The following is a 115,343-nucleotide window of genomic DNA, read 5'->3' as shown; positions in this document are numbered from 1 at the left end:
TCACAAGCTTGAGAATTCATTGCTGGGACATAAAATCGGTAGTTATTTCTGCCCTGTTCCTTGGCGCGGTATAAGGAAATATCGGCGTTTCTTAAAAGAGTTTCGGGATCTTCTCCATCCTGGGGATAAAGAGCGATGCCGATGCTGCTGCTCATATGAAGTTGGTGTCCCTCCAGGCTAAAAGCAGGTTTCAAAGCATCTAAAATGCGTTGGGCAATCTTGGCGGCATCTTTTGGATCGTTGATGTGGGGCAGTAGCAGGGTGAATTCATCGCCTCCCCAACGGGCAACAGTGTCATTATCCCGCAGACAGTTTGCCATTCGTTCTGCAAAGAGTTGTAATAAGCGATCGCCCACAGCGTGTCCCAGTGTATCGTTAATGGTCTTAAAGCGATCCATATCGATAAACATGACAGCCAAACTGTATTGGCGATAACGTGCATCTGCTAGTGCCTGAAGAAGTTTTTTATTAAATAGCGTTCGGTTTGGCAAACCTGTGAGGAGGTCATGAAAAGCTTGATATTGGATCATTGCCTCAGCAGCTTTGCGTTCAGTAATGTCTTCTTGGACGCAAACCCAATATTTCTTATCCCCGATTTCTAAGGTGCTGATCCGGGCATAGGTGGTGAACAGAGAGCCGTCCTTCCTGCGGTTAAAAAACTCTCCAAATCCAGAACTTTGAGCCTGTAATTGTTCGACGAAATCGCCATATATTTGAGTATTGTCTTCCGGTGGATGGGCGCTTAAAATCGATACAGGTTTGCCAATCAACTCACCTCGCTCATATCCGAACATTGCTTCAAATGCTGGATTAGTAAAGAAGATAATGCCATTTTCGTCAGAGACGTTGACACCTTCTGCCATGCTCTCAAGCACTAAAGCCTGCGTTTTTAATACTTCCTCTGCCCCCTTGCGCTCAGTGATATCAAAAACGTAACTTCTAATTAGCTCGTTTTCAGCAATGTAGTGTACATATTGTTCAAATACTTCACTACCAATTTGCAGTTCCCGAACAAAAACTTTCCCTTTACTTTTTTGAAGCTTTGCTATTAAATCTCCGATCAGCGGATGCTGTTTTGTAGCCTCTTGAATATCGGGAAATTTTATTAGTGCCGCTGGATTTATATATGTAATTGTCCCTGATAAATTAATTTCTACAATAGGATTGGGTAGTAGTTCCGGAAAAGAAGCTAATCTAACTAGAGCCGATTCACTTAATTTGGCAACCTTGAGATTTGATGCTGATATCGGTTGAAAGAGAGTGCTTGAGCAGGCTGGAAAAGTAGAAAAATCTACTTGTTTGCCATAATTTAGTAATTCTGCCTTTGATAATTTAGGTACTATCCGATAGCTTGCCTTAATAATCCCTCCAAATATGATCATATCCTCATGCTTTAATTCGTGAGCAAAGCAACGTCGCCCATTGACAACTAGCCCATTTGTGCTAAGATTACCTTGTAAGTCTCCGTCTATTATCCAATATAAATAATCGCCATTTACTGGATTTTTAACTCGGAACAAAGTAGCATGATGACGAGAAATTAGTCGAGAGTTCAAAACTACCGAGTTACTGCGCTCGCGACCTATTGAATAGGTACTAGCTTCAAAGGAAACTGTACGTCTACCTTTTGGATCTTCAATTACCAAAACATGACAAAATTGTTCCAATTTCCTTATCCTGTTTATTCTACCTAGGCTAGTTATTTTTACTAATTAAAAGAATACAGTATTCTTATAACTGTTACCTCCCAGATTATACGGAATTATACTCAGAAGTTTTTAAAGTAAATGTGAATTTCATGTATAAATTATTTAAACTCGGTTCGGGAAATAATTATCAAGCTGTACTGATTTAGGCGGTAACTGTCGCTGGTAAGAGCAATAGTTGCGTAACCGTTGTGGCGGCGATACCAGCATTGCAACTGAATACAAGCTAATGTCGAAGCCTGCGAAATAGCCAGATACAGCCAAGTGCAACCATTATGCAGTAATAGCATCCGTTAATGGTTTGACGCATATCAACAGTATATTTTAGTTGTTTAAGAAATAATGATTAATTAAGATCATTAATGGGCAACTCTATGGTAAATGTCGTTTGACGATTTTTACTTTCTACTCGCAGGGTACCTCCCAAATGTGCTACTAATTTTTTTACTAGAGCTAGTCCTAATCCAGTTCCGCCTTGCTTCCAGGGATCGGAACTAGGAATGCGATAGAATTTCTCAAAAATCCGATTTAGTTCGCTTTGTGGAATCTCAACTCCAGAATTGATTACGCTCAACTGCATGAGATTTGAGTGGGCTGTTTCAACAGTTTGGACTGTGAGTGTAATTGTTTCTAATGGGGGGGTGTATTTGCAGGCATTTTCTAGCAATTCGGTCAATATTCTGGCTAGAGTAGTGGGATCGCAGGTGAATCGGGGCAAATTGGGGGGGATGTTAAGAAGCAAGGTTTGCTGGCGGTTTTCGGATCGTTCTTGAAATGGTTCTACAATTGGCGGTAGCCATTCCTGTAGCTGAATTGATGTTAGTAATAAAGGTTGAGCTTCTGTATACAGTCGCTGCAAGTCCAAAAGGTCGTCAATGAGGCGAATTTCACGATTGCATTCGTTTTGCAATATCTGAAAGTAGCGAGCCACTTTGCTTTGTTCTGCTTTTGGTTTGCTGAGTTCCGCTAAAAATGGCGAGTCTCGATTAAGGGCGATGGAAAGCATTTGAATCGCCATTTTCATGTTGGCGACGGGGGTGCGTAATTCGTGAGAAACGGTGTTGAGAAAGTCATCTTTGAGGCGATTGAGATTTTGTAGAGCCTCGATTTGCGATCGCGCGGCTTGATACAATCTCGCTTGGCGAATAGCGATCGCGCACTGATTCGCCACTTGCTGCACCAGTCGGATTTCTTTTTCGTTAAAGGCTTCTTGGGGCGGCTTGAATAAGCATAAATCACCTAGCACACCTTGGTCATCGAAAATCGGGCAAATAAGTCTAGCGAAGGTACCGCGAATATCGGGGCCGAGTGGACAAAATTGGAAATACAGCCCGTGCAGAAGCTGATTATAACCTTCGCGAAACTCTGCCATTTGCACCAAATGCCCCTGAGCGGTAGGCATTCCCAGAGTATACTCATAGCGAATGGTAGAGGTAGCGCGATCGCTGTCATACAAAGCGGTATCGCAGCCTTCAATGTTCAACCCGACGGCTAATTCCCAAACGACTATTTGCAAAATTTGGTTTTCGTCGAGGCTATCGCGTACATCGTCAGTGATGCGTTTAAGCATCGCTTCAAAGTCGAGGGATTGTTGCAGTTGGGCGGTGCGTTCGCGTACTTGGAACTCCAGGTTAGCGTTGAGTTGCTGCACTTGCTGATAAAGTTCTGATTGCTGAATGGCAATTGACACTTGTATTGCCAATTGCTTGAGCAGATCGATCTCAAACGGTTCCCAGTGACGTTGTGCGGAACATTGATGAGTTGCCAGTACCCCCCAAAACTTATTACCGTGCAGGATGGGAGCTACCAAGGCGGCTTTGACTTGCTGTTGCTGCACATACTCGTTAATAGCTATAGGAAAGCCTTCCTGTTGCATATCATCGATCGCTCTTACCTTTCCCTCGCGATAGACTGCTATCCGTTCTTTAAACGAGGTTGAGGCAATGTTAACGCCTAAAATAGAGGGCCAAGCCGCATCAACTGATTCAGCCACGACTACGGCTTGTTCATTTCCCTTAATTTGGTATATTACAGAGCGATCGCTCTCCAGAAATTGTCGGATTTCTGCCACCGTAGTATTAAGAACTTCCTCCAAGTTTAATGACCCGCGGATGCGCTCGGTAATGACTCGGATTACCCATTCTCCTTCAGCCCTTTGCGAGAGGGCTTTTTGGGCGCGCTGGCGCTTGGCGATCTCCTGTTTTAGTTGTTCATTGGCTTTCTGAAGCTCGGCGGTTTGTTGTTCAACTTGCTTTTCCAAATTATTGCGATCGCTCTCCATAGCTGCTTCGTACCGCTTACGCTGTGTAATTTCTTCTAACAGCTCTTCGTTATTCCATCACCTGACCGCTAAAGTCTAGTGCTGCGCTAAACTTAAAGGCAGAAGGAAAGAACGTCCCCTGTTTTTGTCTGAATGTTAACCTCCCATTTCTGGGTTTCTAGGTTTTGGAGTACCTGACTTAAGTTTGTATAAAAGTTTTACCGAGCCGAACCTGCCACAAAGATAGCTAACGGTTTGCCCACCCAACTTTTCAGGGAAACCTTCAGCAAGCTTGCTGCTGCTTGGGTTGCTTCTATAATAACCCCAATGGGATTTGTCACCAAATACCGGTTTGCGGGTCATCATCAAACCAAATCATGATAACGCTCTTCTCTCCACTTCCAGAGCATGACGGGTGGCGACTAGCAGTTTCGATGAGCGATCGCGTTTTTCGGCGCTGTTTGCCATTCTTCTACGGCTGCCTGCATTCTTGCATACTCAGGTTCTGGAGTCGTCGTAAAGAAGCCTCAATCTGCTGGTCGAACATTTTTTCTTCTACATCTGGGACAATTTCAAAGCGCGAATTTATGCCAAATTTAGATAATTATATTGTTCGCGCCCTCTCGAACAATGTACTCAGGTTATTTGGAGATTAAGGGGTTTTAAACAATTTCACACACTATTGTATTTGCCCATAATGTACTATTGTTTGGTATCAGAAGGTTAGGAGAATTATTCTATTAGCACAAATCAGCAGCGCATTGTCTGTATCTCATAGATCAAAATAGTTTTTCCTTATTATCCTGATAATTTTGTAGACTAAGTAGGTCTAGAGGTTAGGTAGCGGATACATAGAGATGGAGAGAATAAATTATTCTTCATCCTTTCTGAGGAGGCAAAGTATTCCTTGTAACCGATGAAGAAAAGCATTCTAAACTGATGAACTGAAGTTAGCGTTAATAAAACTTGATTAATGACAGAGCAGGTTTTAATTCTTGGAGGAAGCGGACGGATTGGCAGCAGCGTAGCAGCCGATCTGGTCGCACACACACAGGCGCAAGTTATACTTACTGGCAGACACGAAGCTGCTGGGATGTCGGTCACTCAAGAGCTGGGGTCGAAAGTGAAATTCCTGGGTCTAGATTTGGCAGACGACTCGGTACTCAGGGATGCCATCGCCTCTTGTAATCTGGTAATCCACTGTGCGGGGCCATTTCATTACCGGGATGATAGAGTCCTAAAACTCTGTATAAAAGAGGGTGTCAACTATCTGGATGTCAGCGATCACCCATCCTATACACGCAAAGCCTTAGATTGCCGGGAAGAAGCTGCCGCTGCGGGGGTGACAGCGATTGTTAACACGGGAATTTTCCCCGGTATCTCTAATAGTATGGTGCGCCAGTGCGTCGAGCAGCTAGATGAGACAGACAGGATTCACCTGAGTTATCTAGTATCGGGTTCCGGCGGGAGTGGGGTGACGGTGATGCGAACCACATTTCTAGGGTTGCAAAAACCCTTTGAAGTTTGGATAGATGGTCAATGGCAGGAGATAAAGCCGTATAGCGATCGCGAAGTCATTGAGTTTCCGCCGCCTTACGGTCGCACTGGCGTTTACTGGTTTGATATGCCAGAAGCGTTTACGCTACCGGAAACTTTCCCAGTCAAAACCGTAATCACCAAATTTGGCACAGTTCCCGATTTTTACAATTACCTTACCTGGAGTGTTGCCCACTGGTGGCCTTCCAGCTGGCTAAGAAATCGTTATGTCATCGAGTTTTTAGCCAGAGTCAGTCACCGCATGACCGATGTAAGCGATCGCTTTACCGGAGTTGGCGTAGCCATTCGTTCTGAAGTCAGCGGACGTAAAGATGGACAACCAGCCAAGTTTTGCTCAACTTTAGTGCATGAAAACACCGCAGTTGCAGCTGGTTATGGTACTGGCAGCCTTGCCGAATTAGTGCTAACTGGGAAACTCAAAAAACCCGGTGTTTGGGCAGTAGAACAGGCACTCCCCACAGATTTATTTGAACATACCATGCAAAGCCGAGGGCTTAATATTCATCAAGAGTGGTTGCCTCAGAAAAATTAATGTATCCTGCGGCAGAAGGCACAGTTGTAGCTAGACAAGTACGATTCATTTCGTACTAATAGATGACATTAGTAGTTTTATCTACTCGCGTCTGGTCAAAATTTTGCGAAAAAAAAATCAGGAGGTAATTTTCATGCAAAGAATTTTATTAGCTCTCAAGCAAGGATTGCAAAAGCGTATTTTTGTTTTAGGTTTGATGGCTTTAATCAGCTTGTCAGGTATATTTATTTTCGCCGCGCCAAGTTATGCAGTGCTACATTCAAAAGACAAGCTATCACCTCAAGAAAAAATTGATCGCGCCTATGAATATAGCGAAGCCACAGGTATTTTAGAAGAAGAAAAGCAGGCATCACAAAATGCCAATAAAACTTTTGACTTCAATGAGAAGGCTAACGTCAAGACAGTAACAAGCGCCACAGAAGAAAATTCCGAGCCAAATTTGATAGAAAAAGCGCAAGATTTAATTCAAAAGGTGACAGGCAACGACTAAAAATATCTCTAATTTCTAGTTTCCAGACTTAGGGAAACTAGAAATTAGAGGCTTTGCCTCACCGCTTGGCTATCAACAAATGCCTATCGATTAAAGGTAAAACGACCATTTACCTTTTCGCCATTAATATCAGAGAGAATAACAACTTTATACTCCCCAGGTGCTTGCTCAGGTAGCAAAACAGCGTAGTGTTTACCCTCAGCATCGTATTTCATATCTAGTGTTTTTTGACTCCCATTAGGTAACTGAACCTGAGCCGTTACTTTGGCGTTAGGAATTGCTTCGTGAGTGTCACCTTTCTGGAGATACAAATCCAGGTGAGTGCCTTTATCTTCCTTTTCAGGAACAAACTCTAAATGATAGTTTCCCATCTCCACAACTTTACCTCCTTTGGCAGGTGTAGAGTGGTCGGCTTTTTCAGCCGTTTCTGAGGAAGAAACAGCGGGACTATTATCTGGAGTTGCTGCTTCTTGTCCGTTGCTACAGGAACCCAAAAAAAGTAATCCCATAGCGAAACCAGCCAAACTTACCTTAAATAATTTCATCTTTCCTTTACGTCCTTTGCGCTTTATATCAAACCTTTTTAGGTATCAAAATTTTTCCAAACTGAGCATACAAAGCAGGTAACACTAACAGCGTTAAAGCTGTAGAAGTAAACAATCCCCCCAACACCACCACCGCTAAAGGTTGCAGAATTTCTTTACCAGCACCGCCGCCAAATACCAGAGGTAACAAACCCAAAGCCGAGGTAAAAGCCGTCATCAAAATAGCATTTAGCCGTTGCATCGAGCCTTCAATTATAACTTCCCGAAAAGGCAAACCATCGGCAAATTTAGCATTGTAATTATCAACTAATAACAACCCGTTGCGAGTGGCGACACCAAATAGGGTGATAAAACCAACCAGAGAAGCCACAGAGATAACGCCATCTGTGAGCGCAATTGAAAGCACTCCTCCCACTAAGGCTAAGGGTAAATTAATCATAATCATCGCAGTTGAGGGAAAAGATTTAACAGAAAAATATATTAATATCGTAATTACTACAAAAGCTAAAGAGCTAAATAGTAATATATTTTGAGTAGCTCGTTGTTCGGACTCGAATTGACCGCCATATTGAATAAAGTAACCAGGGGGTAATTGCACTTGTTGCTTAACTTTGGCGCTAATTTCATCTACTACAGAGCGCAAATCTCTACCGCTAGCGTTGGCGGATACAACAATTAAACGGGAAACATTTTCACGGTTGATAGTATTTGGGCCTGTCCCATTGTCAATTTGGGCAACTTGAGCGAGGGGAATTTTTTGATTGTTAGGAGTATCGACTAGCAAATTACTAATAGTATCCAAGTTGCGGCGAGCATCTTCTTTTAACCACACAACAAGGTCAAAGGTTTGTTGCTGCTCTAAGACTTGGGAAACGACTTTTCCATTGAGTGCTGTTTCAATAGTTTCTGATAGTTCACCCACAGTTAAACCGTAACGAGCAGCAGCTGACCTGTCAAACTGAATTTGAATCTGTCTAATTGGCAGTTGGGGTTCTAGTTGCAAGTCTACAATACCGGGGACAGTTTTCATGATGTCTTCGACTTGTCTGCCAATTGTGCGGAGTTGCTGCAAGTCGGGGCCAAAAATTTTGAGCGCGATCGCACTCCTCACCCCTGATAGCACTTCATCCATCCGGTGAGAAATAAAACCGCCAATATTGGGCGCAACACCAGGTAATTTAGCAAATTCTTCCCGTAGCTTTTCAATACTTCCTTTGCGGTCTTTTATCCCAGCTTCGCTCAGTTCCACATCCAAATGGCCAAAGTTCACACCTGCTGCATCAGCATCTCCGGGGGCGCGTCCCGATCGTAACTGGATAAAATCAAAGCGGGGATCGTCCTTGAGAGCATCTTGAAGCGCTTCACCAGCACGGTTGGTATTTTCTAGAGAAACACCGGGATAGAGAGTTAGGGTATTGACAAGCGATCGCTCTTGAAACTCTGGCAAAAATACCCGTCCCAACGAAGGCGCGATCGCAATTGCTGCTACAAGAGATGCGATCACGATCACAGAAATTAGCTTAGAACTACGCAGAGAAAACATTAAAAAGGGGCGATAAAGCCCTTTAAAAAATCTCGCCACCCACGGTTCTTTTTCTGGAAAACTACCGTGAGGCAGTAAGATAGCACATAAAGCTGGAGTAACTGTAAGTGCTGTAACACTAGAAGCCAAAACTGCCACTAAATAAGCAATACCCATCGGTGCAAAAATGCGACCTTCTACACCAGCCAAAGCAAAAATTGGGGAAAATACAACCACAGTAATTAATGTGGCACCAAACAAGGAATCGCGCACCTCCTGACAGCCTTCAAAAACCACATCTAAAGGAGATTTTATATTTGGAATTTGGGATTGGGAATTGGGAAGATTCCCTTGTTCGCTTTCCCTAGTCCCCAGTCCCTTGTTCTTATATTCCCGGAGAGAACGGTAGACATTTTCAGCATCCACAATCGCATCATCTACCGCTGAACCAATGGCTACAGCCAAGCCGCCCAAAGTCATCGTATTAAGTCCCTGTCCCAGCCAATTTAACGCCAGTAATCCTAGCAGCAAAGACAAGGGAAGCGCCGTAAGGCTAACTACGAGAGTGCGCCAATTCATCAAAAACGGAATCAAAATTAGGGCAACAATAAAGCTACCTTCTACCAAAGCTTCCCTAACATTTTCAATTGAGGCGTCGATAAAGTCTTCCTGACGAAAAGTTACCTGCACTTGTACATCTTTGGGTAAGCCAGATTGAACCTCTGCCATTGCCGCTTCTATGGCACGAGTGACAGTCGGAGTATCAACAAGCGGCTGTTTATTAACCATTAAAACTATTGCCTTTTTGCCGTTTAAGCTGGCATCGCCACGCTTCAAGGCAGCACCAATTTTAACATCAGCAACATCTCCTAGCATAATGGGTGTACCATTGCGAGATGTAATTACTGATTGCTGTAAGTCTTCAATAGATTCAATCCGGCCAATGCCTCGGATTAATAATTCTTGGTCTGGATTAGTTAAATAACCACCAGGAGCATTAACATTAGCAGCAGCAGCAGCTTCTTGTACTTCGCGCAAAGAGACATTAAACGCTTTCAGCTTTTCTGAATCAACTAATACTTGATACTGGCGAATATCACCGCCATAAGCCACAACTTGCGAGACACCAGGAACAGCTAAGAGGCGATTGGTCACTTGCCAATCGACAATCCGTCGTAACTCCATCAAGTCAATTTGGGATTGAGGTTTATCCTCGGTAATAGTAAAAGCATATTGGAGTACAGTACCGATAGGAGAACTAATAGGCGAAATTTGGGGTGAATCGACACTTTCTGGTAGTTTTTCTTGAGCTTGCTGCAATCTTTCTGTCACTAACTGCCGGGCTTGATAAATATCAGTTTCCCAGTTGAAAATAACTTTAACAACTGAGAGTCCCACCGCTGAGGCAGAGCGTACTGTTGTTACTCCCGGAGTCCCATTAATTGCACTTTCAATAGGTAAAGTAACGAGGGATTCTACTTCCTCTGGTGCCAATCCTGGGGCTTCAGTTTGTATTTCTACTTGAGGTGGAGCAAAATCGGGAAAAACATCCACTGGCATTTGCGAAGCCACGCGAAAGATCCATACTGTAATTACCCCGGCGGCGAGGACAACTATCCAGCGTTGTTTAATAGACCACTTGATGATGGCACTGAGCATAATAAAAGGCAAAAGTAAAAAAAAAAGAAAAAATTATGGACTTTTTACTTTTTCCTTTTCAGTTTCTGGATCTTGGGGAACAGTCTCTGATTCGTAGGGGAGAAAAGTGCTGGAAACTATGCGGGTTTGGGTGCGACGACCTAACCAAAAAGCACCAGATGCGATCGCTCCCCCACCACCTACAACCCACAACCAGGGAAGGAAATTTTGGATTATTGACTCTTTTTCTTCACTTTTCCCTTTTTCCGCTTCCCGAATTGCGCCCTGTTGTGGGGATCGATTGCCTTTTAAAGATTCGGCATAAAGTTGAATTGCGCCTTGGGTGACGATGCGATCGCCATCAAACAAGCTACGCTTAATTTCAACTAACTCTCCCAAAGTTCTGCCCAAAGCGACTTCAGCAGGCTCGAAAGTTGTACCATTTTCCACATAAACCAGCTGTCTGCCATTGGCTTCTACCACAGCTGAAGTTGGAATCACTAACACAGCAGTTGGTGTCTTATCAGTCAAAACTTCTAATTGGGCAAACATTCCCGGTTTCAACTGTCCATCAGCATTATCCACTTCGGCTTTGACTGGTACAACCCGCGTTTCACCTTCTACAACCGAGCCAATTACGGCAATCTTGCCTGTAAAAGTACGATTTGGCAAACTGGCAACCTTTGCGATCGCTTGTTGCCCAATTTTTACTTTTTCTAAATCTTTTTCGTAAATATTCGCTGTAGCCCAAACCCGACTATTATTGAGGATAGTCATCAACTTTTCCCCCGCCTCTTCCACCGATTGACCCAGAGTGATTTCCCGGTCAGTAACAGTTCCAGAAATCGGTGCAGTCACCGTCACCAGTCCTTTATCATTGGCACGAGTTCCTAGTTGTTGCAGTCGAGTTTGATAAGCGGCGTTACTCAGGCGGATACGAGAATTTGCCACTTCTACCGCTGATTTAGCGCGTTTAAGTTGCGCTTCAGCTTCCAGAACTTCCCGGCGGCTGGTGGCTTTGGTAACTGTCGCCAAAGCTTCTGCCAGTTCGGTTTCGTCTTCCAGCACCTGGCGGCGCGGAATTGCTCCCTGTGCTGAGAGTTCCCGATCTCGGTTATACCGTTCCTCAGCCAAGGCTAACTGGCTGCGGGCTTGTTTTATGTCTGCTGCGGCTATCTGCAAGTATCGCTGATAATTTTGTTCGGCTAACTTTAAATCAGCTTCAGCTTGTTGCAAATCTGCCTCTGCTTCTGCCCGTTTTTCCTGGGAATTGACGCGCAATTCTACTAAGTCAGGTGCAGCGATGACGGCGACAACTTTCCCTGCTTGGACAACGGCACCAGGTTCTACTAAAAGTTCAACAATTTTACCTGGAGTTGGTGAAGTAACTTCTACTTTTTGGCTGGGTAAAATTTCAATTTGACCTGTAGTTTTAATGCCAAAATCCATCTGCTGCTTCGTGACGGGTTTAACTTCAATTCCCATCCGCTTTACTGTTTGGGCATCCACCTGAATTCCCTGTTGAGTCCCCGGATTTGCTTCTGTTTCTTGATGAAATTCGTCTCCGTGCCCACCATGAGCTAAAACAAATTTTGGTGTTATAAGTAACAACAAAAATAGAAATATTCCTGAAACAGAACGCATTGCCATAAGGTGGAAGCGCATGGCTAGAAATTCCTTATATCACAGCATTTAACAAGTTTCGCAAAAGATAATGAAATCAGGATGAAATCACTACTGCCGACACCCTGTAGGGTGTCGGCTATACGGGCGAAGCCTGCCAACGCAGGCTTTGTTTGCTTGCCCTTGACTTTAGTCGTCCGGCGTTTTTATTTACTTTTTATACCACGCTAGTCGCCACTGTTTCATTTGCTCAATTTCTGCTTTTTGAGAAGTGATAATTTCTTGGGCTAATTGTTTAATTTCCGGTCGTTTAGACTTACTGAGTGCATCTTGAGCCATTGTTATCGCACCTTCATGGTGCGAAATCATCCCATTAATAAAGCGCAGATCGAACTCAGCATCGGCAGATCCCATATCTCCAGACATCATCATGCTTTGGCGTTGTTGTTCCGACATTGGAACTACAGATTTGCCTTCACCTCCGTAGGCAACAGGTTGTTTACTGGCTTGAGGATACCATCCCTGCCGCCACTGTTGCATCTGATTTATTTCTTTATTTTGATCTTTAATGATGTTGTCAGATAGCTGTTTTATTTCAGGGCGTTTAGATTTTTGTTGGGCAACACGAGCCATCGTCACAGCACCTTGATGATGTATTGTCATCGCGTCGATAAATCGCAGATCGTAGTTGGCATCTGCTGGCCCCCAATCCATTGCTACGCTATGATTCATCCCGCTGCCATGCCCTGTATGATCCATGCCGCCAGCATCTGATGGGGAGGCGTTTGGGGCTTGGGCTTGGTTTTGGGAGGCACTAGAACAAGCTGTAATAAATGCGCTTGTTGATCCAGCGATCGCTACTAGGGTAAGCATCAAAAAGCTATTTTTAAAAAAGTTAGTTCGCATAGACTTTATTTCCATCTAAGAATTTTCAACAATAATGCTGATTTTTTTCTATTATCAATTCAGCACAGTTTACTTATTGTCTTACAAAAAAATGAAATCAGGATGAAATTCCGATACATCATTAGATAGAAACCATATCTACTTCATTAGAAGGACGCGCTTAATTTATCTGCTTTTTAAGGTAAAAGCGAACAGGTAAACATTCGCAAAAGAGGTGAAAATAATGGCACATCATATGCAACAAATGAGCCAAGAAATGCAGCAGTGCATTCAAAATTGCCAAGATTGCCACAGCATCTGCTTGCAAACGGCGGTTACGTATTGCCTGCCAACTGGCGGTATGCACGCAGAACCAGATCATATTCGGCTGATGCTTGATTGTGCGGAAATCTGCCAGACAAGTGCTAATTTTATGCTGCGTGGTTCCGATCTCCACACGCGCACTTGCGGCATTTGTGCCGAGATTTGTCAGCGGTGTGCAGAAAACTGCGATCGCATGAGCGATGATGCCCAGATGAAAGAGTGCGCTGATATGTGTCGTCGCTGTGCCGAATCGTGCCGACAAATGGCAATGGCAAAAGCTTGATATTTAGGCTGAATTGTGCATAGGCAGTTTAACGGTAAAAGTGCTGCCTTTGCCCAATTTGCTCTCAACGTGTATGCTGCCGTTGTGGGCAGTAGCGATCGCTACTGCAATCGGCAATCCCAAGCCAGAACCGCCACTGTTTCGGGAGCGATCGCTATTCACGCGATAGAATCGGTTAAAAATCAGCTTTTGTTGTTGCGCTGTAATGCCGATGCCTGTATCTTTTATGTGAATCAGCGCAGTGCGATCGCTACTTTCTAAACTAACCATCACCTCTTCCCCGATGGGCGTGTATTGAATAGCGTTAATAACTAAATTACAAAGCAGACGATACAGCTGTTCCTCGTCACCATTTACATACAAAGGCTCGCCTACATTGCTGTTGTCAGCCATAAGATTAACATCAGATGCGATCGCCAACGCTGCCAATTCTTCTGTCACATCACTGACTAAATCGTTGAGACAGGTGAGACGAAGTTTTATAGGCAAAACCTGCTGATCCATGCGAGATAGTAACAATAAATCTTTAACAAGTTCAGATAGGCGGTGATTCTGACGCTCAAGAGTTTTCAGGGTGTCTCTCGCCTCTTTCTCACTTAGTTTATTCATTCTCAATGAAGATTCTACCGTCGCTTGAATTGCAGCTAGAGGTGTCCGCAACTCATGGGCAGCATCCGCTGTAAATTGTTGAATTTGGCGATAAGATTGGTAAATTGGTTGCATCGCTAGTCCAGCCAACAACCAACTAGAACCGCCTACCAAAATCATTGCCACTGGCAAGCCTAATAATAAGATAAATTTCAAGACAGCAAGTTGATTGTCAAGGTCTTTAAGGCTTCGCCCCACCTGAATGTATCCCCAAGAGAGATTATCTTGGGTATGCAGAGACAGAGAAATTTGATGGTAGCGAGTACCTTGGCGATCCTTGTGAATTTGCCACAATTCCCGTTTTGATGTTTGATATAATCCCTCTGGCTGAAGTCCTGCCAAAGCAATTAAGCGTCCTGAACGATCCAATAAACGCACGTAGTAGTCGCCTTGGTGAATTGCGCCTATTGCGTGACGCTGTGTATTTTCTAATTGGGTAACGCAGCCGTTAAGAGCAAGACAAATATCTGGTAAGAGTTTTTGAGTAATTGCTTCCAAGCGTCCAGGCTGCTTCAAAGTTGGTTCAATGCTATCGTGCAGCGTTCCGGCGACAGATTCTAATTCTCGATCGAGTGCGTTCCAATTAGCATGAGCGATCGCGCGGTAAACAGCAAATCCACACAAACTCAAAATCAAGCCCATGATGCCAACATACCAGCCAGCCAGTCGCCAGCGCGTTAGCTGAAATAGTTTATTTTGATTCACGTTAATAGTTGCTAAGGTCAGGATGGCTAATTGTTTATTAATACTAGCCATTAGTTATTAACTAATGACTAATGACTATTTAAACGATATCCCACACCATAGACAGTTTCGAGGACGCGATCGCATCCATATTCAGCTAATTTACGACGCAGCAGCCGCATCTGAGCCGCCACCACATTACTCATCGGTTCTGCGCCCAATTCCCAAAGCTGATTTAGAAGTTGGTCGCGAGTAACAATCTGCGTCGGATGCTTCATAAAATACTCTAGCAGTTGAAATTCCTTAATAGTCAGAGGAATAGCTTGCTTATTCTGATAACAAACCGTATGAGTAGTGTAATCTAAAGTCAAACTGCCAACTTGCAGAGCTGGGGCTTGAAGTTGAGGCGATCGCCTTTGCAATGCCCGCAACCTCGCTAACAGTTCTGCCATGCCAAACGGCTTTATTAAATAATCATCAGCACCAGCATCTAACCCAGCAACTTTATCTTCCATACTGTCTTTAGCAGTTAGCATCAAAACTGGTAGAGGATTATTTTGCTGCCGTAGCTTTACACATAACTCGATTCCTGATAAACCTGGTAGTAACCAATCGAAAATAGCCAGCGTATATTGCGTCCACTGGCTTTCTAAAAATTCCCATGCTTGCGTGCCATCCAGAACCCAATCAACTATATACGCTTCCTGGCTTAAGGTTCGTTTAATTGCCGCACCCAAATCAGGCTCATCTTCGACTAAAAGTATCCGCATCAGATGTTTTACTAAGTTGTATAAACGACTAGTGAGAGAGAGAAAAGTCGCTTAAGTTTATTCAGCACTCAGCACTTTTCAAAATATTAGTTAAGCACTTAGATAGATGTGGTAAAAACTAATTATTGTTAAAAAATGGTTGGAACACCATTTTGGTTTATCTTTGCAAAACTTAAAATTTTATGACTGATTAAAGGCAAGAGTTTCAAAATCCAAAATGGCATAACCCACCAATTACTGATAGCCAAGCAGAGACATAATATTATGAACACCGGACAAAAAGACCCCATAACTGGCGCTAATTCTTCTGAGTGGGTGGAGAGGCTGGCACGTTTGGGCTTTGGAGCCAGAGGGGTGGTTTACGCCACCGTGGGAGTGCTGGCGGCGCAGGCGGCGTTTGGTGCAGGCGGCAAAACCACTGATACTAAGGGTGCGCTGCAAAGCATTGTGACGCAGCCGTTTGGGAAATTCTTACTGGCTATAGTAGCTTTCGGCTTGCTTGGTTACGTGCTGTGGCGTTTCGTGGAAGCGATCGCCGATCCGGAAAACAAAGGCACCGATGCCAAAGGTCTTGCACTGCGTTTGGGATACGCTGGCAGCGGCTTGATCTATGCTGGGTTAGCCTGGAGTGCAATTAAGCTGATCCTGGGTTCGGGAGGCGGCGGTAATAGTAATTCTTCGCAAGACTGGACAGCACGCTTGTTAGCGCAACCCTTCGGTCAATTTCTAACTGGAATTGTTGGAGCCGCCGTCATCGGCATGGGCTTCTATCAATTTTACAGAGCTTACAAAGCCAAATTCCGCAAAAAGTGGAAAATCAGCGAGATGAGCCAACAAGAGGAGAAATGGGCGACACTCGCTAGCAGGTTTGGTATTGCTTCTCGTGGTGTTGTTTTTAGCATTATCGGTCTTTTTCTACTCCAAGCGGCGCGGCAGTCGGATGCCACTCAAGTTGAGGGACTAGGTGGTGCCTTGGCAGCACTAGCACGACAGCCTTTTGGCCCTTGGCTTTTAGGAATTGTTGCCTTCGGTCTAATCGCTTATGGTATTTATAATTTCGTAGAGGCGCGGTATCGACGGATTCAGACTAGGTAAATTAATGTCAACAGCTCGGTGCCGAGTTTATCTTGTTCCCAGGCCGCAGCCCAGGAACGAGATTTTAATGCAGAGGTAATGGCAATAGGCTTTAAGGTGGTTCAATAGATAGTTAGGTGTTTTTCTATAGCAATTCGAGGGTTTGGTGCGATACATCTAAGGGGACATAGCATTGCCATGTCCCCTTAGAACCGCGATATATTCCACCCAAGTGAGAAACACTATAAATTCAGCTATTTGTAGAAGCTATGCTCAACAAACATGATGAGTTGTTACTGAAGGATCTAAAGCTTCAACCACTTTGGCTGCTCCAGTTATATGTAGTTCTAGGAGTGGTGGCAGCAATTTCTGGATTCGTTATTGAGAGCGGAAATCTTTCAAAAGCTGCTTGTTTAGGAGGTGGTTTCCTGATCGCTTTGGGAGCTGAAAAATTGGTAACGCACCGAATCAGAAAAGCTGCACTTTCTCTGGTTAACAGAAATTAACGCTGTTTTTCATGCTCAGGACTTACGCAGTTAATTAGTGAATGCCTGATTCTGTCGTAGGGGCATGGCAATGCCCCTACAGTGTGTTGACGTGCGTAAGCCTTAATGCTTTTTCTCGCACTTCTCGGTCTAAGTGCAATATTTAAGCTGTAAAATTCAAAAGTTATCAAATGGTTTGACGGCAAAATCTCCCAGCGTCACTGTGAAACTTTCTTTATTCCCAGTGGCAACAAAAGTGACAATAACTTCACAAGCCACCGCCACAGCCAACATTACCAAATTTCTTGCCAGCGGGTAGTCGCAAACATCATCATTTGCTGGGGAAGGAACACGATAAATTTCGTTCCAGATAACCTCGGCATAGTCGGAAGCTAAGCCGACGTGTAGGCAAGGAATATTTGCATTGGTGCAATAATCTTTGACAACTTGACGACTGGTGCTGTTGTCAAAAGTATCAATGACAATACCGCTACCAGCAAGCAATTGGGCGACGTTTGCCGATGTTAATTCTTTGGAACGCCCATCGACTGCGACACCCAAGGCGCGATAAATAGTATTAGTGAGAATTTTCGCTTTGTACGCACCAACGTCTGAACGGTAGTAAGGCTGGGTGGAGAGGTTGCGTTCTTCAATGCGATCGCGATCGATTGTCACCAGTTTACCAAAACCCGAACGCGCCAGATTTTCCGTAATATTTGCACCCAGCGCCCCCACACCGCAAACAGTCACCGGGACATCGCGCAGCTGTGCCATTAATGCGGGTGTTCTGTGGAGTTGTTCGTGAAAGAAAATAGACATATTGGTAATGGCTAATTGTTAATTGCTAATTGCTAATAACTTCAGAAATCCCAGTTATCTCGCGCTTCGATGACACCTACCAGGGATTGCAAGTCAAAATCGCGATCGCGTCCGCTTAAGCAAATGCCAGAACTGATAACTGTAAGATCCTTTTTGTCAATAGCAGAAGTGTGCGACTCACCGTTGCTAGTAGTCCACTCGATCTGCCAATAGTCACCGCGATCGCGAAATTCCCGCAAATCGCCTCCACCCATCCGCAGCGCTTCCTGCAAGCGTCCTTCATCACCGTCCGCCTTACGTCGCGGTCTTTCCACGCGCCGCACCTGTTTTCTAGTTTGTCGCGTCCGCCGCTGACGTTCGATTGATTGCTGTTGCTGTCTTCGGCGCTGGTATTCTTCCGTCTGCTGCAACGCCAAATCATACACAGTACGCATCTCTGGAGTCATCCCAGCAAAGCGAATATTTTGATCCGACAAAGAGCGCAGATGCGATCGCAGTTGTTCCCCAACCAGCGGATCGCCACGTCGATCGACTTCATCAAACCACCAGACACCACCATCCCAACGCGCAATTATCGGCTCAAAAACCCCTCCCTCAGTCACCAAATGCACTATCGCTGGCTTAGCGACACCCAAGCGCTGCTGCATATCAGATTCATTCACAGGATAAGCCAGCCACGTCTGCCCTTGCAAAACATAAGCCAGACGCAAACGCAAAGGCTTTAGCAACTTGAGATATTCCGCCACCTGCACAAGGCTGGGTTCCTCCACCATCTCAGCCGTTTTTTCATTTACCGGCTGAAAAATGCCCCATCCTTCAAAGTCTTGTGGCTGAGGGGAGAAAGTGTAGATAATGTTTGCAACACGCGATCGCACCTTTCCCCCACGCACACACGGCGCGAAAAACTCAGTATCGCGCAACTGCACTTCCTGTGCAGCTATTTCATTTATCAGTTTGCGGATATCTGCCATAGTCTTGCCTTCTTTAGTATTAAATTGGGTAAATTTTGTTGGCTGGATTGAGAACCGAAACTCAGCACACTACAAATTTAGTCATTTTTCAACCGTAAAAAAGTAAGTTTACTGATATTTTTATCTAAAAATTCTAGATTCATCCTCCATAAAATACAAATTCAACTGTTCCAGCAAAGCATCTATAGTTTGTTTTTGAATTGCATGAGGCGGATTCCATTCCACCCAGGTAAAATTGCCGTGTTCACTACAAATTACATTCACTTCGTGCTTCAGCCATCCCAGAAAAATAACCACCGTCTTATTAACAGTTTCACCACCGTATCGTTTGTAGCGGAGTTGATAACTATGGCTGAAGCGAAATTGCGGATCAAAATCTAAGTCGCTGGCTGCAATACCCGTTTCCTCATATAGTTCGCGTATAGCACAACCCCACTCATCCTCGCCAAATTCAATATGACCTTTTGGCAAATCATAACGATGGGTATGCTGCATCAGCAGGAAACTTAAACGCGGCTCCCTTCTGATGACGATTACGCCGCAGGACTTTACTTGTCGCATATTTAGGATGTTTTTACTTTTGAGAGTATGCTGTGCGCGATCACGCACAGCGTAAACTTGGAAAGCCACAGCCTCCAAATTATATTTTCAATACTTTTTCTGCACTTTCGATAACAAAATTCTTTCCAATTTCTCTAGGATTCCATCCTTGGCTTTGAGCATAGTTTATGACGTGCTTTACAATCTTCGGAGTTATAGAAAATGTTTGCTCATCATCACCCCACCAAAAGCCGAATAAAACTTTTGCCTCAAATTTTCCTTCTTCTGCATTCGCGATGCTCAATAGTCAGAGATATTGCTATGTCTACATCTTTGGAAAACGGAGAAAATTTTCCAAACCTTACCCGCTTCGCTATCCAATAATACTCCTCATTTTCTACATATATTTTTCGCCTTCCCTGCTTTGATAGACTCATAGTTACTATCAGAACTATTTACTGCTGTCAAATATTGATTTTATAGAGATGTTGTATACAACGTCTCTACACCTGTGCGTTCTCTGTACTTGGATCGGTTCGTTACACAAATCTGTGAATAAATTCATGAGTTAAATCAACCCTTCCCTTGCGTAGAACGGCGGGATCTAATCTTTCTGTCGTGTTGCAAGTCATCAAAATCACCAGTTTTTGTTTAGCCTGAATACCAGATTCATCAATTACACTTTGATACAAAGTTCCATCCAGCAAGCTCAAAATATGCTCAGTTTTATTATTATTCTGAGCAGCATCCAAAGCTCGATTTTTGGCTAAATTGTCAGCTTCATTGATGATGATACAAATTCGCTCCAAATAACTTGGTGGAACAAAATTCTCAACCGCATCGTGATCCAGAATAAAAATGACATATCCTAGAGGCGCGAGAATTTCCTTAGCTACAGCTTGCGTCCAAGCAGTTTTACCTGTACCAGGATCTCCATTTACTAACACAGCCAACTGATTTTGGTCGAGAATCGCCTGCTGTACTGTATCAGTAAAGCCTTGAATATCCTCTGGAAAAGACCGAATTGGAAACTGACTGTGAATCTGTCCCACGCGGCTTTGGTAGCCACTCAGCATCACCGCCAAATTATAAGTTGCTTTATTAATCAGTGGCGCTAGTTCCTTAGCCATCAGGGTATAGCGTCGCCGTCCCCTGTCTAAGTTTTCGATTTCTAGCCAAACTTGTTGCTTAGACCAGAAAGCATAAACTGTGTTAATAATGTCGAGGCGTTCCCAATTAACAAACCGATCTACAGGATAATAAAAATGTCTGTCTAGATAATATTGGGTAATCATATCCGGACGCTCCACTAAATCCAGAATTTTGAAAATAGTAATTTCCTGTAATCGGTTCAAAACGTAATCAATGGGAATACTATTGCGGCTTACGAATTGGATGACAGGCGCATCAACCCATAAAACATCTTTATACCGATAATCTGGGGTAGGAGGTTCGGGAGTAATGTAGTTCCAAAACTCATCTACTTCGTATCGCGTATTCTCAGAAAAGACATTTAATATATTTGCCCACCAGGTATATTCGTTGCGTCCCATAGCATCAGCAATATCGCTGGCTAAGTCCAAACCTTTTTGTGTTAGCTCCTTAGAGTCGTTAAACAAAAGATGCCACAGAAACCCCCAGTCAAGCTGTCGGTTTAAGGGTCGCCAGCCAGCGCCCAATAAACCTTTTGCTTGCGGGTTTTTGGGTGTAGAATTGTCTTCTTGGTTTCCAAAATATCCTGATCCCATAGTTTCAGTTATTCTCGCTTTGTTGTGTATTTATGGGGAAGCGATCGCTAGTTTTAGTAAAACACTTTCTTGTATTTATCCAACAGCCTTTAATATCTGTTGCAGATATTCGGGTGAAACGCTATCCACTAGCCAAACCCCATTCTCAGAACAATAAAATTCATATCCTGCTTTGTGCATTGCAGCAGCATCTACCGCAAAAACTACTGGGCGACCATGACGTTTACCTACAGCTTCGGCTGTCGCAATATCCGGCGATAGATGAACGTGATGCCGTGACATTTTCCGAAGACCATTCTGCATAATTGATTCGACGGATTTGTGTCCTGTACCGTGGTATAGCACATCTGGAGGTACAGCGGGTTCCAATTGCAAATTAATTTCTACGCTATGCCCTTGGTTAGCACGAATTAAGGTGCCTGTAGAGTCATAAGAAAAGCGTTTTTTATCATTTTGTGCGACTACCTCATCTAATTCAGCGCGGGTAATGGGAAATCTGTGCTTTTTACACGCTGTTAAAAGTTCATCTACCGAAATCCAGCCTCCAAGCGCAAGTTCAAGACCAATCTCCCCAGGATTGTGCCGCAGAATATAACTGAGATATTTGCTGATTTTAACTTGGCGTGAATTGTTCATCTAATAACTCTTTTCATTTTAACCATGCCAGTTACCTTCCAGGTATCGCTTGACTAAACCTGCGTGTGATAAAGGACTAGATAAATCATCTAGGTCGCAGTTGGTTTCATAATCTAATAACAAAACTGTTTGTTCTGCACTAAGTTGTTTCAGTTCGTCGAGTTGGTTCCCAAGACAATTTTCTAGCACCCATTTATACGAAGGTAGGTAAATAACACGACGTGCGTCTGCATAGGACAAAAGTTTGTCTCCTGTTAAGCCTGCACGATGTCCTAATACTTTTCCATAAATTCTTGTCGTGCGCTTGATACCCTTCATATTAGTTATGCTGAGTTTGCTCTTGTCTACGTCAGCAGACTCAAAAACTTTCAACCCTTGCCAAATCCCTTCTACACTCATGCTGAAGTGTCCCGGCGAAAAAGGAACGGGAATTCCTCCATGCGGGTAAAAAGGGCTAAAGCGCAGCCAAGGTTCTGAACCACGCGAGGTAAGGTCAACGATAGCGGCTTCCCCATAGCGTTGACGCAAATCGCGGGAGGTGCGGCGACTTTTTACAAAAAGCGGCATTGTAAAGTGCCTAGGCTTAGAGTGGAAGAGGATACGAGTATTTGTATTATAAGGTACTACAGAAAAACCGGACAGATTCCCGATGTCTATGGTTACTCTCGTTCCCAATCTCTGACTGGTAACGCAATTTTGGAGGCAAAGCCTCCCTTCCAAAGTTCTAGAAAACTTACTTATGGGGCTTTACTTAACTTCTACCATTCCCAGTCAGAAATTGGGAACGAGAAACGCCGAATCAATCCAAAATCGTAAATCTAAAATCCAATCGATTGACGACTTGTACTTTAAAGACATTCATAAATCACCTATTGTAATTTTTTCAATACCACAGAATTTGCTTTTGAAACAAAGTTTGGAGTTTTTTGCCCTTTCCCTTAACACGACAAGTGCGTTTTAGCACCGCCAAATCCTCTGGATGCTTTTCCAGCACCTGCTCCCACACGGCAAGGGCTACCTCTTTGTAGGCTGTTTGTAAGTCACTCATGCTGTATACTCCATAACATCTTGACCAACACATCTACCAAAGGTTAGATTGAAAAAAATGTGTTCTTCTGACCCACCTAAAGATGTGTGCCTTATTGAGTGACGTTGCTAGAGGACTATTTGTTGAGGAGAAATTACAAAATGTTTCATAAGTCGTTTCGTAATGCTATGGTGGCTGTTGCTCTATCGCTACCAGTAGTTTCGCTGACAGCCCATAATGCCTTAGCTGACCAGCGCGACTTCACAGTTATCAACAAAACTAGTAGTCCCATCCGTCACCTGTACGTCTCATATACTGGCGAGGACAAATGGGGTGAAGATATCCTGGGTAAGGATCTTCTAGCCGTTGGCGAGTCTACGTTGATATACTTCACTGGCGATGATAAGGTATGCAGCTATGACATCAAAGCTGTATTCGAGGATGGAGAAGAGGCGGAAGACTATAAGGTGAATCTTTGCGAGACTGAGACTTATAGCTTTACTGAGAATTAAGGAAGTTGGTAGGGTGGGCTTCTTCCCACCCAACACAGCTGCAATGCCAGCAAAGTTCCGCTACTGTTGAGATTGGCTAATGCAACTCAGTACCGTCCTTGCGAAGTAAGTAGCGATCGCTAATTAATTTCAGCACCACCCGTCCGATTTCTGGATGCGTCCTCTCCACTAAAGACTGTACGATAACACCCTCCATCATGCAATCTGGGCTAATTACACTGTCAGCATTGTTAAACTGAGACACCGCTTCCCAACTGTAAGCACCGATATAGAGGACGGGTACTCTTGGCAAAGAAAACTCCTCGCAAAACTCTACAAATTCGGTGTAATTCAGGAATCTGCTGTCGCGACTTACAGCAAATAGAGCGATTTCAATCTTACCATTCTGCAAACCATATTTAATGTCTTGTACACCGTAAATTTCCCCAAATACCTGAGTGTTTAGCGGCAGTTTATGCAAAGCCGAATTTTCCTGATAAGCCCGGATATAGGCTAAGCTTTTATTCGTTTCATTGTTCTTCCAGAAGTAGTTGTGGCTACCTATCCGCGTGGTTCCTTCAGTATCGACGAAGACGGTAAAATTCGTGCCATGCAGCTTTTCCGTTACCACTACTTCTTCCCCAGGATAGAGGACATCGCGGTATCTTTTCAGATTCTCCGGACTGGGAAATTTGTAATGTCCAATTGGCGCTTCCATATCCCCATTCTTGATACTCTGAGGCAAAGGATATTCGTACTTTGTTACCCCAAAATATTCTGTATAGTCATCTCCCACATTCCCGGTAAAATTTTCACCCACAGGAATTAGCAAACCTTCAGAGAAGATGCCACGCAGTTTCGCCGCCCGCAGTTTCTTAGAGTAGTAAGGACGAATCCCAAATACATCAAGATACTGTTCTGGGATAACACTATCAATCGGAAAGTAGAACGCCAAATCTCCAGGTTTAAAATTCCCCTTAGCGGTAATAACCTGATACGCCATTCCTTCAAAAGTGCAAATATCCAATCTGTCTGCGTTTGGGTGAGAAATGACGGTGTTTATTTTGACTACTTCTACTTTAAAAATGCTCATAGCTATTTCTAGAAGTTGTTGAAATATTTTGGCTTTTGCAGCTTTTTGGCCTTTGCTTTAACACAACGAACAGGTTTTAGCGCTGCTAAGCCGTTTAAATGATGTTTCGTTACAAAGTTGCCACAAGGAAAGGGCTACCACTTTGTAAACTGTTTGTATATCATGCACAGTATTACCTTTAGAAAAAAGTAGGTACGAACCCACTAAGTCTGTAGGAATTCTCGATTGTTTAAGGTGAAGTTTCTGTTTTAATGGCTGATAATCTCAGCCTCTTGGCAATATCTGACTGCTTCACCGGATACACCGCTTCATAAGGTGTCATTAGGCGTGTCAAATTATGAGACTGAACGTATTGATACTGCTGCTGCACAAATTCTGAGATGTCCTCAATGTTGACAATCCAATCGCGAGCATACTGGGATAGTAATTCACCCCGCAGTCCTAGCTGAATAGTACGTCGCTCCAGCTTTACCCCCGATGGATGATGATCCGGGTCCCATTGCAGCCTGACAGAGGAGCGCTTAACAGCTTGTTTCCAGTCTTTTTCACTTGAATATACCTCCGGCAAAAAACTAGAATGAACCGCTGCTGCCAAGATGGTATCGAAAGCCGCACGTTGAAGCCGGATAGCCAAGACAACTTCTTGCCCAGCTTTAGTTCCCCATCCTGAGCGATACATCATCCATAGAAAGTTAGGCTTAATCCAGCTCATACGGTTTAGGCTGAACTCGCCTCCAAAATAACCGTGCTGGACGGCAAAGTGACCAATAGCAGGACGATAAGCTTGGTAGACAACTACCGACGTGTTGTCAAACTGAGCCAAAATGTGACAACCAGACTTCGGCCAGTGGTTTACTTGCGTTAGATAATGTTCAGTCAATAGGTTCACGCCAATCCTCCAATACTGAGCAATCGAAAGTAGGGTGATTTCCACCCTACCCTGCTTGTTACTTGTCATCCCGGACTGGCAATGGTGTCTCCAGAATTTCCATTAGCAACTCTAGCCGCGAAGGACGAGACAGGAGCGGGATAAGATTCGGCAACGAGTAGTAGTCACCCGCAAAGGTGAAAGTATCTACCTGCGCGTGTCTTTCCTGCAATCTGCGTTCCATCCAGTCATAGGGATAACCTACTTTGATGATGAGGACGCTTGGCTCTACTTTCAGGTCGCGCTTGTAAGCTTCATAAGTTTCCACAAAGTGGGGCGCTTTGTTTTCTCCTTCGTCTGTAACTAGGATGATTTGCTCCACACGTTGCTTTCTCAGGCGCATCGCTTCCAACGCGCAACCGATGCTGGTAGCACCGCTGGCTTTGATGTGCTGGAAGGCACGTTCCCAGTCGCTTAACTGCTTCCCCGCAGCTTTGATGGGGTAAGGCATGGTGTCAAAGGCGTAGACGAATAAATCTGCCGCAGCAATGCCGGAAATTAGGGCGGCGATGCGCTTACCAACTTCGATGGCATTTTCCATTGAGCTAGATTTATCGACTAGGAGAGCAGTTGGCTGGGAAATTTTGCCGCGCTTTTTTACCTGTTCGTCCATCACGCGCTCTAACTTAGCGGCTGTATCTGCCTCTAGGTTGGCGACATCTGCCGCTACTCGCGCCTTTAAAGCCGCTACTCGCCCATCAGTTTGCGCTTTCTCCAGTTTCTCGTCGATGAGTGCTTTTACCTGGGGGTTTTCCATCGCACCGCGAGTTTGGAGTGACTTGAGGTTGTTTATTACCTCTTGGGGTGTCATAGAGTTAATCAGCGCTACTAGCACTGTGGGTGTCATCTGTTTGATGGCTCCCACAGCAACTGTGTAGGGGATTTTGTGTTCTACAATCAGTTGCGCTTGCTCTAGGGGTGAAGATGCGATCGCCATCAGCTTTAGCGCAAAGGCTAAACTATCTTCTGGCGGGTTGTCTTTGAACAATACCGCATCAGCGCGATCGCTAGGGCGTATATGCAAGCTAGCATAAAGATGCTTTATCGCCTGACGCGCTCGTAGTGCCGCACGGTCAAAGAACGCAGGATTTTTTTCCCGTTCCTTTAAATAGCGTCGCACAGCAGTACGAGTAGAACGCGGCAATTTACCCCGATACTGCTTCAAAAAGTCTACAATCCGCGCTACCTGATAAGGCGGAAACTCCTGCAACAGCACAAACCCCGCATCCCGGTGTTCGGTCAACTTGCTGGTGAGTAAATTGCCAACAAATACCTCTTTGTGGTCGCGGACATCACCTTGGCGCTGATACCATACTGCTAAATGTCCATAAAAAATCGGGTCGCCCTCCACCATATTCTGATGAACTTCAGCTACTTTCTCTAGCTCCCGGTGGGGTGTAGTGAGCAGACTATTTAGCATATCTAAACGCACGTCGCGCTCTGTTGCTTGCACAGGAATCACCTCTATATAAGTCACCCCGTACAAGTTGAGAAAGCTCTTGGCTACTTTGTAAATAAGTATGTAAGCTTTCTCGGTTTGGATACGGGGCGAACGCTTGAAGAATTGGAAATTATATGCTCCGCGCAAGTCGGCAAAGCCGTTCACTTTCTCTGATGCTCTACCACTGAGCTACATCTCCAATTGGAGATAATGGGATTTGAACCCATGGCAACCAGAACCCTATGTGTGTATGCTTCACTCGTTAGGGCGCAAAGCGGTAAATTATAAGCTGCGAATTAGCTGATGTCGCTTTTAGGCGGCTACTCGCAGATGAGTTCAAATTTAACTACTCTTTTATACTACACAAATACTACAACATCGTCAAGGGACTGGAAAAAATAATTTTCACTCTCGTAGGCAAAAAAAGTCCCAAGTCAGAATATATATATAGACAGGCGGTAAAATACAAATTCCCTGGCTTTGCCAGAACTCCTTCATGGGAATAGTATGCTTGATTTCTGTCGCCGCCCAGTTGCCGTCGATTTATTTGCTGGTGCGGGGGGATTTTCCCTGGGAATTGAGCAGGCTGGGTTTGATGTGGCGGTGGCGGTTGAGGTTGACCCGATTCACGCCGCAACTCATGCTTATAACTTTCCCCACACCAAAGTTTTGTGTGCAGACGCGAGGAAGTTATCAGGTAAGGCAATTAAAGAAGCGGCGATACAAGCTAGTGGGGAGATTGACTTAGTAATCGGGGGGCCACCTTGCCAAGGTTTCTCTTTGATGGGGAAGCGGTGTCTGGAAGATGAGCGCAACGACTTGGTATTTGAGTTCTGTAGATTAGTAGTAGAACTGCAACCCCGCTATTTTGTCATGGAGAATGTACCGGGGATTGCTCAGAAGGAACACGCGATTTATCTGGATTTGATTAATAGTGAGTTGGAAGCCGCGGGATACTGCATCACGCAACCTGTGAAGGTGTTAAAAACGGCAGAGTTTGGAGTACCGCAGAATCGGAAGCGTTTGATTTTATTGGGTTCTCGTGCTGGAGAACGCCAGCTTGAGTATCCTAAACCCCTAATTCCTAATCCCCAATCTGTATTTACCACAGTCAGGGATGCGATCGCAGACTTGCCCAACCTGGATGACTTTCCCGAACTCCTGACAAGCGATGAAGTCTTGCTTGAACGGCGACAGCTTAAAAAAATGCGCTCCCTAGCCAGCCTCTATGCACAGCAGCTAATGGAAGCTTCCCCCGACCTTAATAATTTTGCCTATCGTCGGCTAAGTTGTGGGAATCTGTTGACGGGATCTCTGCGAACCCAGCACTCTACTACCTCAATTGAGCGTTTCCAGAAAACTCTACCTGGTGAGTTGGAATCTGTAAGCAGATTTAGACGCTTGCATTGGGATAAACTTTCACATACTTTAAGAGCCGGAACTGGCTCTGGAGGCGGTCGCTACACTTCTCCCCGTCCAATTCATCCGGATTACCACAGAGTTATTTCTGTACGCGAAGCAGCGAGATTGCATTCTTTTCCAGACTGGTTTCGCTTTCACACAACAAAATGGCACGGGTTCCGACAAATTGGGAACTCCGTGCCACCATTGTTGGCAAGGGCTGTGGGTCGTCAAGTTATTGCCTCGCTGGGCATTATCCCACCCAAGCCAAAAGAGCCTATAGAATTAGGGAACACTCAACTACTCCGGTTTAATCCGTGGGAAGCTGCTCGGTATTGGTCAGTCAGTAGTCAGGGAATTGTCAAGTTGGAAAGCTGAAACGTTCTCAGGTTCTAACAACGCCTCCAACCTACCCTTTGAGCTACAAACCTGCAAAGACGAATCAATCCAACCAGCCAAACTTACATATTTGCTTTCGGCTTATTTGCCTCATTTTTTACTTCAGATAGAACATTGTATCCTTCTGGCCCTGGAGGATTTGTAGATTCAGCAACGCCTTCTGTAGGGCCGCCGACTGCTTTCCATGCAGGAAAACCGCCTTTGAGTTCAGAAACGCACTGGAACCCAGCAGAGCGCATTTGGGAAGCTGCTTGAGCGGTTTGCTCGTCAGATTCGCCATAGACATAAATATCGCGAGTGGGCTGAAGACTTGTTTTGGCGCGGTCTACCAATTCCTCTAGGGGCATAGGCATGGCTCCCATGATGTGACCGTTGTTAAAAGTATCGCGATCGCGCACATCTAAAATTGTTAGAGCAGGCTCGCCCCATTCTAAACGGGCTTTCAGGTCGCTTACGCTTGATTGGGGTTTCAGTCCCGGTGGGGTGGGCGTAACTTCTGGTAGGGCATCTTTCGCTTTTAAAATGGTTTCTTCAACCTTGTTGGTAGCACTTTCCACAGTATCTGCAACTTTTTTTGAAGCATCTTCAATTTTATTTTGAATATTGTCCATGAGAAAATTTAACCAATCACATCAATAGAAATGTAATAGGAAGTTAACTTTTTATTTATCCTTCTCCAGAAAGAAGGTTAAAATAATCTTTCTTTAGACAGAGTTGACTATTAATTTCTCTGTTGTTGTAACCTACCAAATCTTTAGTTTTGTTAATCTTGCCTGACGCATTTGGTCTATATTTTTACGAATTGTAACAGTTTGGGGATAATGTGTTCCAAGGATGCGATCGCTCAGTTCTTAAACTTGCAGATACAGCAGTTTCGCTTGGGTGTAGTCTCGTTGAGAAAAGTAGAGAGTTGCCAGATTATCCAGACTGGAGGCTAATTATGTTTCTAAACGGATCGGTCTTGCCTGAGTAGAGAAGACTACAAAAGGCAGCAAAAAATCTAAATTTCTCTAAGCTGCGGGAAATGATTCTAATAACTCGCTAGACATCGCGCTATGCTGTATTGGGTGCTAACTACTTACGTCATGGCGCATTCCCAAGTTGTCCGGTGTCTGTTATTCAACCTTTACCCACAGAAGTAGTCCATTTGATAGCAGCTGGAGAGGTAATTGACTCTCTGGCTGCTGTAGTGCGGGAACTGGTGGAAAATTCTTTAGATGCTGGTGCAACGCGCATCAGTGTTTCCCTGTCGCCGGAACAGTGGCGAGTGCGGGTGGCAGACAATGGCTGCGGCATGAATTTGGTAGACTTGAAACAAGCAGCAGCTGCCCATAGTACCAGTAAAATCCGCGACTGCGAAGACCTCTGGAAGATTACCAGTCTGGGGTTTCGCGGGGAAGCGTTGCACAGTTTGGCAGCTTTGGCAGAATTGGAGATTTACAGCCGTTGTGCGGGAAGCACTGAAGGTTGGCGAGTGGTTTATAACTCGCAGGGGGAAGCGGTGCAGGTGGAGACAGTTGCGATCGCTCCCGGTACAGTTATCACCGTGGCAGATCTGTTTGGCAACTGGTTGGCGCGTCGTCAGGCAATGCCAACACAAGCACAACAGCTAAGAATAGTACAAGCTACAATTCAACAAATCGCCATTTGTCATCCCCACGTCACCTGGCAAATACAACAAAGCGATCGCCCTTGGTTCGCTCTCAGCCCAGGAACCAGCGCGAAACATATTCTGCCCCAAATTCTCCGAGAAGTGCGTTTGAACGATTTACAGCAACTCTCGGTTGAAGTTCCTACTCACCCAGAAAGTAGTCCACAGAGGGAGAAAACCAATCCCCAACCCCCAATCCCCAATCCCCAATCTAAAATCGACTTGGTGCTAGGATTACCAGACAGATGCCATCGCCGTCGTCCAGACTGGGTGCGGGTGGGGATGAATGGACGCTTGGTGAAATCTCAGGAACTAGAGCAAACTATATTGGGGGCTTTGGTGCGAATTGTGCCACGCGATCGCTACCCAATTTGTTTTCTCCATCTGAGGATTTGTGCTAGTCAAATTGACTGGAACCGTCACCCCGCCAAGTCAGAAATTTATTTACACCAGCTTTCTTACTGGCAAGATCAGGTGAAATCGGTAATTGAGCAAGCCTTACGCCTCAACGTCGAGACAATTCCTGAAAAAACCCTCACGCAACGGGTGGGAAAATTGCTCAAAGCGTCGGAAGCGCATAGTAGCTATAATGCAAGTCGTTCCATTCAACCGACACCAACTCAAGCTAGTGAAATAGGGTTATTGCCACTAAAAGCCGTTGCCCAAATTCACAACACCTATATTGTGGCAGAGCATCCGGCTGGGGTGTGGTTGGTAGAGCAGCACATCGCCCACGAACGGGTTTTATACGAGCAATTGTGCCAGACTTGGCAACTCGTACCCCTAGAACTACCAGCGATTTTAAATCAACTTTCACCCGCTCAGCTCGATCAACTTGAACGCATCGGTTTAGATGTAGAACCTTTTGGCGAACAACTTTGGGCGGTACGCACCGCACCCGCACCCTTGCGATCGCGCTCAGATTGTGCAGATGCTCTCTTGGAACTCAGTCTGGGAGGGGATTTGGAAGCTGCACAAGTGAGCCTAGCTTGCCGTAGTGCTATCCGCAACGGTACAACTCTCAGCTTGCTTGAGATGCAAACCCTGTTAGAACAATGGCAGCAAACACGCCATCCTCGCACCTGTCCCCACGGGCGACCAATTTATTTATCACTAGATGAATCAGCCCTCGCCCGTTTCTTCCGCCGTCATTGGGTAATTGGCAAAAGTCACGGTATTTAAAAGCTTTAACTGTTAGCTTCTACCTCCTCATTATTCTCTACTTTCTTGATTTTCCGCTCATACCAGTTCATCAAAGGAGTTGCGCTAATCCCATGTAGAAGTACAGAAATCACGATAACAATGTAAGTAATCCAGGCTATTTGTTCGCCCAAAGTGTCTTTTAATCCTTCGCCAAAGGCATAGGAAAGATAATACAAAGAGCCGACACCGCGAATGCCAAACCACCCAAATAACGAGCTGGTTGCAGGGCCAAAGTTTCGTCCGAGCAAGCTAATCCAAATTCCCAAAGGTCGAATTGCAAATAATAACAATACTGCTACTAAGATTCCTTGACCCGCGTAGTCGCGCATCGGTGCATATCTTAGTATTGTCCCCAATATCAAAATTGTTGCTACCTCCAGCAGTTTTTCAATTTGCTCGGTAAATTCAAATCGAGATTTTTGCTTTTCTGAATCTTCGTAAGTGCGCTGAACCACCACTCCAGCAACAAAAACCGCGAGAAAGCCATAACCGTTAACAACTTCTGTGAAGGAATAGGTCAGCAAAATTGTACTCAGCGCCACGAAATCTTCCATCAAGTTATCGACAGGGCGGAATTTTTGCAGTCGCTTGTCAATCCAGCCAACGCTTTTTGCTACAACAATTCCCATCACGATGGCGGCGGCGATCGCCCAAAGTAAATCAACAACTACCCACTCTTTAAACCAGTTTTCCCAGTTGTTATCTTTTAAGGAGTGAATGCCGAAATAAACAAAGGGAAAAGCTAAGGCATCATTCAACCCGCCTTCAGAAGTCAAACCAAAGCGCAACTCATCGCGATCGTCCATATTTTCCATCTGGACTTCTGAGGCTAATACTGGATCGGTGGGGGCGAGAATTCCTCCCAATAAAATAGCAGGACCCCAGTCCATTTTTAAAATAAAATGTCCAACGGCAGCGATCGCAAAAATTGAAATCGGCATCAGCAACCCAATCAGCCGCGCCGTGATATTCCAAGACCACAAATTCAGCGGACGATTCATCTTCAGCCCGCAGCTAAATACTGAGACAATCACCACAAATTCCGCCAGTCGTTCCAGAAACTCGGCATCTGGTCGGATCTGAACCAACTTAGTCCCGTATGGCCCCAACAAAATACCTACAATCAGGTAAATGATGGCATAGGAGAGAGGTAAACGGGCAATCCAGCCCGAACCCAACGTCACCATAAGCAGGAGTAGACCAATAACCAGCAGGTCAAGAATATATATATCTACAGGAGGGAAGAGCGCTTGCAGCATACAGTTAGCGATCGCACGATTGGCAACAAACATCTGAGCTTACTGCGAAGTCTCCCCGCTCTAAATCATCCTGTGTGATTATTTGTTATCCAGGTTGTGTATACCCTTGTACTTATGCCAACTTAGTTGGTGATGGACAATCAATATATTCTTACAAACTATTATGATGCCTCCTAGTCCGACGACTCCCAAACTACTACAGATGCTCCAGTGGCTGGCAAGCCCGATGACGTTTATGGATGCTTGCGCCGCACGTTACGGAGATATTTTCACATTGCCATTAGGCGCGAAGCTTGTCCCAGTGGTGTTCACAAGCAATCCCCAAGCGCTTCAAGAGATTTTGACAGATTCAAAGCATTTTGAAGCCCCAGGTGATACTAACCAGCTTTTCCAGCCTTTTCTAGGAGAGCGTTCCGTGATTACGGTGAGTGGCACGCGCCACCAGCGTCAGCGCCAGCTGTTAATGCCTCCCTTTCATGGGGAACGGATGCGAACCTATGGACAGGTGATGGGCGATGTCACAAAGCAAGTAGTTAGCCAGTGGAAAATTGGTCAACCGTTCTGCGTCCGTTCATCCACGCAAGCGATCGCTATGCGGGTGATTTTGAAGGCAGTGTTTGGTATAAATGAAGGATCGCGCTGTCATCAGATAGAGCAACTCCTCAGCGCCATGCTAGATGACATGAGTTCTCCCCTGAGTGTCGCTTTTCTTTATTTTCCGGCTCTGCAAAAGGATTTAGGTGCCTGGAGTCCGTGGGGAAAGTTTGTGCGCCGCAGACAGTAAGTTGACAAACTCATCTACGATCAGATTCAGGAACACCGAGCGCACCCTGACCCATCTCGCACAGATATTCTCACCTTGCTAATGTCTGCTCGTGGCGAAGCGGGGGAGGCGATGACGGATGTGGAGTTACGCGATGAATTGATGACCTTGTTAGTGGCAGGTCACGAAACTACGGCAACTGCCTTGGCTTGGGCGTTGTACTGGATTCACAAGCTGCCATCGGTGCGCCAGAAGCTACTACAGGAACTCAATAGCCTTGGTGATGACCCAGACCCCAACGCTATTTTTAAACTGCCCTATCTCAACGCTGTCTGCTGTGATCTGCGAATTTACCCGGTTGGGATGCTGCTCTTACCACGGGTGGTGAAAGCAGCGCGAACTCTTATGGGTTACGAACTCGATCCGGGTACGGTGATAATCGGTTCCATTTATCTGACGCACCGCCGCGAGGATTTATACCCGGAACCAGAGCAGTTTAAGCCAGAACGCTTTCTGGAACGTCAATTTTCACCTTTATGAATACCTGCCCTTTGGCGGAGGCAGTCGGCGCTGTACTGGTTCAGGTTTTGCCCAGTTTGAAATGAAAGTGGTACTCGCCGAGATGCTTTCACGCTTTGATCTGGCACTGGCAGATAATCGTGAGGTAAAACCTGTACGCCGTGGTTTAGTTTCAGCTCCCAATGGCAGTGTGCGGATGATGGTCACGGGCGAAGGTCGCCATTCTCCAACGCCCCAATTAACTTCTAGTAGCGTCTAAGCTTGTGAAAGCAATTTGTATTTGAGCAAAAAAGAGCGATCGCTATCCGTAAATGCACTCACGATACTTGTAGTTATAGTCGTCGGGTGTGCAATGCAGTTTTCTCGGAAACGTTGCGGATTTATCCCGTAGCGATGCTGGCTTTGGCTCAAAGTGTAAGATTGCCCCTTAGCTTAATTAGCTATTAGTTTAATGTGGATACATGGCTTTCTCCCTGTATTTATCTTTTCCCCCATCGGGAAGATATATACGCATAACCGAAGCGTTTCAAACTAGAGGGTTTTCTAAAAAGACAATTTTCTCCTAATAAATATTTGCCTTTGGGTCGCAGCAACCACTGCTGTATTAACATGGCATTTGCCATCTTGGAAATAAAACTGATTCTCGTTACAATTGGGTCGCTTTATCAATTGGCTCTTAGCGATAGTCCAGTAAAGCCTCTACCCTGTGGTGTCGCCTTAGCGCCCCTAGCCAGTATGCGAATGTTTGTGACTTCCAAACGTTATGACAAATCCCCAACTTTTCATAGTAGCGCTACTTCTGCATAAACTACAGCGCGATCGCATCCTCTTTTCAACCCTCTTTTGTAGAGACGGCGATTTACCTCAAGTCTTCTACTGACTTTTCCCTAGCCAGACTTGAAATTGCGCCTTGCTCCCGATCTAAGTTTTAGCTAAACTTTTACCGTAACTTTGCAAATTCTTTGTATCTTCTTCATTTTTCCCCCTAGTCAAGCACAGTATGTTTAATGTAGGAGTAACAGGTCAAGGGTGATGTGGATAATTAATACAGTTTTAATTTTTGCAGGGATAGCTTTTATAAGTTTGTTCTGGGGAAAATTTGCTGAAGAAGTAATTAGGGCTATGAGCTTTTTCTTCTCAGGATTCCAATCAATATTAATTGTAATTTTCCAATTGTTACGTCATGCCCTTGTTGGAGCAATCATTGGAGCAGTAGGCGGTATAATTTTTTCTGCAATATTTCATATTTCTGGCGCTCCAATGAATGTGGTATGGCAAGTTGCTGTTGCAGTAGGATTAGGCTCTTTTTCAGTGTGGATGCTCAAAGCTTTGGTAGAAGAGTGGAGTAACTTGTATTGGAGTATTCGTAATGCCAGACGCAACACCTATCGCCCGCGGCGATAGAAGTTGCTTGCACTCATAGCTTCTGGCGTTTCTAAAGATAAGCAATTTAAGCTAAGATTGGAAATCGCCAACTTCCTGTTTGTATTATGAGAATTGCCCAAATTGCTCCACTGTGGGAACGAGTACCACCCTTTCGCTATGGAGGAATTGAGCTAATTGTCAGTTTATTGACAGATGAATTAGTTCAACGCGGTCATGAAGTCACATTATTTGCCTCTGGAGATTCCCTCACGACTGCTCAGCTTAAATCAGTGCATGAGCAGGCACTGCGGTTAGATCCCAAAATTAAGGAGCATGGACTTTATGAGCAAATGATACTTTCTCAAGTCTATCAACAGGCGCATCACTTTGATATTATTCATTCCCACGTCGGTTGTGCAGCCCTACCTTATACTGCTTTTGTAACAACACCAACCGTACACACTACCCACGGCATCTTTACGCCGGATAACGAGAAAATATTCCGGCAATTTAGATGGCAGCCTTATATCAGCATCAGCGAAGCGCAGCGAGAACCCAAACTAGGTTTAAATTACATCCACACGGTCTACAACGGCATTGACCCAGATGTCTATTCCTTCCAAGAAAAGCCTTCTCAACCAACTTATCTAGCCTTTGTTGGTCGCCTCTCACCGGAAAAAGGGCCAGAAGGAGCGATTAAAATTGCCCGTGCCATCGGCTTACCTCTGAAAATGGCTGGCAAAATTGATGTAGTCGATAGGGAATATTATAAGGAAATTCTAGAACCGCTGATTGACGGCGAACAAATCCAGTATTTAGGGGAAGTGTCCCACGAGGAAAAGGTGCACCTACTGGGAGGCGCTACAGTGACGCTATTCCCGATTACTTGGCGCGAACCATTTGGCTTAGTGATGATTGAATCGATGGCAACTGGTACGCCGGTGATTGGTATCGCAATGGGTTCGGTGCCAGAAGTCATCGCGCATGGTAAGACTGGGTTTGTCTGCCACTCCATAGAAGACATGATTTCAGCAATTCCAGAGGCAATGAAGTTAAATCGGCAGACTTGTCGAGACTACGTTTTAAGCCGTTTTAGCGTTCAAAAAATGGTTGACGAGTACGAAAAAACTTACCAGATGGCACTGCTGGGGAATGGCTGATAAAATTACGGATTGCACAAGTTTCCTCGGTGTGGGAACGAGTTACATCGCAGGATTAGGGTGGTATTGAGTTAATAGTTAGCTATCTGGCAGATGAGTTGGTGCGTCGAGGTCATGATGTCACCTTATTTGCCTGTAGGGATTCTCAAACTTTGGCTCAGTTAGAGCCAGTTTACCCGGTAGTGCGCTTAGCTCCATACAAAGCTGCTTATCAACAAGTCCTCGCTTGAAGTGATAACTTCTCGTTCCCATGCTGGGCCTGGGAATGCTACAATACGTGGCTCTGCCTCCGGGTATACTGCTAACTCATCAGCAATTTCTTTACACTCTCCCTGACACTTCAAGCAGTCTTTTTCTTAAAAATATTTAAGATGAGGCAGAGCCTCTAAATGTGTCTTTCCAACGGGAAACCCTACAATTTTGATGATAACGCCTTGCTCTTAGGCTCTATATAGTCATCAAAGCCAATTAACTTTAAATGCTTTGAACCATCCTTACCAATCAGTTCTTTTGCTAATAAGTAACCAGCACAAGTCCAAGTTTGATTTCTTCTAGCTTCTCTGCCAATTAAATGTCCGGTATGCCCATCATAGTATTCTGGCCATTCATCTTTTTGCAAACGTTTTCCAGCAAGTTCAATGGCTGAACTTGCAAAGTTTAAATATTCCTGTTCGCCAACTTTTTGAGCTGCTGCTGCCCACATCCACATCAGAACAGGCCAGCTGCCACCATTATGATAAGACCAAGGACTATTTTTTGGATCGCAGCCCGTGACAATTTTCCACTCTTGACCGTCTATAGCTGCATAACAGATTTTAAAGGGCATCTGTCCAAGAAGCTCTTTTTTGCGTTCTTTGATCAGCTTCATAATTTTTTCTGACATATCCTTGGTGGCTAGAGAAGATACAATTGCCATCAAGTTGCCTAGAGAAAAGAAACGGAAATCCATTTGCGAAGGGCCGATATTACCAATTAGATAACCGCCATCTTCTGGTATCCAATCATCTAAATTAGCATAGGGAATGGAGTTAGCATATATATTGTACTTATTGATAGCTGTTTCTCCATATTCCTCGACATTGTACTGATAGGTTTTATTCAATTCTTCCATATCCATCCAATATTCATCCCGCATATGGTTAGCGAGATCGATTAATCGTTTCTTGATTTCTGGAATAAGTTCTTTATTGCTGTGATTTTTCCGATCTAGTAGCTCATCAGCAGCACGCAAGGCAGCATAAAATAGCACTTGGATTTCTAAAGGATAACCATAGATACCCATCCGACGGTCAATCATACAAGCGCCATCGGGTACTAAGATAGTTGGCTCTCGATCGAAGCGATCGCTAAAGCAGAGTTCCAGAATTAACCTGATGCCTTCTTGGAAGTCAATTCGGTGGACTAAAGCAGTCTTTCCGGTTGCTTTCCAATACGCCCGCAACAGGATAATCCACCAGAGGCTAGAATCAACAGGCGTGACTCTAGCGATCGCGTGTTGACCAAAATCAGGTTCCAGCTTTTCTTTCCCCTGCTTTTTAATAATTTTGAAGCTTGCAGGCATCAAAACTCGCCCGGTGTTTAAAAAAGTGCTTGACCTTTCTTGCTGATGCAATTCTAATGTTACTTCAAGAAAGTTTTTAACAATTTCTTTGCCCTTGATTAACTGTAATTTTCCATTAATAGTAATTTCAAAGTCACCTTTTATAAGAAACAGAAGTGCTACAGGAATAAAATCCCGAATAAAAACTTGATCATAATTGAGCATATCCTTACTAACTTTGGTACGCTCATTTTCTTTCCGATTTTTTTTAGCAGTATAGGCTGCTGGCGTGCCTACCAAACTTCCTTTATAGGAAATTAGCGACTCAACAAGTATCCTCATTGCTTCTATTTCCAGTGCATTTTCTTCCATAGGACGCAAACCTCTGCAATTTTCATATCAACTATAGCAAGATGCAGCTTTCTCTTCGCCGCTCGTAATGAGGAGAATTGGACAACAACTTTAAAATAGAGCTTAGGATAGAAAGTGGGTGTATAATTAAAAGTTTTTATAATGCTCCCAGGCAACAAACGGCACGAGTGACTTGGGAAGCCAGGGGAAACAAGCGATCGCTTCCTCTGGCGACATGACAAAACGGAAAATTTTGTTGCGTGGGAATAGTTAGGCAAATAGTTGATTAAGTTGATTAAATTTGTAGAAGTGTGAAAAAGGCGCATATCTTGCAACCTTGACATCTAGTAGGATGTCAGGGAGTTTTGTGGGTCAAACTTCTACCATGATGATAGTGCGACCCAAATAAAGCCCTCACAAACAAGCTGTATTCTTGAGCAGAAACCTGATTCATGGCACCAGATACTCTTGAACTGGAAGGAAAAACCTATATTCGGGCTGACGAACTACCCATCCCGGAATGGCCTTGCGTTTTGGGCGATCGCCCCCAGCCGACTCTTACCATTAAAGATAATGATCTATTTTTAGTTACCGACACGCTGGGCAACATTTCTGGGTGTTTAGGCGATGACATGAACTCCAGCATGGGGTTGTTCTGCGCTGATACCCGCTTCCTCAGCCGCCTGGAGTTGCAAATTAACGAACGTCCCCCGGTATTGCTCAGCAGCACAGCTGATAAAGGGTTTGCCCTTTCAGTTTTGTGTACCAATCCGAGTATGGACGGAGGAGTGCGATTAGAAGGAGGAGATAAATTAGAACCAGAGGGGCAAATAGATGGCGGGGCGATGTTTGATTTTGCTCCCCTACGCGCCGACACCATAGGAATTGCGCGGGAAATTGTTCTCAATGGAGCGCTGTTTGAAGAATTAACAGTCTCCAACTACAGCACCAATTCAATTAGCTTTCAACTCAGTCTCAGCTTTGATGCAGATTTTGTGGACTTATTTGTAGTCCGGGGCTACGCTCGAAAACATAAAGGGCAGCTCTTACGAGCAGTGCCAAAAGGTGAAACCGCAGAAAAAGAAAATTTTGAGCTGAAATTAGCTTATCAAGGGCTGGATGGCTCTTTGATGGAATCTCACATTGAGTTTGTTCATCTCCAACCAGACTCGCTGACAGGTTACACGGCAGTTTGGCAGCTAGAGCTGGATTCGCACGAAACCCAGAAGCTGGGCTATCGGCTGCAAATGCGGATCAAAAATCGCCCCGCTTCGAGTGTACCTGCGCCAGTAACTCTAGTACAAGCGAGAGCCGCAGAGTTATCAGAGCAGCAAGATTGGCGCAATCACGTTACGCGGATTCGTTCGGACAAAAATACCTTTAATCGGGTGATTGAACGGGCTGAACAGGATGTTTATTTGCTGCGGCAATCTTTCGGTAAGGGCAAGGTACTCTCCGCTGGGGTGCCGTGGTTTTCCACTTTGTTTGGACGCGACTCGATCATTGCAGCATCGCAAACCTTGATGCTCGATCCGACTATTGCCCGCGAAACTCTAACTATTTTGGCTGACTACCAAGGTAAGAATGAGGATGATTGGCGCGACGAGCAGCCGGGGAAGATTTTGCACGAGTTGCGAATGGGGGAAATGGCTCGTTGTCAAGAAATTCCTCATACGCCTTATTACGGGACTGTGGATGCTACGCCACTGTGGTTAATGCTGTATGCGGAATATTTTGCCTGGACAGCGGATCGGGAAACTCTTGAGCTATTGTGGCCTAACGCTTTGGCGGCGATGGATTGGATTGACCGCAGCTGCCAGGAAACGGGCTATCTGAGTTACCAACGTCAATCGAAGCGGGGTTTGGCGAATCAGGGTTGGAAAGACTCTGGTGATTGTATTGTGAATCGCCAGGGGCAGCTGGCGATGGGCGCGATCGCTTTGTCGGAAGTGCAGGCTTATGTCTATTCTGCTAAACTCCGCCTTGCAGAAATCGCCCGGATGAAGAAGCGGTTAGACCTGTCGGATCGATGGCAAGACGAGGCGAGAGACTTGAAGAACCGCTTTAATCGCGATTTTTGGATGGCAGAGGAAGGCTTCTGCGCTCTGGCTTTGGATGGCGACGGCAATCAGGTTGATAGTATTACTTCTAATCCCGGTCACTGTCTGAATCTAGGCATCCTCTTGCCGGAAAAAGCTTATAGCGTAGCGGAACGGCTGCAAGCGCCGGATATGTTCAACGGCTGGGGGATTCGCACTTTGAGCAGTTTGTCCCCAGCATACAATCCGATGGGCTACCATGTAGGGTCGGTTTGGCCTCACGATAATGCTCTGATTGCGATGGGAGTGCGATCGCTAGGGCTTATCGATCAAGCTCTGGAACTTGCCAAAGCTTTGTTTGATATGACCATACAGCAGCCTTATCAGCGACCGCCAGAACTATTTTGCGGCTACGATCGAACAGAGGATAACGCACCAGTCAAATATCCCGTAGCTTGTTCTCCGCAAGCTTGGGCAACTGGCAGCATCTTTCAGCTGCTGCAAATGATGGTTAATTTGGTGCCAGATGCTCCTAATAACTGCTTGCGGATTATTGACCCAGCTTTACCTGAGTCGATTAATCGTCTGGCGTTACACAACTTGAGAGTTGGAGCAACGCTGCTGGATCTGGAATTCGAGCGTTCTGGCAGTACCACCGCTTGTCGGGTCGCCAAGAAGCGGGGGAACCTCCGAGTCGTGATTGAAGCCTGATTTCCTCATTCCCAGGCGATCGCCTGGGAATGAGAGAATTAATCTTCTTGAGGTTCGCTGCTATTGCCGGGAGACGATTTGTAAAGCGCATCCAATTGTTCGCGGGCATCTTCTACGGACATAGAACGCATCACCAGCAGCGGCTCATTAATTGGGTTCCCGGCATCATCTAACAGTTCCGGGTGCGGTACAGTTCGATAACCAGTGGCGGAAGTCATGTAGGGACCCGATGGTGGGTAACGCCGTGGAGTATCCATACTGCTGATAGTCAACAAGCTGCGGATCATATTCGCGATCGCTAAAAATGCCAAAATGGTAAAGACAACAAGATAAAGCAGGTGTAACATACGATTTTCCTCCAGGCCACACAGTCTAAGTAGTTGTTAGTTTTTATTTGTTATTGCTAGTCGCTTGCTCGGTACGGAACCGCATCCCCACCTGCCAGCACTCCGTTACTAGCTGGTGCCACGGCACCAAAGCAGACGTTTCGATACCGACTTGAGCGCCAGTTGCTAAGAAAAGCATCTGAGCTGTGCTGACTTCAGCTTGAGCTTGCTTTACCCGTTCGAGCAGGTCTGATTGCTGATTCTCACTTAAAAAGGGAATTTCTTCAGTTTCTAAGAGCAGGCGCGATCGCGCAAACCAATACTGAAAATCTTCTAACAACGGTTGTAATACCGTCTTGAGCAATTCGTTTTCCGGCAGGTTGGAAAGGGGCATGATAAAAGCCGAATACTATCCTACTTTAATCTTAACTTACTTTACAATTCTTAATGTTATTTAAAACTTTTTTAATAAAGTCTAGAGCCAGGGGAAAATTATTCCCTTTTTCCCTCCTCTCCAGCCCCCAATCCAAAATTCAAAATTGACTGACCCTTTGTCTTTCAACAACCTGGGTATCATAGAAGCAGTGCTATCACAACAATTCTGTCTATTTTCGCTCTTATGGTTCAGCAGCCAATGCCCCCCGAAGAATCTTCAGCTTCCCAGGATGTGCCAGCAAAGATAAATTTGCCCCGTACCAGTGAATCTGAATCCTTGAAGAAAATCCGTCACACGGCATCCCACGTTATGGCGATGGCGGTGCAAAAGCTGTTTCCTAAGGCACAGGTGACTATCGGCCCGTGGATTGAAAACGGATTTTACTATGACTTTGACAATCCAGAGCCATTTACAGAAAAAGACTTAAAAACCATCCAGAAAGAGATGGTCAAGATTGTCAATCGCAAATTGCCAGTAATTCGGGAAGAAGTCAGCCGCGAGGAAGCCGAAAGCCGAATTAAGGCAATTAATGAGCCTTACAAACTAGAAATATTAGAAGACCTACAAGAACCCATTACCATCTATCATTTGGGAGATCAGTGGTGGGATTTGTGTGCTGGGCCTCATGTAGAAAACACCAGCGAGTTGAATCCAAAAGCATTTGAATTGGAAAGCGTCGCTGGAGCTTACTGGCGCGGCGATGAAACCAAAGCACAGCTACAGCGAATTTATGCCACGGCTTGGGAATCGCCGGAACAGCTGGCTGAGTACAAGCGACGCAAGGAAGAAGCGCTGCGGCGAGATCACCGCAAGCTAGGCAAAGAACTGGGATTGTTTATTTTTGCCGATCAGGTGGGGCCAGGGTTGCCCCTGTGGACACCAAAAGGAACGGTGTTGCGGAGCGTTCTGGAAGATTTCCTTAAGCAGGAACAGCTCAAACGCGGATACCAGCAGGTAGTAACGCCCCACATCGCCAGAGTCGATTTATTTAAAACCTCTGGACACTGGCAGAAATACAAAGAAGATATGTTCCCGATGATGGCGGAGGATGAGCAAGCGGCGGCGATGGAACAAGGGTTCGCACTCAAGCCGATGAATTGCCCTTTCCACATCCAAATCTATAAGAGCCAGTTGCGCTCTTACCGGGAACTACCGATGCGACTGGCGGAGTTTGGCACCGTCTACCGTTACGAACAATCTGGGGAACTCGGTGGATTAACGCGAGTGCGCGGTTTCACCGTGGATGATTCTCACTTATTTGTAACGCCAGAACAACTTGAGAGCGAATTTCTCAACGTGGTGGATTTGATTCTGTCGGTGTTTAAGAGTCTGCAACTGAAGAACTTTAAGGCGCGTCTCAGTTTCCGCGATCCAAATTCAGACAAGTACATCGGTTCCGATGAAGCTTGGGAAAAAGCTCAAGGTGCGATTCGCCGCGCCGTGGAAACGCTAGGAATGAATTACTTTGAGGGAATTGGGGAAGCAGCGTTTTATGGCCCTAAACTGGATTTTATCTTCAGCGATGCTCTAGAGCGGGAGTGGCAGCTGGGTACGGTGCAAGTAGACTACAATTTGCCAGAACGTTTTGATTTGGAGTACGTTGCGCCGGATGGTTCCCGCCAACGTCCTGTGATGATTCACCGCGCTCCTTTTGGGTCTTTAGAAAGGCTGATTGGGATTTTAATTGAGGAGTATGCTGGGGATTTCCCGTTGTGGTTAGCGCCAGTACAAGCGCGACTGCTGACAGTAAGCGACGATCAGTTGCCGTTTGCTCAGGAAGTGGTAAACCAAATGCTACGCTGCGGTATTCGCGCTGAAGTTGACACCAGTGGCGAACACCTCAAGAAACAGATTCGCAATGGTGAAAAGGAGAAAATCCCAGTTATGGGAGTTGTGGGAGCGAAAGAGGTGGAAGCTAATAGTTTGAGTATTCGCCTCCGCGCTTCGGGTAAGCCAACTCAAGAGTTAGGAGCGATGCCTGTTAGTGAGGTAATTGAGAGAATCAAAGACGCTAAGCTCAACTACGGCAGCTTTTAAACTGTAGGGTGGGTTTTTTCCCACCTTACTGATTATTCCAGAGGATGAAGGGAGCGATCGCTCCCTTTTTCCATTTTTAACCTCTTTTCCTAAGCAATACGGAATCCATAACATTTCTGGTGAAGGGTAAGTATACAAACTTTTATCCTAAACACCAGCCAAAATGGAGAAATTACACGTTTTAGGAACAAGCATTTTTCTAGTAGCATCTATTGGATTTAGTACGTCTCAAGCTGCTGTAAAAAGTGAAAATATTTTAACAGCCGAATCCAACACAATTGAACTAGCCCAAAGTAACTCTAGATTTCGCCCAGATCCAGATTATCCGAATGTCCTGCGCGACTATGGTTGGACTACGCCGCTACCAAAAACTGGTAAAGTAACGGTTCGTCGCAATATTAAACAACTAAATTCCAATCGGCTGTTTACTCGTTGCCCTGCTAATACGGTGGTAGTTGCATTTGCAGAAAGTACAAATTACTTGACGCAAATTTGTTCTAAAGAATATGATTTATCACTTCCTAAGTATTACTTTGGACGCGACAAGAAAAGTGGCAGCAGTCTGAAGATTGTAAATAATGATGCAGATGAAGCTAATCAACTGAATTTTTCACAATCGCGGCTACACCTACTTGATTTATGCAGATGGTTCGCGTCCCGAAGGATCGAACGCATATCTAGAGGTGACGCAGCCGAGTGGGAAAACTTACGCTGAAGCGCTACTTTACTTGTACGATCGAAGATAATTTGTAACCCTCACTCTATAAACGGTGCGGGGATGCTGTTACCAACGCCTAATTTAAAGATGCCCTCTGTTTCTTGCGTAACCGTTACCGTTCCCGCTACGACTGCGAATTTGGGGCCTGGATTTGATTGCATTGGGGCAGCTTTGACGCTGTACAATCAGTTCAAGTTCACCCGGCTCGACTCAGCTAAACCGGAATTGAAAATAACTGTCACTGGTGCGGAAGCCGAACGGGTTAACACCAGTGCTGATAATCTGGTTTACCAGTCGTTTGTGAAGTTGTATCAGCATATCAGTGAAACGCCGCCGTCAGTCGAGATTGAGATTGATTTGGGTGTTCCTCTGGCGCGGGGTTTGGGTAGTTCAGCGACAGCGATCGCGGGTGGGTTGGTTGGTGCTAATCTGTTGGCTGGTTCGCCTTTGAGTCAGGCTGAGGTGATGGAATTAGCGATCGCTATGGAAGGACATCCTGATAATGTGGTTCCGGCGTTGTTGGGGGGTTGTCGTCTGGCGGCTACGGGTTTAAACGAACCGCAGCGCGGAGAACCCAGAGAAGAGGGATGGGAGATTTGTGAGGTTCCCTGGCATTCTGATATTGTTCCGGTGGTGGCGATTCCGGATTTTGAGCTTTCGACTTCTGAGGCGCGACGGGTTTTGCCAAATCAGTACAGTCGTGCTGATGCGATTTTTAATACGGCGCATCTGGGTTTGCTGTTGCGGGGGTTGGAAACTGGACGGGAGGATTGGTTAAGGGCGGCGCTGCAAGACCGCATTCATCAGCCTTATCGGAAAGCTTTGATTCCCGGTTATGATGCTGTACGCGAGGCTGCAATGGCGGCGGGTGCTTTAGGTATGGTGATTAGTGGTGCGGGGCCAACTCTTTTGGCTGTTGTACGCCGTGATTTGTGTGTGTCTGTGGAAGAAGCGATCGCTACAACTTGGCAACAGGAAGGAATTAAGGCTCAAGTGCGATCGCTCTCAATTGATTTGCACGGCGCAAGCAGCTCCACAGAAGCATTACCATGAATAGATAATCAACTTAAGTAATTATGGAGCCATTGCAGGCAGAAATTGACGCGATTCGCTCTCAACTTGAAGCTTTAAAGCAAGAACGCGAGTCATTGAAAGTAGATCCAGTATTGCCAAGCTATGACTCACCAGAGGCGATTGTTGAGGCTTATCGTCGTCATGCTAGAGAGACATCACAAATGTCTGCTGAAATCAAGGGGATAGATGATGCGATCGCTGCTCTGGAAGCTAAATTAAAGCAGCTGGTCGGGCAACCTCTAGAATTGTTACAAAGGCAGCGCAAACAAAACTCTCTGGAGCAGCAGTTAGATGAGGACAAACAACGCGCTCAGGGTCATGCTGAACGCATTAACGACCTCGCCGCAGAACTGGCAGAAGAAGTACAGGCGCTCAAAGCGATCGCTGACGACATTAGTACGGATTATTGGCAGTTACACGGGAAGCCTTTTATTACTGGGTTTAGCCGGGTTACGGTTCCCCACGTCCGTTCAGATGGGGCTGTTTGGACGATTGTGAATAAAGTTGTTTAAGAACCCCTCCCCAACCTCTGCCAGTTGACGGGGAGGGGTTAAGTTTAACGGCTATTCTTTCAAGTTGGAGAGCGTTTCTGGAAGGGGCGATCGCTCTTTTACAGGATAATTTTTCTGCTCGATCAAGCGCTGCAATTCTTTAACACGCCTACCGGGTGCTGGATGGGTAGTTAAGAAATCAAAATTCACACCTTTTTGACGACTCATTCGGGCAAAAAAGTCAGTTGCTCCTGCTACATGACCGTAAGTATTTTGTAGCAAAGTAAGTCCAAACTCATCGGCTTGAGATTCTTGAGACTGAGAAAATTGGGATTTGCTGACAGCTTCAACTCCAGAAGCAGCAACTGATGATAGTCCACCCGCATCGCCAAAAATGGTAGCGATCGCGATCGGGAAAATCAGCTGGCGCACTAAACTGCGTAAATGATCGCGATGGGCAAAATGTCCCAACTCATGTCCCAACACCATCATCAGCTCATTTTCAGATTCGATTTGCTTGAGTAACCCCGCGTAGATGATTATGCGATCGCCTGGTAAAGCTAGAGCATTCACCGTATCACCTGGCAAATATAGCACTCGGTAATCCCGCTCTTGTCTCACCTGCTGCGCCAATTTTGTTTCCAGTTTGTCTAGCAGCTGATTTAATGTCTCTTGAGTAGGTGACGGTTTAGCCAACTGTTCGTAAGCCGGAACAATTACAGCACCCAGTTGTTTTTCCACATTGGGAGGAATCACCCATACCAGGCTATTAATCAGCAAACCAAACAGCCAAATAACACCGACAATAAAGCCAATAAACAGCCCCAGAATTATGAGCAGTTGGCGGTTACTTGGGGGCGGATTGCGATTAATAGATGTTGCTGTTGAAGGAATTTCAGAAGACATGATATTAATTATTAGTACCGTGCAATGGCACTTACAAAAGCCGAAAATTAACTTTTAGGTCGGGTTGAACGATAGTGAACCCTACAACTCTCTTAGATTAGCTAGATGTTGGGTGAGGCTCCAAGAGCGCAACCTACGTTTTTAAGTAAGTGCTGCATCCACACAGTATTTTTTTATCAATTACTACTCTTAACTGGACGAAACGGATTCAAGAAATTAATCAACGCATAAAGCTCCCGCGACTGAATCCATAAACGTCCGTTACCCTGAAAGCGACATACTAATCCTTCACCACCTAAAATTCCAGTCCTCAACCCTTTAAATGACAAACCACCTAACATCTCAACTTTGTATTGTAACGAATCTTCAAACGCTACAATGTAGCCAGTATCTACTACATAATCACCTGCCACTGGAATTTCTACAATTGCTCCATAAGAACTAAACCAGATATCACCTTGTCCAGTTGCACGAAGTAAAAACAAGGACTCTCCACTAAAGAAGCCTTTAAAACCTTGAAACTTAGTATCGATTTGAACTGTGGGACTAGCAGCAACAAATCCAGAAGATTGCACCATTAAACCATTACCATTCAGGTAGTAATGTTGAATTTCTCCAGGGACTCCAGGTGAAACATACAGTTCTCCTGCTCTACCTTCAGCGGTGAATTCACTGATAAATAAAGATTCCCCACCCAGCATTCTACCAAGACCTTTCATTAAACCACCTTGCACCTTAGATTTCATTTTGATGCAAGAGTCCATCGCCGCCATTGCTCCTGATTCAACTAACACTGTTTGATTTGCCCTCAAGTCGAACCGTAGGGAGGCATATGCAGGAGAATGTTCAATTTCGTATTTTATTTCATTCATATCTTTAAACTGTTAATTATTTGTTCTCCGTGAAGAATGACTAATGCTTATCGTGCCGGAAGCTGAGCGCCGACCAGCATACCAAAGGCACCAGGATTGTGAGTTTGGCAAAACACTTTACCTTGTCCTTTAAACCGGCAAATGAAACCTTCACCGCCTAAGAAAGAACCGATCAAACTAGAAGTTGCTTTTTTTATTTCAAATGTCAGGCTTTTTTCAAAGGCAACAATATGTCCGGTATCAACAATATATTCACCGTTTACTGATATTTCATAAATTGCCCCAAAGGAACTGAGAAGAATCGAACCATTGCCAGTTACATCTAACCAAAAGATTGATTCGCCAGAAAATAAAGATTTAAAGCCTTGAAATCCCAAGTTAATATCGACATCTGATTCACTGGCTAGGTAAGAAGCAGACTGCACAACTAAACCATCGCCAGTCATTTTATAAGGCAAAATATCGCCCATCAATTTTGGAGCCAGAAATATTTCACCCCCAGCAGTAGGAGAACGGAAGACACTTAAAAATAACGACTCGCCAGCCACCATGCGCTTGAGTCCGCCTAAGATTCCGCCGCCTTTTCCTTGGCGTAAAGTGGTACTAGCATTGATGTAACCACTCATGGCAATCATTCTGCCAGCTTCTGCAACTAATTCTTCACCAGCACTTAAGGTAACGCGAGCGATCGCGCTGTCTGGTTGATGTAAAATTTCTACATTCATCTGGAAGAAATCTCCTAAAATAGTTTTGAAGGTTGAATTTTATTTTTTAAGAACTCAAATAGCCTTCAAAATTGAAAACTTTATTACCGTAATTTGGGGCTTAAATACCTAACTAATCCCCCAACACTGCGAGACTGTAAATAAATCTCCCCTTGACCAGTCAGACGGTTTACTAATCCTTCTCCCGAAGTGACAGAACCAAGCAATCCGCCAGCCAACCCAATATTCATTTTGATTCCTGGGTCATAAGCAACTAAATGACCGCTATCTACTACAAATTCGCCAGAAATACGTTTTTGAGTAATGCCACCATAAGCACCAAAAAACACTTGTCCCTGACCGTTTAACTTCAGCTTAAACAGTCCTTCTCCTGATACCCAGCTCTTGAAACCTGCCCACTGTACTCCCATATTTACGCCTGGAGTATGGGCAATATAAGCACCGGGTTGGAAGCAAATTTCCCGTCCACCCCGTAAATCAATACAAACTATATCGCCAATGGTGGATTGAGTTAAAACTAACTGCAAGGGTTGCTGTGAATTGTTAGTAAAAACATTAACAAATAATGATTCTCCACCAAAGAATTTCTTTAACAATCCTGAGATGAAACCACCGGAAAACTCTGTTTTTATGGATAGTTGAGCATCCATACTGGTCATAGCTCCCGCCTCAGCGGTCAGACTATCACCCGGATTCAAGGTGACAAAAACAGAGGCAAAGGCTGGTTTGTAACGAATTTCGTACTTCACCGATAAATCTCCTGCTTTTGGTGGATGCAGATATATACAAGTTTGACAGAAGTTTTTCCGGTGTCCAGATTTATTAAGGAAAATAGATACATCTTAAAACAGGTTAAACGTGTAGCTGGTATCGCTCCCCAGTACAATCAAGTTATGACCCCTCAACCTAGAAAACAATTTGCTCAACACTGGCTGCGAAGCGACAAGGCGCTGAATCAAATTGTCGCCGCAGCTGCTTTATCGAAATGCGATCGCGTTCTGGAAATCGGCCCCGGTACTGGTATCCTGACTCGTCGCTTATTGCCCCTGGCTGAATCGGTTATCGCTGTCGAAATTGACCGCGATTTATGCCAACTGCTGGCTAAACAACTGGGTAAGGTGGAAAATTTTCTCCTTCTACAAGGCGATTTTCTTTCCCTCGATTTAGACACTTCTTTAACTTCATTCCCAGCCTTCCAAAATCCAAATAAAGTTGTTGCCAATATTCCCTACAACATCACTGGCCCAATTTTGGAAAAATTGTTAGGTACAATTTCCCAACCCGCAGCCAAACCGTTTGATTCAATTGTGCTGCTGGTGCAGAAGGAAGTAGCACAAAGGCTGTATGCTAAACCAGGCTCGAAAGCATTTGGAGCTTTATCGGTGCGGGTGCAATATCTGGCAGAGTGCGAGTTAATTTGTATTGTCCCAGCAGGAGCGTTTCATCCGCCGCCCAAAGTTGATTCAGCGGTGGTGCGTCTGCGTCCGCGAATGACGGAACCACCAGCCGATGACCCGAAGCACCTAGAGACTTTGTTAAAGTTAGGCTTTGCCGAAAAGCGCAAAATGTTGCGAAATAATTTGAAAGGCATAGTAGAACGCGATCGCCTCACCCAATTACTGGAACAATTAGAAGTAAACCCCCAAGCCCGCGCCGAAGACTTAAGCGTTGCTCAATGGGTAGCCTTGAGTAACTTGGATCTTGCCTAACAACTAAAGTCGCCGTCACCCTTCCAGGGTGCGGGCATCCCTTACCGACTACACTATGCGTTCCTACTCCCTGATTTCCCCAGCCAAAATTAATCTCTACCTGGAAATTATCGGCGATCGCCCGGATGGTTATCACGAACTGGTAATGGTGCTGCAAAGCATCGGCTTAAGCGATCGCATAAATTTGCGATCGCTTAGTACCGACATCATCCGCGTTCAATGCGATCATCCCCAAGTGCCGCAAGACAAAAGTAATCTTGCTTACCGGGCGGCAGAATTGATGGCAGTAAAATTTCCCGAAGCCTTTGCCCAGTATGGCGGCGTTGAAATTGCCATAGAAAAACAAATCCCCGTAGGGGCTGGACTCGCTGGCGGATCTAGCAATGCCGCAGCTGTTATCGTCGGGATAGATTTGCTGTGGCATCTGGGACTCACTCAGTCGGAATTGCAAGAACTGGCTGCAAAAATTGGCTCAGATGTTCCTTTTTGTATCGCAGGCGGCACAGCACTGGCAACTGGGCGGGGTGAGGAACTTTCTCCTCTGCCCAATTTGGATCGTCTCTATGTCGTCTTGGGCAAATACCGCAATCTTGCGGTTTACACTCCGTGGGCTTACCAAACTTACCGACAGCAATATCTCAGTTCCTACGTTAGGGATGCTGATAGTTTGGAAGCACGCAGGGAACGAGTACATTCTGGGCCAATGGTGCGAGCTATCTACAATAAAGATGGAGCAAAAATCGGTCAACTGCTGCACAATGACTTAGAGAAAGTCGTATTGCCAGAGTATCCCCAAGTATTGCGACTGCGGGAAGCTTTCATCAGTGCTGGTGTCTTGGGAACCATGATGTCGGGTTCCGGGCCAACAGTATTTGCACTCTGCGAAACAGAAGCCCAAGCACAACAGGTACAGCAGCAAGTTAGACAGTCAATTCTTGACCCCGATTTAGACTTGTGGGTAACTGGGGTAACAACTAACGGTATTCATGTTTCAACTTAAAATTTATGACTGATCCTACTCCTACACAAAATCCAGCTGCCCAACCAACCGAAACACCAACGACTCCTCTACGCTGTTTGACTGGGGCGTTGATTGCAGGAGGAATGGCATATTGCCTCTACTTGCTCACCGTCTCGATTTCTCAAACTTTTGCCGCTAAGCCTATTTCATCGGATAACGTTACTGCGATTAATATCGCGATCGCTGTTCGTACTCTCGTTGTTGGTATGAGCGCACTGGGAACATGTATCTTTGGTTTAGTAACTCTTGGTCTTCTTGCCTTAGCTATTCAAATTACGTTTCAACGTCTGACAAACCGCACACCACCAACTCAATAGTATAAGTAGGTACACATAATTCAACTTGAATAGCAAGGAGTCCCCTACCATATCTGTACTCGGATTGGTGGAGGGAGGCATTGCGCGTAAATTACGGAACGTCCTCCAACTAATATTCGCGCCCCCGCGGCTCAGGAAAGGAAGACAGTTAAGTAATTTACAATTTTCATGTATTGAAATATCCTGAGAGGATAAAGTTTTCCTTTCCCTAATTTTACTTGTTCTTTTTTGCGCCCCTTAAAAAAACATTTATTTATTCTTTATAATTAATTGTTAATGTTTCATCATTTCTTTAAAAATTATGCTAACAGATGATGACTAATAGCAGATGATAGTGATATAAGAAGCATTGAGTGCTTGACGCGGAAAATCAAGCTGAGATATTAGTAGGTTAACAGATGAAATCAAAGACGGCAAAAATAAACCGATCTTTGCCCATCGCTTAGCTAGAAGTTGAGCAGGGGAAAATTTTTATAAGTAAAATAACTTGACTGTAATCAAAGGGTGCAATAATTATGATAGTTTCCCATTGCCAGACGACAGCTAAAAACCAGATGTATCTGCCCCAAATAGAGCAACCAGCAGAACTAATCGAGCAACTTTTGGCGATAGGGACAGCACTTTCGGGCAGTCAAGATTTAGGAGAATTACTAAATCTGATTTTATCTAAGAGTCGCGAGATTACTTGTAGCGATGCGGGAAGTGTTTATTTAATAGATCGAACTGAAGACACTCCCAAGTTGGTATTTAAAGTAGCACAGAATGATTCTCGATCGAGCGATTCCTTTCGAGAGTTCTGCGTGCCGTTAACTCCAAAAAGTTTGGCGGGGTACGTGGCGCTGACGGGTGAAAGCCTAAATTTGCCAGATGCTTATAATTTACCTCCAGATGTTCCCTACCAGCTGGATCGCAGTTTTGACCGCAGTATTCCCTACCACACGCGCTCAGTGTTGGTGCTGCCAATGCAAGACGCTGAAGGAGAAATTATAGGGGTGCTTCAGCTGATCAATCGCAAGATTAATATTAACGCGGTTGTAACTCCGGAAAATGTGCGGGATGTTACTCAACCTTATTCGGCGTGGGAAGAATACGTTGTGCGAAGTCTTGCTTCTCAGGCGGCGATCTCTATTGAACGCAATCAATTACAAAAGAGTATTGAAAATCTCTTTGAGGGCTTTGTCAGAGCTTCTGTTCAGATTATTGAAGCGCGAGATCCCACGACATCGGGGCATTCTGAGCGAGTTGCAGACTTGGTGGTGCGTCTGGCTCTAGAAGCGAGTACAGTAACCACAGGGCCATTGCGGTTGATTTATTTTAGCGATCGCCAAATCCAAGAAATTCGTTATGCAGCACTGTTGCATGACTTTGGCAAAGTAAGTACACCAGAAGCTATTTTAGGCAAGCAGAAAAAACTTTATCCAGCCCAGCTGGAGGTGATTCGGAACCGCTTTGCTGTAGCGCAGCGCACCTTAGAAATGGAATGCGCCCAGAGTAAGTTTAAATATTTAATTGAGCATCCCAGCCACCGCCACAATGATTCCGAAAACGTCTGTTCCCACTGCCAACAACTGCAACAATTAGATAGCCAAGTTGAAGATGCGATCGCTAAACTCAATGAATATTGGCAGCTATTACTAGAGGCAAACGAACCGCATATTCTAGCCCAAGAGCTTCCAGAACGACTCAGAGAGTTGTCTGAATACACCTATCAAGATGTTGATGGTGAGATGAAGCCGCTGATGTCACCTCAAGAATTGTCTCAACTTATGGTGCCTAGAGGTAATTTGACAACCGCAGAGCGATCAATAATCGAAGCCCACGTCACCCACACCTACGAATTTCTCAAGCGAATTCCCTGGACAAAGCATCTAAAAAATGTTCCCTTGATTGCTGCTTTGCATCACGAAAAACTCGATGGTACTGGCTATCCCCAAGCCTTGACACAGGCAGAAATTCCCATTCAAACCCAGATTTTGACGATTGCAGATATTTACGATGCACTCACAGCAAGCGATCGCCCTTATAAACGTCGATTGCCTGTTGAAAACGCGATCGCCATTCTCAGAGCAGAAGCAGCTCAAAGCAAAATCAACACCGATCTAGTCACCCTGTTCGAGCAACGCCATGTTTTTGCTGCTTTAGGTCACACCCTCTCACTTGAAGCTCATTCAGCAGCTTAGGGGCGAACACGGCGGTATTCAGCCTGAATATGGCTCTCACGCCCCGAATCGCTATTTGGCAATTTTTGTCACATTTTCGCCCTAATTACCGAAAACTTATTAATAACTAATGCCACAGGCATCGCGCCTGTGCTACAGACTAATAATAATTGATGACTTTGCAATTCTTATCTTTAACCCAAATTTTCCCCACCTATTCCCCAGCGTTTCCACAAAGCCGTTCAACTTTTTCCACAGGTTAAGAGAGGTTTTCCACAGGGTTTAACGGTCGGATCGGGTCTTGCTGTTCTAGTGGGGATTTTTTTAAAGATACTGACTCGCCTGGGATGGACTGAGTTTTAGTAAAGATAAGTAACAAAAAGCGACCGAAGAAGCTGATTGTTTCGTGAATATTTTTTTTGCGTACAGGTGACTGTAACATTTCGCAGCATTGACAGGGTGGGGAAGGGAAGCCGACAATGATGCGACGGTCAGTTGTCCGTAAGCGTTGAAACTTTCCAACTCTTAGCTGACCACAGACCACAGACCACAGAAAGGAGTTCTATGAACGCAACAATCAGTATCCTGGCAGAAATCCCTGAAGAACTACACGAATCTCTCAAAAACTACCTAGAAACTCATCCTGATTGGGATCATGATCGCGTTTTTGCCGCAGCGCTGTCCCTATTCTTGCTGCAAAATGGTAATGGCAACAGCCCAGAAGCTTCGCAAAGTTATCGCAAAGCAGCACGGGTTTATCTGGAAACCCTTTTCCAGCATACGGTTTGAGAAATAGGGCTGGATCTAACAAAAACTTGTTGATATTGTCGGATTTGACTGTAGAGGACACGATTAATGGCTTATTTCTGGTATAAGGCTTTTCACATTGTCGGCTTTGTGGTCTGGTTTGCAGGCTTGTTTTACCTGGTACGTCTCTTTATCTATCACGTAGAGGCGGGTGAGCAGCCAGAACCTGCCCAAACGATTCTGAAGAATCAGTATCAGATTATGGAAAAACGCCTTTACAAAATCATCACGACACCAGGAATGATAGTGACGGTAGCGATGGCGATTGGTATCGTCACTACTGAACCTGAAGTTCTCAAGCAAACTTGGTTGCATATCAAACTCGGTTTGGTGGTTGTTTTAATTGGCTACCATCATTATTGTGGCCGTCTCCTCAAACAGTTAGCCGAAGATCGATGCACTTGGAGTAGTCAGCAGTTACGGGCTTTGAATGAAGCCCCTACTTTACTGCTAGTTGTAATTGTTTTGCTGGCTGTGTTTAAAAATAGTCTGCCTTTAGATATCACCACTTGGGCGGTCGTGGGTTTAATTATTACTATGGCAGCTACTATTCAGTTGTATGCGAAAAAGCGTAAGCGGGATCAAGAAAAACTCCAGAATGAGGTTCCCCAACAAGAGGCGCAACAAACAATATAAAAAGGGCGTGCGATCGCTACCGTTTAGTGATTACTAGGAATTGACAATGAACAATAGACAAATGACCGCTGATAACCCAAATGCAACACCCGCTTTAGTAATTCCCCAGTTAATTGTTGGTTTGGGGAATCCAGAACCTAAGTATGACAAAACGCGGCACAACATTGGTTTTGATGCGGTTGATGTCCTGGCACGTTCTTGGCAAATTCCTTTGAGTGAAAATCGCAAGTTCCAGGCGCAGTTTGGCGAAGGGCGCGGATTACACGGAGACAAGATAAGATTACTTAAGCCCCTCACTTACATGAATCTCTCAGGACAGGCAATTCGCGCTTGTGTTGATTGGTATAAGATTCCCCCAGAGTCGGTGCTGGTGATTTACGACGATATGGATTTACCTCTGGGGAAGATTCGCCTGCGCCTTTCCGGTTCGGCTGGCGGACACAACGGGATGAAGTCAGCGATCGCCCATCTCGGTACTCAAGATTTCCCCCGTCTGCGGATCGGTATTGGCAAAACCAAAGCAGAACAGGACGCGGTTGCTCACGTCCTGGGTAAATTTTCCTCTGCTGAAAATCAAGTTTTGTCTGATGTCCTGCAACTGGTGACTCAGTCAGTGGAAGTAAGCCTCAAGCAAGGGGTTGAGAAGGCTATGAGTCTTTTCAATAACCGCTCTGTTATCCCCAATTCGCCTTAGAAACCAATACGGTTCACGAAGAAGTTAAAATCCAAAACCTGTAACTATTCTTCAATGAACCGTATTGGTTTTTGCCTTAAAAGGAGTCGCCTTAACGAAAACGTCTTGTTTTGCGGCGCGCAGTAGTTGCCTTGCGCTTACGCTTCTCTAGGGGAGTTTCAAAGTGCCGCCGATACCTTGCATCTGCTAATATTCCCGCTTTGGAGACTTGCCGCTTAAAGCGCCGCAGTGCTGATTCTATTCCTTCATTTTCGCCTAAAACCACTTGGGTCATTCTTGTTGATTCCTCGCTAATGTTGATTGATTGACTGTTAGTGTGAGTGTCACCCGCGACCACTTGTTCTATGTTGTAATACCTGGATCGCGGTTTTTGCTCCCTAGAGCAGCTTAGCGAAGCTACTCTTAGTAGCCAAAGTCTTCCATTCTTCGGGTAAATCCGGCAGTGCCGTCTCCCGACTTTGCTACATACTTGCAGAGCATTTCTGTAGTTTAGCTATTGATTTGAAGCTTTTTGCCTACTCTTTCTTTTACCGTACAAAGCGTTTAGCTCTAGCTTTGTAGCGGGTCTAGGACTTACAGGAGCAGCCCTACCATTATTCAGTCGGTTTTATCCTAAGATATCTCCACCCCCCAAAGGGCGATCGCACTTTAATCCAATCCGCCCTGAATTGCATTAATTTTACCACGAGCGCCCACATCCCCTTTCACACCACATCTGGTGTAGTCGCCGAATGACAGGCATATCTTTACACAATTTTGACTTGAAAGGGGGCTGGCTTATTTGTGATCCCCAGTCCCCTTTCAAGTCAAAAACGCCGGGAAGAGAATTTTCCGCCCCCTGGGCCGCCCCGGCTTCCCGCAGGACGTCCCCCGCCCCCATCTTCACGGGGTTTGGCTTTATTCACTTTCAGGGTGCGGCCCATCCATTCTGCTCCATCTAAAGCTTCAATCGCAGCTTCTTCTTCAGCATCTGTTGCCATTTCAACAAACCCAAAGCCACGCATCCGCCCTGTTTCGCGATCCGTAGGCAATTGAACCCGTGTAACGGTTCCGTAGTCTGTAAATACAGATGTGAGGTCGTCTTGCGTAACTTCGTAGGATAGGTTCCCTACATATATCGACACGGAAATAACTCCAACATTCAATATTTTGAGAGACTCAGCTTCGGAGGTTTGCCTGCCGACACAGATAAATAAACTTGCTGTGCATTAAACAAAGCTTTCCGCCGATCCAGATTCACGAGCGATATTATAACACAAACTATTTTATTACAATAAACTTAACCTGCCTACTTTGCAGGATTTAACAAAAGTGGCGATCGCTTTCGTGCGCCCGACCGAATAAAAAAAATAACAAATCTGATTTTAAATTACATAATGTGGCTCAGACAGGAAACATCAGCATCACCAAAGTGAAGACTCAAAGCCACATTCATATTTTCTAGAGATTTGACTAACCACGGTACACCATCCCTGGCGTAAGCTTCATAGTGGTTAAAAAGAATTGAAAATCGCTTTTCTAAATAGGGCTTGACTTTGCGGCACAGTAGCACGATTTTCAAAAGCATACCGATTGTGCAAGTTGCCCCCAAGTTGGTAATCAGATCCACAAACACATAGTGATTCGGTCGCTGCGGACTTTCCACTACTAAGAAGTTCAAAATCTGGCTGCAAGTACGCACGATCAGAAATTCGCTGGGTCTTTGACAATCGCTACTTGGCAAAGTGTTCTTCAGTTGGGCATACAATCGGTCATTAAACTGACGTTTGCCATATTCAGGGTCAATAGAAGATGTCAAGTATTCGTATAAATCCCATTTAAAAGCTCTATACGAGGGTGTCTGGCTAGTGTGGGTAATGAAGCTTTGGGATAAATCCCGATAGGTATGGGAGCCTTCGACTTTGCCAACAAATTGCTTGAGAGCAGCACCCAGTTCGCGATCGCTTAGTAACGTGGGATTATGTACTGGCTGTATAATTCGCTCAGCTCCGACTGAGGAAGTCTTACGTGACATTTGCGCTCGTCGCACTTGATAAGTCACATACTGAGACAGATCAACTTCAAAATCTCGTTGAATCCGAGACTGAATTGCCCTGACGGTTTGCTGATGTTCGTAAGAACTATCTTCACTCAGCAGGCAATGTTCGTATAAGTAGGGATACCTGCGAATTAAGCTACCTAAAGGCTTAGAGCCATTGCCACTCGCCTCTGCCGCTTCAGTCATAACTTGAGCTAGGCGGCGCAGCGTCAGATATTGCTCCGTCTGGTTAAAAATCCTCACCAGTTCTCGGAAGCGCCTTGCTGAGCGAGAGCGAACCGTTCCCACGCTTGGAGGATGCTCAAATATATCTACCAAATCGGGGATAGACGCTTGGAGTTGCGGGTGCATCTGCCAGCGATTAATTAGAATGTGGCAGCAGCGATTGATAATAAACCGAAATTCCTGCTCAGCCTGCTTGGAACTAGCAATCCTCTCCAGAGCCATCCAAATTTTTGGCTCAGAGTATCCCACTCCATCCATAAATAGCTGACGAAATCGCTCGATCATCCGACTGGGTGACTCTTCTTGTACCCAGTGAAGCAGATGCTCGTAAAGCTGCTGCTCTTCAATGCTAGTTTGTCGATGGTAACAGTCTGTCCAGGTAGTCACGTCAAGAAAGCCCCCCTACGTGCAAATGTTAGGGCTAAGTGTATATTAGTTCCGTTAAGTCAGTGTAAATTGCAAATTGAACTGTGATGTAGTAGACGCTAGATAACAAGAGGCACTCTAGACAAAACCCTGATTTTGGGGGCTATACTCTATACTCCTATAAGCTAAGAGATTTTCGCCCAATTAGAGCATATCTTGACTAACTGTTTAAATGGCTCAGCAAATTTGCGGCAATATTGTGAATTTTTTGTGAAGTAAGTGTATAGTTTCGGCAAAGCATCACGTTAACCTCTCAAAAATCTATATCTACGGTAGGTAGACCCAATAGTGGCTGAATGTGATGTAAGTCACTGATAAAGATGCCTATTTTGTTGTGGTGCTGGGATTGGTGCATGATTAGGATTAATCTCATTGAAGTTTGAATTTAAGCTGTATGTCTTTTCACGTCCTCCTCTCGCAACTGGCTGAAATTATAGCGGCAGGGTCTGTAAACTTATCTGACGATCTCTTAGCGGCACCTGTTGCAGGGATTACAACCGACACACGGACTCTAAAGGCGGGAGAAGTGTTTGTGGCACTGCGTGGAGAGAAGTTTGATGGACATGAATTTGTGGAAACTGCCTTGAGAAAAGGTGCGATCGCTGTCATTACAGACTACAAAATGCCTGGGGCTATTCCGCAATTACACGTAAAAGACACGTTGACAGCATATCAGGCGATCGCTCGGTGGTGGCGCTCGCAATTTAAAATACCAGTAATTGGCATAACTGGCTCCTGCGGTAAAACTACTACTAAAGAATTAGTCTCGGCAGTTTTGTCCTCTACCAAAGGGAATATTCATAAAACTTTATTCAATTACAACAATGAAATTGGCGTTCCCAAAACTTTGTTAGAAATGTCACCGATTCATGACTATGCCGTAATTGAAATGGCAATGCGGGCAAAAGGTGAAATTGCGCTGTTAACACAGATTGCGTGTCCGACAATTGGGGTAATTACTAATGTGGGTACAGCCCATATTGGGCGGCTGGGTTCAAAAGAAGCGATCGCACAAGCAAAATGTGAATTACTCGCCGAAATGCCCTCCAGCAGCATCGCTGTTCTTAACCACGACGATCGCCGCCTAATGGAAACAGCCGCCGGGGTTTGGCAAGGGCAAACCATCACCTACGGTTTGGAAGGCGGAGACGTGCGTGGCGAGTTAATTGATAACGAGACATTATTGGTTGCGGGGATGCGGCTACCTTTACCGCTACCGGGGCGACACAATGCGTCTAATTTCCTAGCAGCCTTAGCGGTGGCTAAAATTCTCCAAGTAGACTGGACACCGTTTAAGGCTGGTTTGGCGGTTAATTTGCCTTCTGGGAGGGCGCAGCGCTACAATTTGCCTAACGACGTTGTAATTCTCGATGAAACTTACAATGCTGGCTTAGAATCTATGTTGGCAGCGCTGCAATTGTTGGCAGAGACACCGGGGAAAAGGCATATTGCAGTTTTGGGTACGATGAAGGAATTGGGAGAGCAAAGTCCCGAATTTCACTTCGCAGTTGGAGAGGCGGCGCGAAAGCTAAATCTCGACGGGTTGCTGATTTTGGTAGACGATAAAGAAGCAGAAGCGATCGCGCTTGGTGCTGCACCTTTACCAGCAGAGTGCTTTACAACACATCAAGCTATTGTAGACCGTTTGAAAGAAATGGTAGAAGAAAGCGATCGCATCCTCTTCAAAGCCTCCCATTCCGTAGCACTCGATCGAGTTGTGAATCAGTTTCGTGCTGAATTTACTGCCTAATTAATATCATCCACCAAAATACCGTAAGAACACCCACAAGGGGTATCCGTCCCAAGCAAGGAGTCAATCCAAAGTGGCTAAGAAATTAGATCAAATCATTGTGGTTGATATTGAATCAACTTGCTGGGAAAAAAAACCACCAGAAGGCCAAGAAAGCGAAATCATCGAAATTGGTATTTGTCCGCTTGATGTCCCTTCTGGAGAAAGACTGGAAAAAGAAAGTATACTCGTGAAACCCGAACGCTCCCAAATAAGTGAATTTTGCACCAATTTAACAACTTTAACCCAAGAGCAAGTTAATCAAGGAGTACCCTTTGCAGAGGCTTGTTCAATTCTAAAAAAAAATACCTAACTCAGCAGCGAGTTTGGGCAAGCTACGGGGACTACGATAGAAACCAATTTCAAAAACAGTGCCAATCTCATTCTATAAAATATCCTTTTGGCTCCAGACACATCAATGTAAAAACACTTTTTAGCCTTATTCATACCTTGCCTGAAGAAGTAGGAATGGACATGGCCTTAGAAATATTGAAATTACCCCTTGAAGGAACTCATCATAGAGGAGGCGATGATGCTTGGAATATAGCCGCTATCTTGTCAAGATTAGTATTACAAAGAAGAAATGTTAATTAGCATTTTAATACACCACATTTAAAGAGTGAATTCTCGTTCCCAGACTGAGCCTGGGAACGCCGATATGGAGGTAGAGCCTCCAACAACGTTTCAAAAAACACAGACATGAGGCAGAACCTCATATATAGCGTTCCCAGGCTCAGTATAGGAACAAAAATAGACGATATAAGAAATCATAGGCATAATAGCATTTGATCCATTACAAAGCACTGCACCCGGTTGGGCTATCTGGGTGAAAATAGATAAAGTCCAAAGTTGCCAGCTGTCTATTATGGATGGCTAATAACTAATAACCAATGACTAATGACTAAGAAAATTATTTGTCTGCTTTTAACCTTGCTGCTCGTAGCCTGCGGTACAACTGCAAGCGACATTACAGGAACCGCCCAAGTGAAACCGGGTGCTTTTAAGGTAGCGGCGATTTTTCCCGGAGCTGTGGATGACAAAGCTTGGAATCAATCAGGTTATGAAGGATTAAAGCTAATTGAAAAAGAACTTGGCGCTGAGGTGGCTTATGCTGACAGTGTGCCAGGAGCCGATGCTGAAAAACTTTTTCGTCAATATGCTAAAAAAGGTTTTGATTTTATCATCGGTCATGGTGGGGAATATATCGCAACAGCTAAAGTCGTATCCGCAGAATTTCCGCGCAATAAATTTGCGGTTATGAGTAGTGATGCTGGCAACAATAAAAATTTTGGCGCTTTGGCGTTTCGGGCTGGGGAATTAGGGTATTTAACAGGAGTGGTAGCAGCGCTGAAAACACAAACTAATAAAGTTGCTTACATTGGCGGTCAAAAATATGCAAGTTTGGAAGAGGAAGCTACCTTATTTGAACGAGGTGTCAAGCAAATTAACCCCTCAGTCCAAGTATTCATCGATTGGGTGGGAAGTTGGACAGATGCAGACAAAGCCAGCAAAATTTCCCAAAAGCTAGTGGCGGCAGGCGTTGATATCATAACGGTCAATGCTGATACTGCTTATAAAGGTGTTATAAAAGTTGTTGCTGAAAATAAAGGAGTTTATGCTATTAGATGGAATCATGCCATTCCTGGGCTTCCAGAGCAACAAAAACCACCCCCAAAAATTATTTTAACTAATGCCATGCAGCAGGTTCCTATGGTAATGCTCGAAGGAGCAACTTTGGTAGAGCAAGGGCGTTGGGAGGGCAAGCAGTATAAATTTGGGTTGCAAGAGGAAATCCAAGATTTGACTCCTTTCTATGGTTCGCTCACTCCAGAACAAGAAGAATTTATAAACTCCCTGAAGGAAGACATTATTACAGGAAAAATCGATGCTACACATTAGTTATTAGCCATTACTTAAATTTAAAGGAATTAGTGGGTGAAAGAGATTTCTAAAGGAGGCACGATGAACCAACAAAATAAAGGCAGTGGTTCACGGCTAGGGGCAAGTCATGAGTTGCCTCTACGAATGGATAGGGCTTCGCCACTTTCTGGTTTTTTTTCTATTGCTAATCAACTTAGATATGGTTTGGTACTGCTAGTAGTTTTAGCTTTATTAATTACGTCGGGAATGTTAATTTCTCTGAGCTTCCAGGCTCAAATAGAACAGGTAGAAGTCGCCCAGCAAGAGCGAAGTTTGGTAGCTGCTGGCGAGATTAATGCTTACTTGGATGACTTGCAGCGTAAACTGAGCTACCTTGCTAGAGTGCAAGGCTTGACGGATTTTTCACCGGAAATTCAGCAACCTTTGTTGGAAGCGCTGACGCGCCATAATAGTGCTTATGAAAAAGTGGCGATTTTCAATAAACGTGGTGAGGTTGTTTCTGAGTATTCTCCTTATGATGATTCAAAATTCTCTCACCCGGACGATTACCGCTCATTTGGGCGGGCTTTTAAACAAAAAGAAGACATTGTTAGTCCAGTTAGAATGGACGCTGATACAAAACTTCCAGTTGTTACCTTAGCGTTACCAATTCGCAACCAGCAGGATGTAGTAGATGGCGTTTTGATGGCGCGGATTAATTTAAACTTTCTCTGGTTCATTGTATCTCAGATCGATGTTGGTAAAACTGGTTACACTTATGTAATTGATAACCGCAAGTATTTAATTGCCGAAAAAGGGATAGCACCTAATAATTATAAGTTGCACGATATTTCAAACTACACTTTTATCAAAAGATTAACAAAATTGAAGGGTGCGAAAACCCTAAAGAATTATCAGGGGTTAAAAGGGGTGGAAGTGGTGGGCGCGATCGCGCCCATTCGCAGTGTACGCTGGAAGGTGGTGGTAGAACTTCCTACGGCTGAAGCTTACGCTCCTGTGCAGAGAATGCTTTTCGTGATGGGTATAGCCTTGAGCGTGGCGATGCTGGTTGCGGCTGAGTTAGGTTGGTTCTTCTCTCGGCAAATTGTATCACCTTTGCAGCGTTTGACGCAGGCAGCAGCCAAAATTAGCGCGGGAAATTTGGATACCCAGGTGACAGTTAACCGTCACAACGAAATGGGGGTATTAGCAACAACTTTTAATGAAATGACCGCTCAGCTGCGCGGACTGATTAAAGAGTTGCGTAAGGAGCGAAATTTTGTTTCCGCAATTCTAGATACAGCGGGTGCTTTGATGATTGTGGTTGATAGACAAGGGCGAATTATTCGGTTTAATACGGCTTGTGAAGAAATAACTGATTACTCGTTTGCAGAGGTGAAAGATCAACCTTTTTGGGATATTTTTCTAATTCCAGAGGAAGCAAAATCTATTAAAGATATTTTCGCTCAGTTGCACACTGGTAAGTTTCCCAAAACCTACGATAATTATTGGACTACGAGGGATGGAAGGCAGCGGCTAATTAGTTGGTCAACTACTGTTTTACTCGATGCTGATGGTTCAATTAAGTATATGATTGGCACCGGAATTGACATTACTGAACGTAAACGCGCGGAAGAGGCGCTGTTACTTTCAGAAGAAAAGTTTTCTAAAGCTTTTCTTTCTAGTCCAGATTCGATTGCTATCAGTACGATCAAAGATGGACGCTATGTAGAAATTAATGAAAGTCTTTTACGAACGACTGGTTACACTCGTGAAGAGCTAATTGGACATACCGCCATTGAATTAAATATATGGAACAATCCGGAAGACCGTCTTAAGATGATAGATATGTTGCAAGAGGCGGGAAATATTCGCAATTTAGAATGTGAGTTTCGCAAGAAGTCTGGAGAAGTGGCTATAGGTTTACTCTCAGCAGAAGTTATCAATTTTGGCGGTGAATTATGCGTGCTGGCTGTTGTTAACGACATCACCGAGCGCAAAGCTGCGGACGCGCAACTACGCGACGCTTTAGAACGCGATCGCTTACTTGGTGTCATTGCTCTGCGGATTCGTCAATCCCTCGATCTCCAGCAAATTTTAGATACTACTGTCAGCGAAGTCCGAAATTTTCTTTCAGCAGATCGGGTTTTTATCAGTCGCATCTATGACGATTTTCAGGTTGTTGCTGAGTCGGTTATTCCGCCGTGGCGACCTATTCAAGAATGGACTCCCAAAAATGAAGAACATTATCAAGCAATTAGGAAAGTTTTTGAAAATAAATCCGTCCATGTTGTTAAAGATACCTCTCAAATAGAGATTTCTTCAGTCGTTGCTGAGGATTTCAATAATTATCAAATCAGAGCTTTCTTGGCTGTACCAATTATTCTGGATGAGGAACCTTGGGGACTGTTGATAGTCGATCAATGTACGTCACCGCGTGATTGGCAGCAATCTGAAATTGATTTGCTATCATCATTGGGAACGCAAGTAACTATAGCTATTAAACAAGCAAAACTCTACCAAGAGGTACAGGAGCTAAATGCTCGGTTAGAACGTAAAGTGGAGGAACGTACTGCTCAACTTTCTCAAAAAATGCAGGAACTAAAAGAGCTAAATGAACTAAAAGATGAGTTTTTACACGCAGTTTCTCACGATTTGCGTACCCCGATTATGGGTATGTCTTTAGTTGTAAATAATTTATTAAATAAATCAGGGGAAACAATCCCGATTTCTCGCTCAATTTTAGAGCGAATGATCCAGAGTAGCGATCGCCAACTGAGTTTGATTAACTCTCTCCTCGAAACCCACTCCAGCGAAGTTCGAGGTGTTATCCTCAATTACCAGCTAGTACAACTGGGTACGCTAACTTCAGCGATCGCTCAAGATATGGAACCACTGCTCCTGAAAAATCAAGCTACCCTGAACAACTTAGTTCCAGCTTCTTTACCAGGCGTGACAGCAGATCCATTGCAGCTGAGACGAGTATTTGAAAATCTGCTCACCAATGCCCTAAATCATAACCCACCCGGACTCATTCTCACCCTGCAAGCCACAGTTGAGGAAGAAATGGTTCATTGCACCGTTGCGGATAACGGCGTGGGAATGAACCCCGAAGCGTGCGATCACCTGTTCGAGCGTTATGTTCGCGGTTCCCGCGCCCGTTCAACTGGCATCGGTCTAGGGTTATATCTTTGTCGGCAAATCATCACAGCTCATGGCGGACAAATTGGTGCTATTAGCGCCCCCGGAGCCGGAGCAACTTTTTGGTTCACATTACCCCTGTTCGCGTCTCCTACTGAAGAAGTAGGTAATTAGTAGGGGCGAAGCATTCGCGCCGATAGATTATCGGTAAGTTGTAAATTGTTATCCGCGAATGCTTCACCCTAACAGGTTATGAGTGACAGGTGGCTAAAAATCACCCAATCGGGTGAGTCAGAAGCACGAAGCGCGATCGCGACCTCTTCTCTTAACTTGGAAGAGTAGAAGTGTACGTGCAGGGAAATTCCATGTTTAAAAAAAAAGTTGTGACTAATGAAACTGCGCCACCTGCTGCTCATCTGTCACTCATTAAATGCTATCGAGAAAATATGATTTCTAATTTAGAGTATTTACAAGCTTTACGGAATTGTTGCCGAAATGAAGCCGCTTTTGAAGAACTTAAAAATCTCTTAAATTTGGCTGGGCAAAGTATTGAGGAAATAGCTATACCAAATCAGCTTCATGAACCAGCCGCGAAGAACCTCACCCCGCCTCCGGCTCCCCTCTCCGCTTGTCCAGAGGGACTGGGGGGGCGGTGTTTTAATGATGGGCTAACCGGGTTGGATATCAGTCTGCCATCAACACAAATTAACACAGATTTTCAGTCACAAAATGTCACTCATTCTTGGGATTTGCTCCCAACAGAAGCCTCAATGTCCCAATCTGTGCCAGAATTAAACAAAATTGCCGCCAACAAGCTCGGAATAATTTTTAAGCTTATAGATCGTAACGATAACTCTCGATGGTTACTATTTGCCCATGCAAGCTGTGAAGAATTATTAGAATTAACGTCCCATTCAGCTCGCTCTAACCTAATTTTGTTTAAGAATCTGGTTCACCCTGAAGATCGAGAATCTTATGAACAATCGCTGATTGATTCGGCGGCTAACTTACAGCCGTGGATCTGGGAAGGTCGGGTAATTACCAAATCAGGTAAGCTGAAATGGTTGCAAGGCGCTACCCGCCCTATTGTGCAGGCGAATGGCGATATATTTTGGAATGGTTTACTGATAGATATTACCGAGCGGAAAGCGTCGGAGGAAGCGCTTTTGCTCTCAGAAGGAAAATTTTCTATAGCCTTTCGTCATAGTCCTGATTGTATCAGTATTACTACATTTAAAGAGGGACGCTATCTGGAGGTTAATGATAACTTTCTGGATCTTAGCGGTTATCTTCGTGAAGAGGTCATTGGACATACTGTAACTGAGATAAATGCCTGGGTAAATCCAGAAGAACGTATAAAAATGCAACAAATATTGCTAGAACAAGGTGCAGTTCACAACCTAGAATGTCAGTTTCGCAAAAAGTGTGGCGAAGTTGTAGCAGCCCTCTTGTCAGCAGAACTTGTTAATATTAACGGCGAGTCATCCGTGCTTGCTGTAGTTACTGATATAACTGAGCGCAAAGCTGCTGAAGCTCTGACTAGAGTCGCCGCTGAACGCGATCGCTTACTTTATGAGATTGCTTTAAAAATTAGGCGATCGCTGGATCTAAATGAAATTCTGAACACTACTGTAGCGGAAGTCCGGCAATTTTTGCAAGCCGATCGCGTCTTCATCAGTTACTTTGATGAAAATGGACACGCACGAGCCGTAGCCGAATCTGTAGATCCCAATTTTAATTCGATTTTGGGATGGGTTACGGATGACATGGCTTTTAGGGAAGTTAAGGAAATTTTTGGTGGCAATTCCATTCGAGTTATCAACGATACCACCCCAATAAAAAAATCTCCTTTTTTAGCAGAATACTATCACCGCTGTCAAGTAAAGGCTGGTGTTGGCGTACCGATTATGTTAGGTGAAAAACTGTTTGGGTTATTGATTGCCAATCAATGCTCTGCACCTCGTGAATGGCAGCAATTTGAAATTGACTTGATAGATCAACTGGGAATTCAGGTAGCGATCGCTATTCAGCAATCTTCTCTTTTCCAACAGGTACAAACCCTCAATACTAATCTGGAACGCCAAGTAGAAGAACGCACTATTCAGTTACAGCAAAAAATGCAGGAGCTGCAAGAATTAAACCGCATTAAAGATGTTGTTTTACATACAGTTTCTCACGACCTCCGCACATCCGTCCAAGGAACTATAATGGTTTTTAAAAACCTGCTTGGTTCGCCGGGGGAGAAATTAACCATTTCTCGCTCTATTGTAGAACGAATGATTCAAGGCAACGAGCGCCAACTATGTATGATTAACTCCTTGCTTGAAAGCAATTCTACGGAAGTTCAGGGAGTTGTAATTCAGCGAAATTTTGTTCAATTAAATACACTTTTACCAGCAATTCTCATAGACTTAGAACCACTGCTGGCGCAAAACCAAGCAACTCTGACCAATATGGTAAATTCGGATTTACCATTAGTTATGGCAGATCCAACTCAGCTACAGCGAGTTTTAGAAACCCTCTTCACTACCACCTTAAAACACAACCCACCGGGACTGAATCTGACTCTCAAAGCTACAGTAGAGCATCAGACAATCCGCTGCACCCTGGAAGATGACGGTGTAGGGATGAGTCAGCTAGAGTGCGATCGCTTATTCGATCTCTACGTGCGCGATCCCCAATCTCGCTGCTCAACAGGCACTGGTTTAAAACTACATCTGTGTCGGCAAATTATTACTGCTCACGGTGGACAAATTGGCGTAACAAGTCGCCCAAATAGGGGGACAACTTTCTGGTTCACCTTACCCTTGGCAACCATAGAACGACAAGGCATCTAGCAGCTTTGTGCCATCGATTCTGACGGCAAAAAATGTGGGAACTTTTGAGCGAATAATTTTATCACATATCTAAATAAGATAAATCCATCTGAATCATTAAGCTCCTCACCATGACTTTGACTTCAAGCTCCTCCAAGCGTCTACTTCGGCGGTCAATTGCAGCCATAGCCACCGTAGTCTCAACACTAAATTTCGTAAACCCCAGCCACGCTGCCACTTTTGATCAAAAAGAAGTTGAACAATCTAAATTTATTGCCGTAGCCGCACCTTATGGCACAAATAGTCATCAACTATTGATTTTGGAACAGATATCAGACAAGCAGCAGTGCTGGAGCGAAAACGGCTCCAGCCCCGTCATAGTAGATCCGCTACTGGTGAACTTTGACTTCAGTGGCATTTGCGGACGCAGTACGGACAGCAACGGCTATTCTATCCGGATGGCAGGTACAGATTTGGGACTGAAGTACAGCTTCAACATCGTCAAAAGCGGTAATGACTTTGTGCTAGTTGGGAAAAATTTTAGCGATCGCAACGCCCCCGTCATCGAAATCGGTAGAGCTAACGGCATCAACAACGGCTTCGTGAAAATTAATCTCGATCCGGCTTGGCGGTTTGCCAAAAGAAGCTTCAACGGTAAAACACTAGGTCACGTCTATCTTACTAGCGACCAAGCACCACCCCCCGGATTTGGCGATGTTGCCACACCTCCAGGCGGAACCTCTTCCTTCCGAGACATCGCCACAGATGTCTATGCTAGAGAAATTGAACAAGCAGTATCCCTTGGATTCGTCGCCGGGTTCAAAGAAGACAATACCTTCCGCCCCCAAGTTTCTTTAACTAGAGAACAACTGGTATCTATGGTATTGGAATCATTAACCAAGCTACCGAGTGCTAACCTCACAATTCCCACCCAAGCATCATCCCGACCATATCCCGATGTCGATGCTACGCGCTGGAGTGCGGCTAAAATTCAATGGGCGCGGGATAACAAAATTGTCAGTGGCTATCAAGACGGCTCATTTAAACCCACCCAACCAGTCACCAGAGCCGAACTATTAGCAGTATTGCGACGTGCTGCGGAATTTGGGAAAAATATGCGCGGACTCCCCACAGAGCTTGCTGTCAAGAACTCAGCCAAAACCTTCTCAGACACAGAAAAACACTGGGCAGCATCACTGGTTAACCAAATGTCTTCTTATTGTAATGTTGCCTCCCCAGTAAATGAAACTGGCAGCAAGTTTGAGCCAAACTCTGCCACTCGTCGCAACTACGCCGCCGCCGCCACTTTGCGAATGCTTAACTGCGTTAAATCGGAATAAGGGGCTGGAACTGGGAACTTTATCCTCGTTCCCATCCCCTGCGGGAACGAGGTAATAAACCATCCACGCTTCTAGGCTTGCGATCGCTTGTAATATGCAACCGCGTGTAACCATCTGCCGCACTTAAATAACCAGTTTCATCCGCTACCGATTCCAACGCCTTTACCGTCATAGTTCCCACGCTTGGTAATTGAAATATTTTATCCTCGTTAAGAAGCGTTACTCCTGGGAATGATTCAGGCGAGGCAAAGCCTCCAGGTATTGCGAATTTTGTAAGATATCAATTGCATAAACGCGAATATTTTTTCCCCACAGTGTTGATTCTTTTTCGTAATTTAAACCAACTTTAATGGCAACTTTTTGAGACGCTATATTTCCCGGCTCTATTAACGATATAAGACGGTTACAACCAACTTTTTCAAATCCATAATCTCGAATTGCACAAGCCGCTTCTGTTGCCAAACCTTGCCCTCAGTATTCTTTGGCAAGTAGATAGCCAATTTCAACTTCTTGCTGTCCATCCACCAACTGGAGACTTAATCCGCATCTACCAATAAATTTATTATCGGCTTTGTAAATGGTTGCCCACAAACCGAACCCGTTTTTATCGTAACAATTGATTATCCGCTCAACCTGTTGCTTTGTCTCTTCGTATGTCTGCTTACTGGGATAGAACTTCATAACAACAGGATCGGCGTAAATTGTCGCTAAGTCGTCCGCGTCATCTAAGGTTAAATGTCGCAGAATCAATCGCGGTGTTTCAGCTACAATCATCTGCTTTTTGATTTGCTGTTATCAACAAAATTATTCCCAAAAGTAACGCCTTTTAACGAGAAAAACAAGAGGGCGCAACTACTCTCGTGCCAAGTATAGTTGCCCTCTTGTTCAAATTAAATGTTTCCTCCAAACCCGGTTTCTTCTTTGAAACCGGGTTTCTTACTAAGAGCGCGGCGCAACCCAACTTGCTTAGCCTGTCCAGGCTAGTAGGGGCGCGGTCGGGGGAGAGGTTTTTGGTGTTAAAAAGATGATCCGGGCTGCGTGAGAAATTCTGCCTCTTCGGGTGTTGACTTTCGACCCAAAATCAGATTTCGATGGGGAAAGCGCCCAAAACGCTCAATTACCTCCAAGTGTCGAACTGCGTAGGAGATAGTGTCAGCACTATCAGGGTCATCACTCAGTTGCTTAAACAACTCCAGCGACTGACGCTGATGATTCAAATCTTCACTGTGTTCAAAAGGTAAGTAAACAAACCATCGCTGCACTGGTAGCAGTTCTTTATCAAAATTATTAACTACAGCATACTTTGCTGCTGCAAGTGCTTGCGGGTCTGTGGCAAAGGCTTGGGCAGTACCTCTGAAGATGTTGCGAGGAAATTGATCCAACAAGATAATTAAAGCTAGGCAACTCTGGGGTGAAGACTTCCAGTAATCTAACTGACCCGCAGCTGCTAGTTCGTAGTCTTGTCGGAAGCGAGTTTGTATCTCTTGGTCAAACTCCGGTTTTTTTGTAAACCATACCTGACGCGGTTTGCCATAACCCGGCTCATCTTCTCGTCCAAACCAAAAATCTAAAATCTCATTGACTTGTGACATCAGTTTTTCCTGGGTGCTGCTGAGGATAGATGTTATAAAATATACGTTCTATAGCTCGACAGGGCAGGGAAGGAGGAAGTACAGTTTCAGCTTAATAGTATTCATAAAGGATAGAGAGCTTTGAGCAAAGTTCTCGGTGGAAGAGTATTTATTTATCTCAGTGAAAATTAAATCTGGAAATTTGGGCATCCTAAGTAGGTAGGACGATATAGCTAAATTTGAGTTTAAATTCACAGCGACCAATCCACTTTTAATATATGAATCACATAGATAACCAAGAGCTACTGCAAAAATTTATCCAGCGATCGCCTGCTGCGATCGCCATGTTCGACCACGAAATGCGTTACCTGCTTTGTAGCGATCGCTGGCGGACAGATTTTAGACTAAGCGGGGATATCAGCCAGCGATCGCTCTATGAGACGTTCAGGGAAGTTCCTGAAAGTTGGAACGACCAACTCTTAACCATCGAAAAGGGTGATGAAGAATTTATCAGGCGTTTGGATGGGACTGGGGACTGGGTAAAGTGGGAAGCCCAACCGTGGACTACAAGTGCAGATGAAATCGGCGGTATCATTATATTTACAGAAATCCTCAGCTCGCGCAAATGGGCAAAATCGGCGCTCAGACAGAGAGAGCAAAACTTCCAGTTGCTAGTCGAAGGCGTAAAAGACTATGCAATTATTAAGCTGGATACCAATGGACACGTTGTCAGCTGGAACGCCGGAGCCGAAAGGATTAAAGGGTATCAGTTAGAAGAAATTGTAGGACAGCATTTTTCCTACTTTTACCCGCCTGAAGAGATTGAGCTGGGAAAGCCGGAGCAAAATTTAGAACTAGCAGCAAAACTTGGTCGGTGCGAAAACGAAGGCTGGCGGGTGCGTAAGGATGGTACGCGGTTTTGGGCAAACGTAGTGATTACAGCTTTGCACGACAGGGAGGGAAATCTGCGCGGCTTCTCGAAAGTGACGCAGGACATCACCGAGCGCAAACAACAAGAAGAATCCCTACGGTTGCTGGAGAGAGCGATCGCATCTAGTAGCAATGGCATCGCGATCAGCGACACCATCCAGCCAGACAACCCGATTATTTATGTCAATCCCCGTTTTGAGCAGATGACTGGATATGCTGCGGCTGAAGTTATTGGTATCAATTGCCGCTTCTTGCAGGGAACAGACACAAATCAACTAGCGAGCGCTCAACTTAGAATGGCAATTGCTGAGGGCAGAGAGTGTAGTGCAGTCTTGCGGAATTATCGCAAAGATGGCACCCTTTTCTGGAACGAACTCCGGATTTCCCCGGTACGCAATCCCCAAGGCAAACTGACAAACTTTATTGGTATCCAAACAGACATCACCTACCGGGTGGAAGCTGAAGCAGCCTTACGGCAACTCTTGCAACGGGAATTGCTTTTAGGAGCAATGCAAGAGCGAATTCGCCAATCTTTGAAACTAGAAGATGTCCTCAACACCACTGTAGCGGAAGTTCGACAAGCTCTCCATGCCGACCGAGCAGCTATTTACCGCTTTGAGCCAGATGGGAGTGGTACTGTAGTTGTGGAATCGCTGGGTATCGGGGTTTCATCAACATTAGGCATCAATATTCAGGAAAATTACCAGTTATGCGATCGCACCAGCTTATCCAATTTTAGTGATCCTCTTGCCACCCCGTACCTCACAGGTGAGATTCAAGCTATTGAAGATATTTACATAGCGGGTTTAGAGCAGGCTCATGTTCAATTGCTAGAGCGGTTTCAGGTCAGAGCCAATCTGGTAGTGCCGATTTTCCAAGAAAGCGTTGCCACATTGAGCAGGGATTCTCGTTGGCATCAGGGAAGGTGGGAAAATGGTTCTACTTCCAACCTTGCAACTGTTAAACCTTCAAACTCCAAATTATGGGGACTGCTAATTGTCCATCACTGTCATGGAACCAGACAATGGCAAAACTGGGAAGTACAATTTCTCAAGCAGCTTTCCGTACAACTAGCGATCGCTATTCAGCAAGCTAACCTTTTCGAGCAGCTGCAAGCTGAACTCGCCCGTACTCAATCCGCAGAAACAGCATTGCGCGTTAGCGAGGAGCGACTACAAGCAATTTTAGATAACTCCACCGCCATGATCTACGTCAAGGATAGGGAAGGACGATTTATTTTGGTCAACCGTCTATTCCAAACCCTATTCCATCTCGACCGAGAGCAGATAGTTGGCAAAACCAACCACGAAATTTTTCCCAAAGAAGTAGCTGACGCTTTTCATACCACCGACCAGCAAGTAATCGCATCTGGAACTCCGATAGAGTTGGAAGAAGTCGCACCTGTCGAAGGTGTTTTACACAGCTACCTTTCAGTCAAGTTTCCCCTACAGGATGCTACTGGTGTCCCTTATGCAGTCTGCGGTATCTCCACCGACATCACCGAACGCCAGCAAGCTCAAGAAAGCTTGCGACGCACTAATTCGCTTTTGAAGGCGCAGCAAGAAGCAGCACTCGATGGCATTTTGGTGATAGACGAGAACAGAAAAGTCGCCTCGTACAATCGTCGCTTCAAAGAATTGTGGCAAATCCCCGACGAAGTGATGAAGTCTGGGGACGACAGACAACTGCTAGGCTATGTACTCTCAACCCTGGTGCAGCCACAAGAGTTTATTGCCAAAGTCGAGTATTTATATGCTCATCCAACTGAATCTAGCCGCGATGAAATTTCCTTAAATGATGAGCGCATTTTTGACCGTTACTCATCCGCGGTGCTTTCCCCAGAAGGAGATGATTATGGCAGAATTTGGTACTTCCGAGATATCACAAGACGCAAACAAGCTGAAGAGGATTTGCACAAGTCTAACCAGCAAATCAACAAGATATTAGAAAGCATCAACGATGCTTTTCTTTCCTTAGATCGGGAGTGGCGGTTCACCTACATAAATTCACGAGCCGAGCAGCTTTTGTTGAGAACCAAGGATGAGTTAATTGGCAAAAATATATGGGATGAATTTCCAGAGGCTGTTAACTCCAACTTCTACTCGCAGTATCACAAAGCTGCTACCGAACAAGTCACGGTTGAGTTTGAGGAATTTTATTCACCATTAAACACCTGGTATCAGGTGCGAACTTATCCCTATGCCGATGGTTTATCAGTTTATTTCCACGATATCAACGAGCGCAAACAAGCCGAGACAGTACAGATACAGTTAAACGCATCTATACAAGAAAGGGAAGAAAGATTCCGAACCCTAGTTGCTAATATTCCTGGTGCTGTTTACCGTTGCGCCTGTGATGCTAACTGGACAATGGAGTTTATCAGTGATGCGATCGCAGGAATTTCTGACTACCCGGCTAGTGACTTTATTAACAATCAAGTACGCACCTTTGCCAGCATTATCTATCCCGAAGACGTGGCGATGGTGGAGAAAACTATTTTAGAAGGGGTGTCAGCAAAACAGCCTTACATTATCGAGTATCGGGTTATTCGAGCTGATGAAACTGTCAGATGGGTTTATGAAAAAGGTCAGGGTATCCTTAATAAGGAAGGAGAATTAATTCGCCTTGATGGGGCGATTTTTGATATCACTGAGCGCAAAGCTGCTGAGGCAGAATTACGCGATTTAGGATCTGCCCTGGAAAATGCCGTTGAAGGGATCTCGCGCCTAGACACCCAAGGGCGCTACCTGGCTGTCAACCGAGCCTACGCCAGCGCTGCTGGATACCAACCAGAAGAAATGATTGGTATGGAATGGCCCTTAACTGTACATCCTGAAGATGTAGAAAAGATGATAGCTGCCTATGAACAAATGCTCAAAGATGGCAAGGTAGAAGCTGAAGCCAGGGGTGTGCGTAAAGACGGCTCTATTTTTTATAAGCAATTAGTGATGATCTGTGCTTACGATTCGCAACGGCGTTTTATCGGACATCACTGCTTTATGAAGGACATCACTGAACGCAAAGCCGCTGAGGAAGCCTTGCGCCAAAGCGAAGTGTTACGCGAAAGCGAGGCGAAAACTCGCGCCCTTCTAGACGCTATTCCAGATGCGATGTATCGCATGAACAAAGAGGGCATTTTTCTAGATTTCAAAGCCGCTAAGAACGATCCTATGGAGATGAGTGCTGATGCTGTTGTTGGCAAAAATATTTATGATGTTTTGCCCATGAGTGTAGCTCAAGCTGCTTTACACTATAGCGCGATCGCTCTTTCCACCAACAAAGCACAAGTGTTTGAATATCAAATGCCCAAAGGCAAAAAGATTGAGACTTATGAGGCTAGAGTTGTAGTCAATGGACCGGATGAAGTGCTGGCAATTGTGCGCGATATTACTGAGCGCAAGGAGGTAGAGCGATTGAAAAACGAATTTGTCTCAATTGTTAGCCATGAATTGAGAACGCCGCTGACTTCAGTTCGCGGTTCTTTGAGTTTAATTAGTGGCGGCGTGGCGGGTGAAATTCCCCCACAGGCAAAAGCCTTGGTAGACATTGCTTATAAAAATAGCGAACGTCTGATCCTGCTGATTAATGACATTTTGGATATCGAAAAGATTGAATCCGGTAAAATGGATTTCCATCTCACGCCGCTGGATCTGATGCCATTAGTGCAGCAGGCAATAGACGTGAATCGTGGCTATAGCGAACAGTTTGGCGTGCAGTTGGTGTTGGAGCCGCAACTAACGGATGCTATGGTGAATGTAGATCGCGATCGCTTGATGCAGGTGATCACTAACCTGCTCTCCAACGCCGCCAAATTCTCTCCCCGCAATGGCCAAGTCAAAGTCTGTGTCTCCCGCTTAAACCCAGAAGATAGAAGTCCAGACTTATTGGCAACTGATAATATTTATCCTACCTATTGCCTCCTGCCTTCTTCCTCCTTCATTCGCGTTGCCATCACCGACCAAGGTACGGGCATCCCCGAAGAATTTCGTTCCCGGATCTTTAAGAAGTTTGCCCAAGCTGATTCCTCAGATACCCGTCAAAAGGGCGGAACTGGCTTGGGTTTGAGCATTTGCAAAGCGATTGTCGAAAAACTCGGCGGACAAATTGGCTTTACCACCACTACCAATGTCGGCAGCACCTTCTATTTTGACTTACCAGAATGGCAGGATGCACTTGTGCCAATTGTATCCAGCTCAAACTCATCTGACAGCCTCCGCATCTTAGTGTGTGAAGACGACCCTGATATTGCCCAATTGCTCTGGCTAATGCTAAAGCAAGAGGGTTTGAGCGCAGATATCGCTTATAGTGCAGCACAAGCCAAGCAGCTACTGGGCCAAAACCGCTATGCAGCAATGACAGTGGATCTGGCATTACCCGGTCAAGACGGTATTTCATTGATCCGCGAGTTGCGGGAGGCGCAAAACACCCACAGCCTGCCAATTGTTGTGGTTTCTGCCAAGGCGCAGCAAGGGCGGCAGGAATTCAACGGCGGCTTGGCGGTGATAGACTGGCTGGATAAACCAATCGATCAACAGCGATTGATGGCAGCAGTCCGGCAAGCAGTGCGACAACAAACTGGCACCCAGCTACAAATTTTGTATGTAGAGGACGATCCGGATTTAACCCAAGTCGTCTCAAAAATTTTGCAGACCCTAGCCGAAATTGACTCAGCTAAGAATCTTCAGGAGGCAAAATACAAGCTACGGACAAATACTTACGACCTGGTTATTCTAGACCTAAGTTTACCTGATGGTTCTGGTCTGGAGTTGCTACCTTACCTAAACAATCAGGCTCGCGTCCCGATTCCAGCAGTGGTTTTCTCTGCCAATACAGTTGGTATTGAAGCCGCGAATCATGTGGCTGCGGCACTCGTAAAATCCCGCACCTCAAATCAGCAACTGCTGGATACCATCAAATCCTTAATTGGGCGCAGTGACTCGATAAATACCCTTAAATAACCGTAGCCAGTTACGCTGACAAAATGCCAGATTAGAAATGCAAATTAAAAATGGCTAAGAAACTCTTAAATTTTTAATTTGTTTTCTTCAGCACACTCTTTTTTGGAAGTACAACTTAGAGAAACGCTTTGTCTACCCCACCTCTAAACCGGATTTTGTTTGTGGAAGATGACCCAGATATCCAAACTGTTGCCAGCTTGGGTTTGCAGGCTGTCGGCGGTTTTACTGTGCAAATATGTAGTTCTGGCAGTGAAGCAATTCAAGCCGCGCCAACTTTTGCCCCAGATTTGATTCTGCTTGATGTGATGATGCCGGGTATGGACGGTATTAGTACGCTAAAGGCTCTACGCGAACTAAGAGAAACTTTAACTACTCCTGTGATTTTTTTGACTGCCAAAGTCCAAACTCACGAAGTAGCTTCCTATAAACAACTCGGCGTTTTGGATGTAATTGCAAAGCCGTTTGACCCGATGACTCTTTCTGCAACTCTTAATCGCTTGTGGTCTCAGTACCATGTTTAATTCTGTGAAAAATCCACAAGAACAACTAAACGCCTTACGTATTGCTTACACGCAGCAACTACCAAGTCGAGTTGAGCAGATTGAAGCTATGTGGAATCAGCTGCTTGCAAGTTTGGAAAAGAGTATCGCAGTGGAGGAGGGGGAGAGTGGGAGAGTGGGAAAAGATAATACTAAATTCCTCTTCTCACCTCATCACCCCATCACCGCCTCACCGCCTCTGCCCCTCTCCGAAGCTTCCTCACTTTTGGTAACGCTGCACAACTTAACACACCGTCTGGCTGGATCGGGCGCTACATTTGGCTTTCTAACGTTAGGCAATGCCGCCCGAACATTGGAACTTGTTTTCAAAGCGATGCTGGAATGTGGGGATTTGCCAACTTCGGAACAGCAAGCACAAATTTTGGTGCTGCTAGGGGTATTGAAACACGCGGCGAGTGAAATTTGTTTACTGTCCACTCAAGAATTGTCGGTAAACCTGCCGCTGACACTTCCTCCCCTACCGGAGTCAGACAATCGGCTGATTTTTCTGGTTGAAGACGATCCGCTTTTGTCACAGGATTTAGTGTTGCAAATTGGTTGTTTTGGTTATGATGTTCGCGCCTTTAACGAGTTTGTTGAACTTCAGGACGCGATCGCTCAAACACCTCCAGCAGCAGTCATCATGGATGTGGTGTTCCCTGAAGACAATTTGGCAGGCCCGAAAACTATCACCCAAATCCAGAAAGGGCGCGAACAACCTTTGCCAGTTGTATTTATCTCTTGCAGAAACGATCTGACGGCGCGTTTGCAGGCGGTGAGGGCAGGTGGGAAGGCATATTTCCCTAAGCCAATTAATATCGGCGAGTTGATTGATGCTTTGGATTCGCTGACGGCACCGCAAACCCCAGAACCGTATCGAATTTTAATTGTTGACGATGATGCGTCTTTGGCTACTTTCTATAGCTTAACTTTAGAGCAGGCGGGGATGATGACGGTAGCGATCGCTGATCCTTTGCAGGTGATGCAGCCTTTGATTGAGTTTAGACCGGATTTGATTTTGATGGATATGTATATGCCGGGTTGCGATGGCTTGGAATTGGCATCGGTGATCCGTCAGCAACCTGCTTATATGGGGATTCCGATTGTGTTTCTCTCGGTAGAGACTGATTTTAATAAGCAGCTGACGGCGATTCAGCTAGGCGGGGACGATTTTTTGACTAAGCCGATTTTGCCACACCATCTGGTGGCGTCGGTGATGCCGCGAGTGCAGCGATCGCGTCTTTTACGTTCTGTGATGGTGCGCGATAGTTTGACGGGGCTACTTAATCATACGACTATCAAAGAGCAATTAAGTATTGAAGTGCAACGGGCTAGCCGGGAAAATACCACAGTCGCCTTTGCCATGATTGATATTGATGATTTTAAGTCAGTTAATGATACCTATGGGCATTTGACAGGCGATCGCGTTTTGAAAAGTCTCTCCCGTCTATTGCAGCAGCGTTTGCGTAAAACTGACATTACTGGTCGTTACGGCGGTGAAGAATTTGCTATCATCTTGCCGCATACAGATGGTCTAACAGCAGTCAAGGTGCTCAATCGCATCCGGGAAGGCTTTGCCAAAGTTCGGCAACAGTCTGAAGGTGCTGAATTTTCCGTCACTTTTAGCTGTGGTGTTGCTGTTTTTCCCAGCGTGGTTGATGCGACGCAACTCAATGAAGCCGCAGACAAAGCACTCTACGAAGCCAAACGACACGGACGAAATAAAGTTGTTATTGCTAATTCCTAATAGCTAATTGCTATTAGGAATCTCCTTAAATTAAAATAGGAATCGGCAGTCTCTTACCTTTCCACAGTAGTTTTTCCAATTCTTCCGGTGGTACAGGGCGACAAAACAAATATCCTTGGACTTCATCACAATTATGTTGGCAAAGAAAAAATACTTCTTCTGCCGCTTCTACTCCCTCAGCAATCACTTTTAAATTCAATTTTTGTGACATTTGAATAATTGCCATAGTGATGTTTTTACATCTAGCATCAGTGTTAATATTCCGGATGAAACTCCGGTCTATTTTTAGAGTAGAAAAAGGAAATTTTTTGAGATAACTTAAAGAAGAATATCCAGTTCCGAAATCATCAATAGATATTTCAATTCCTAAAAGCTTCAACTTATTTAATGTCTTGATAGCTGCTGATTCATTTTGGGTTAATACGCTTTCAGTAATTTCTAATTCCAAAAATTGCGGAGCCAGACCTGTGTTATTTAAGATTTCGACTATACTCTCACCCAAGTTTGCTTGATTGAATTGTCTGCATGACAAATTAACTGCCACTCGTAAAGAAGAAAAACCAGCGGTTTGCCATGCTTTAGTTTGAGCGCAAGCAGTTTTTAAAACCCATTCGCCAATGGGCATAATCAAGCCTGTTTCTTCTGCCAATGGTATAAATGTTGCCGGAGAAATTAGCCCTAATTCTGGATGTTGCCAACGTATTAACGCTTCTACCCCAACAATATTTCCGGTTTTTAATTCGACTTGCGGCTGATAGTATACCTGAAATTCTTCTCGTTCTAAGGCACGGCGCAAGCTAGATTCTAGGGCCAATTGATCGACAGAATCAGCCTGCATATCTGATGTGTAAAACTGATAAGTATTCCCCCCTTGCTTTTTAGCCCCGAATGTTGCTAGAGAAGCATTTTTAATTAAAGTGTCAATGTCACCACCATCCGACGGATAGCGCGAGATGCCAATGCTGGCGGTGATAAACACTTCGTGACCCTCCAGCATAAAAGGTTGAGAAATTGTATTTAAAATGTCGTGGATAACGCCAACATCTGATTTGGTTTTGTCATCAGTTAGAAGAATAATTGCAAATATATCGGCTTGCAAGTGAGCAACAAAGTCGCCGCTACTAACACACATTGTCAGGCGTTCGGCCACAGACTTAAATAGCAAGTCGCCTAGTGTATAGCCTAGAACGTCGTTGACGCGGCTAAATCTATCTAAACTAATAGATAGAATACTAATAGAAGATTGGCTTGGTAACTTGTCTATATGAGCAATCACTTGATAGAACTGTTCTTGTAGTGACAAGCGATTGGGCAGGCCGGTCAAGTTATTATAATATACCAGGTGATTGACTTTTTCTTCTGTATGTTGTAATTCAGTTGAGTAATGTTCAAACATTACTGTTTGTTTTTTGAATCTAGCAGCGATCGCGCCCAATAATTCATCTCTGGTAAACGGTTTTGTAAGATAATCATCAGCCCCCAGTTCCATACCCTGACGTAGATCGGATTTGGTAGATTTGGCAGTTAGAAAAATAAAAGGAATCATAGCCGTGGCTGGATTTTGACGCAGTTCTCTCAATACACCGTATCCATCCAGTTCCGGCATTGTGACATCACAAATAATTAAGTCCGGTTGGTTTTTTATTGCCAATTTTACCCCGACTTTACCATTTTCTGCGCCTATCACATCGAAATTCTCAGCTATTAGAAGGGCGCTCATTCCAGCTAAAACTGGTTCTTCATCTTCAATAACTAAAATCTTGTTCATTTTTGCCGGTTTCTCCCTGACCCTGTTAAGTTTTTATTGATATGGCAACTTGACTACAAACTTCGTTCCTAGCCCTAATTGACTGTTTACGCTAATTTCTCCTTGGTGTAATTTAACACATTCTTTAACTATCGCCAGCCCCAATCCAGTGCCGGGAATAGTACCTACATTAGTAGCCCGATGGAAGCTTTCAAATAAATGTTGTTGGTCTTCTATGGGAATACCGATGCCCTCATCTTGGACTTCAAAAACTAATTTTTCATTTTGAAAATAATAGGAAAAATTAATTACACCTCCTTGGGGAGAATATTTCATAGCATTTGAAAGTAAGTTTGTAAAAATTTGCCGCAAAAGTTGTTCATCTACATAAACTTGTTGAAAGCAGCTAGAGCTTTGCAACATAATAGTCTGTTGGCTACCTGCTGTAAGTTGCATTTCGCTCACTAAGTCGCGGCAGAAAACATCTATATTTAGAAACGTTGGACTAAATTGTAGTTTTCCAATTTCGGCTTTCCCGATGATTAAAACATCATTTAGCAGATTAGTCATATTTTTGATAGCAGTTTGAATGCGGAGAAAATACTGGCGTTTTTGCTCCTCATCCCACTTATGGTGATAGTGTTCTAACAATTCGGTATAAAGCAAAATAGTGCTTAGGGGAGTACGGAACTCATGGGAAACCATTGAGACGAAGCGAGATTTTAGTTCGTTGAGTTCTTTTTCTTTTTCCAGTGATGAACGGATTTCTGAGTCGGCTTTTTTGCGCTCAGTGATGTCGCGACTTATGCCGCGATAACCTTGCAGTACACCTTGGCATTCAAAAACAGGCGAACCGCTGCTTTCTAAAACAATTGAGTGACCGTTTTTGTGAATTACAGTTTTTTCTAGGTTGGAGAAGGGTTGCTGTGCAGAAACATAGTAGTTGAGAACTGATTGAAATCGGTTTGCCTCATCCGGCAACATAAAATTGAAAGTAGTCTTACCAAGAATTTCCCCAACTTGATAGCCTGCAATTTCAGAGGCTTTTGGGCTGACGTAGGTAAAGACACCATTGCTATCAATTTCCCATACCCAATCGTTGGTTTGTTCGACAAGATTGCGATACTTCTCCTCACTCTCTCGTAGTGCTTGCTCGGCTTGCAGGCGTTCGGTGATGTCAGTAAAGATGGCAATTGACCCAACAACTTGACCGGAAGTATCTTTGATGGCATCTGTACGGAGGGAAATTTGGATGATGCAGCCGCTACGCGATCGCATCTCTACTTCACCTCTCCAAGATTTGCCGCTCCTGACGGTGGCGAACACCTCTTGGTTAACTGCTTTTTGGGTGAACAGTAGCGCTAGACCTCCAGAGGTGTCCAATTCATCCAATGCGTAGCCGAATAAGTTGCGAAAAGCTTCATTAATATAGATGGGTTCAGCATTTACACCAGATATCCCAATAGCATCGCTAGATTTTTCCACAGCGGCGCTGATGCGTAAAAGAGTCTGCTGTGCCGACTTGCGTTCGGTGATATCTTCTGCAAGCCCGGTGATGCGGCAGATTTCTCCGGCGGCGTTCCGGACGGGAAAGGCGCGATCCCAGATCCAGCGAACCGAACCATCGGGGCGCACAATTCGATATTCTTCGTTTAAAGTCCCTTGGGGATTGTTACGAATGAGAGCAAGGATGCGATCGCGATCCTCTGGATGGATTGATTCCACCCAAGATTTAGGTTCCTGATACAAACTCTCGCAGGTGCGACCCCATATTTTCTCGAATGCGGGGCTGATGTAGATAACCTGGCTGTTATCAGGGTTAGTCATCCAGAACACTTCATCAATATTTTCTGCCAGCTGGCGGAACCGTTCCTCACTCTCTCGCAGCGCCAACTCCGCAAGTGTGCGTTGTTGGTACATAGATATTGCCGTTGCTGCCGCTCGGAGAATATCCACATCTGATGAAGCCCAGGAGCGAGCTTCATGGCAATTATCAAAGCCAATAAAGCCAAACAACTTATCATTAACAATCATAGGCAAAACTAAAATCGAAAGAATCCCCTGCGGTTCTAAAATCTGACGCTCTGACTCTGGAAATTTCGCCACTACCCCAGAAACGATTTTCCCCCGCGCCAATAGGTTAGCCCAGCGAGGAAAATAGTCATTATAAGAGAGGTTTTGCAGCAAAGGATTGTCAATTTCGGGGTTGACACCCTCGGCGCACCACTCGGCACGCTGACTCATCCGCAGACAACCCGATTCATCTGTGTGGTTCTCGAACACGTAAATCCGGCTGGCACGCGAAACCGCCCCCAGCGTTTTCAACACCTGTTTGTAGCAGCTTTCTTTGTTGTTGGAAACCAATAACCGACGCCCAATTGCAACCAATGCTGCCCAGTGGCGTTCGCGCTTTGCCAGTGCTTTCTCAGCGGCTTTGCGTAGAGTGATATCCCGACCGACTGCCTGGAATTCGACAAACTGACCAAATTCGTTAAATATTGCCCGGTTTGTCCACTGCTGAATGCAAATCTCCTTGCTTGGCATTACTACCTGATGTTCGTAACTCAGTACTGATTTTTCTGGGGTAAGAAAAGCCATTTCCTGTGTTATCCATTCTTGCTTCTCTTCTAACATAAAGGGAGCAAAAGTTTGCCCGACTAACTCTTCGGGCTGTTTGTTGAAGAAACGACAGTAAGCGTCGTTGACGAAACTTAGGGTTCCGTCAGGCAAAAAGCGACAGATCATTTCCGTTTGATCTTCAACAACTGCACGATATCGCGCCTCACTTTCTTGCAGTGCAACTTCTGCTTGTTTACGCTCAGTAATGTCGTGGAAGTAAACGCTTAAGCCATCTTCATAAGGATAAACTTGTAACTGATACCAGGTATTTGATGACCCATAAAATGTCTCAAAATGAATTGTAATATTTTCGGATACAGCTTTGTGATATTGCTTTATTAAGCTAGAATTAGCTACCTCTGGCAACTCGTCCCAGATACATTTGCCAATTAATTCGTCTCTGGTTTTTAATAAGTACTGCTCGGCTTTTGAGTTTAAGTAAGTGAAGCACCACGATTTATCGAGGGCAAAAAAAGCATCTGTGATACTTTCTAAAATTTTAATAGTCCGCTGATTTGACTTTTCTAATTCTGCTTCGGCTCGCTTGCGTTCAGTGATATCAAAGATTGCCCCGTCGAGCCAAAGTACGCTCCCATCATCACCAAAGAATCCTTGACCTCTATCATAGACCCATCTGATGCTGCCATCTGCTCGAATAATCCGATATTCAGCGAGAAACAGTTGTCCCTCTTTCACGGCTTTCAAAACTAAATTTTCACAATTGGCTGTGTCTTCGGGATGAATAATACTAGCGAAAGTGCGAATTTTGTTGTGAATAAAGTCACTAGGTGGATAGCCAGAAATTTCTGCGATCGCATCGCTGATAAACTCCATTGTCCAGTCCGAATCGCAGCCAGAGCGATAAACTACGCCGGGAATATTGGAAACTAAGGAGCGGAACCGTAGTTCGCTTTCCTGCAAAGCAAATTCAGCTTGCTTGCGCTCCGTGATATCGTTCAGCCTACCGGAAGTACCCAATATCGCATTGTCGTCAGCCAATGTCAGACTTACATGAACCTCAATCCATCTGTAATCACCATCTTTTGTCAAGTACCTAATCTCATGTTTGCAATATTCTTTCTCTCGATTAATCAATAGTTGAAATAGCTCTATATTATGTTGGCGCTCCTCAGGATGGATATAATTTAGAAAATTTGTATCGATGCTTTCTTCGATGCTGAATCCAGTAATTTCTGTCCATGCAGGATTTAAAAATGTCCATATACCTGCTGTATCTGTCTGGAAAAATACTTCTTTAACGTTGTCAACAACCGACTTATACTGTCTCTCTCTTGCTAAGAGAGTCTTAAAACTATCCTGCTCCTCGGCAACTTTAACTGATAGGGTTTCATAAGGTTTTTTTAGGTCATTTGCAGGCGTTTCTACTGGAATTGCTAATTTTTCCTCTGCCTGTTGCCAGCTTGCTTCTAATTGCTGGTGTCGGCTTGCGTTTGGGGCTATAATCCCGATTTTATCGCTACCTTTTGAGCTATCCTGGGTGACGCTGCTCAAATTTTCCCCTTTCGGAGATTTCAAATTGGCAAATGTAGAATTAAGATTTGAAATTTCTTTTTCCAGCACTCGGCAAATACTTTGAGGGGTGATTACTCCCAATATTTGATCGCGTTCGCCTACTATAGGCAGATGGTGAATTTGATGTTGTTGCAATAGTGAAGATAATATAAAAATATCCGGTAAATTTGATATATTTAGAGTAATAACGGGTGCCGTCATCACATCAGCAACTTTAACATTTTCTAAAGAACTTTGTGCTAGGTTAAGGGGTATAATACTATGCTCGCTAAACAACCCAACTAACCGGGATTCCTCCATCACTAAAGCACACCTGCTCGAATCTCCAGACTGAAGACTAGCTATGACTTCTGGTAGAGGGTTGTCACGAGCAACAGTTAACAAGTGACGGTCAATTGCTTGTTCTAAAACTAAAGAACAATTGGGCTGGTTGTGGAGTTGCATAACAGTAAAGATTAAAATGCCCTGTTCGGGTGTCTTCAGTTTGTTGAGAGGGGAGATAAGATTAAAAAATGTAGTGGATTTTAACTAATTTTTGTGTTTGCTGCTAAATAAAAAAAACTTACAGCTTTTGTCTGCACAAAAAAGCAGTAGAAAATTAGATATTTTTGGCTTACATTTGGTAAGCTTACGGGAAAAGATAAAAGAAAAAATCTCTACTTAGAGTAAGTTTATAATTTTTACTCAGGAATGCCAACCAAGGATGCGATCGCGATCGCATCCTTGGCTGACAAGGAACCCCCAATTACCAATCCAAAATCCAAAATGGTATTATCCGTTACCATCGCCGACGTGGAAGCTGCTGCGGTGCGCCTTAGCGGTATTGCCCACCGTACACCTGTGTTGACCTCAAAAACTGTCAATCAGCGCACAAACTCCCAGGTGTTCTTCAAGTGCGAGAATTTTCAACGCACAGGTTCGTTTAAGTTTCGGGGTGCGTACAATGCAATGGCGCAGTTATCAAAAGCACAAAAGCAAAGCGGCGTTTTGACGTATTCATCGGGAAATCATGCCCAAGCGATCGCGCTTGCTGGACAACTGCTAGGCATTCGCACTACCATCATCATGCCTGATGATGCACCAGCAGTGAAGCAAGCCGCAACTCGCGGTTATGGTGCTGAAGTAATTTTGTACAATCGTCAGGAAACGACGCGGGAAGCTTTGGCGAAAGATATGGTCAGCGATCGCCATCTCACCCTAATTCCCCCCTACGATCATCCTCATGTGGTAGCAGGACAAGGTACAACAGCTTTAGAACTGATTGAGGAAGTTGGAAAATTAGACTTAGTGCTAGTTTGTTGCGGTGGCGGTGGTTTATTATCCGGCTGCGCGATCGCTACCAAAGCTTTTTCACCCAATTGTCGAGTCATCGGCGTAGAACCCGAACGCGCCGACGATGCTACGCGATCGTTTCACACCAAAACGCTGCATACTGTTACCAATCCTGACACCATCGCCGATGGCGCACGCACCCCCTGTTTAGGGAAAATTACCTTTCCGCTGGTGTTGCATTATGTTGATGATATGGTGACAGTTTCTGAAGAAGCCATCCGCAGCACCATGTTTTTCTTGTGGCTCCGCCTAAAGATTGTCGTAGAACCCACAGGCGCTTTAGCAGCAGCTGCTTTACTTTCAGGAGTTGTTACAGATGCAAAGATTGGTGTCATCATCACTGGGGGAAATGTGGATATGACACAAATTGGTAACATTTTCCTAGCCCGCTAAATGTAACACTAAGAGATAATGCAGGCAACAGTTGAGCAACTTTCTGAGATTCGGGTTTTTGTGGATCTAACTCCTGCGGAATTAGAACATTTACAACCTTACACCCAAGTACAGAAATATAGCAAAGGGGAGATAGTCTTACATGAAGGCGATCGCTTACCTCCTAAACTATACGCCCTGCTGGGTGGCTCTTTGCAAATCACCAAAACTGCAACAACAGGCAAAGAAACGATTCTGCGTACCCTACCACCGGGGGAAATTTTCGCTGCACCTGCCTTATTGGGTGATGGAATTTCTCCGGCGATGGTAACAGCTGAGCGTGATTCAATAATTCTTACAGTACAACGAGATGCCCTCTTAGAGGCAATTAGGCAAACCCCAGAAATTTCCTTGCGAATGCTGATGGTTTTCAATTCTCGATTGCAACAACTCCATGACACAGTGCATGGATTGGTTTCTGAAAGGGCAATTGTACGCTTAGCGCGGTTTATTCAGTATTTTGCATCTCAAGGAACTGAATCAACCCCCACTGGCGCATCTTTGAAGGTGAAGCTTTCCTATTATCAAATAGCGCGGAGTATTGGCATCACTTACGAGGAGTGCGTGCGAATGTTCAAGAGTTTGAAGTCGGTTGTGACTTACAGTCGCGGTGGTAAGATTACAGTGTTGGATGCGGAAAAATTAGAAGCGATCGCTTCCGGCACCTCAGAACTCCATGCTTGAGAGAGTGCGAAATGGAGGTTAGCGGACTCGAACCGCTGACATCCTGCTTGCAAAGCAGGCGCTCTACCAACTGAGCTAAACCCCCGAAATTTCAGTAGGAACTAAACCCACTTTTGTTATAGTAGCTCATATCTTTGGATGAGTAAAGGGGGTAAAGGAAAAAATATCTAGACGCAAGCCATCGTAAAGCTTCCTTTGTTAGGTTAGATGGGAAACTAGAGGAAAATATTTCTACTCCTTCGGGTGGAGGGGGAAAATGAGCCAAGTTGTTGTAACTTTCTATAAATTCGTCAAGTTGCCGGACTTTGCCGAGAAGCGATATCCCTTGTTATTGCACTGCGAAGCACAGGGTATTAGAGGGACGATATTGCTTGCAGCAGAAGGCATTAACGGGACGATTGCAGGATCGCGTCAGGCAATTGACTCGGTGCTATCGTTTTTACGTTCAGATCCCCGTCTGGTTGACTTAGAGCATAAAGAGTCTTATGCCGATTCTCCACCATTTGATCGGATGAAGGTGCGGTTGAAGAAAGAAATTGTCACCTTGGGATTGCCCCAAATCGATCCAAGCGATCGCGTCGGCACCTATGTCAGTCCGAAGGAGTGGAATGAGCTGATTTCAGATCCAGAAGTAACGATTATTGACACCCGCAACGATTATGAGGTGTCTATTGGTAGCTTTAAAGGAGCGCAAAATCCCAAAACTGCCTCATTCCGCCAATTTCCCGACTATGTTCGCAGCGACCTCAATCCGAGCAAACATAAAAAAGTTGCTTTATTCTGCACTGGCGGCATTCGCTGCGAAAAAGCGACATCATTCATGATGGCTCAAGGGTTCCAAGAGGTCTATCACCTCAAGGGCGGCATTCTCAAGTATTTAGAGGAAATTCCACCAGAAGAAAGTCTGTGGGAAGGGGAATGTTTTGTCTTTGATCAACGTGTCGCTTTACGTGAGGGTTTGGAGATAGGAACTCATGAAATGTGCCCTAGTTGCGGGCATCCTATCTCCGAAGCCGATAAAACTTCACCTCATTATCAAGAGAATGTTTCTTGTCCCTACTGTTGCGATCGCCCAGTTTGACACAAGAGCGGTATTCAACAGCACCCCAATTTCCAAATCGACGAGGAAGTCAGATGTACGACTTGACGAGATTCACTTTAAGGGACATGGTGGAGTGCGGGTTGGCTCTACGCCAGTTCGGCTTGGGGGCTGAAAGTATGGAAGAGGCGAGTAACAGAATTGTTAGGTATCTTTACGAAAATTTCTGTACTAAGTCAACTGGTGAGAAATCTTGCGCCCTCGTCCGTTTGTTCAAAACTCACCCTTATGAAGACTTAGAAGCCGAACTTGCCGAGTATGCCCGTAGTATGTTGGGCGACTATCCCCCTTTGCCTGCCATGAAGTGCATGACTCCACTGGCAACGGTAGGAGAACAAACGGAATGGAACTCAAGACACACATCCGTTGGACACAAGGCTATTCCACTGGCAAGCGAATCTGTAGTTGCTCAGATGCCGATGATCTCACAACTCATCAGACAGCTTGGCTTAGATATAAAAACAGTTATCAACCCTGACCCGAATCTTTTAGTAGAAATCGAGCAAAGGAAATACAACGTTTTCTATGTGCCTGAAGCGATTGGCAACCCCTATATTCCCGCCCAAGACTCCTTTGTGATTCCATTCGGAATCAAGTCTGTATTGGGGTTTGGTGGTCTATTGCCTTCGGGCAATCTGTTTGCAATCATCATGTTCTTGAAAGTCCAGATTCCTCATAGCACGGCTCAGATGTTCAGCACTCTGGCGCTGAACGTAAAGACAGCACTGCTGCCCTTCGATCGAGGAGCTGTCTTCGCTCAAAAAGATGAATCTGCTCCAGCCTCTAGGCAAATATTCACAAGAAACACTGAGCGGGAGCTAGCGCAGCTTAAATCCCAGGTAGTGACTTTAACGCAGTTGCTTGATGTTTTTGAGAAATCGATCTTAGTACAATCCGATCGACTCGAACAAGCCATAGAGCAACTGGCGGACTCCGCGCAAAAGTCAGAAGAGTTATTGCTCAATATTTTGCCAGAGGCAATCGCCAAGCAGCTCAAACAAAATCCAGCTGCGATCGCTGAACAATTCAACGAGGTGACAATTATGTTTGCCGATCTTGTTGGGTTTACGCCCCTATCGGCTCGCTTAAAACCGATTGAGCTGGTTAACTTACTCAATCAGATTTTTTGCACCTTCGACGCACTGGCTCAACAGTTGGGATTAGAAAAAATCAAGACGATTGGCGATGCCTACATGGTAGCCGCTGGGCTACCACTTCCGAGAGCCGATCATGCCGAAGCGATCGCAGATATGGCACTGGCAATGCAAGCTGCGATCGAGCGCTTGCGAACCGAAGGAGGTGTGAACGTTCAAATTCGCATTGGCATTAATACAGGCATTGTCATCGCTGGAGTCATTGGCACGAAGAAATTTATCTATGACTTGTGGGGAGATGCCGTTAATATTGCTTCGCGCATGGAGTCTTCCGGTCAAGCAGGAAGCATTCAGGTGACGGAAGCCACCTATGAGCGACTCAAGGATAAGTATGTGTTCCAAAAACGAGGAGCTATCAAAGTCAAAGGGAAGGGAGAAATGGTGACATATTGGCTCGTTGGCTCCTTTGCAAGTACAAGGGTTGGGGCTTAGTGAGAGCAAAGGTTATTGCCCGGAAGAGTGAGAGACAGTTGCTTTATTCTGCACTGGCAGCATTCGCTAGGGACTCATGAAATGTGTCCCAGTTGCGATCATGCCATCTCGGAAGCTGAAAAAACTTCCCCTCATTATCAAGAAGACATTTCCTGTCCCTATGGTTGCGATCGCCTCACGCCAGAGAAACCAGTACGATAGGAAGCAACAACATTACTGCTGAGATTAACTGCTAGAGCCTACGCTACTTGCAGCAGAATTTCTCTTTGCTTCATAGAAGCGGCTGGCAACATATCCTAGAGAGTAAATCAAACTAGCGTTACTCGACGCTCCAACCACAGCACCGATTACAGGGATGAGTTCCACAAAACTCAGCCCGCCTTTGAGGACTCCAGAACTTCCCACAGACAAACCGAAAATTACCAAGACTTCGCCCCGGCGTGTGGGATCTTTTAGCGGAAATCCGTATGCCGCAGCAATGCGATAAATCATCTCAGATTGCAGTGCTGCGATCGCAGCTAGCTCGATCCCGAACAAAGCAAGCGCTAAAGGAGGCAAAAAGTTAGTAGCTAATCCAATTCCCCCCGCTTTCAGGGCAGTATCGACCATTATTCGGTTAGCCAGTTGCTCAGGTTTGTCTAGAGGATATTCTTGTCGCAGCTTGTCTACCTCATTCTGAGCCTTCTCGACATCAACCTGACCGAGGGCAGTCATTAACACATTAATGCCTGGTACTTTGGCAGCATATTTGATTAACGGATTTTCAGCGATAGGAGTAACGATTCTGCCTACCGTTTCCGTCCCCTGCTCCACGAATTGCACAGCCGCAGGTACCGCCGACTTGCTGACAGCAGTGGTAGTATTTGTAATCTCTTCTGCTGTAACCATTGCTACATTAGAACCCCACTTAGCGGCACAAGCAGCCATTTGAGTTGCTGTAGCGATCGCTTCACTCATTTGGTCTGTGGATGAACCTTGTCTGTTCTTTACTGGCATAGTTTCAGTTAATATTTTTACATCTTTTAATTAACTTACACTCAATAACACCAAGGAATTATCTACCCTCTGATAGTAATTTGATGCTCTGGCGAATGACATAGAGCGATCGCTTTCCTTTAATGCAGAGGGGGGAAGATGCGATCGCGCTTATCGTTGCACAATAGGGAAGATGCGATCGCTTTCCTTTAATGCACAATAGGGAAGAAGCGATCGCGCTTATCGTTGCACAATAGGGAAGAAGCGATCGCGCTTATCGTTGGACAATAGGGAAGAAGCGATTCCCTGCGGGATAGCTTTGCTGCACGCAGATTCTACTTATGTGAAAAACTTCCTTAGAAAATTCAATATTTTAGAAGTTTTAATGAAGTTTGGGCTGCCGTCATTGACGGCTTCAGAAATAGTAGCTTTAAATAGAGCTAACTCGTGTTAAATGCTACAAGGCTAGAGCGTAATTGCACAGTAGTTCCAGGAAATTTAAGAGACGAGCGCGTCCATTAAATCTGAGCTGCTTTGTACGGAACCTGGTCATGGCTAGTAGTTATCTAGGGAATTTTTGTACTAAGCAAACAGATGTTCAAAATTAACATTCAGGAAATAGAAGCTGTAGCTTCAACGTTTCAAGAAACCGCATCCCAGGTTGTATCGACTACTCAAAGTGCAGTATCAGAAGCACTCTCAACAACCCAAGAGGCGACAAGTAGTGCAATTCAACAGGTTTCCAACTCAGTCACTTCTATAGCTTCAACGTTTCAAGAAACCGCATCAGAGGTTGTGTCAGCTACTCAAAATGCAGTATCAGAAGCGTTCTCAATAACACAAGAAGCTGCGAGTAATGTAATTATTGAAGCTCAACTGGCTTCTAGCTCAGTCACTGGCGCTGCAACAATTGCTGCACACGAGGCATTCAAAGTTGCTCACAACATTAAATTTGAGAACTTACCCCACAATTTGCAACTTAAATTTCACCGAGCTGGAGTACGCGAAGGTATTCGCAATGTTCAAGAAGCTGCCAAAGTGTATGAGACAATTCCAGCACAAATTCGCGCTCAAGGATATGAAGCGATTCGCGAGTTTTGCAACGATAAAGATTGGAGCCATATAAAAGCGCACGTCAACGGTGGAGGAAAAGAAGCTTCAAACGGTATCTTCGAGAACTTCCGAATCAACCGATCTCGTGGTGGAGTTGATATGACTCCTGAAGAACTTGCAGCAGCACGTAAGGTACTTGGCGATGCAGCTTTCAAAGCAAGTGTAGAGCAAGTGATTGGAGCTGCTGTTCAAGGTGCTTTGGTAGCAGCAGTTATTGAACTTGTATTCTCAACTCTAGAGAATTCATTGTCCTTTGCTGAAGGGAAAATTACGCAAGAAGAGCTAATTCGTAAAGTTGCAGTGGCAACAGCAACAGCTGGAATCGCTGGTGGTGTAATTACAGCTATTTTGATGTGCATCTGTATGATTTTCCCACCAATTGCTGCTCTACTTGGTTACGCTGCTGTTCCTCTTGCAGTGATTGGTATCGGCTTCATGTGCGTTCGTGCCTGGGAAATCTTCATCCGTGCTGATAAACTTTTTGGAATTACTGAAGAACTGGGAAAATTTACCCAAAACATTGAGCAAACAATTTTAAATTTTGACGCTTTGTGATCAGCGATCGCTCTTTGTCAAATTCAGTTTATACGCGCTCGGCTCCTCCCAAAAAATCCCCAACTTAGAATAAACGGTGGGAGCGATCGCATTTATCATTGCAGAAGATTGGCAACTCAGTTATCCTTGCGGTTGATTGTGCATTCCGCACTTGAAGATCGCACCCTACAATACCAATGCGATCACGCTAATTAGTTAACCGATAATCCTAGAAGTATTTAAATATGATAGAAAATATGGTTGCTGGCGCATTTTATCCTTTAACCGGCTTGTTTGAGACTATTCTCAAAGAAGTTTATGCTGAAAAACAAAGAAAGCATGAACAACGGATGAAAGAACTTCAAATTATTGCTGATTCGAGCCTTCGTGATGCCTATGTGCAACAGCTTTTACTGGATAAATTTCTTGCTCCTGTTGACAATGCACAGCATGAAATTCAAAATACAGCTAAACACGCACAGTATTTAGCGGAAACCTTTAACTATTACCATCAAGATCATCGTGCGACAAAAGAAGAAGCAAAAGAAATATGTTACCAACTTCGGCTATTAGCAATTAAGATATCTCAAATAGATTCACTCTATGAATTAAAAGTTATTTATCAAGCAGCTACTCTGTTTGTTTATCAATTGTCAAGGTTTAAACACGAAGATCGAAAATACTCTTTAGAGCGAGCGCTCCGCAAAAACATATTAGATGTATTAAATACTTGCATTGCTGTTGAGACAAATTTTCAAAGACGAGTTAGTTTTATGGGTGTTGATTGAGGCTAAAATCGCCAGAACAAGTTAGGGCGGTTAAGCTTTTGATGAGTGGTTTGATTCCCTTCGAGATACCAAAACTAAAACCTAATCAATAAGAGACTCAACCGCGTTAGTCTTAGCAATTTGGGAGATTATCGCTAATTATCGGCAACAGATACAGCAAAACTCCCCTTAATAAGGGGAGCAAACTTGCGATACCAAACAATTCAACTGGTAGTAGAAATATTCTGGGTGCTGACTACGACATTTCTACTGGCTCTTTTTCTGCCTGCTGTGCAATGTTAGCAGTACGCTCGTCAATGGCAGCTCTAATTGATTCCGGTAGAGGTAGTTTGTTGGCGCTGTGAGGACTTTGGAAAGTTTGTTGAGCGTCGGGTTGCTGACAAGCAATCATTGTTTTGACGTGTTCTAATTCGTCATCTCGGATAGCAAAAAACACATCATAGAGATTTTCGATGTGGGGACGACGTTGTTGCGGATCGCGCATAGTTTGAAATTCATCAAATAGATACAGGTCGCCGTTATGGTAGTAATCGATGGCTACGTCTGGGGCTGGCAAAGTTTTAAGTTCCTCGCCATGCTCTTTCAGAAAAGTGTCATAAGTGTGGTATGCGTGTTCTTCCACCTGTTGCATGAAGTTATAAGCAGACCGGGGAGACACCATATATACCAAGACAATAATCCAGTAGTAAACGAAGGCTCCCGTATGAGCAACAAAGCGATCAATCCAGTATTTATTACCACCAAGTGACTCGGCAATTAGTAGGTGATGTAATTCGTTCCAAGATTCGGCAAAGTGAACTTTTAGCCAGTCAGCCTTACGCCACCAACCCATAGTTTCATATAGGTGCAGAACTGAGGTGTAGGCGAAGTAGGGAACGCGAGCAACTGTTTCTAAGACAAAAAATCGCGGATATACACGAGTGCGATAAAAAGTGTTCAACAGTGCTTCTAGGAAATTCACGAGGAGTCTGATCATTTTAGTATCCTCTTACTCTTTTCTTTATGGAAATCCTGGGATTTACTATCGCCCTCCCTCTTCAGAAGTAACTAATCCTGAAATGGTACATCTTATACAGTAGAGGGCGATAGTAATTAGACTTGCGATCGCACGGCACACCATCCCTAAGATTGTAGAGCCTAAATTAATAGTATCTCTCTATTTCGGCTGATGCAGCTTGAGGGAAAAAATGGTGAAAAAAGTACCAGTGCAACAGTCCTCAACAAAAATTAGACAGCAACTAAACGAGACTGAGCCTCTTCACGGGCGGCGACAACTAGAACTAGACAAAGGGCTGCGATCGCTTGTTGCCATTCTTGACGCACTTGGGCATCTTCTACACCGTCAAACAACCCCACTAAGCGAGGAATTGAGGCTTCCAAAGCTGGACGCGGAACTGGACGATGCAGTTCCACTAAGCGCGTCAGACTTTCCTCCTGTTTCAGAAAATTAACAACCCATTTGGTAGTATGGTCAGGGCTATCTGGAACACGCTTCAGTCCTAATTCGTTTTTCAGCCAATTATAAAAGGGTGGCAATTCATTGGCTAAAACGGCGGCAGCGGTGGGTAAAGTTTTTTGCAGCAACCCAATATTTAAACTGTCGAGTTTCTCCTTAAAATCAGGTGTTTTGAGTAACTCCTGCAACCGTAATGAAAGCATTTTTTCTAGGTCGGTTTGGGAGAGATTGAGGTGTTCAGTAAAAGTGTTAAGCATGATCGTCTATTGGTTTGCTACTACAGATATTATGGCGTTTGAGAAGAGTTAGCAACTATGAGCTACCTCAGTTTTCATGTGAATGATGTTCAGAAAGTGTTAGCAAAAACGCTAGATTTTCCTGAGCCTGTAAAGCATGGGGCGCATTAGCAGGCATGAAGACGAATACACCTGCTTCGAGGGAAATTTCTCTTCCCTCTAAAGTCAGAATTCCTCGTCCTTCGATAACCGTGACAGTGGCATTGCGAGTTGATGTGTGTTCGGCAATTTCAGTGCCGGTTGCTAAACAAAAAAGCGTATGTTGACAGTTGTTGTCTTTTATCAGTACCTTGCTCAAAACTCCAGATTTTGGATACTCAATCTGCTCCCGAAGATTACTAACGAAAGATGTGCTATTTGTTGTTATGGAAGCCATAATTAATTTTCCACCTGAATAGTTGATTTGGTTAATGAACAAAGAATGGGGACTAGGGACTAGGGGCTGGGGACTAGGGACTAGGTAAGATTCTTCCCAATCCCCAATCCCCAGCTACGCGATCGCGCACACAGCGATATATCCCAACTCTTGCTGGTATTGGCTGAAAACGCGACGCATTTCCAGAACTCGGCTGCGAATAGCAGGTTTAGTTAACACATTCCACAAAATACGTGCCGTATTCAGCAACCCTTCATCCCGCAAGATTTGCCGCAGATTTAACAATGCCATTGCTCCAGTTTGATGCTGCTTTACCTCTAACCCAGCGGTGGAAAAAGCAGCTATCCAATTGGTTTCTGATAGAGGTGTGCTATTGATGCGAATTACCTGCGCCAAATCGCGGTGAATTTGTTCTTCGCGATCGCGTGCTAAAAGTTCATGAGAGAGAAATTTTCCTCCCGGCTTCAGGCGGTCGTGGATAGAACGCAGAATTTTAGCTTTCCCTGGTGGAGATTGCATCGTCAGAATTGCTTCTGCTAAGACGTAATCAAACTTCTCAGATATTGCATCTAGGCGGAAAATATCGCCCTCAATGACCTCCACCTGACCCACCAAGCCCGCCGCCGCAATGTTGGCACGCGCACACGCCACGCTGTCGGGGTTTTTCTCCACACCGACCACTCGCACGCCGTAGCGTTGGGCTAATGCGATCGCGCTGTAGCCAAAACTAGAAGCTAATTCTAGAACTGTCTCGCCGGCTTTGAAGCCAGCCCATTGAAACAGTTTCTCTGTGGCAATTCCTCCCCCCGGACGCAACATTTTCTTCCCAGCTGCTGCTAAAACTTGATGCCCCGAAGCCGTTTTAAAATTGAGGGTAGTAGTATTGGTCATATCTTTGACCCTCCAGATTGCTGATATCTCCACTCTGACAGAGGTTCAAGAGTGCGAATATGAGCCAGCTCATATTTATACCACTAGAATCAATTTGCTGGTACCAGCTACTCTTACGAACCCCCCTCAATCCCCCCGTTTCAGGAGGTGGTTTCATTTATTAAAAGAAAATTCTGTAACGTTGATTTTGGTTGGCGGTAGGGGCTTTTTGATTGCCATGCCCCTACAAAATGTCACAATTTTCGATATTTGCTTCGATTGTATGAAACCACCTTGAACCAACCGGGTTGGGGAGCAGTTCTTTGAGAATTACTGAATGGGTACTCTAGCACTACCCGAAATTGGCTATCATCGCAGGAGAAAGAGTTTCAGGCACGATGATGAGCGAATTTGCGTTTACAGTTCCAGAAACAGTCACATTTGAGGAAGCGATCGCCCTCACCCAATCAATTCTCGACAAGATGCAAGCGGGTGAATTATCGCCAGACGCGATCGCCGCCGCAATCTCAGAATTAGTGAAAACTGAAAATGGTGCCAGAGGCTTTTTTGTCAACTATCTAACATCGGAAAGCACAATTGCAGACAATCCCAGTCAGGAAGTCGTGCAGGCATTGCAATCAAATCCAGACACAGTTTCCGAATTATTAGTGAAAAATCTGGCAATGTCTGCGGGGATGGCAATTACCCATCGTCGCAATGATAATCACCAGATGGCTGAGGGTTCCGATAGAGTGCGATCGCGTACTGCCCGTATTATAGAACTGGTTAAACTTCCCCAAGTGTACCAACTAGCTCAAAGCTTGCTGGAAAGTGCCATTACTGGCGAAGGCGAATACAAACCTTTTTTAGCAAAATGGGGTTATGATGCCGAACAACGGCAAGTTATCTCTGAACAATTGCAACAAATTTTGAACTAGCTAACAGCTAAGAAATCTTAAATAATTAGCAATTAGCCATTAGCAATTAGCAAAAACTATGGTTACATCCTCTCCTCAATTCTCTGATATTCAAGATCATTGGGCGCGTTTATTCATAGAAGCCCTCGCCAGACGTGGCATCATTAGCGGGTTTCCCAATGGCACTTTTCGCCCTAATCAATCAATGACCCGCGCTGAATTTGCTACTATCATTAGCAAGGCCTTTGTGAGACCTGTAAAGCGAAAATATGTCCGCTTTGTCGATGTTCCCTCTGGCTACTGGGCAGGGGCAGCAATTGTAAATGCTTACGAAAGAGGATTTATCAGCGGTTTTCCCGATAATACCTTTCGTCCGACAAACAGAATCTCCAAGGTAGAAGTTTTAGTTTCCCTAGTCAGTGGCTTAGAAGTTGCCGCCAATATAAAACCTCACCTGCAAACATCACTGTCACAAATATATTTAGATGCTGCTCAAATTCCGAACTATGCAACAGATGATATAGCCGTAGCTACCAGTGCCGGAATGGTAGTTAACTACCCGAATATAAAATTACTAAATCCCAATGGTGCAGCAACTCGCGCCGATGTTGCAGCTTTTATCTATCAAGCTTTAGTGTATCAAGATGAAGCTCCGGCAATTGCATCTAGCTACATTGTAGTTCCTCCAAAACCGGGAACTTTACCGCAAACAGTTAAAGTTAGTCATCAGCGAGAATTTCGGGGTGCGTGGGTAGCAACAGTCTGGAACAGTGACTGGCCCTCCAAACCGGGATTACCCGTTGAACAACAGCAAGCCGAATTAAGAGCAATTCTAGACCGGATGCAAGCAATGAAGCTGAATGCTTTAATCTTGCAAGTACGACCGGAAGGGGATGCCTTTTATGCTTCGCAATTAGAGCCTTGGAGCTATTGGCTCTCAGGAGCGCAGGGAAAGGCACCAAACCCATTTTACGATCCTCTGGAGTATGCGATCGCCCAAAGCCACCAGCGCAACATTGAACTTCATGCTTGGTTCAACCCCTACCGCGCCAAAGTTAGCACCAAGCTACCGCCAAACGTCCGCCCTCACCTCTCTGTCACCAATCCCGAAGCCGTTTACCCCTGGGGAAATCAGCTGTGGATGGACCCCGGACTAAAAGTAGTTCAAGACAGAGCATACAACGTAATTCTCGACGTAGTGCGTCGCTACGACATAGATGGCGTCCATTTAGATGACTACTTCTATCCCTATCCCATCGAAGGCAAATCCTTCCCCGACGACAAAACCTACGCCGCATATCAGGCGAGTGGCGGAAAACTATCCTTGGGGGACTGGCGGCGAGAAAATGTCAATCAAATGGTTCAACGCCTCTCCACAGGCATTAAAGCAGCAAAATCCCACGTCAAATTTGGCATTAGTCCCTTTGGCATTTACCGCCCCGGACAACCGCCGCAGATTAAAGGACTAGATGCCTACAGCGTACTTTATGCCGACTCAAAAAAATGGCTAGAACAAGGTTGGATAGATTATCTAGCCCCACAACTGTACTGGCGCATCGACCAAACCGCCCAGAGTTACCCCGTCTTACTCAAGTGGTGGACTGATAATAATCCCAAAGAGCGACACATTTACGCAGGTAACAATTTAGGACAGCTGGACGGAAAAGCTTGGAACCTTGAGGAGATTAAAAAGCAAGTTCAAATTACGCGCAACTTGAGTGATAACTTGTCACTGGGAAATATCTTCTTCAGCATGGAAGCTTTCACCCAAAATCGTCAGGGCATTTACGACAACTTCAAAACTTCAACTTATACCCAACCAGCACTCGTTCCTAATATGTCATGGCGGGACACAATACCACCAGCCCCCCCAGCCGGAGTAGCGGTGAAAGATGGCAAACTAACGTGGAATGCTGCCAATCCCGATATTCGTTCTTGGACGCTTTATAAACAGAATGGTTCTACCTGGACGCTACAAAGAATCCTTCCAGCAGGAACCACATTTGCCACTCTGGAACCAGGAAAATATGCCTTAAGCGCAGTGGACAAAATGGCAAATGAAAGTGGAGGAGTTCTCGTTTCCGTCACTTAAAAACTTGTAGTTTCTAGCTTTGTTTGAGGCACCTTACCCGACAAATACTTATGTTATTTTCATTCCTGGGCTGCGGTCTGGGAATGAAGATAAAGAGGTGCCTCCATTTATTGAGAATACTGCATATTCTTGAGTATTCAAACTTCAGACAGAATAGAAATCTAGGCAACTATGTTAATTTCTATAAAATCTGCTTCTCACCCAATACTTCTCGGTTAGGAAAAATTGTAGGTTGGGGAGCCGCCCCCTCCGCTGTGTTCCCCGCGCCCTTGGTGCGTGGCGTTTGAGGTGAGCGTTACCCAACGCTAATAATATTAGGTTTGTTGGGTTGAGCGATAACGAAACCCAACTTACTTGCTCTCAAATTGTCGCTTATCCGAGAAGTATTGCTTCTCGACCTATTTACCTAAAAATCATCTCAACAAATTAAAGGATAATTCAATGGATCAACAATTTATCGAAAAACAAGTTAATTTAGGGGAATGTTGCATTACCTACTTTGAAAAAGGGGTAGCATCAGGATTATCTCCTATACTATTTATCCACGGTTGGGGTGTATTAGTTGAACCTTATCAAGGCAGCTTAAATATTTTGTCAGAGCGTTATCACGTTATCGCACCTATATTACCAGGTTTAGGACAATCAACTGCGCCTGAAATTATCCAAGATTACACAGATTATGCGCGGGTGTTAATTGATTTTCTAATGGCGCTGAATCTGAAAAAGGTTCATGTAATCGGGCATTCCGAAGGCGGAGCAATAGGCATGGCATTGGCAGCCTTAATGCCATCTATGGTTCGCAGTCTCACAATAGCAGATAGTACGGGAATTCCTCTAGGTTCCGTGCCGGAAGTCGTTGCCAAAAGGGCGATTGAGATGCCTGCACAAATGTGGCAAATGAAGGTTGAACCTGTGGCTGAAGTTTTTAAAAACTTGCTTTATAACAGTTTTACTAATACTCAAAATCTTATAAATATGGGATTTATTGGTATAGATAAAGACATCAGACCGCTGTTGCCAAGGATTGAATCTCCCTGTCTAATTTTGTGGGGAAAGAACGATTTGCTTACCCCCGTTTCATTTGCTCAAGAATTTTATGAAAATATTAAAGATTCGCAATTAATTGTCGTGGATGAAGTATACCACGAATGGGTACTTTTCTTCCCCGAAAAATTTGCATCTATGATTCTGAATTTTATTGATAAAATTGAAAATGTTAACTAATAGCAAGTAGGTTGGGGAGCAAGTAGGTTGGGTTGAGGTGAGCGTTACCCAACGCTAATATTACGTTTGTTGGGTTTTGCTGGCACACGAGTCCAACCTACAATTTTTACTAACCGAGAAGTATTGACATACAAACCCCATGAGTGAAGCTGTTCTAGTTAGTATAAGAAGTGCCTTTCTCAATGCGCCCGGTTTATGGGAAAGTACCCTAAAGCCACGCCAAGGTAATTGGTGCAAAATTATTGATGGTATTGATAAGACGCGAACTGATGGCTATTCCATTGAAGGGTCGTTTGTAAGTCAAATCGACTTGGTAACTTATCAACAACCAGGACTTTATCTGTTCTGCGAAAAGAAGGGACGCAAGCAGGGAAATCAGGTGCAATTATATGCCCTTTTTGCACTTGAGCCAAATGCCGAAGTTAAAGTTTTCAGGGAACTGAAAACTGCTACTAAAGATTGGGCGGTGCAGTTGTGGCCTGATATTGAAGCTTATATGCAAATACAGGAAACGAGTGCAGAAATTCGTCGCCAGGAATTATTAAGAATAATTCAATCTTTGGAATTTGAACTGAGTCAGCGACGTGCTGAACTGGGGGTTTTAGAAATGCAAATTGATGAAGAGTATTAAGTGTTATATAGCAAGTAATACTCCCATCAAACGCCACGCACCCCGTGCGCGGGTTCCCCGCGCACGGGGTGGCTCCCCAGCCTACGTTTATTTAAAATCGATTATGGGGCTGTACCAATGCCATCAATCAGCCATTGACCAATTGAACTGTTCGGAGCAACTAAGGTGTAAAATTGGGGCAACTGCTGATCGTTGGCAGAGAAAACTGGCTGGATGTAAGAGGCGCTGTACTCCACAGCAAATTTGTGGCCGTTGTTAGTCGAGAACTCCGGCATTAGCTGCACAGACTTGATAGTGACACCTTTGATGATGTAGTCTCGATACATCTTCACGAACTGCTGGTAGGATATTTGCGCCCGATAGCGGGGAGAAAGCAGATTGTAAGCTTCTTGATAGTTTCGGAGTGCGATCGCTTGAAAATATTTTTGCAGTACGCTTTCGGCAGGCGCTAGAGTTAAACCAGCAGCAATTTCCCTGGAAGATTGGGTTTCAAATGTTTGCGCCTGCACTGGTGCAATAATACTGGTGGTCAGAAGCAAGGTTGAGATCGCTAGAATTGCGCGTTTCATAGTTCGCGGCTTTTAGAGGCTAGAAACAAGTAAATCCTCTGTTGTCTCTAGCTTCGCTTCTCTGACCTTTTGATGACTTCGCACGATAGGATCGCCCGATTGGGTGATTTTTTTAATTTGATAATGGGTAATTATTCCCCATTCCCCATTCCCCGTCTTCAGTTGGAGTTCAGTCGCTTGGAAATTTGGCTAACCAACGCACTGAGAATTGCTCCTCCCATGAGAACGCCAAGCGCTGGGGTAAACAATGGTTGCCAAAGCTTGTACCACAAATCGAGTCCAAGGGGAACCCCTACCGAGTGACCGAAGACTGCGATCGCTAACCACCCAAAGCTTAGGAATACTAAGAATACATCAGCTACTAAAATCAGGTTTAGCCAATTGAGGAGTTTATCTTTGATCATCATATTTTGTCAAAAAATTTTCCTTAAACAACGCTTTCAGGTTTTCCATCCGCAGCTTAAACACTGTCTCCATGAGCTTACCAGACTTGTTCTACTGATAGAGCCACGGTTTCGCTCAACCTTTACAAATTAAAGCATATTTTGGCAAATTAAAGTTTTATATTATGACTCTTCAGTACCTAGCATGATAAAAAGTAGTTTAGTAAGTAAATGAAGGGAAATAAAAGCCTAAAATAGTAGCGCTAAAACCTTTATAGGGTTGACATCCAAAACTTATTTATAACTCAGTAATAGTTGAGCAAAATATAATCTTGAAGCGGCAGATGAGCATGACTATACAGTGGCGAATTAAATGACATCGGGACAAATTCGTGTCATCACGCAAGCTTGATCGCTGCACGCTTACAGCAATTTAGGTTGATGCTCCGCTTGTAAGTTCCCTGTACTCACTTAGAGCTGAACGCTAGACAAGCCAAGCTTCACAGCCTCAGTCACACTAAGTTGGCATTTTGACAAATAAAGAGGCACTGTACATTCTTCAGGGTAAAGAAGGCAATAGCTAATTTGTTTGCTTTTCCCCTTGACTCTCACGCAACGTGAGGCTCTTACCATGAATTTATCAATTGGAATTGTCTCGGAGCGGCAAGGAGGAAAGAAATGCAACCCGTTGCAATGAAAGTCGGTGATCTGGCAAAACAGACAGGAGTTTCCGTTCGGACATTGCACTATTACGACGAGATTGGATTGCTCTCGCCTTCTCGGAGGACGGAAACAGGCTACCGACTGTATATCGAAGATGACATTATCCGGTTACAGCAAATCGTGTCGTTACGGCAAATTGGCTTCTCCTTGGAACAAATCCGAGAGTGTCTGGAGCAAAGTCAGTTTTCGCCTCATCATGTAGTGCAACTGCACCTCTCCAAGTTGAAGGAGCAGATGGAGTTACAGCAACAGCTTTATGCGCGACTCGAAGCGATCGCTGCTCATCTGCAATCCGCAGAGACAATCTCTATCGAAGAATTTATTCAATTAATCGAGGTCACGATGATGGTAGAAAACTACTACACCCCAGAACAGCTAGACTATCTCCAAGAACGACGGCAAATACTTGGTGAAGAACGGATTCGGCAGGTTGAAGCTCAATGGCAAGAATTGATCGATCAAGCTCGAACTGCAATGCAAAACGACATTGATCCAACCAGCGAAGCAGTGCAGAAATTGGCTCGACGCTCACAAGAACTGATTCAAGAATTCACCGGAGGCGATGCCGGAATTGAGCGATCGCTTAATCAAATGTATCAGCAAGAAGGCGTCGAAGTTGCCAGTCGAGGCGCGATGGATTCAGTCTTAATGGAATATATGAACAAAGCAAGAGCAGCCCTAAAGCAACCGGAATAGGGAATATCAGATGACCACTGGCAAGGCTGCGAAATGAATGAAAAGCCTGCCAGTGGTAATCAATTTAAAAAAGCCCAATCAGTAAGGCGATGGGTGCTGCAAGCAACATCCACATCGTAGGTTGCAAACCATACTGTTGAGCAACCAAACCCAGCGCCAACGGAGCTAAACCACCCACGAAACCCGCCAAATTATCGAGCGTCATGACGGTACCACTCTGCCCTGGCATTGCTGTGTACAATTGCCCCTGGAGAATAGAGTACCAACCCGAATTAAGAAGACCCAGAAAGCCAAGAATGACCAACTTGATATTGATATTGGGTACCACCAAAAAAGCTGGATAAAGACACAAAATAAGAATGGCGCTAATCCTCAAATAATCTAATCCTCGCACCCGCTCTAGTAAGGGAATGAGAAGAAAATCTCCCAGCAAGCCAAAACCTAACCAGATTGTGAGAGCAAAACTTGCTTGCGTATTGTTTACACCCACAACATCAACAAAATACAGTGCCAAAAAGCCACGCAGAACATCCAACATCAAATCGCAAAATTGCAACAAAGTTAACCAACGCAACACCTTGCGCCGTTTTAATGCGTTGATGGCATTAGAGACACCATCTTTGAAACTAAGTACAGGTTCGTCAACTTGAGAAGATGTTGTTGGAGTTGTAAACGGATACTTCCACAACATTCCTACAAGTAATACCGTCAGTACCGCCAAAATTAAAAATACACTCCGCCAACTTTGATGGAATGCGATCGCACCCGCTAAAGCCAAAGGCCCAAGGACATTGCCAATAGAACCCGCCAATGCCCACCGTGCCATGTTTTGTTCGTGGCGCGTGGGTTCCATGTCCATCAGCGTCGCCTGGGAAAGACTGACAAAGGCACCAGATGCTGGATAAAACAGCACAAAGGCTGCTAATAACCAGGAAAAGTTATCGCTAACGGAGATGAGGAGTAATGCGATCGCAAAACCAACGCCTCCCCCCAAAATCAATTGCCGTCGCTGACCGATATCTGCCCAAATTCCCAAAATTGGCTCTATTAGGCTGCTGATTGTATTGGGTATCGTCAGCAATAGCCCAACTTGCACATAGGAAAGATGCAAGTCATTGCGAATTAATGGATACGTAGCACCCCGGACTCCATCCACCAATTCGTCTAATACTTCAATCACCAGGAAGATCAGAGTTAATAGAATGACAGTCCTGGTCGTTTTGTTTTTACCATTCAATGACATCGTGAAATTCTCCCGTCCTCAAAATTTGAACACCAGCGCAACATCTTCACGGCGTTGGCAAACGGAGGGGGAATCCACGAACAGACTTTCCGCCTTAGTTCTAAGGCGAATCGCTGGTTGGATTGGGTTCTAGAAGCTTACCAGGGAGGAAAAATCATACAGGTGAAGGGTAAAGAAAGGACTTGCAAATACGTCTGTAGCCTATTGTAGGCATACTAGAAGAGATTGCTTCTTGACGGGTTGAAACTCTATAGATTCAAAAGTTGGCAGCAAAATATGTCTGTTATGAAGACGGTTGGGATGTTATACAAACAATACCTACATAACATCCCAATTTTAAAAGTTAGACAGGAGCTGTCGAATCATGAGTTAGGTGTACTACAAGACAAATATATGGTAGGTCTTCATATCGATCCCTAAATTGAGAGCATGACGACGTTCCTTACAGACTCGGCTGACATCGCCAGGATTCATTTCTCTTCAAAGCTGAATTTCAAGCAGCGTAGTGAATTGGGACAGTTTATGACTCCTGCTCCGGTTGCTCGTTTTATGGCGAGACAATTTAGCAGTCTATCCGGTCACGTCAACCTTCTAGATCCCGGAGCCGGAGTTGGGGCATTAACGGCTGCCTTTGTAGAGCGACTATTGGCAAATCCTAACAAGGTTGAGAGCTGCTTCATAACAGCATATGAAGTTGAATCAACTTTTATATCATCTTTAAGAGAATGCCTCATAAAGTGTTGTGTAGCTTTAGAAAGCAGAGGTATTCAAGCAAATTACTGTTTACATGAGGAAAGCTTTATAAAGTCATTTACTGAAATAAATTTGCCGCTTTTTACTACGTCCTCCATTCGTTTTACTCACGCGATTCTGAATCCACCTTATAAGAAAATTAACAACCAATCAATCGAAAAAAAAATTATTTCAAAACTTGGGATTGAAACTGTAAATTTATATAGTGCGTTTGTTTGGCTTACTGTATTACAGCTTGCTAAGGACGGAGAGATAGTTGCAATTACGCCTAGAAGTTTCTGTAATGGTGCTTATTATCGTACTTTTCGTAAAGCTTTTCTTGAAAAAATCGAGCTTAAAAAAGTTCATGTTTTTGAGAGCCGCTCGACCGCCTTTTGCGAAGATAGCGTATTGCAAGAAAATATCATCTTTCATGCTTTAAAGTCCGGAGAAAAGCCTAATCATGTAGAAATAAGTAGTAGTTCTGGCACCAATATAAATGATTTTTTAGAATCAAGAATTATTCCTTACAACCAAGTTGTTGAAACAAATGACCCGGAAAGTTTTATTCATATTGTCACAAACCCTCTTGAAGATGCTTTAAAAGTGCAAATGGATAAATTTTCATCTACTTTAGATGAAATTGGGTTAAAAGTTTCAACAGGTCCAGTTGTTGATTTTCGTCTCAAATCAGCTTTGAGAAATTATTTGGATGAGCAAAGTGTTCCACTACTTTACCCAGAAGCTATGAAAGCAGGGAAAGTTTTATTTCCACCCAACAATCCTCGCAAGTCGATCGCAATTGAACAAAACCAAGAAACCGGAAAATGGTTAGTTCAATCGGGTTGGTACGTTTTAACAAAGCGTTTTTCTGCTAAGGAGGAAAAACGTCGTATTGTTGCTGCTGTGTGTCCTCCCGTAAATGCGCCAGCACTAGGCATAGAGAATCATCTTAATTACTACCATGCTAGAGGTAAGGGAATGAATCCCGACCTTGCACGAGGATTAGCTGCATTTCTCAATTCAACTTTATTTGACAGTTACTTCCGGCAGTTCAGTGGACACACACAAGTCAACGCAACGGATTTGCGTAAAATTAAATACCCTTGCAAAGATGATCTAATGCGACTAGGAAGGCAAATTAATGATTCTCACTTTGATCAAAAGCAGCTTGATACGGTTGTACACAAAACTCTGTCAATTATGAGCGAAGCAATAAATGCAGTTCAGGCTGGCAAACGAATTGAGGAAGCACTTGCAATTCTCAAAGATATTTCTGCTCCCAGAGAGCAACAGAACGAACGATCAGCACTTTGCTTACTTGCATTGGCAGACATTCGGCCTGAAACATCTTGGAATCAAGCGACAACACCAAGACGCGGAATTACAGAAATGATGGATTGGTTTCGTGATTACTACGGAAAACAATACGCACCCAATACACGCGAAACAGTTCGACGGCAGACAATGCACCAGTTTGTGCAGATGGGGATAGTTGTTGAGAATCCAGATCGACCTGATCGACCAATTAACAGCCCCAAATGGTGTTATCAACTTCATCAACAAGCATTGTCACTTCTTAAAGCCTATGGCTCTGAGCAATGGGAAGAAGCCCGTCGAAATTATGCTGTTTCAGTCACAAATCTATTGCAGTATAGAAATCGAAATATTCCGACAATTCCCGTAAGTTTGCCTGATGGTCAAGCCATTCAGCTATCATCAGGTGGACAAAATATATTGATAAAAGATATTTTGGAAAGCTTCTGCCCCAGATTTACACCTGGAGGTTTAGTTCTGTATGTTGGCGATGCCGGAAATAAGTTCATCATCAATGAAACTCAGAAATTCCGAGAAATAGGGATTGAATTAGATCCTCACGGTAAAATGCCAGACATTGTAATTTACTATGAGCGGCAAGATTGGCTTGTATTGATAGAAGCTGTGATTAGTCATGGTCCAGTCAACTTGAAACGTCACAATGAATTAAAGCGGCTCTTTCAGTCAAGTCGTAAGGGATTAGTTTTTGTTACAGCTTTCCCAAGCCGTAAGGAAATGACTCGGTATCTTGCTGAGATTTCTTGGGAAACAGAAGTTTGGGTAGCAGATCAACCCGATCACATGATTCATTTCAACGGGGAGAGATTTCTGGGACCCTATGAAGATCCAGAGAATTATTCTTAAATATCTCGGACAGTACACCTAACACGACGCAGCAAGCGATCGCTTAAATCAGCACTTGACATTCTTGGATAGTTTATTTAGCCTTGTAGTTAATTAACTTGGTGGTTAAATAAAAGTGTCTTCCGATCAACTGAGCGTCACCTTTGCCGCCCTTGCTGATCCCACCCGGCGTGCAATCCTAGCTCACCTCGCCAAGGGTGAGGCATCGGTGACTGAGTTAGCAGAACCCTTTGAGATGAGCCTTCCTGCCATTTCCAAGCATCTCAAGGTGCTGGAACGTGCTGGACTGATCACGCGGGGTCGGGAGGCTCAATGGCGACCCTGCCAGATCAAAGCGGAACCACTTAAGGACGCAATGGATTGGATCGAGCAATATCGCCAATTCTGGGAAGAGAGACTTGATCGGCTGGATGATTACCTGCACGAGTTACAAACCCAGGAGAAACAAGATGACCAACAAAAATGATTCCACCGATGCTCAGAGCGAGGGTCTACGACCGACCTCCGGTCAACGCGAGATCGTCATCACCCGCGTCTTCAACGCACCCCGTGAACTGGTGTTCAAGGCGTGGACTGACCCGAAACACGTAGCGCAGTGGTGGGGGCCGAAAGGCTTCACGACCAAGGTGATTGAGCTGGATCTGCGTCCAGGCGGTAAATCGCGCTACGTTATGATTGGCCCAGACGGCACAGAGTACCCGGTTAAAGGTGTCTTCCGCGAAATTGTGCCTCTTGAACGGATTGTTACCAGTGATGAATTTGATGAAGGCTTTGAGAAGGTCGTGAACGCCGATCTGCCAAAGGGGATCGTGATGACAGCGCTTTTCGAGGATTTGGACGGCAAGACCAAGCTCACACTCCGCATTGTGCATGAGTCTGCCGAAGACCGCCGGAAGCATGAGGAGATGGGGGTTATTGGAGGGTGGAACTCCAGCTTTGACTGTCTTGATGAGTTTTTGGTGACGGCTTGAGTCTCCCTTGCCACGCATGAGACGGTCAACTGGTGGTCTTTTGTGAAACGACTCAAGCGGAACATTAGCATCGCCTTGCCGATACTTCCATATATGCAATGAACTCTCAAAAGGAGAAAACATGGCTACTAAAATTTTCGTAAATCTGCCTGTAAAAGACCTCAATCAGTCTGTCGAGTTTTTTACAAAACTTGGCTTCAGTTTTAATGCCCAATTTACTGATGAAACGGCGACTTGCATGATTGTCAGCGATGACATATTCGTGATGCTCTTGACTCATGACAAGTTTAAAACGTTTACTCCGAAAGAAATTTGTGATGCAACCAAAAGCACAGAAGTGCTGGTTTGCTTATCTTCTGACAGCCGAGAACAAGTCGATGAAATGGTTCGCAAGGCAGTCGCCGCTGGTGGATCAACCTACAATGAACCACAAGACCACGGTTTTATGTACGGACATGGGTTTCAAGATTTAGATAGCCACATTTGGGAACTTGTCTACATGGAACCTAGTGCAATAAATCAAGGTTGAAAATGGAATCAGAGGAATGCTATTCAAGGGTCGATCGTTGTGGTAGTCAAAGGAATTTCGGGTTGAACGCTCGCTAACGCAGATTGCAACGCCTGGAAGCGGGTTTCAATTTGGTAAATTTGTGGCGATCGCATGGAATCAGTTTGTCCATTTAAGCTGTTGGCTGCTGCGGAAAATCGTTGTAATTTAAGTTTCTCGATGCGCCGCTGAACTTGCCCGGGTGTGACGACAATCCATACATGACGTTGCCGTTTTACTGCATCCTCGACCATTGTTTCGATCGCTAAGGCAGCCGTAACCCCAATCGATGGCACTTCGCTCAGATCCAACACCAAGGCTTGATAGTCTTTAACGATTGCCATCCGTTGAGAGATAATCTTGGCGGCTCCAAAGCTCAAGGGGCCGCCCAATTGGAATAGCAAAATGTCTCCCCCAGCCTGGGTTAAGATATCTTTCTCGGCAGGAGTCAGGTTCTGAGATTGAGTCGGGTCGGTAATGGCTTGGACGCGATCGCGTCCAACATCCGCGCAAACTTATCAATAAATTAAGAGGGCAGGACTCCTCGGCAAGCTTAGTAAGTTTCAAAATGATCTGAAACGCAGGAGTCCTTGCCTTAGCCCCAATTGAGATTTCTGTGGCTTAACCTATCTCAATCTCACCTGCTGTTAAATTCAAATTCAATTTGGGAACTATAAGGGTAGCAGCCTTTCTAGAGATTGGCTGCTCTTATGGTATGTGCGCGGAGACCGGAAATGCAGCCGATGGCAATAAAGCAGAAATTCCCAGTTAAACTCGACCGCACTTTCTTGATAGCAGCACTGGTAATTCCGGCTGTTCACCTCTATTTAGGATACGTAGGATTATCCACGACATTTGTCAATGGTGCCTCCGTATTTTGGCCTTCACTCGGTGTCTTTTTGGCAGCGATGCTAATACTGGGCTATCGCGTCTGGCCAATTTTATTTGTGAGTGATTTCATAGTTAGTCATATTCTTTTTTTCCCAAACAATCTTTTAATCAGTCTGATTATTCCTGCTGTCAACCTGCTCACTCCATTCAGCGGGACTTTTTTAATTAATCGCTTCATCAAACGCCACAATTTTTTAGAGCGATCGCAAGACGTTTTTAAATTTATCATCCTGACCATCCCCACCCCTCTGCTCAGTTCTCTCCTAGCCGCCGTCACGCTTTGCACAAGTGGGATTGCTCCCTGGACAGCCTTTGCAGAAGTGTTTCGTACCTGGTTGGCATCAGATAGCACGGGCATTTTGGTCGTTACACCCCTATTGCTGGCATGGTGGCAAAAATCTGAACATCCCAGAAACTTTAACAAGCAAGAAATTATAGAGTTTGTATTTGTATTAGTCTGGGTAATCGCGCTCGACCATATAGCTTTTTCGGGAGGATATCCAATCGAATACATGGTAATTCCCCCGCTGATTTGGTCGGCGTTTCGGTTTGAAGCGCGGATATCAACGCTACTCGTGCTAATTGTGTCAGCGATCGCAGTTTTTGGAACCGTTCGCGGTTTCGGCTCGTTTGCCAAACAAGCCTCGCCCAACGAATCGCTCATCTTGCTGCAATCGTTTATTTGCGTCATTGCGATCATCACCTTTGTCATCTCTGCGGTGACGAGTGAAAACCGCAAGGCAGAAAGAAAACTCCGGCAAGCGAATGATGAATTGGAGCAACGAGTTGAAGAACGGACGACTGAACTCAATGAGGCGAAAAATTCTGCCGAAGTTGCCAACCAAGCTAAAAGTGAATTTCTTGCCAACATGAGTCACGAACTCCGCACCCCTCTCAACGGTGTCCTGGGGTATGCTCAAGTTCTTTCTGCTGCCCCCAACCTTACCGAACAGCAACAACACGGCATCGACATCATCTATAATTGCGGCTCTCATTTGCTAACGCTGATCGAAGACGTACTCGATCTCTCCAAAATCGAAGCCCGGAAGATGGAACTGCATCTGAGTGATTTACATCTACCTGCCTTCCTGCAAGGAGTCGAGGAAATTTGCCGCATTCGCGCCGACCAAAAAGGCATTCAGTTCATTTATCAGCCACCCGATAATCTGCCCACAGCGATCGCCACCGACGAGAAACGCTTGCGACAAGTGCTGCTGAACCTTTTGGGCAATGCTATCAAATTCACCGACTCCGGTAGCGTCACATTCCGAGTCGAGGTGATTGAAAGTTCGCTGCAACCATCCTTCGCTCGATTTCGCTTTGCTGTTGAAGACACTGGCATTGGGATGTTACCAGCACAACTAGAGCAAATTTTCCTCCCCTTCGAGCAGGTTGGCGATACCAAGCGACAAGCGGAGGGGACTGGATTGGGACTTGCGATCACCAAAAAAATTGTCGAGATGATGGGAGGGGATATCCACGTTAAGAGCTTACCGAACGTCGGGAGTACGTTTGAGTTTGAGATTGAGTGTGCTTTAGCAACGAACTGGATAGTAACCAACACAGTTACTAAAGCAGGACGAATTGCTGGTTATACAGGCGATCGCAAAAGCATTTTGATTGTGGACGATCGATGGGAAAATCGCTCGGTCATGGTTAACTTGCTCCAACCGTTGGGATTCACCGTCATTGAAGCCTGCAATGGGCGGGAAGGGTTGGACAAGGCGCATCAAGTTCAACCAGATTTGATTATTACTGACCTGATCATGCCTACCATGAACGGTTGGGATTTTCTGGCGCTTCTGCGCCAGTCAGAAACGTTGAAGGATGTGCCAGTCGTTGTGTCATCGGCAAGCGTGTATGATGCCGATCGGCGTAAAAGCCTTGCAGCAGGCGGCAACGATTTTCTAACTAAACCCGTGCAAGTCGAGGAATTATATCGCCTCTTGGCAAAACATCTGCAACTGGACTGGATCTATGCCGAGGCAAAACCTGTTGAACCAGCGATCGCAACGCGCTTGGCAAACGCAACCCCAACGGAACTCGCTGTGCCACCCCTATCTGAACTGTCGAGCCTATTGGAATGTGCCAAGCGAGGACAAATCAAAGGTATCCAACAAGAACTGGAACGACTTGCCCAGCTAGATGAAAGCTATCAGCCGTTTGTCAATAAATTAAGTTTGTTAGTCAAAGAATTTAATATTCGGAAAATTCGCCAATTTCTTCAGGAAAAGGTGGGGTAATTTTCCCCTATTGCCCATCTATAAATACACCAGATTTCGACCGCAGGAGCAATTAAACCATGTTATTTAATGCCAGTCATGAAGTTATTTTAGTAATTGACGATAACCCAACCAATCTAGAATTACTGCATAATGCTTTGGGTTCGTGTGGCTATGAAGTTTTGGTAGAGATGGATGGTTTTAGTGGAATTGAGCAAGCCAAGAGCTATCCGCCAGACTTGATTTTGTTGGATGTCCAGATGCCAGGAATTGATGGATTTGAAACCTGCCGTAAATTGCAGTTCGATCCGTCTACAAAAAACATTCCAGTCATCTTCATGACGGCGCTGACTGATACCACAGACAAGGTGAAAGGGTTACATTTAGGGGCAGTAGACTATATTACAAAACCGTTTCGCCAAGAAGAAGCGCTTGCCCGGATTCAAACCCACTTAAAAATTCGACGTTTGAGCTTGGAACTTGAACAACAAAAACAAGAACTTGAGCAAGTTGTTCAAAAACGCACGTCTGAATTAACATTCGCGCTCCAAGAATTAAAAAAAACGCAATTGCAATTAATTCAAAATGAAAAACTGTCTACGATTGGTCAGTTAGTTTCTGGCATCGCTCATGAAATTAATAATCCAGTTGGTTGTATTACTGGCAATCTAGAGCAAGCTACTCTTGCTGTTAAAGATGCAGTCGATTACATACGTCTTTATCAAACCAATTTTCCTAATCCTGGCATAGAAATTGAACAAAAAGCGGAAGAGATTGACATTGAATTTCTTCTAGAGGATTTACCTAAAATGTTCGTATCTATGCAGACAGGAATCGAGCGAATTCGCAACATTAGTACATCACTCAGAACATTCTCGCGTGCTGATGTAGATTGCAAGGTATCAGTTAACATCCATGAGGGACTTGAAAGTACCCTGATGATTTTGCAACATCGTTTGAAAGCTCAGGATTATCGTCCGGCAATTCAAGTAATCAAAAAATACGCTGAAATTCCTAAAGTCGAGTGTTATTTAGGACAACTCAATCAGGTATTTATGAATATTTTGGCAAATGCGATCGACGCCTTGGAAGAAGCGAACCTGGGGCGCAGCTATGAAGCGATTAAAGCAAGTCCCAACCAAATTATCGTTGAAACCGAAATGAAGAATGAACAGCAGGTTGCAATCCGAATTATAGATAATGGCATGGGGATGACGAAAGATGTTAAACAACGTATCTTTGACCATCTATTCACGACTAAACCCGTTGGAAAAGGAACAGGTTTAGGACTGACGATCGCTCATCAAATTATCGTTGAAAAGCACGGAGGAACCATCGAAGTAAATTCTGAATGGGGAGGAGGTACAGAGTTTGCGATCGCGCTTCCGATTGTGTAATCTAGCCTCTAGAGTTAGATTAGATGAATCAATACCTCAATCAGATATGGTTTTGCTATTGTTTTCAGAGATGACGCTCTTAAATTTGTTCCCGGTATATTAGAAAGTTTGGAGCTGTTTAAATCTTTCAAACAGAAGATCATCAACTGTTCGGGATGTGGTAACAAAGAAGTACAAACCGTTGCTAAGGTTTTCAACCCCACTTAAGCCTAGGCTTCCTTGAGGAGATGCATCAGGCTATCGATCAAGCGATCGCTCTCCATCGGCAGAATATCCTGACCGTGAAGCATTTTCTGTACCAGCATGAAATGAACTAATGCACCTAACAAAATGCGTGCGGTTGCTTCGGGATCGGCAATCTTTAAGTTCGGACACGATGCTAGATACTGGCTTAAGGTTTCAACGCCCGGTTTTACCAGCGTCCGAACAAAGATTTGCGCCAGTTCGGGAAAGCGCCCAGACTCACCAATAATTAGCCGCAACAGGGCAATTTCTTCACTATCGCAAATGATCTCATTTAATGCCTTCGTTAATAGCTGCCGCAGCACCACGGAACCATCTCCTTCCAACGGCAGCAAACGTTGGATGATGGAAAACTTTCTGCGAGCAAACTGTTGGATGAGGGCAGCGAACAGTCCTTCTTTATCTTGAAAGTAACTGTAAACCGTTGCTTTGGATACGCCAGCCGTCTTCGCCACCCGATCCATGCTCGTAGCGGCATAGCCATGCACCAGAAACTCTTGCATTGCGCCTGTCAATATCTGTTCGGCTTTTTCTCCCAACCCATCCTGCTTCGTTTCCGTCATCTTCATCCGTCTCATTCATTCCTGACCTGAGTGCCACAGTCATTCTAGAGGTATTCGCTTTCTAGGAGTTCTAGAGAATTTTCCGGACTCCCTTGACGTTATTGTACTAGACCGTTTAGTTTAGTTGTATGAAAACTAAACCGTTTAGTTTAGTCACCTCATAGAACTGGGGAATCTGACAGATGATGCAAGAAGTAGCAGCAGGTAATCCATCCTCTAAACGTCTTTCTCGACCACTGACTCTGGTGGCGATCGCTGCAACGCTGGCAACAGGAGGAGTGATGGCATA

General features: G+C 44.7%; 98 protein-coding genes, 1 tRNA gene and 4 pseudogenes (2 of these 103 cut by a window edge). 53 read left to right on the top strand and 50 right to left on the bottom strand.

Translation table 11 applies throughout. The annotated features are described in order from the left end of the window. The 4 genes from H6F66_RS26440 to H6F66_RS29125 all read right to left on the bottom strand — a co-directional run. Positions 1-1,667, bottom strand: partial view of an EAL domain-containing protein gene (locus H6F66_RS26440; protein WP_190427949.1) — the 5' portion only. 850 nt of this gene lie to the left of the window's left edge; only the first 1,667 of its 2,517 coding nucleotides appear in the window; it begins with the start codon at positions 1,665-1,667; its stop codon lies beyond the left edge, outside the window. Positions 1,668-1,807: 140 nt separating this feature from the next. Beyond that, on the bottom strand, positions 1,808-1,996 hold the full coding sequence (locus tag H6F66_RS26435; RefSeq protein ID WP_190427948.1) for a hypothetical protein: 189 nt from the start codon (positions 1,994-1,996) through the stop codon (positions 1,808-1,810). 56 nt (positions 1,997-2,052) lie between these two features. Further along, a complete protein-coding gene (locus H6F66_RS26430) occupies positions 2,053-3,987 on the bottom strand; it encodes a GAF domain-containing protein (RefSeq protein ID WP_190427947.1) in 1,935 nt (644 codons plus the stop codon). A 197-nt stretch (positions 3,988-4,184) separates the two neighbouring features. Continuing rightward, complete coding sequence (locus H6F66_RS29125; protein WP_277874037.1) at positions 4,185-4,307, bottom strand: hypothetical protein; 123 nt, start codon at positions 4,305-4,307, stop codon at positions 4,185-4,187. A 632-nt stretch (positions 4,308-4,939) separates the two neighbouring features. Between H6F66_RS29125 and H6F66_RS26425 the strand changes: the two genes are divergently transcribed. Both H6F66_RS26425 and H6F66_RS26420 read left to right on the top strand, forming a co-directional pair. Beyond that, the gene (locus H6F66_RS26425) at positions 4,940-6,055 is read left to right on the top strand and encodes a saccharopine dehydrogenase NADP-binding domain-containing protein (RefSeq protein WP_190427942.1); all 1,116 of its coding nucleotides are present in this window, start codon (positions 4,940-4,942) and stop codon (positions 6,053-6,055) included. 133 nt (positions 6,056-6,188) lie between these two features. Beyond that, on the top strand, positions 6,189-6,545 hold the full coding sequence (locus H6F66_RS26420; RefSeq protein ID WP_190427940.1) for a hypothetical protein: 357 nt from the start codon (positions 6,189-6,191) through the stop codon (positions 6,543-6,545). Between the two features lie 83 nt (positions 6,546-6,628). Here the strand turns inward: H6F66_RS26420 and H6F66_RS26415 are convergent, their stop codons facing one another. The 4 genes from H6F66_RS26415 to H6F66_RS26400 form a co-directional block, all read right to left on the bottom strand. Further along, a complete protein-coding gene (locus tag H6F66_RS26415; RefSeq protein ID WP_190427938.1) occupies positions 6,629-7,090 on the bottom strand; it encodes a hypothetical protein in 462 nt (153 codons plus the stop codon). 28 nt (positions 7,091-7,118) lie between these two features. Then, positions 7,119-10,271, bottom strand: coding sequence for an efflux RND transporter permease subunit (locus tag H6F66_RS26410; protein WP_190428046.1), 3,153 nt, complete (start codon positions 10,269-10,271; stop codon positions 7,119-7,121). A gap of 33 nt (positions 10,272-10,304) precedes the next feature. After that, a complete protein-coding gene (locus H6F66_RS26405) occupies positions 10,305-11,915 on the bottom strand; it encodes an efflux RND transporter periplasmic adaptor subunit (RefSeq protein ID WP_190427936.1) in 1,611 nt (536 codons plus the stop codon). Between the two features lie 168 nt (positions 11,916-12,083). Further along, a complete protein-coding gene (locus H6F66_RS26400; protein ID WP_199300848.1) occupies positions 12,084-12,779 on the bottom strand; it encodes a DUF305 domain-containing protein in 696 nt (231 codons plus the stop codon). Between the two features lie 223 nt (positions 12,780-13,002). Here H6F66_RS26400 and H6F66_RS26395 point away from each other — a divergent pair, with 223 nt between their 5' ends. Further along, a complete protein-coding gene (locus H6F66_RS26395; RefSeq protein ID WP_190427933.1) occupies positions 13,003-13,365 on the top strand; it encodes a four-helix bundle copper-binding protein in 363 nt (120 codons plus the stop codon). A 3-nt stretch (positions 13,366-13,368) separates the two neighbouring features. Here the strand turns inward: H6F66_RS26395 and rppB are convergent, their stop codons facing one another. Together rppB and rppA are read right to left on the bottom strand one after the other, a co-directional pair. Beyond that, positions 13,369-14,718, bottom strand: coding sequence for a two-component system sensor histidine kinase RppB (rppB, locus tag H6F66_RS26390; RefSeq protein ID WP_190428044.1), 1,350 nt, complete (start codon positions 14,716-14,718; stop codon positions 13,369-13,371). Between the two features lie 68 nt (positions 14,719-14,786). Continuing rightward, positions 14,787-15,467 carry a two-component system response regulator RppA gene (gene rppA / locus H6F66_RS26385; RefSeq protein WP_190427931.1) on the bottom strand — a complete coding sequence of 227 codons (681 nt, stop codon included), beginning with the start codon at positions 15,465-15,467 and terminating at the stop codon, positions 14,787-14,789. 264 nt (positions 15,468-15,731) lie between these two features. On the opposite strand from rppA, the gene H6F66_RS26380 reads away from it, so the two are divergent. Both H6F66_RS26380 and H6F66_RS26375 read left to right on the top strand, forming a co-directional pair. Beyond that, positions 15,732-16,562: a DUF1206 domain-containing protein gene (locus H6F66_RS26380; protein ID WP_190427929.1), complete on the top strand. Its 831-nt coding sequence runs from the start codon at positions 15,732-15,734 to the stop codon at positions 16,560-16,562. Positions 16,563-16,810: 248 nt separating this feature from the next. Next, positions 16,811-17,047 (top strand): hypothetical protein, encoded by a 237-nt coding sequence (locus H6F66_RS26375; RefSeq protein ID WP_190427927.1) that lies wholly within the window; start codon positions 16,811-16,813, stop codon positions 17,045-17,047. A 156-nt stretch (positions 17,048-17,203) separates the two neighbouring features. Here the strand turns inward: H6F66_RS26375 and H6F66_RS26370 are convergent, their stop codons facing one another. From H6F66_RS26370 to H6F66_RS26335, 8 genes are all read right to left on the bottom strand, one after another. After that, positions 17,204-17,845, bottom strand: a complete 642-nt coding sequence (locus tag H6F66_RS26370; RefSeq protein ID WP_190427925.1) for a ThiF family adenylyltransferase — start codon at positions 17,843-17,845, stop codon at positions 17,204-17,206. 41 nt (positions 17,846-17,886) lie between these two features. Next, on the bottom strand, positions 17,887-18,816 hold the full coding sequence (locus tag H6F66_RS26365) for a hypothetical protein (protein ID WP_190427923.1): 930 nt from the start codon (positions 18,814-18,816) through the stop codon (positions 17,887-17,889). A 120-nt stretch (positions 18,817-18,936) separates the two neighbouring features. After that, complete coding sequence (locus H6F66_RS26360; RefSeq protein ID WP_190428042.1) at positions 18,937-19,377, bottom strand: NUDIX domain-containing protein; 441 nt, start codon at positions 19,375-19,377, stop codon at positions 18,937-18,939. Positions 19,378-19,456: 79 nt separating this feature from the next. Further along, positions 19,457-19,660, bottom strand: a complete 204-nt coding sequence (locus tag H6F66_RS26355) for a hypothetical protein (RefSeq protein ID WP_190427921.1) — start codon at positions 19,658-19,660, stop codon at positions 19,457-19,459. 235 nt (positions 19,661-19,895) lie between these two features. Further along, on the bottom strand, positions 19,896-21,104 hold the full coding sequence (locus tag H6F66_RS26350) for an AAA family ATPase (protein WP_190427919.1): 1,209 nt from the start codon (positions 21,102-21,104) through the stop codon (positions 19,896-19,898). A gap of 75 nt (positions 21,105-21,179) precedes the next feature. After that, complete coding sequence (locus tag H6F66_RS26345) at positions 21,180-21,740, bottom strand: RNA 2'-phosphotransferase (protein ID WP_190427917.1); 561 nt, start codon at positions 21,738-21,740, stop codon at positions 21,180-21,182. An 18-nt stretch (positions 21,741-21,758) separates the two neighbouring features. Next, positions 21,759-22,307: a hypothetical protein gene (locus H6F66_RS26340; RefSeq protein WP_190427915.1), complete on the bottom strand. Its 549-nt coding sequence runs from the start codon at positions 22,305-22,307 to the stop codon at positions 21,759-21,761. A gap of 316 nt (positions 22,308-22,623) precedes the next feature. After that, positions 22,624-22,788, bottom strand: a complete 165-nt coding sequence (locus tag H6F66_RS26335) for a hypothetical protein (protein ID WP_190427913.1) — start codon at positions 22,786-22,788, stop codon at positions 22,624-22,626. A gap of 140 nt (positions 22,789-22,928) precedes the next feature. On the opposite strand from H6F66_RS26335, the gene H6F66_RS26330 reads away from it, so the two are divergent. After that, positions 22,929-23,279 (top strand): hypothetical protein, encoded by a 351-nt coding sequence (locus tag H6F66_RS26330; RefSeq protein WP_190427911.1) that lies wholly within the window; start codon positions 22,929-22,931, stop codon positions 23,277-23,279. Between the two features lie 76 nt (positions 23,280-23,355). Here H6F66_RS26330 and H6F66_RS26325 read toward each other — a convergent pair whose 3' ends face one another. From H6F66_RS26325 to H6F66_RS26315, 3 genes are all read right to left on the bottom strand, one after another. Then, positions 23,356-24,351 (bottom strand): RNA ligase family protein, encoded by a 996-nt coding sequence (locus H6F66_RS26325; protein WP_190427909.1) that lies wholly within the window; start codon positions 24,349-24,351, stop codon positions 23,356-23,358. Positions 24,352-24,580: 229 nt separating this feature from the next. Then, complete coding sequence (locus tag H6F66_RS26320) at positions 24,581-25,240, bottom strand: DUF4291 family protein (protein WP_190428040.1); 660 nt, start codon at positions 25,238-25,240, stop codon at positions 24,581-24,583. 58 nt (positions 25,241-25,298) lie between these two features. Continuing rightward, entirely contained in the window at positions 25,299-26,732 is a 1,434-nt protein-coding gene (locus H6F66_RS26315; protein WP_190428038.1) for a hypothetical protein, read from the bottom strand. A 495-nt stretch (positions 26,733-27,227) separates the two neighbouring features. Between H6F66_RS26315 and H6F66_RS26310 the strand changes: the two genes are divergently transcribed. Further along, on the top strand, positions 27,228-28,499 hold the full coding sequence (locus H6F66_RS26310) for a DNA cytosine methyltransferase (RefSeq protein ID WP_190427907.1): 1,272 nt from the start codon (positions 27,228-27,230) through the stop codon (positions 28,497-28,499). A gap of 83 nt (positions 28,500-28,582) precedes the next feature. Here the strand turns inward: H6F66_RS26310 and H6F66_RS26305 are convergent, their stop codons facing one another. Continuing rightward, positions 28,583-29,131: a rhodanese-like domain-containing protein gene (locus H6F66_RS26305; protein ID WP_190427905.1), complete on the bottom strand. Its 549-nt coding sequence runs from the start codon at positions 29,129-29,131 to the stop codon at positions 28,583-28,585. Between the two features lie 497 nt (positions 29,132-29,628). On the opposite strand from H6F66_RS26305, the gene mutL reads away from it, so the two are divergent. Beyond that, positions 29,629-31,353 carry a DNA mismatch repair endonuclease MutL gene (mutL, locus tag H6F66_RS26300; protein ID WP_190427903.1) on the top strand — a complete coding sequence of 575 codons (1,725 nt, stop codon included), beginning with the start codon at positions 29,629-29,631 and terminating at the stop codon, positions 31,351-31,353. 5 nt (positions 31,354-31,358) lie between these two features. Here the strand turns inward: mutL and H6F66_RS26295 are convergent, their stop codons facing one another. Next, positions 31,359-32,666 (bottom strand): sodium:proton antiporter, encoded by a 1,308-nt coding sequence (locus H6F66_RS26295; RefSeq protein ID WP_242022182.1) that lies wholly within the window; start codon positions 32,664-32,666, stop codon positions 31,359-31,361. Positions 32,667-32,793: 127 nt separating this feature from the next. Here H6F66_RS26295 and H6F66_RS26290 point away from each other — a divergent pair. The 5 genes and pseudogenes from H6F66_RS26290 to H6F66_RS29115 form a co-directional block, all read left to right on the top strand. Continuing rightward, positions 32,794-34,174, top strand: a pseudogene (locus H6F66_RS26290) (cytochrome P450). Between the two features lie 350 nt (positions 34,175-34,524). Continuing rightward, on the top strand, positions 34,525-34,722 hold the full coding sequence (locus H6F66_RS26285) for a hypothetical protein (RefSeq protein ID WP_190427901.1): 198 nt from the start codon (positions 34,525-34,527) through the stop codon (positions 34,720-34,722). A 222-nt stretch (positions 34,723-34,944) separates the two neighbouring features. Beyond that, positions 34,945-35,319: a hypothetical protein gene (locus tag H6F66_RS26280; RefSeq protein WP_206755811.1), complete on the top strand. Its 375-nt coding sequence runs from the start codon at positions 34,945-34,947 to the stop codon at positions 35,317-35,319. Positions 35,320-35,405: 86 nt separating this feature from the next. Beyond that, positions 35,406-36,440, top strand: coding sequence for a glycosyltransferase family 4 protein (locus H6F66_RS26275; RefSeq protein ID WP_190427898.1), 1,035 nt, complete (start codon positions 35,406-35,408; stop codon positions 36,438-36,440). Between the two features lie 65 nt (positions 36,441-36,505). Then, positions 36,506-36,637 (top strand): annotated as a pseudogene (locus H6F66_RS29115) (glycosyltransferase family 4 protein); the annotation flags it as partial. 215 nt (positions 36,638-36,852) lie between these two features. On the opposite strand, the gene H6F66_RS26270 reads toward H6F66_RS29115, so the two are convergent. Then, positions 36,853-38,352: a glycoside hydrolase 100 family protein gene (locus tag H6F66_RS26270; protein ID WP_190427895.1), complete on the bottom strand. Its 1,500-nt coding sequence runs from the start codon at positions 38,350-38,352 to the stop codon at positions 36,853-36,855. A gap of 431 nt (positions 38,353-38,783) precedes the next feature. Here H6F66_RS26270 and H6F66_RS26265 point away from each other — a divergent pair, with 431 nt between their 5' ends. Continuing rightward, positions 38,784-41,081 (top strand): amylo-alpha-1,6-glucosidase, encoded by a 2,298-nt coding sequence (locus tag H6F66_RS26265; RefSeq protein ID WP_190427893.1) that lies wholly within the window; start codon positions 38,784-38,786, stop codon positions 41,079-41,081. A gap of 38 nt (positions 41,082-41,119) precedes the next feature. On the opposite strand, the gene H6F66_RS26260 is transcribed toward H6F66_RS26265, so the two are convergent. Both H6F66_RS26260 and H6F66_RS26255 read right to left on the bottom strand, forming a co-directional pair. Then, positions 41,120-41,428, bottom strand: coding sequence for a DUF2973 domain-containing protein (locus H6F66_RS26260; protein ID WP_190427891.1), 309 nt, complete (start codon positions 41,426-41,428; stop codon positions 41,120-41,122). Between the two features lie 43 nt (positions 41,429-41,471). Beyond that, positions 41,472-41,801: a DUF2605 domain-containing protein gene (locus tag H6F66_RS26255; protein WP_190427890.1), complete on the bottom strand. Its 330-nt coding sequence runs from the start codon at positions 41,799-41,801 to the stop codon at positions 41,472-41,474. A gap of 225 nt (positions 41,802-42,026) precedes the next feature. On the opposite strand from H6F66_RS26255, the gene thrS reads away from it, so the two are divergent. The 4 genes from thrS (at position 42,027) to H6F66_RS26235 (ending at position 46,184) form a co-directional block, all read left to right on the top strand. Continuing rightward, positions 42,027-43,880, top strand: coding sequence for a threonine--tRNA ligase (gene thrS, locus H6F66_RS26250; RefSeq protein WP_190427889.1), 1,854 nt, complete (start codon positions 42,027-42,029; stop codon positions 43,878-43,880). Between the two features lie 163 nt (positions 43,881-44,043). Then, positions 44,044-44,595, top strand: coding sequence for a hypothetical protein (locus H6F66_RS26245; protein WP_190427888.1), 552 nt, complete (start codon positions 44,044-44,046; stop codon positions 44,593-44,595). Positions 44,596-44,685: 90 nt separating this feature from the next. Then, positions 44,686-45,651, top strand: coding sequence for a homoserine kinase (gene thrB / locus H6F66_RS26240; RefSeq protein WP_190427887.1), 966 nt, complete (start codon positions 44,686-44,688; stop codon positions 45,649-45,651). A gap of 23 nt (positions 45,652-45,674) precedes the next feature. Beyond that, the gene (locus H6F66_RS26235) at positions 45,675-46,184 is read left to right on the top strand and encodes a hypothetical protein (RefSeq protein WP_190427886.1); all 510 of its coding nucleotides are present in this window, start codon (positions 45,675-45,677) and stop codon (positions 46,182-46,184) included. A gap of 51 nt (positions 46,185-46,235) precedes the next feature. On the opposite strand, the gene H6F66_RS26230 is transcribed toward H6F66_RS26235, so the two are convergent. The 4 genes from H6F66_RS26230 to H6F66_RS26215 form a co-directional block, all read right to left on the bottom strand. Beyond that, positions 46,236-47,069: a M48 family metallopeptidase gene (locus tag H6F66_RS26230; RefSeq protein WP_190427879.1), complete on the bottom strand. Its 834-nt coding sequence runs from the start codon at positions 47,067-47,069 to the stop codon at positions 46,236-46,238. Positions 47,070-47,245: 176 nt separating this feature from the next. After that, a complete protein-coding gene (locus H6F66_RS26225; protein ID WP_190427877.1) occupies positions 47,246-47,941 on the bottom strand; it encodes a TIGR00266 family protein in 696 nt (231 codons plus the stop codon). Positions 47,942-47,988: 47 nt separating this feature from the next. Continuing rightward, positions 47,989-48,666: a TIGR00266 family protein gene (locus H6F66_RS26220; protein WP_190427875.1), complete on the bottom strand. Its 678-nt coding sequence runs from the start codon at positions 48,664-48,666 to the stop codon at positions 47,989-47,991. A gap of 83 nt (positions 48,667-48,749) precedes the next feature. Beyond that, positions 48,750-49,415, bottom strand: coding sequence for a TIGR00266 family protein (locus tag H6F66_RS26215; protein ID WP_190427873.1), 666 nt, complete (start codon positions 49,413-49,415; stop codon positions 48,750-48,752). Between the two features lie 144 nt (positions 49,416-49,559). Here H6F66_RS26215 and rsmA point away from each other — a divergent pair, with 144 nt between their 5' ends. The 4 genes from rsmA (at position 49,560) to H6F66_RS26195 (ending at position 53,893) form a co-directional block, all read left to right on the top strand. Next, a complete protein-coding gene (gene rsmA, locus H6F66_RS26210) occupies positions 49,560-50,375 on the top strand; it encodes a 16S rRNA (adenine(1518)-N(6)/adenine(1519)-N(6))-dimethyltransferase RsmA (RefSeq protein ID WP_190427872.1) in 816 nt (271 codons plus the stop codon). Positions 50,376-50,430: 55 nt separating this feature from the next. Then, positions 50,431-51,375: a 4-(cytidine 5'-diphospho)-2-C-methyl-D-erythritol kinase gene (ispE, locus tag H6F66_RS26205; protein WP_190427870.1), complete on the top strand. Its 945-nt coding sequence runs from the start codon at positions 50,431-50,433 to the stop codon at positions 51,373-51,375. Positions 51,376-51,380: 5 nt separating this feature from the next. After that, positions 51,381-51,713: a DUF3082 domain-containing protein gene (locus H6F66_RS26200; protein WP_190427868.1), complete on the top strand. Its 333-nt coding sequence runs from the start codon at positions 51,381-51,383 to the stop codon at positions 51,711-51,713. 554 nt (positions 51,714-52,267) lie between these two features. Next, positions 52,268-53,893, top strand: coding sequence for an HD family phosphohydrolase (locus tag H6F66_RS26195; RefSeq protein ID WP_242022194.1), 1,626 nt, complete (start codon positions 52,268-52,270; stop codon positions 53,891-53,893). Positions 53,894-54,131: 238 nt separating this feature from the next. Here H6F66_RS26195 and H6F66_RS28105 read toward each other — a convergent pair whose 3' ends face one another. After that, positions 54,132-54,416 (bottom strand): hypothetical protein, encoded by a 285-nt coding sequence (locus H6F66_RS28105; protein WP_206755810.1) that lies wholly within the window; start codon positions 54,414-54,416, stop codon positions 54,132-54,134. 20 nt (positions 54,417-54,436) lie between these two features. On the opposite strand from H6F66_RS28105, the gene H6F66_RS26190 reads away from it, so the two are divergent. From H6F66_RS26190 to pth, 3 genes are all read left to right on the top strand, one after another. Next, the gene (locus H6F66_RS26190; protein ID WP_190427856.1) at positions 54,437-54,661 is read left to right on the top strand and encodes a DUF2811 domain-containing protein; all 225 of its coding nucleotides are present in this window, start codon (positions 54,437-54,439) and stop codon (positions 54,659-54,661) included. A 66-nt stretch (positions 54,662-54,727) separates the two neighbouring features. Next, on the top strand, positions 54,728-55,315 hold the full coding sequence (gene hemJ, locus H6F66_RS26185) for a protoporphyrinogen oxidase HemJ (RefSeq protein WP_190427854.1): 588 nt from the start codon (positions 54,728-54,730) through the stop codon (positions 55,313-55,315). A 46-nt stretch (positions 55,316-55,361) separates the two neighbouring features. Next, on the top strand, positions 55,362-56,009 hold the full coding sequence (gene pth / locus H6F66_RS26180) for an aminoacyl-tRNA hydrolase (RefSeq protein ID WP_242023834.1): 648 nt from the start codon (positions 55,362-55,364) through the stop codon (positions 56,007-56,009). A gap of 91 nt (positions 56,010-56,100) precedes the next feature. On the opposite strand, the gene rpsU is transcribed toward pth, so the two are convergent. The 3 genes from rpsU to H6F66_RS26165 all read right to left on the bottom strand — a co-directional run bounded on the left by rpsU (position 56,101) and on the right by H6F66_RS26165 (position 58,659). Then, positions 56,101-56,283 carry a 30S ribosomal protein S21 gene (gene rpsU, locus H6F66_RS26175; protein WP_190427852.1) on the bottom strand — a complete coding sequence of 61 codons (183 nt, stop codon included), beginning with the start codon at positions 56,281-56,283 and terminating at the stop codon, positions 56,101-56,103. A gap of 532 nt (positions 56,284-56,815) precedes the next feature. Next, the gene (locus H6F66_RS26170) at positions 56,816-57,133 is read right to left on the bottom strand and encodes an RNA-binding protein (protein ID WP_190427851.1); all 318 of its coding nucleotides are present in this window, start codon (positions 57,131-57,133) and stop codon (positions 56,816-56,818) included. A gap of 245 nt (positions 57,134-57,378) precedes the next feature. Beyond that, positions 57,379-58,659, bottom strand: a complete 1,281-nt coding sequence (locus H6F66_RS26165; RefSeq protein WP_190427850.1) for a hypothetical protein — start codon at positions 58,657-58,659, stop codon at positions 57,379-57,381. A gap of 433 nt (positions 58,660-59,092) precedes the next feature. Between H6F66_RS26165 and murF the strand changes: the two genes are divergently transcribed. The 6 genes and pseudogenes from murF (at position 59,093) to H6F66_RS26135 (ending at position 69,644) form a co-directional block, all read left to right on the top strand. Continuing rightward, positions 59,093-60,448 (top strand): UDP-N-acetylmuramoyl-tripeptide--D-alanyl-D-alanine ligase, encoded by a 1,356-nt coding sequence (gene murF, locus H6F66_RS26160; protein WP_190427849.1) that lies wholly within the window; start codon positions 59,093-59,095, stop codon positions 60,446-60,448. A 73-nt stretch (positions 60,449-60,521) separates the two neighbouring features. Further along, positions 60,522-61,081 (top strand): annotated as a pseudogene (locus H6F66_RS29610) (3'-5' exonuclease). 303 nt (positions 61,082-61,384) lie between these two features. Continuing rightward, on the top strand, positions 61,385-62,386 hold the full coding sequence (locus H6F66_RS26150) for a BMP family protein (protein WP_190427848.1): 1,002 nt from the start codon (positions 61,385-61,387) through the stop codon (positions 62,384-62,386). Between the two features lie 63 nt (positions 62,387-62,449). Then, positions 62,450-65,662, top strand: coding sequence for a PAS domain S-box protein (locus H6F66_RS26145; RefSeq protein ID WP_190427847.1), 3,213 nt, complete (start codon positions 62,450-62,452; stop codon positions 65,660-65,662). 191 nt (positions 65,663-65,853) lie between these two features. Continuing rightward, positions 65,854-68,325 (top strand): PAS domain S-box protein, encoded by a 2,472-nt coding sequence (locus H6F66_RS26140; protein ID WP_199313360.1) that lies wholly within the window; start codon positions 65,854-65,856, stop codon positions 68,323-68,325. Positions 68,326-68,435: 110 nt separating this feature from the next. Then, a complete protein-coding gene (locus tag H6F66_RS26135) occupies positions 68,436-69,644 on the top strand; it encodes a DUF3747 domain-containing protein (RefSeq protein ID WP_190427846.1) in 1,209 nt (402 codons plus the stop codon). 19 nt (positions 69,645-69,663) lie between these two features. On the opposite strand, the gene H6F66_RS26130 is transcribed toward H6F66_RS26135, so the two are convergent. The 3 genes and pseudogenes from H6F66_RS26130 to H6F66_RS26120 form a co-directional block, all read right to left on the bottom strand. Continuing rightward, positions 69,664-69,816 carry a hypothetical protein gene (locus H6F66_RS26130; protein ID WP_190427845.1) on the bottom strand — a complete coding sequence of 51 codons (153 nt, stop codon included), beginning with the start codon at positions 69,814-69,816 and terminating at the stop codon, positions 69,664-69,666. A gap of 47 nt (positions 69,817-69,863) precedes the next feature. Further along, positions 69,864-70,418 (bottom strand): annotated as a pseudogene (locus H6F66_RS28655) (GNAT family N-acetyltransferase). Between the two features lie 242 nt (positions 70,419-70,660). Further along, entirely contained in the window at positions 70,661-71,236 is a 576-nt protein-coding gene (locus H6F66_RS26120; RefSeq protein WP_190427844.1) for a DUF924 family protein, read from the bottom strand. A 257-nt stretch (positions 71,237-71,493) separates the two neighbouring features. On the opposite strand from H6F66_RS26120, the gene H6F66_RS26115 reads away from it, so the two are divergent. The 3 genes from H6F66_RS26115 to H6F66_RS26105 all read left to right on the top strand — a co-directional run bounded on the left by H6F66_RS26115 (position 71,494) and on the right by H6F66_RS26105 (position 79,389). Beyond that, positions 71,494-77,103, top strand: a complete 5,610-nt coding sequence (locus H6F66_RS26115; RefSeq protein WP_190427843.1) for a PAS domain S-box protein — start codon at positions 71,494-71,496, stop codon at positions 77,101-77,103. Positions 77,104-77,231: 128 nt separating this feature from the next. Beyond that, entirely contained in the window at positions 77,232-77,624 is a 393-nt protein-coding gene (locus H6F66_RS26110; RefSeq protein WP_190427841.1) for a response regulator, read from the top strand. 4 nt (positions 77,625-77,628) lie between these two features. Further along, complete coding sequence (locus H6F66_RS26105) at positions 77,629-79,389, top strand: diguanylate cyclase (protein ID WP_190427839.1); 1,761 nt, start codon at positions 77,629-77,631, stop codon at positions 79,387-79,389. A gap of 25 nt (positions 79,390-79,414) precedes the next feature. Here the strand turns inward: H6F66_RS26105 and H6F66_RS26100 are convergent, their stop codons facing one another. Together H6F66_RS26100 and H6F66_RS26095 are read right to left on the bottom strand one after the other, a co-directional pair. Continuing rightward, complete coding sequence (locus H6F66_RS26100) at positions 79,415-81,157, bottom strand: EAL domain-containing response regulator (protein WP_190427831.1); 1,743 nt, start codon at positions 81,155-81,157, stop codon at positions 79,415-79,417. 33 nt (positions 81,158-81,190) lie between these two features. Next, positions 81,191-85,732: a PAS domain S-box protein gene (locus H6F66_RS26095; RefSeq protein WP_190427829.1), complete on the bottom strand. Its 4,542-nt coding sequence runs from the start codon at positions 85,730-85,732 to the stop codon at positions 81,191-81,193. 321 nt (positions 85,733-86,053) lie between these two features. Here H6F66_RS26095 and H6F66_RS26090 point away from each other — a divergent pair, with 321 nt between their 5' ends. Both H6F66_RS26090 and H6F66_RS26085 read left to right on the top strand, forming a co-directional pair. Next, on the top strand, positions 86,054-87,013 hold the full coding sequence (locus tag H6F66_RS26090; protein ID WP_190428029.1) for a threo-3-hydroxy-L-aspartate ammonia-lyase: 960 nt from the start codon (positions 86,054-86,056) through the stop codon (positions 87,011-87,013). 18 nt (positions 87,014-87,031) lie between these two features. Continuing rightward, on the top strand, positions 87,032-87,736 hold the full coding sequence (locus H6F66_RS26085; RefSeq protein ID WP_190427827.1) for a Crp/Fnr family transcriptional regulator: 705 nt from the start codon (positions 87,032-87,034) through the stop codon (positions 87,734-87,736). Between the two features lie 12 nt (positions 87,737-87,748). Here H6F66_RS26085 and H6F66_RS26080 read toward each other — a convergent pair. Further along, a tRNA-Ala gene (locus H6F66_RS26080) sits at positions 87,749-87,821 on the bottom strand. Positions 87,822-87,992: 171 nt separating this feature from the next. Here H6F66_RS26080 and H6F66_RS26075 point away from each other — a divergent pair. The 3 genes from H6F66_RS26075 to H6F66_RS26065 are packed head-to-tail and all read left to right on the top strand — an operon-like array spanning position 87,993 to position 90,622. Further along, positions 87,993-88,817 (top strand): rhodanese-related sulfurtransferase, encoded by an 825-nt coding sequence (locus tag H6F66_RS26075; RefSeq protein WP_190427825.1) that lies wholly within the window; start codon positions 87,993-87,995, stop codon positions 88,815-88,817. Further along, positions 88,787-90,421: an adenylate/guanylate cyclase domain-containing protein gene (locus H6F66_RS28650; protein ID WP_242022186.1), complete on the top strand. Its 1,635-nt coding sequence runs from the start codon at positions 88,787-88,789 to the stop codon at positions 90,419-90,421. The genes H6F66_RS26075 and H6F66_RS28650 overlap by 31 nt, the downstream gene beginning before the upstream one ends. Before the next feature lie 27 nt (positions 90,422-90,448). Next, positions 90,449-90,622 (top strand): hypothetical protein, encoded by a 174-nt coding sequence (locus H6F66_RS26065; protein ID WP_190427823.1) that lies wholly within the window; start codon positions 90,449-90,451, stop codon positions 90,620-90,622. A 24-nt stretch (positions 90,623-90,646) separates the two neighbouring features. On the opposite strand, the gene H6F66_RS26060 is transcribed toward H6F66_RS26065, so the two are convergent. Next, positions 90,647-91,417 (bottom strand): EcsC family protein, encoded by a 771-nt coding sequence (locus H6F66_RS26060; RefSeq protein ID WP_190427821.1) that lies wholly within the window; start codon positions 91,415-91,417, stop codon positions 90,647-90,649. A gap of 573 nt (positions 91,418-91,990) precedes the next feature. Here H6F66_RS26060 and H6F66_RS26055 point away from each other — a divergent pair. Both H6F66_RS26055 and H6F66_RS26050 read left to right on the top strand, forming a co-directional pair. Beyond that, positions 91,991-93,064, top strand: coding sequence for a hypothetical protein (locus tag H6F66_RS26055; RefSeq protein WP_199313357.1), 1,074 nt, complete (start codon positions 91,991-91,993; stop codon positions 93,062-93,064). Positions 93,065-93,288: 224 nt separating this feature from the next. Next, positions 93,289-93,831: a hypothetical protein gene (locus tag H6F66_RS26050; protein WP_199313356.1), complete on the top strand. Its 543-nt coding sequence runs from the start codon at positions 93,289-93,291 to the stop codon at positions 93,829-93,831. A 235-nt stretch (positions 93,832-94,066) separates the two neighbouring features. On the opposite strand, the gene H6F66_RS26045 is transcribed toward H6F66_RS26050, so the two are convergent. From H6F66_RS26045 to H6F66_RS26030, 4 genes are all read right to left on the bottom strand, one after another. Then, the gene (locus H6F66_RS26045) at positions 94,067-94,807 is read right to left on the bottom strand and encodes an alternative oxidase (protein WP_190427819.1); all 741 of its coding nucleotides are present in this window, start codon (positions 94,805-94,807) and stop codon (positions 94,067-94,069) included. 251 nt (positions 94,808-95,058) lie between these two features. Continuing rightward, positions 95,059-95,544, bottom strand: a complete 486-nt coding sequence (locus H6F66_RS26040; RefSeq protein ID WP_190427817.1) for a hypothetical protein — start codon at positions 95,542-95,544, stop codon at positions 95,059-95,061. A 67-nt stretch (positions 95,545-95,611) separates the two neighbouring features. Beyond that, complete coding sequence (locus H6F66_RS26035; protein ID WP_190427815.1) at positions 95,612-95,959, bottom strand: cupin domain-containing protein; 348 nt, start codon at positions 95,957-95,959, stop codon at positions 95,612-95,614. A 114-nt stretch (positions 95,960-96,073) separates the two neighbouring features. Next, positions 96,074-96,850, bottom strand: coding sequence for a class I SAM-dependent methyltransferase (locus H6F66_RS26030; RefSeq protein WP_190427813.1), 777 nt, complete (start codon positions 96,848-96,850; stop codon positions 96,074-96,076). 380 nt (positions 96,851-97,230) lie between these two features. Between H6F66_RS26030 and H6F66_RS26025 the strand changes: the two genes are divergently transcribed. The 4 genes from H6F66_RS26025 to H6F66_RS26010 all read left to right on the top strand — a co-directional run bounded on the left by H6F66_RS26025 (position 97,231) and on the right by H6F66_RS26010 (position 101,693). Continuing rightward, on the top strand, positions 97,231-97,767 hold the full coding sequence (locus tag H6F66_RS26025; RefSeq protein WP_190428020.1) for a hypothetical protein: 537 nt from the start codon (positions 97,231-97,233) through the stop codon (positions 97,765-97,767). A gap of 58 nt (positions 97,768-97,825) precedes the next feature. Next, positions 97,826-99,838: a family 10 glycosylhydrolase gene (locus tag H6F66_RS26020; protein ID WP_190427810.1), complete on the top strand. Its 2,013-nt coding sequence runs from the start codon at positions 97,826-97,828 to the stop codon at positions 99,836-99,838. A 441-nt stretch (positions 99,839-100,279) separates the two neighbouring features. Then, entirely contained in the window at positions 100,280-101,062 is a 783-nt protein-coding gene (locus tag H6F66_RS26015) for an alpha/beta hydrolase (protein WP_190427809.1), read from the top strand. Between the two features lie 139 nt (positions 101,063-101,201). After that, positions 101,202-101,693, top strand: a complete 492-nt coding sequence (locus H6F66_RS26010; protein ID WP_190427808.1) for a hypothetical protein — start codon at positions 101,202-101,204, stop codon at positions 101,691-101,693. Between the two features lie 101 nt (positions 101,694-101,794). Here H6F66_RS26010 and H6F66_RS26005 read toward each other — a convergent pair whose 3' ends face one another. Further along, positions 101,795-102,262, bottom strand: coding sequence for a DUF4829 domain-containing protein (locus H6F66_RS26005; protein ID WP_190427807.1), 468 nt, complete (start codon positions 102,260-102,262; stop codon positions 101,795-101,797). Positions 102,263-102,420: 158 nt separating this feature from the next. Then, the gene (locus H6F66_RS26000; RefSeq protein ID WP_190428018.1) at positions 102,421-102,663 is read right to left on the bottom strand and encodes a hypothetical protein; all 243 of its coding nucleotides are present in this window, start codon (positions 102,661-102,663) and stop codon (positions 102,421-102,423) included. 660 nt (positions 102,664-103,323) lie between these two features. On the opposite strand from H6F66_RS26000, the gene H6F66_RS25995 reads away from it, so the two are divergent. Further along, positions 103,324-104,064, top strand: coding sequence for a MerR family transcriptional regulator (locus tag H6F66_RS25995; RefSeq protein WP_190427806.1), 741 nt, complete (start codon positions 103,324-103,326; stop codon positions 104,062-104,064). A gap of 64 nt (positions 104,065-104,128) precedes the next feature. Here the strand turns inward: H6F66_RS25995 and H6F66_RS25990 are convergent, their stop codons facing one another. Then, positions 104,129-105,307, bottom strand: a complete 1,179-nt coding sequence (locus H6F66_RS25990; RefSeq protein ID WP_190427805.1) for an MFS transporter — start codon at positions 105,305-105,307, stop codon at positions 104,129-104,131. A 429-nt stretch (positions 105,308-105,736) separates the two neighbouring features. Here H6F66_RS25990 and H6F66_RS25985 point away from each other — a divergent pair, with 429 nt between their 5' ends. The 4 genes from H6F66_RS25985 to H6F66_RS25970 all read left to right on the top strand — a co-directional run bounded on the left by H6F66_RS25985 (position 105,737) and on the right by H6F66_RS25970 (position 109,720). Then, positions 105,737-108,220 carry a BsuBI/PstI family type II restriction endonuclease gene (locus H6F66_RS25985; protein WP_190427804.1) on the top strand — a complete coding sequence of 828 codons (2,484 nt, stop codon included), beginning with the start codon at positions 105,737-105,739 and terminating at the stop codon, positions 108,218-108,220. A gap of 115 nt (positions 108,221-108,335) precedes the next feature. Further along, positions 108,336-108,686 (top strand): metalloregulator ArsR/SmtB family transcription factor, encoded by a 351-nt coding sequence (locus tag H6F66_RS25980; protein ID WP_190427802.1) that lies wholly within the window; start codon positions 108,336-108,338, stop codon positions 108,684-108,686. After that, the gene (locus H6F66_RS25975; RefSeq protein ID WP_190427800.1) at positions 108,670-109,191 is read left to right on the top strand and encodes an SRPBCC domain-containing protein; all 522 of its coding nucleotides are present in this window, start codon (positions 108,670-108,672) and stop codon (positions 109,189-109,191) included. The genes H6F66_RS25980 and H6F66_RS25975 overlap by 17 nt, the downstream gene beginning before the upstream one ends. A gap of 121 nt (positions 109,192-109,312) precedes the next feature. Then, positions 109,313-109,720: a VOC family protein gene (locus H6F66_RS25970; RefSeq protein WP_190427791.1), complete on the top strand. Its 408-nt coding sequence runs from the start codon at positions 109,313-109,315 to the stop codon at positions 109,718-109,720. A gap of 23 nt (positions 109,721-109,743) precedes the next feature. On the opposite strand, the gene H6F66_RS25965 is transcribed toward H6F66_RS25970, so the two are convergent. Then, positions 109,744-110,169 carry a sodium-independent anion transporter gene (locus H6F66_RS25965; RefSeq protein WP_347269431.1) on the bottom strand — a complete coding sequence of 142 codons (426 nt, stop codon included), beginning with the start codon at positions 110,167-110,169 and terminating at the stop codon, positions 109,744-109,746. 303 nt (positions 110,170-110,472) lie between these two features. Here H6F66_RS25965 and H6F66_RS25960 point away from each other — a divergent pair, with 303 nt between their 5' ends. Together H6F66_RS25960 and H6F66_RS25955 are read left to right on the top strand one after the other, a co-directional pair. Next, positions 110,473-112,872: an MASE1 domain-containing protein gene (locus H6F66_RS25960; RefSeq protein WP_190427789.1), complete on the top strand. Its 2,400-nt coding sequence runs from the start codon at positions 110,473-110,475 to the stop codon at positions 112,870-112,872. 59 nt (positions 112,873-112,931) lie between these two features. Continuing rightward, on the top strand, positions 112,932-114,248 hold the full coding sequence (locus tag H6F66_RS25955) for a response regulator (RefSeq protein WP_190427786.1): 1,317 nt from the start codon (positions 112,932-112,934) through the stop codon (positions 114,246-114,248). Between the two features lie 209 nt (positions 114,249-114,457). Here H6F66_RS25955 and H6F66_RS25950 read toward each other — a convergent pair whose 3' ends face one another. Next, entirely contained in the window at positions 114,458-115,069 is a 612-nt protein-coding gene (locus H6F66_RS25950; RefSeq protein WP_190427783.1) for a TetR/AcrR family transcriptional regulator, read from the bottom strand. A 167-nt stretch (positions 115,070-115,236) separates the two neighbouring features. Here H6F66_RS25950 and H6F66_RS25945 point away from each other — a divergent pair, with 167 nt between their 5' ends. Then, on the top strand, positions 115,237-115,343 hold the 5' portion of the coding sequence (locus tag H6F66_RS25945; RefSeq protein ID WP_190427780.1) for an ABC exporter membrane fusion protein. The gene runs 1,090 nt beyond the window's last position; the window shows 107 of its 1,197 coding nt (coding positions 1-107); it begins with the start codon at positions 115,237-115,239; the stop codon falls past the right edge of the window.

This window comes from Trichocoleus sp. FACHB-6, from assembly GCF_014695815.1.
Classification (GTDB): Bacteria; Cyanobacteriota; Cyanobacteriia; order Cyanobacteriales; family FACHB-T130; genus Funiculus; species Funiculus sociatus.
Note: the sequence above shows the minus strand (reverse complement) of the source record. Positions and strands in the feature narration are given on the sequence as shown.

Bases quoted from the DNA above. Each gene is read 5' to 3' on its own strand.
- H6F66_RS26335 (WP_190427913.1), bottom strand. From the start codon at position 22,788: ATGAGTGACTTACAAACAGCCTACAAAGAGGTAGCCCTTGCCGTGTGG.
- H6F66_RS26370 (WP_190427925.1), bottom strand. From the start codon at position 17,845: ATGTCTATTTTCTTTCACGAACAACTCCACAGAACACCCGCATTAATG.
- H6F66_RS26415 (WP_190427938.1), bottom strand. From the start codon at position 7,090: ATGAAATTATTTAAGGTAAGTTTGGCTGGTTTCGCTATGGGATTACTT.
- H6F66_RS25950 (WP_190427783.1), bottom strand. From the start codon at position 115,069: ATGAGACGGATGAAGATGACGGAAACGAAGCAGGATGGGTTGGGAGAA.
- H6F66_RS26195 (WP_242022194.1), top strand. From the start codon at position 52,268: ATGTATCTGCCCCAAATAGAGCAACCAGCAGAACTAATCGAGCAACTT.
- ispE (WP_190427870.1), top strand. From the start codon at position 50,431: ATGCGTTCCTACTCCCTGATTTCCCCAGCCAAAATTAATCTCTACCTG.
- H6F66_RS26085 (WP_190427827.1), top strand. From the start codon at position 87,032: ATGCAGGCAACAGTTGAGCAACTTTCTGAGATTCGGGTTTTTGTGGAT.
- H6F66_RS26255 (WP_190427890.1), bottom strand. From the start codon at position 41,801: ATGCCCCTTTCCAACCTGCCGGAAAACGAATTGCTCAAGACGGTATTA.
- H6F66_RS26090 (WP_190428029.1), top strand. From the start codon at position 86,054: ATGGTATTATCCGTTACCATCGCCGACGTGGAAGCTGCTGCGGTGCGC.
- H6F66_RS26145 (WP_190427847.1), top strand. From the start codon at position 62,450: ATGAACCAACAAAATAAAGGCAGTGGTTCACGGCTAGGGGCAAGTCAT.
- H6F66_RS26375 (WP_190427927.1), top strand. From the start codon at position 16,811: ATGCTCAACAAACATGATGAGTTGTTACTGAAGGATCTAAAGCTTCAA.
- H6F66_RS26130 (WP_190427845.1), bottom strand. From the start codon at position 69,816: ATGACGGTAAAGGCGTTGGAATCGGTAGCGGATGAAACTGGTTATTTA.
- H6F66_RS25990 (WP_190427805.1), bottom strand. From the start codon at position 105,307: ATGTCATTGAATGGTAAAAACAAAACGACCAGGACTGTCATTCTATTA.
- pth (WP_242023834.1), top strand. From the start codon at position 55,362: ATGAACAATAGACAAATGACCGCTGATAACCCAAATGCAACACCCGCT.
- H6F66_RS26040 (WP_190427817.1), bottom strand. From the start codon at position 95,544: ATGCTTAACACTTTTACTGAACACCTCAATCTCTCCCAAACCGACCTA.
- H6F66_RS26235 (WP_190427886.1), top strand. From the start codon at position 45,675: ATGGAGCCATTGCAGGCAGAAATTGACGCGATTCGCTCTCAACTTGAA.
- H6F66_RS26265 (WP_190427893.1), top strand. From the start codon at position 38,784: ATGGCACCAGATACTCTTGAACTGGAAGGAAAAACCTATATTCGGGCT.
- H6F66_RS26010 (WP_190427808.1), top strand. From the start codon at position 101,202: ATGAGTGAAGCTGTTCTAGTTAGTATAAGAAGTGCCTTTCTCAATGCG.
- H6F66_RS25995 (WP_190427806.1), top strand. From the start codon at position 103,324: ATGCAACCCGTTGCAATGAAAGTCGGTGATCTGGCAAAACAGACAGGA.
- H6F66_RS26305 (WP_190427905.1), bottom strand. From the start codon at position 29,131: ATGGACAATATTCAAAATAAAATTGAAGATGCTTCAAAAAAAGTTGCA.
- H6F66_RS26395 (WP_190427933.1), top strand. From the start codon at position 13,003: ATGGCACATCATATGCAACAAATGAGCCAAGAAATGCAGCAGTGCATT.
- H6F66_RS25985 (WP_190427804.1), top strand. From the start codon at position 105,737: ATGACGACGTTCCTTACAGACTCGGCTGACATCGCCAGGATTCATTTC.
- H6F66_RS26005 (WP_190427807.1), bottom strand. From the start codon at position 102,262: ATGAAACGCGCAATTCTAGCGATCTCAACCTTGCTTCTGACCACCAGT.
- H6F66_RS26190 (WP_190427856.1), top strand. From the start codon at position 54,437: ATGAACGCAACAATCAGTATCCTGGCAGAAATCCCTGAAGAACTACAC.
- H6F66_RS26225 (WP_190427877.1), bottom strand. From the start codon at position 47,941: ATGAATGAAATAAAATACGAAATTGAACATTCTCCTGCATATGCCTCC.
- thrB (WP_190427887.1), top strand. From the start codon at position 44,686: ATGCCCTCTGTTTCTTGCGTAACCGTTACCGTTCCCGCTACGACTGCG.
- H6F66_RS26045 (WP_190427819.1), bottom strand. From the start codon at position 94,807: ATGATCAGACTCCTCGTGAATTTCCTAGAAGCACTGTTGAACACTTTT.
- H6F66_RS26425 (WP_190427942.1), top strand. From the start codon at position 4,940: ATGACAGAGCAGGTTTTAATTCTTGGAGGAAGCGGACGGATTGGCAGC.
- H6F66_RS26120 (WP_190427844.1), bottom strand. From the start codon at position 71,236: ATGTCACAAGTCAATGAGATTTTAGATTTTTGGTTTGGACGAGAAGAT.
- H6F66_RS25975 (WP_190427800.1), top strand. From the start codon at position 108,670: ATGACCAACAAAAATGATTCCACCGATGCTCAGAGCGAGGGTCTACGA.
- H6F66_RS26140 (WP_199313360.1), top strand. From the start codon at position 65,854: ATGTTTAAAAAAAAAGTTGTGACTAATGAAACTGCGCCACCTGCTGCT.
- H6F66_RS26330 (WP_190427911.1), top strand. From the start codon at position 22,929: ATGTTTCATAAGTCGTTTCGTAATGCTATGGTGGCTGTTGCTCTATCG.
- H6F66_RS26230 (WP_190427879.1), bottom strand. From the start codon at position 47,069: ATGTCTTCTGAAATTCCTTCAACAGCAACATCTATTAATCGCAATCCG.
- H6F66_RS26030 (WP_190427813.1), bottom strand. From the start codon at position 96,850: ATGACCAATACTACTACCCTCAATTTTAAAACGGCTTCGGGGCATCAA.
- H6F66_RS26015 (WP_190427809.1), top strand. From the start codon at position 100,280: ATGGATCAACAATTTATCGAAAAACAAGTTAATTTAGGGGAATGTTGC.
- rsmA (WP_190427872.1), top strand. From the start codon at position 49,560: ATGACCCCTCAACCTAGAAAACAATTTGCTCAACACTGGCTGCGAAGC.
- H6F66_RS26430 (WP_190427947.1), bottom strand. From the start codon at position 3,987: ATGGAGAGCGATCGCAATAATTTGGAAAAGCAAGTTGAACAACAAACC.
- rpsU (WP_190427852.1), bottom strand. From the start codon at position 56,283: ATGACCCAAGTGGTTTTAGGCGAAAATGAAGGAATAGAATCAGCACTG.
- H6F66_RS26345 (WP_190427917.1), bottom strand. From the start codon at position 21,740: ATGAACAATTCACGCCAAGTTAAAATCAGCAAATATCTCAGTTATATT.
- H6F66_RS26295 (WP_242022182.1), bottom strand. From the start codon at position 32,666: ATGTTTGTTGCCAATCGTGCGATCGCTAACTGTATGCTGCAAGCGCTC.
- H6F66_RS26260 (WP_190427891.1), bottom strand. From the start codon at position 41,428: ATGTTACACCTGCTTTATCTTGTTGTCTTTACCATTTTGGCATTTTTA.
- H6F66_RS26360 (WP_190428042.1), bottom strand. From the start codon at position 19,377: ATGCGACAAGTAAAGTCCTGCGGCGTAATCGTCATCAGAAGGGAGCCG.
- rppA (WP_190427931.1), bottom strand. From the start codon at position 15,467: ATGCGGATACTTTTAGTCGAAGATGAGCCTGATTTGGGTGCGGCAATT.
- H6F66_RS26095 (WP_190427829.1), bottom strand. From the start codon at position 85,732: ATGCAACTCCACAACCAGCCCAATTGTTCTTTAGTTTTAGAACAAGCA.
- thrS (WP_190427889.1), top strand. From the start codon at position 42,027: ATGGTTCAGCAGCCAATGCCCCCCGAAGAATCTTCAGCTTCCCAGGAT.
- H6F66_RS26435 (WP_190427948.1), bottom strand. From the start codon at position 1,996: ATGCTATTACTGCATAATGGTTGCACTTGGCTGTATCTGGCTATTTCG.
- H6F66_RS26420 (WP_190427940.1), top strand. From the start codon at position 6,189: ATGCAAAGAATTTTATTAGCTCTCAAGCAAGGATTGCAAAAGCGTATT.
- H6F66_RS26310 (WP_190427907.1), top strand. From the start codon at position 27,228: ATGCTTGATTTCTGTCGCCGCCCAGTTGCCGTCGATTTATTTGCTGGT.
- H6F66_RS26285 (WP_190427901.1), top strand. From the start codon at position 34,525: ATGGCATTTGCCATCTTGGAAATAAAACTGATTCTCGTTACAATTGGG.
- H6F66_RS26035 (WP_190427815.1), bottom strand. From the start codon at position 95,959: ATGGCTTCCATAACAACAAATAGCACATCTTTCGTTAGTAATCTTCGG.
- H6F66_RS26400 (WP_199300848.1), bottom strand. From the start codon at position 12,779: ATGCGAACTAACTTTTTTAAAAATAGCTTTTTGATGCTTACCCTAGTA.
- H6F66_RS26380 (WP_190427929.1), top strand. From the start codon at position 15,732: ATGAACACCGGACAAAAAGACCCCATAACTGGCGCTAATTCTTCTGAG.
- H6F66_RS26075 (WP_190427825.1), top strand. From the start codon at position 87,993: ATGAGCCAAGTTGTTGTAACTTTCTATAAATTCGTCAAGTTGCCGGAC.
- H6F66_RS26340 (WP_190427915.1), bottom strand. From the start codon at position 22,307: ATGCCGCTTTTTGTAAAAAGTCGCCGCACCTCCCGCGATTTGCGTCAA.
- murF (WP_190427849.1), top strand. From the start codon at position 59,093: ATGTCTTTTCACGTCCTCCTCTCGCAACTGGCTGAAATTATAGCGGCA.
- H6F66_RS26060 (WP_190427821.1), bottom strand. From the start codon at position 91,417: ATGCCAGTAAAGAACAGACAAGGTTCATCCACAGACCAAATGAGTGAA.
- H6F66_RS26220 (WP_190427875.1), bottom strand. From the start codon at position 48,666: ATGAATGTAGAAATTTTACATCAACCAGACAGCGCGATCGCTCGCGTT.
- H6F66_RS26100 (WP_190427831.1), bottom strand. From the start codon at position 81,157: ATGAACAAGATTTTAGTTATTGAAGATGAAGAACCAGTTTTAGCTGGA.
- hemJ (WP_190427854.1), top strand. From the start codon at position 54,728: ATGGCTTATTTCTGGTATAAGGCTTTTCACATTGTCGGCTTTGTGGTC.
- H6F66_RS26050 (WP_199313356.1), top strand. From the start codon at position 93,289: ATGATAGAAAATATGGTTGCTGGCGCATTTTATCCTTTAACCGGCTTG.
- H6F66_RS25970 (WP_190427791.1), top strand. From the start codon at position 109,313: ATGGCTACTAAAATTTTCGTAAATCTGCCTGTAAAAGACCTCAATCAG.
- H6F66_RS26405 (WP_190427936.1), bottom strand. From the start codon at position 11,915: ATGCGCTTCCACCTTATGGCAATGCGTTCTGTTTCAGGAATATTTCTA.
- H6F66_RS26115 (WP_190427843.1), top strand. From the start codon at position 71,494: ATGAATCACATAGATAACCAAGAGCTACTGCAAAAATTTATCCAGCGA.
- H6F66_RS26135 (WP_190427846.1), top strand. From the start codon at position 68,436: ATGACTTTGACTTCAAGCTCCTCCAAGCGTCTACTTCGGCGGTCAATT.
- H6F66_RS26350 (WP_190427919.1), bottom strand. From the start codon at position 21,104: ATGGGATCAGGATATTTTGGAAACCAAGAAGACAATTCTACACCCAAA.
- H6F66_RS26245 (WP_190427888.1), top strand. From the start codon at position 44,044: ATGGAGAAATTACACGTTTTAGGAACAAGCATTTTTCTAGTAGCATCT.
- H6F66_RS26150 (WP_190427848.1), top strand. From the start codon at position 61,385: ATGACTAAGAAAATTATTTGTCTGCTTTTAACCTTGCTGCTCGTAGCC.
- H6F66_RS26410 (WP_190428046.1), bottom strand. From the start codon at position 10,271: ATGCTCAGTGCCATCATCAAGTGGTCTATTAAACAACGCTGGATAGTT.
- H6F66_RS26055 (WP_199313357.1), top strand. From the start codon at position 91,991: ATGTTCAAAATTAACATTCAGGAAATAGAAGCTGTAGCTTCAACGTTT.
- H6F66_RS25955 (WP_190427786.1), top strand. From the start codon at position 112,932: ATGTTATTTAATGCCAGTCATGAAGTTATTTTAGTAATTGACGATAAC.
- H6F66_RS26025 (WP_190428020.1), top strand. From the start codon at position 97,231: ATGAGCGAATTTGCGTTTACAGTTCCAGAAACAGTCACATTTGAGGAA.
- H6F66_RS26275 (WP_190427898.1), top strand. From the start codon at position 35,406: ATGAGAATTGCCCAAATTGCTCCACTGTGGGAACGAGTACCACCCTTT.
- H6F66_RS26270 (WP_190427895.1), bottom strand. From the start codon at position 38,352: ATGGAAGAAAATGCACTGGAAATAGAAGCAATGAGGATACTTGTTGAG.
- H6F66_RS26325 (WP_190427909.1), bottom strand. From the start codon at position 24,351: ATGAGCATTTTTAAAGTAGAAGTAGTCAAAATAAACACCGTCATTTCT.
- H6F66_RS26020 (WP_190427810.1), top strand. From the start codon at position 97,826: ATGGTTACATCCTCTCCTCAATTCTCTGATATTCAAGATCATTGGGCG.
- H6F66_RS25960 (WP_190427789.1), top strand. From the start codon at position 110,473: ATGCAGCCGATGGCAATAAAGCAGAAATTCCCAGTTAAACTCGACCGC.
- H6F66_RS26200 (WP_190427868.1), top strand. From the start codon at position 51,381: ATGACTGATCCTACTCCTACACAAAATCCAGCTGCCCAACCAACCGAA.
- H6F66_RS26365 (WP_190427923.1), bottom strand. From the start codon at position 18,816: ATGGCAGATATCCGCAAACTGATAAATGAAATAGCTGCACAGGAAGTG.